This window comes from Curtobacterium sp. MCPF17_031 (genome assembly GCF_003234035.1).
GTDB lineage: Bacteria > Actinomycetota > Actinomycetes > Actinomycetales > Microbacteriaceae > Curtobacterium.
The window spans coordinates 114208-222130 of record NZ_QKSG01000006.1 but is presented as its reverse complement, the minus strand read 5'-3'; the positions used below and the strand labels follow the sequence as shown (position 1 = coordinate 222130).

Below are 107923 nucleotides of genomic sequence, written 5' to 3'. Positions count from 1 at the left end.
CTCCACATCCGGGCCGGCGGGGCGGAATGTGGACGGGCCTCCCGTCCGGCCCGGATGTGGAGGGAGGGCCCCGGTCAGCGCTGCACGCCGAGCACCGACGCCTCGACGCCGGTGGTGTCCCACCCCGCGCCGGTCGACTGCAGCACCGACCCGTCGGACATCCGGAGCAGCAGCGCGCTGCCGCTCCCCCCGGCGATCGCCGTCGCGCGACCGTCCGGCTTCGCGAGGGTGTCCCACTGCCCGCCGACGGTGGTGCGGACGATGCTCGAGCCGGCCGTCGTGCGTCCGACCGAGGCGACGTCGAGCTCGTCGACCCAGGCGGCTCCGACGGGGTCACCGTCGGCGGCCTGCACGCGGACGGGCGGGCCGAGCGAGGTCGGCGCACGGTCGGAGCCGCGCGTGATGGCGACGACATAGAGCGCGGCACCGTCGTCGGTGTCGAGGAGTGCCAGGGCTCGCGTCGAGTCACGGGACACCTGGAACGACACCAGCCTGCCCTCGGGGAGGGTCGAGGCGACGGTGTGCGGGTCACCGCCCAGCCCGTACGCCGTGATCGACCGGGTGTCCGACCGCTGCGCGACCCAGACGAAGCCTTGGTCGTCGATGCTCGGTGGCACGAGGTCCTCGCGGGTGTCGATGCGCAGCGGGTCCTTGCCGGACCGGACCACGAACACACCGTCGTCGTTGCCGACGGCTGCGGACGTGCCGGATGCGGAGAGGGCGAGCGAGTTCGGGTCGAGTCCGGCGATCCGGTCGCTCAGTCCGCCGCCGAGCGCGGTGACGTCCCCGGTGCCCGGTGTGGCGTACCCGGCGACGCGGTCCTGGACGACGAGGGGTCGAGCGTCGACGTCGGGGTTCCGCTGGGCGCTCGTGCCGCTGGAGTCGGGCAGGGGCAGGGCGACGCCCTCGACGGTGAGGTCGACCGAGGAGATCGTGGCGACCGAGGAGAGCGAGTCGGTGAGCTGTTCGCGCATCCGGACCTTCTCGACCGTGTTCGCGCGCAGCGCCTCGCTGGACAGGTCGACCTGCGCGCTGCCGCTCTCGATCGTGACGGCGTTCAGGGAGAGCTGGGTCCCCTCGGGGAACGACGAGACGACCGAGCCCTCGAGCCACTCTGCGGGCCCGGCGAGCAGGGCGCTCACGATGCGGGTGCTGGTGGAGGAGCGGGCAAGGAACCAGCGCTCGTCGGGGACGAGGAACCGGTAGGTGGGGTCGTAGAAGTACAGTGCGTGCGGCTGGAACACCGAGGTGAAGTTGACGGGCGACAGGATGATGCCGTCCGGGGCGTAGGCGATGCGCCACTGGCCGTCCTCGCGGACGAACTGGAACGTCAGCGTCGAGGACGTCGGGCGGACGGCCTGGGTGTACTCGCCGTCGGCGTCCACCGAGGCACTCGCGGTGAGCGTGTAGGTGAGTTCCTGGTCCCCGACGCGTTCGACCTGGCCGTCGCCCTGCCGGATGGTGACGCCCTGACGCGGGTTCCACTTCTGCGAGAAGCCGCTGCTGAGGAACTCGCGGGCGACCGCGTAGTCGTTCTGCGCACCGGTGGCGGCGTCGATGAACTGCGTGAGCAGGTCGGTCTGGTCCGCTCCGTCCTCGGGTCCGGTGGGACGGTAGTCGACGCCGCCGGTGGGCGACTCGTCGGTGATCGACTGGCCGGAGCGCACGGGGCCACCGGTCGGGATGGCGGCGCAAGCGGTGGCGCCGAGCAGCGTCACGGCGGCGAGCGCGGCGGTGAGCACCAGCCGGAGGCGCGCACGGTGGGTCGGTCCGTCCGTCCGGGTCATGCCGGGTCCTCCGTTCCGGTCGGTCCCGCGTAGGACTCGTCGAGCGCGGGCAGCGGGATCGCCGACGTCGGCGGGGTCTCGCTGCTCCGACGCGGCAGGGTGAGCACGAACGCGGAACCCTCGCCCGGCCGTGACCACACGTCGATGCGGCCGCCGTGCAGCTGGGCGTCGCCGAGGCTGATGGCGAGCCCGAGTCCGGTGCCGCCGATGGTGCGCTTGCGGCTGGGGTCGGCACGCCAGAAGCGGTCGAACACCCGGGCGGTGTCCTCGGGCGGCATCCCGACGCCGCGGTCGCGCACCGCGATGGCGACGGAGCGGGAGTCGCTGTCGACCACGACGTCGACGGGTCGGCCGTCACCGTGCTCGATGGCGTTGCCGACGAGGTTCCGGAGCACGCGGCGGATCCGGCGGGCGTCGAGCTGCATGGTGGTGTGTCCGCCCGGGGTGGCCAGGCGCAGCTCGATGCCGGCGCGGTCGGCCAGGGGGCGGAACTCCTCGACGATGTCGGCCGCGAGCGCCGCCGGGACGACGGGTTCGGTCTCGAGTTCGACGGCCTGGGCGTCGTACCGGGAGATCTCGAGCAGGTCCGCGAGCAGCAGCTCGAAACGGTCGACCTGGGCGTGCAGCAGTTCAGCGGACCGGGCGACGGAGGGTTCGAAGGCGTGCCGGGCGTCGAAGAGCAGGTCCCCGGCGAGGCGGATCGTGGTGAGGGGTGTCCGGAGCTCGTGGGAGACGTCGGACACGAACCGCTGCTGGACGCGCGAGAGTTCGGCCAGCTGGGTGATCTGGCGGCTGACGGCGTCGGCCATGTCGTTGAAGCTCCGGGCAAGGGTGGCGATGTCGTCCTCGCCCCGGACCGGGATGCGTTCATCGAGACGGCCGGCGGCGATCTTGCGGCTGGTCTCGGCAGCGCCGCGGATGGGGACGACGACCAGGCGCACCACGAGCGAGGTGACCAGCGCGATGAGTACGATGAGGGCGACACCGCCGATCGAGAGGGTCTGGGACACGAAGTCCAGCGTCTGCTGCGCGTCGGACAGGTCGTACACGATGTACAGCTCGTACTGGCCGGCGCTCGGGATCTGCAGTGTGGACCCGACGGCGAGCCCCGGTCCGCGGCCCTCCGGGCCCTCCAGTCGTACGGGTTGCAGACTGAGCTCCCCGGTGTCGGCGGCGACCCGTTTCCGCAGGTCGTCCGTGATCACGGAGTCCGGGAACCCGGTGCTGGCGACGTTCTGCAGGATCTGCGGTGTCCGGGCTCCGGGTGTGCGCTCGATCGCGATGCTCGTCCCGCCCGGACTGGTGGTGTTCGAGAGGATCGCGTTCTGCGCCTCGCTCTGCAGCGACTCGAGTTCGGTCTGGTTGTTGTCCTCGGCCGCGGTGGCCGCGTCGAAGATGTTCTGCGCCACGATGGTCGCCCGCGCCGACTCGGCCTCGATCTGGTCGCGGCGCTGCGCGTACACGTTGTTCGAGATGCTCACCATGACGGCGGTGCCGATCACGGCGACGGCGAGTCCCGTGGTCGCCACCGTGATCGCGGCCGAGCGGACCATCAGCGAACGACGCCAGAGGTACGCGATCCCGCGCCAGATCCGGCGGAGCCAGGTGCGGACCCGCCGGCGCACTCGGCGGAACGGCGCCGGGGCCGGGGCCGACGAGGACGACACGCCCGTCAGCTCTGCGCGCCGGCCCGGTACCCGACCCCGCGGACGGTGGTCACGATGCGGGGGTTGTCCGGGTCGTGCTCGATCTTGGCGCGGAGGCGCTGCACGTGCACGTTCACCAGGCGGGTGTCCGCCTTGTAGTGGTAGCCCCAGACCTGTTCGAGGAGCATTTCCCGGGTGAACACCTGGCTGGGCTTCTCGGCGAGCGCACGGAGCAGGTCGAACTCGAGCGGCGTGAGGGCGATGGCCGCGTCACCGCGGCGCACCTCGTGCCCGGGGACGTCGACGACCAGGTCGCCGACGTGCAGGACGGTCGCGTCGGTGGCGGTCGGCCGCAGACGGGTCCGGATCCGGGCGACGAGCTCCTTCGGGTTGAAGGGCTTGACGACGTAGTCGTCAGCGCCGTTCTCGAGTCCTGCGACGACGTCCGCGGTGTCGCCCTTGGCGGTGAGCATGATGATCGGCGTGCCGCTCTCGGCCCGGATGCGACGGCACACCTCGATGCCGTCGATGCCCGGCAGCATGACGTCGAGCAGCACGAGGTCGGGCTTCGTGGCGTGGAAGGCCTCGACGGCGTCGTTGCCGTCCGCGCTGAAGTCGGGCTCGTAGCCCTCCGAGCGGAGGACGATGCCGATCATCTCGGCGAGGGCCTGGTCGTCGTCGACGACGAGGATGCGCGGTGTCATGGGATGCGGACTCCGGAGGGCAGGGTGGGGCACCCAGGGACGGGTACTCTCCGCTCACGATAGCCGAGGCCCCGTCACCGCAGGTTTTCCGACAGGATGGACACGGTCGCGCGTTCCGGCAGCGGCCAGGCGAGGGGGCAGGTCGATGGTCGACGACGGATGGCAGGTCCCGGGGACGGACCAGCCGCAGCACGGGTCGAACGGCCCGCAGCAGCAGCCGACGCCGTGGGTCGCGTCCGGCCAGCCAGGAGGCACGCCCTCACCCGGCACGTCCGCTCCCCGCACCGGCGGGCCGGCTCCACTGCCGCCGGCGTCCCGTCCGGTGATCCCGCTGCGGCCGCTCGGTCTGGGCGACGTGCTGGCCGGTGCCTTCACGGTCTTCCGCCGCAACGCGCGCGTGCTGCTGCTCTGGGCCGTCCTGCTCTCCGGGGTCCTCGGGCTCCTGGCCACCCTCGGGTCGGCGGTCGGTCAGCGGGTCCTGCAGAGCCGGGTCCTCTCCGCGGTCGACGGCGGCGGTGGTGGGGACGCGGACAGCATCATCGCCGGGACCGTGACCCTGTACGCGGTGCTGTCGATCGGCCTGCCGTTCCTCAGCTACCTGGCACGCGGGTTCCTGGTCGCCCCGGTCGCGGTCGACACCGGGCAGCGGGTGCTCGGACGGCGCGGGACGTTCCGCGGACTGTGGTCCCTGCTCGCCGGTCGTCGCGGGTCGGTCATCGGGTGGATCCTGCTGCAGCTCGCCGCCGGGATCGTGGTCGCCGTCGTCTTCGTCGTCGTCGTGATCGCGTTCGTCGCCGCCCTGGCCGCCGGGGACAGCTCGGCGGGCTGGTTCGTGCTGGTGGTGTTCCTGATGGTCCTCGGTTTCCTGGTGCTCATCGCCTTCCTGGTCACCCGCTTCGCCTTCACGGTGCCGACGATCGCACTCGAGGGTCGCAGCGTCTTCTCTGCCGCAGGGCAGTCGTGGCGACTCACCCGCGGCGCGTTCTGGCGTACGTTCGGGATCCTGCTGCTCGTGCAGGTCGTGCTCGGCGTCGCTGCGAGCATCGCCAGCATCCCGCTCACCATCGGGCTCACCTTGTTCTCCGGCGTCTTCGACCCGCTCGGACAGACCGCGGCGACCGGTGCGGCACCCTCGGCCGGCGGGGTCGTGGCCCTGGTCGTCGGCAGCCTGCTCGTGATCGCGGTGCAGTGTGTGACAGACGTGCTGAGCGCCTCCATCGTGACCTTCCTGGCGATCGACCGACGCATCCGCACCGAGGCGCTCGACCAGCGGATCGCCTCCCACGTGGACACCGGTCACCCCGCGGACCCGTTCGCACCGCACGCACCGGTGGCGCGGCCGTCCTGGACGCCGGGCGCTCCCTGGTCGCCGCAGCAGCAGTGGGCGCCGCAGCAGCCGTGGGCACCGCAGCAGCAGGGCTGGCCGCAGCAACAGCCGCAGCAGCCCTGGCCGCCGCACCAGCCCTGGGCCCCGGAGCGGCCGGACCAGCACGACCAGCACGACCAGCAGGACGGCCGCGGGTGAGCACCCCCGGTCCCGGGGAGGCACGCCGACTGCTCGAGCGCGAGCTCGCCCACCGTGACTACCAGGGCGCACAGGAGACCTGGTGGGACCGGGCTTCGCGGTCGTTCCTCGACTGGCTCGGTTCGCTCGCCCCGGACGGCGTCGGCTCCACCGGGTTCGGGCGCACCCTGCTCGTCATCGCGATCGTCGTGCTCGTCGCCGTGGTCGTCCTGGTCGTCGTCACCCGGGGTCTCCCCCGCCGCCGTGCGCGTGTCCGTCCGGGTGCCCTCGGCGGTGTCCTCGACGACGACGACCTCCGGTCCGCGCGGGCGGTGTCCGCAGCCGCGGACGACGCCTTCCGCTCCGGCGACTGGGCGACCGCGGTCCTCGAGGGCTACCGCGCCCTCGCCCGCGGTCTCGGCGAACGGGACCTGGTCATCGTGGTGCCCGGAGCGACCGCCCGGGCCATCGCCGACCGCGCCACGGTGCCCTTCCCGCAGCTCGCTGACCTGCTGCGCGGTGCCTCCGACGCGTTCGACGCCGTCCGCTACCTGGGGGTCGAAGCCGACGAGTCCGCCGCACGTCGCGTGCTCGAGACCGAACGCGCCGTCCGACAGGCCCGGCCCCTCCCCGCGGACCGACCGGCGGTCCCGGCATGAGCGCCGTGACGACGTCGGCGCCGGTGGGCCCGTCGGGTCGGGACACGACCACGTCCGCCACGGGTTCCGGGGGGCCGGGTCCCTCGGACCGCGGCGTCCGGATCGTCACCTGGGTCGCGGTCGTCGTCGTCGGCCTCCTGCTCGCTGCCCTGACCGCCGCGGTCGGCCGGGACGACCGCCAGCGGGACGTCCCGCTCGACCCGACCTCCACCTCGGCGAGCGGTTCGCGCGCGTTGGTCGAGGTCCTCGGACAGCAGGGCACCACGGTCGACGTGGTCCACGGCGCGGACGCCGTCGAGGTCGGGACGGGTGACACGGTCCTGGTCGACGACTCCGCCGGCGTGCTCGACCGAGGTGTCGCCCGGCGCCTCGCGCGGACCGTCGACGATGTGGTCCTCGTGACGGGCGACCCCGGGGTCCTCGAGTCGTTCGGCGTGGACGCACGTCCGGCCGGCAGCACCTCGTCGACCCGCGTGGCGGCGACGACGACCTGCCCGATCCCGGCCGCGCGGGCCGCGGGTTCCGTCACCGTCGTCGGTGCGACCTACGACACGGACGATGCCGACGTGCAGCGCTGCGCCCCGTCCGGCTCCGGCGCCGACACCCGCTGGGGACTCCTGCGCGCCGACACGGAGGACGGCCGGGTCACGGTGCTCGGCACGACCGGTGTCCTCCGCAACGACACCGTCACCCGCGCGGGCAACGCCGCCCTCGCGCTCGGGCTGCTCGGCAGCGGTGACCGCCTGGTCTGGTACGTCCCCACCCCGGACGGCACCGATGCCGCGCCGTCCCTCGGCGACCTCGCACCGCCCTGGGTGCCGAGTACCCTCGCCGTCCTCGGGCTGGTCGCCGTCGCCGTCGCGTCCTGGCGTGGGCGTCGGCTCGGCCCCCTGGTCGTCGAACGCCTGCCCGTCGTGGTGCGTGCCGCCGAGACCACCGAGGGGCGCGCGCGGCTCTACGCCCGCGTCCGCGACCGGACCCACGCGCTCGACACCCTCCGGCTCGCGGCACTCCGGCGGATCGGACGGAGTCTCGGACTGCCCCGGTCGGCGCACGTCGACGAGGTCGTCCGGCGGGCCGCCGCAGTGACGGGACGGTCCGCCGCCGAGGTCGGTGCCGTGCTCGTCGGTGGGACCACCGACGACGACCGGGCCCTCGTCGAGGGAGCAGCTGCCCTGGACGAACTCGAGCACGCGGTCGACCGGGCGCGCTCCGGGGACGTGGGACGGGCCTCCCGGCCTGCCCCGGACGAGCTGCCGACGAGACCGACCGGACCGACCGGGTCGCCCGCCGGACCGACCGGGTCGCCCGCCGGACCGACGACGGCGACCACCCGCACACGACCAGGAGGACGATCGTGACCGACCTGCCCACCACCACGCCCTCCGGGCGCTCCGCCGGACCGACCCCTGGCACCGATCCGCTCCGCGAGGCGGTCGCCCGCGTCCGCGCCGAGGTCGGCAAGGCCGTCGTCGGACAGGAGGGCGCCGTCTCCGGCATGATCGTCGGCCTGCTCGCCCAGGGCCACGTGCTGCTCGAGGGCGTCCCGGGGGTCGCGAAGACCCTGCTCGTCCGGAGCCTGGCCGCCGCGATGTCACTCGACACCAAGCGCATCCAGTTCACACCCGACCTGATGCCCGGGGACGTCACCGGCTCGCTGGTGTACGACGCCTCGACGGGCACGTTCCCGTTCCGCGAAGGACCGGTGTTCACCAACGTGCTGCTCGCCGACGAGGTGAACCGGACGCCGCCGAAGACGCAGTCCGCGCTGCTCGAGGCGATGGAGGAACGGCAGGTCAGCGTCGACGGCGCAGCCCGGATGCTGCCCGACCCGTTCTTCGTCGCGGCGACGATGAACCCCATCGAGTTCGAGGGCACCTACACGCTCCCCGAGGCGCAGCTCGACCGGTTCCTCATGAAGCTGACGCTCGACCTGCCGCCGCGCGAGGTCGAGTGGCAGGTCCTCCGACGGCACGCCGACGGGTTCGTGCCGCGCGACGTGCGCTCGGCGGGGATCGTGCCCGTGGTCGGCGTCGACGAGGTCCGGGCCGCACAGCGCGCGGTCCGGGCGGTCGGCGCCCGTGACGACGTGCTCGCGTACGTCGTGGACCTGGCCCGTGCCACCCGCCAGGCGCCGTCCGTCCGCATCGGCGTCAGCCCCCGCGGTTCCACGGCCCTGCTCGCCGCGGCGAAGGCGTGGGCCTGGCTGACCGGCTACGACGCCATCACGCCCGACCACGTCCAGGCGATGCTGCTGCCCGTGTGGCGGCACCGCCTCCGGATCGCCGCCGACGCCGAACTCGAGGGCGTCGACGCGGACGGGGTGCTCCAGCAGGTCCTCGAACAGGTCCGGGTACCGATCTAGTGGCGCTCTCCGGCCGGTTCGTCGCGCTCCTGGCGGTCGCCATCGTCCCCACGGTGCTGCTCGGTAGCGGGTGGGGTGCGTCGGCGTGGATCGGGTTGCTGGTCGTCGCGAGTGCCGTCGACCTGCTGCTCGCAGCGGACCTGCGCCAGGTCAGGATCGAACGGCGGATGCCGCGGCTGGCCCGTCGGGACGCCGGTGCCGATGGCACGCTCGTCCTCGCCAACGACGGCCGACGGGTCCTGCGCGGCCTGGTCCGGGACATGTGGGAGCCCTCCGCCGGCCAGGAGCCGCGACGCGTGCGACTGACGGTGCCGGCCGGTGAACGACGCACCGCGCGGATGCGCTTCACCCCGTTCCGGCGGGGACGGCGGACCACCACCGGCATCGCGATCCGGGCCTCCGGTCCGCTCGGCCTCGTCGCCCGACAACGCGTCGTCGCCGTCCCGGCCGAACTCGTCGTCACCCCGCCGTTCCGGTCACGCCGACACCTGCCGTCCCGGCTCGCCCGGCTCCGCGAACTCGACGGCGAGACCACGCTGCAGCTCCGCGGACACGGCACCGAGTTCGACTCGCTCCGTGACTACGTGCGCGGCGACGACGTCCGGTCGATCGACTGGCGTGCCACCGCCCGCCGCCAGGACCTGGTCGTCCGCACCTGGCGACCCGAGCGCGACCGCCGTGTCGTCGTGGTCGTCGACGCCGGACGCGCCGGTGCCGGGCGGGTCGACGACGAGCCCCGCCTGGACACCGCGATCGAGACGGCGCTGCTCGTCGGCGCCCTCGCAGCGGCCGCCGGGGACCGGGTCGACCTCGTCGTGCTCGACGACGCCGTACGCGGACGGGTGCTCAGCGCGACCCGCTCGGACGTGGTGCAGCGGTTCGGCGAGGCCCTCGCCCTGGCCGAACCCGAGCTCCGGCCGACCGACTGGGCCGCGGTGCCCGGGATCGTCGACGCCGTGACCACGCAGCGCGCGCTCGTGGTGCTCGCGACCAGCCTCGACTCCGTGGGTGCCTCCGGTGACCTCCTCACGGTCCTGCCCACGCTCGCGCGTCGGCACGCGGTCGTCGTGACGAGCATCGAGGACCCCGCGGTGGTGCGGATGGCGGTCGCCGACGGCAGCCGGGGCAGCGTGGCGGGCCTCCTGTCCGACGCCGGGTCCGCGAACGGGTCCGTGGACGTGTACCGGCGGGCCGCCGCGGAACGGTCGCTGCTCGACGCCGACGGGGTCGCCGACGTCGCTCGCCGTGCCGGCGCCGAGGTGGTCCGGGGTCTGCCCGAGGAGGTCCCGCCGCGGACAGCCGACGCCTACCTGCGCGCGAAGGCGGCCGGGAGGCTCTGACCGGCCCGTCCGGGACGTTGCGACACCGAGAGGCTGCGACACCGGGACGCTGCGACACCCCGACGCTGTGACACCCGGGTGGTCACGCCGGGTCAGCCGGCGACGATCTCGCTGGCTCCCCGGTCGAACTCGTCGACGTCGCCACGCTCCCCCGCCCGGTGTGCTCGACCGCCGACGCCCCACTGGTAGCCGAGGACCAGTGCGAGCGCCACCGTGCCGATTCCGATCTTCACCGGCCACGGCCAGTCCTGCCGGGTGACGGTCCCCTCGACGATGCCGGACATGAGCAGGGTGAGCACGAGGCCGATCGCGACCGTGATGAGCGCTCGACCATCCTCGGCCAGCGCCTGCGCCCGGGTCCGGTGCCCCGGGGCGATCCACGACCACGCGATCATCAGCCCCGCCCCACCCGCCAGGAAGATCGAGTACAGCTCGAGCTGCCCGTGCGGGGCGATGTAGAGGAAGAAGTCCCCGAGCCGACCCTGCGAGTGCATGATCGACACCGAGACACCGAGGCTCATCGCGTTCTGCACGATCGAGTACGGCACGAACAGCCCGGTGATGCCGAACGCCACCATGCTCGCGGCGATGTAGGCGTTGTTCGTCCACACCTGCGCGGTGAACGCTCCGAGCCCGTGGTCGGAGTAGTAGTCGACGAAGTCCTGGGTGGCGTACTGCCGGAGTGCCGAGTCCGTCCCGAACGTGTCGACCGCGCCCGGCGTCGACGTGATCCACACGGCCGTGACGCTGGCGATGACGATCGTGGCGACCGCGACCCAGATCGTCACCCACCGGATCCGGTACAGCGCGGCGGGCAGCTGGAGGGCGAAGAACCGGACGACGGCGGTGACGGGATCGACCGGCGTCCCCGTGAACCGCAGGCGGGCTCGGTGGAGGGTCAGCGAGAGCCGGTCACCGGTCGCGGAGCGCGGTGACACCTGCCGGATGCGGGCGAGGTCCGTCGCGGCCGCTCGGTAGTCGGTGAGCATGCGATCGACGTCGTCACCCGAGGTGGGGCGGCGTCGGGCGAGCCGGTCGAGCTCGTCCCACCGAGCGCGATGCACCTCGGAGTAGGCGTCCAGGTCCATGCGCTCCCCCTCGTGCTGGTCGGAGCCACGCTCCGGGTCCACGACCGCTCGTGGTCCTGTTCCGACAGAATGATCCCATGCCGAAGCGCGCCACGCCCCGGGACCTCGCGGACCGCCGCTTCGTCCGCGCCTTGGACGACACCGATGACGCGCTCGTCGTCGGTGAGGCCGTCGCGCTCGACGTCGTGCCGGCGAGCATCGTCCTGCGGGGAGCCGCCGCACTGCTCGACGCGGTGTGCCTCGTGGTGCTCCTCGTGATGCTCCTCATCGGCATGTCCCGGGTCTGGCCGACCGGGGTCGACAGCGGCTGGTCCGCCGCGGCGCAGATCGTCGTGGTGGTCGTCGTCTTCGTGCTCGTCCCGGCGGCCGTCGAGACCGTCACCCGAGGCCGGAGCGTCGGTCGGTACGCCCTCGGGACCCGGGTGGTCCGGGTCGACGGCGGCGCGGTGTCGTTCCGGCACGCGTTCACCCGGGCCCTCGTCGGACTGCTGGAACTCTGGCTCACGGTGGGCTCCCTCGCCCTGGTCGTCGCACTGTTCGGCTCCCGCCCTCGACGCCTGGGCGACCTGCTCGCGGGTACCGTCGTGCAGCACGAGCGACTGCGCCGGACGGTCGACCCGGTCGTGACGCTGCCGCCGTCACTCATCGGGTGGGCCGGTGTCGCGGACGTCCGTCGGCTGCCGCAACGGCTCGAGAACCGGATCGCAGCGTTCTTCCGGGGCGCGGCCTCGGTGCAGACCGGACTCCGCGCCGAGGTGGCGCGTTCCCTGGCGGCCGAGGTCGCCGAGTACGCGCAGCCGGTGCCGCCGGTCCCGGCCGAGGAGTTCCTGGCCGGGGTGGTCGCACTGCGCCGAGCGCGTGACCTGCGGGCGTTCACCGGCCGGGCGCGCACCCTCGAGCGGGCGAGCACGCTCGCGGGGGCGCGTCCGCCGGGCTTCCCGCGCTGAGGACCCCGACGGACGCTGCCCCGGCACCAGGGCTCAGTAGCGGTACTGCTCCGACTTGTACGGGCCCTCGACCGGGACGCCGATGTACGCCGCCTGCTCCGGCCGGAGTTCGGTGAGCCGGACCCCGAGGGCCTCCAGGTGCAGCCGGGCGACCTTCTCGTCGAGGTGCTTCGGCAGCACGTGGACGCCGACCGGGTACTGCTCGAGCCGGGTGTGCAGTTCGATCTGCGCGAGCACCTGGTTCGTGAACGAGTTGCTCATCACGAAGGACGGGTGACCGGTGGCGTTGCCGAGGTTCATCAGGCGGCCTTCGCTGAGCACCAGGATCGAGCGGCCGTTGGGCAGACGCCACTCGTGCACCTGCGGCTTGATCTCGACCTTCTCGGCGCCGGGCATCGACTCGAGGCCGGTCATGTCGATCTCGTTGTCGAAGTGCCCGACGTTCGCCACGATCGCCAGGTGCTTCAGCGCGAGCATGTCGTCCACGCCGACCACCCCGAGGTTGCCGGTGCAGGTGACGACGATGTCCACCTGGGCCGCGACGTCCTGCAGACGGGCGACCTGGTACCCGTCCATCGCCGCCTGGAGCGCGCAGATCGGGTCGACCTCGCTGACGATGACGCGGGCGCCCTGGCCGCGGAGCGCCTCGGCCGCGCCCTTGCCGACGTCGCCGTAGCCGACGACGAACGCGACCTTGCCGCCGATCAGGACGTCGGTGGCCCGGTTCAGGCCGTCCGGCAGCGAGTGGCGGATGCCGTACTTGTTGTCGAACTTCGACTTGGTGACCGAGTCGTTGACGTTGATCGCCGGGAACCGCAGCCCGCCGGCGCGCGCCAGCTCGTACAGGCGGTGGACGCCGGTGGTGGTCTCCTCGGTGACGCCCTCGATGTCCGCGGCGATCCGGGTCCAGCGGTCGCCGGACTGCTCGAGCGAGGACGCGACCGTGGCCAGCACGATCTCCCACTCGGCGCTTGCGTCGGGGCCGGCGTCCGGGACCCGGCCGGCGGCTTCCGCGTCCGCGCCGGTGTGCACGAGCATGGTCGCGTCGCCACCGTCGTCGAGGACCAGGTTCGGGCCACGCCAGGAGACGGGCTCGGAGTCGGCCCCGGCCTCGGCTGCCTCGGCGCTCCAGTCGAAGACCTGGTTCGTGCACCACCAGTACTCGTCGAGGGTCTCGCCCTTCCACGCGAACACCGGGACGCCGGCGGGGGCGTCGACCGTGCCGGTCGGGCCGACGGCGACCGCGGCCGCGGCTTCGTCCTGCGTGGAGAAGATGTTGCAGCTGGCCCAGCGGACCTGCGCGCCGAGGGCGACCAGCGTCTCGATGAGGACGGCGGTCTGCACGGTCATGTGCAGCGAGCCGGCGATGCGCGCCCCGGCGAGCGGTTGCGCGGCGCGGAACTCGTCCCGGAGCGCCATCAGGCCGGGCATCTCGTTCTCGGCGAGTCGGATCTGGTGGCGGCCGGCCTCGGCGAGCGTGAGGTCGGCGACGCGGAACGGGACGGCGGCGCGGGTGTCGGTCGGCATGCCGCTCAGTCTCCCACGCACCGCCGACCAGGACGGTGTCGCGTGACGCCCGTGGACAGACCCACGGGGACGGCTGACGGTGCAGGAGGGAGCGAGGCGCGCCTCCCGTCAGGACGGGTGACGCTCAGGTGTGCGGGGCGGCGGGTCACGCCGGATCACGCGCCATCCCTGCGGGACCCGCAGCGTCGCGGCGTGCCGGGCGCAGAGGTCGTACCCGTGCGGTTCGACGCGTCCGGAGAGCGGCCCGACGACGACCATCGAGTCGGCGTAGTCGTACGTCAGGGTCGCCGAGGCGCCCGCGCCACAGGCGACCTTGCTGCAGATCCGTACGTCCATACCGGACTCGACCCTACCGGCCGCGCCACGGGGAGCCCGCGCGGGGTCCTGCCGCGTACGATGGCGGGATGCGCCGCAAGCCCAGGATCGTCACCCCGGTCGACCGTGCACGCGGTCGTTCCCGCCACGGTCGGGGCCACCGGTCGAGCGTGACCGGGCCGGAACTGGCCCCGGTGATCACCCGGGCCGAGGCCTTCGACCGCGTCGTCGGCGACACCGCGCACTACCTGGTCGGACTGTGGCCGGAAGAACTGACGGGCGTGGTGTTCCAGGTCGCGGACATGCCGACCGACACCGGCCTGCCCGACGAACTCCCCCGGTGGCGCATCGACCGGGACGCCCGCCGCGTGACCGTCTTCCGGATCCCGGTCGAGCGGGTCACCCACAGCCCCGAGAAGGACGACGTGGACCGGCGGATCGTCGTCGAGACCGCGGTGTTCCGCGCCGTCGCGGAGCTCATCGACAAGGACCCCTGGGACCTGGCACCGGACCGCTACCGTCACTGGTGACGGGCCGGTCGGCGCCCGACGGCCTCGCTCGCTACGGGTAGACGCGCACCGGACTGGAGACCTCGGTCTCCGGGCGCACCGGGAACCCGGCGATGCCGTCGTCCCCCTGGTACGTCACCCCGGCAACCAGGCCCTCGGCGCCGCTGATCGTGACCTGCTGCGCACTCGGCACGGTCACGGTGGCGGTGGAACCGGAGGTGACCTGCACCTCCTGCGCGTCGTCACCGGACCGGACCGTCACGGTCGCGTCCTGCCGCGTCGGGTTGACGAGGTTCAGGCGAGCGCCGGAGCCGGCGGCGACCGCCGTGACCGTGGTGGCGGAGAGCGGCTCGGCCGACGCGAACCAGCCGAGGTCGGTCCGCCCGTCGTCGGTCGGGGTCGTCGTGCGTGCCCCCGCGACGATCGGCACCGACGAGTCGATCGTGAACGAGTAGCGGCCGTCCGGGAAGTCGTCGAGCGGCACGTCGGTGACGACGCCCGGCTCGGCGGTGGCGTCGACCGTGGTCCCGCCGCCGTCGGCCGTGGTGATGCCGAGCGTGACACGCGCGACCTCGGTGCCGGGGACGTAGAGACGCAGCACCGGAGCGGCATCGGCGGTGTCCTCGCCGCGTTGCGCGCCCTCGGCGTCCTCGAGCACGACCGCGGGGATGACCTGGGTCCGTGACGGGGCCGCGCCGCCTGAGACGATGTCGAAGCCGCCGGGGGTGAGCGTCCGGACGACGGTCTCCTGCATGTGGGCGACGATCTGGCCGCCGGAGGACGTGACGTGCACGACCGTCGAACCCTGGTCGGTGACGAAACCGGACAGCGGGACGACCTTCTGCGAGTTCGGGGCGACCACGATGCCGGTGGTCCCCGGTGCGCTGACGGTGCCGCTGGTGTCGGCGATCGACAGGTCGACGGTCGCGTTGACGTCGGTCGGGTTGCTGAGGGTGACGAGGCTGGTGCGACCGGTCTCGGTCGAACCGCCGACGAGCCAGGTCGACTGCGACGGGTCGTCACAGGAGGCTGCCCCCACGCCGACGACGTCGCCGTCGGACACGCTCTGGGAGCTGCTGCCCGCCACCTGCGGAGCGGTGTCGCCCGCCGGGGCGGTGAGGAGCGTCGGGACGCTGCTGCCGGTGCTCGCGCTGCCGAGTTCGCTCCGGTCGACCCGGTCACCGGTGGTGGCGGTGGCGATCTCCGGCGAGCCGATGGTGCTCGCGCGGGTGGCGTCGTTGCCGGCGTCGTCGGACAGACGCAGCGCGCTGCCGGCGCAGACCCGCTCGGCCGCGGCCGGCACCGGGGTGACGGTCCGCCCGGCTGGGTGCCCCGGTTCCGCGGTCGTGCCGATGGTGTGCGCGGCGGCGATCGTGCCGGCCGCGACGACCACGGCCACGACGGTGGCGGTGCCGCGGAGTGCCCAGCGGCGCGCGGTGCTCGTGCTCATTCGTCGCGCTCCTCGTCGAAGGTGGTGGCGGGTTCGTCGGCCTCGAGGACGTTCGACGTGGCACGGCGGCGGCGCGGCGCGGTCGGCACGGCGAGCAGTGCGGCCGCGCCGAAGACCACGCCGATGACCACGAGGTAGAGCACGTGGGTCGCCTTCGCGGCGGCCGAGCCCGTGCTCGTCCGGTCGACGTCGCCCTCGTAGTGGAAGAGCGACCCGCTGGCGGTCTCCCCGATGCTCGTGAAGCGGGCGTCCTGTCCGATCGCCCCGGCGGCCCGGTCGTGGACCGCGCGGGCCTCGGCGTCGTCGGGGGCGTCGTCGAGCAGGACGAAGCTGATGCCGAGGTCACGGAGCGCCGGCTCGGGGTCGTAGCCGCTGCGGCTCGCCAGGTTGCCGGCGAGGGTCGCCAGGCGGCTGCCGGACCGGCTCAGCGAGAGGGCGGTCGCATCGAGGGTCCACTGGTCGTCGAGCGTGGAGCCCTGGCCGCGCTCGAGGGCGACCGCGAGCGACCCGTCGGTCTGCGGCTGGACGACGAGCGTGCCGACATCGGGGTTCGCCTGCGCCTCGGCGTTGACGTACGCGCTGAGCACCCGGCCCGAAGTCGGCTGGATGGCCGCACGGTCGAGGTAGAAGGCGGCGAAGGCGGGAGCCACCGCGACGGCCGCGAAGACCGCGGCGACGAGCCCGACGACCGGGGCCGCCCGGGGGACGGTGTCGATGCCGATGCACGCCGCGACGACGATCGCGAGCGCGAACACCGACAGGGCGCTGCCCGGCCAGACGATCGTGGTGGTGGAGCCGACGCCGGTGACGGCGAGGTGCGTCGCCCCGAACGCGGTCGCGTAGCCGAGCAGGGCGGCAACGAGCGCCGTGCCCGCCAGGGACCAGCGGTGGCCGAGGACGGCACCGATCGCGCTCGCGGCGACCGGCAGGGCCAGCACGGCCATCGCGACCGGCAGCACGGCGTCGCCGAGGCCGAGCGGCGCGACGGCGGACAGCCAACCGTTCCAGTCCGGCAGCGGTTGCCCGATCGCCAGCTGCAGCGCACTCGGCGCGGGCGTGGCGGAGGGGACTCCCGGGTCCGCGAAGACGGCGAGCGGGTTGCCCCGGGCGATCTGCGCGAGCACGAGCGGGACGAAGAGCACGGCGGCCGGCACCGGCACGAATACCCGTCGGTGTGCGTGCCGCCAGCCGACCACGAGGGCGACGAGCCAGCCGATCAGGAGCACCGGCAGGAGCGACGGTGCCGACGCGGCGACGACCGCGAAGAGCAGCGCAGCCCCGGAGGCCGACGCCCACGACCGGTGCGCCTCGACCAGCGTCAGGAACAGCCAGGGCAGCAGCACGTGGGCGATCACCGCCCCGAGGTGGCCGGTGGTCACCGCGCCGACGAGGGCCGGTGCGACCGTGTAGAGGACGGCGCCGATGACCGGCACCCAGGTCCGCGTCGTCACCTTGCGCACCGCGGCCCACGCGCCGAGGGCGGCGAGCGGGAAGGACAGGAGCATGACGAGCACGATCGAGGTCGACGGCGACCAGAACGTGATCGAGCCGAGCACGGCGAGCACCGCGGCGAAGGGGTCGGACGGGCCGGTGGAGCCGGTGCCGAGGGAGTGCCAGCCGTAGCCGACGTTCCGCCAGAGGTCGCCGACGTCCGTGCTGAGCGGCAGCAGTCCCCCGCCGGTGAGCGCAGGCGAGCCGAGCAGCGGGAAGAGCGTCACGACGCTGAGCACGACGGCGGCCAGGACCACCCAGATGCCGCCGTCCGCCAGGAAGGACGCTCGGGCGATGGGCGCGTCCTCGACGCGCGCGAGTTCGACGTCGCGGGAGGTCGTGCGGTGTTCGTGCACCCGTCGCCAGCTGATCCGGAGCGGTTCGATCGCCCCCCAGCCGAGCTTCCGGTTCGCCGCGAGGGTCCGCCGGGCACGACCGACCCCACCGCCGAAGGCGACCGCGAACGCGGCGGCGAGCTCACCGCCGACCGCGGCCGGGTGCTTCGCGACGAGGTGTCCGATCGCCCGTCCGAGGGCGAACGGCACGAGGGTCAGCCAGTGGATCCAGAGGACACCGGCGGACGAGTAGGTCAGGCGGCGGTGCAGCTGCGCCTGGCGGTGCATCCGCACACGGCGCCGCTCGGACACCTTCGCGCGGCCGAACTCCTCGATCGGACCGGCGCTGGTGGCCCGGGCGTCCGGGACGACGGCGACGCGGTGGCCGGCGAGGCGGGCACGCACGGAGAAGTCGAGGGCTGCGTCGACGTCCGGCAGCGCGGGGTCGAAGCCGCCGAGGCTGTTCCACACGGACCGGCGGACGAGCATGCCACCCGCGGAGACACCGAGCACGTCGGTGTGCCGGTCGTGCTGGCCCTGGTCGAGTTCGTCCTGGACGAGGGTGATCGAGCGCCCCATCCGCGTCATGCTCTCGCCGAACGCGGCGATGCGGGCCGGGTCGTCGACGTTGACGAGTTTCGGGCCGGCGATCGCGACCGAGGGGGCGATCTCGACGGCACCGAGGAGCGCGGCGAGGGTGCCGGGCGTGGGGCTGTTGTCGTGGCCGACCAGCCAGAGCCACTCGTCGACGCCGTCCTGGGCCTCGGCGCGGGGGGCGACCTGCTCGCCGTGCCGGACCGCCTCACCGAAGGGCCGCCCGGCCGCGATGCGGGACAGCTGGGCGCTGCCGCCGAAGGAGAGCTCGGAGGTCGACCCGTCGGTCGAGCCGACGTCGACCACCACGAGCCCCTCCGGCGGGCGGGTCTGCGCCGCCAGGGCGTTCAGGGTGCGGTCGAGATGGTCCGACCCGTTGGCTGCGACGAGGATCGCGGTGACGCGGGGCGTGGAGGCACTGGGCTGCATGACGGGAGCGACTCTACGGGCCGGGAGGCACGGTGCCGGCCGCGCACGACGGCGCGGCGTGAACCTGTGGGAGCCTCAGGCGCGCTTCCGGAGCTTGCGACGCTCACGCTCGGAGAGACCGCCCCAGATGCCGAACCGCTCGTCGTTCTCGAGCGCGTACTCGAGGCACTGCGACCGGACCTCGCACGAGGTGCAGATCTTCTTCGCTTCGCGGGTGGAGCCGCCCTTCTCCGGGAAGAACGCCTCCGGGTCGGTCTGCGCGCAGAGCGAGTCCACCTGCCACGCGAGCGGGTTCTCCTCGTCGGCCTCGGTCGACCGGCGGACGCCCGGGACACCGAGCGCGACGGGGTCGACGTGCCAGTCGTCCGGCACTCCGGCTTCGAAGTCGGATGCGCTCACCCTGATCACCCCTTGACGTCTCGGTTCGGGAACCTGACGACGATGTCGTCGGTGTAATTACATCGGTGTGATTACCCGGAGTCAAGTCGCGGATCATAGAAGCCCCTCCGGCTTCCGCCGTGGCATGTCCCCCATTCGGGCGTGTCGCGGCGTGTCTGCGGGCCTTTCGGGGGACAGCGACGCCCCGCGCCCGAAGTGGAGGCGGGGCGTGGCGGTCGTGCGCTGTCTACGCGGCGCGCTGCCGGGCCTCCCAGGCGCTCGTCACCATGTCGTCGAGCGTGTGTCGCATCGCCCACTCGAGGTCACGACCGGCCGCCTCGCCGGTGGCGACGATGCGTGCTGGGTCCCCGGCGCGACGCGGCGCGATCTCGGGCCGGAAGTGGATCCCGGTCCCGCGAGCCATCGCGTCCATGATCTGACGGACACTCACGCCGTCACCGCTGCCGAGGTTGTAGGCGCGCTCGAGCGGCTCGCCCGCCTCGAGCTTGCGTGCAGCGACCGCGTGCGAGTGGGCCAGGTCGGCGACGTGCACGTAGTCACGGACGCAGGTGCCGTCCGGCGTGGCGTAGTCGTCCCCGTTGATCCGCGGCGTCCGGCCGGCCAGCAGGGCGTCGAAGACGAGCGGGAACAGGTTGTGTGGGCTGGCGTCGTAGAGGTCCGGCTCCCCCGAACCGACGACGTTGAAGTATCGGAGCGACGTGGTCGTGAAGCCCGCGGCGACCTCCATGTCGCGGAGCAGCCACTCGCCGATGAGCTTCGACTCGCCGTACGGGGACTCCGGCGCCTTCGGGGTCTCCTCCACGACCACGTCGACGTCCGGCGTGCCGTAGACCGCGGCACTCGAGGAGAACACGACCTTGTCGACACCGGCGTCCGCCATCGCCCGGAGCAGGGTCGCCATGCCGGTGACGTTCTGCTCGTAGGTGTGCAGCGGCCGCTCGACCGAGACCCCCGCGTACTTGAAGCCCGCGACGTGGACCACACCCGTCACGTCGTGCTCGCGCAGCGTGCGGGCGAGCAGTCCGCCGTCCAGGATCGTGCCCTCGACGAACGGGACGCTCTCCGGCACGAAGGCGCGGAAGCCGCTCGAGAGGTCGTCCAACGCGACCGTGTCGATGCCCGCAGCGACCAGCGCGCGGACGACGTGGGACCCGATGTACCCGGCACCGCCGGTGACCAACCAACTCATGTCGCCACGCTAGCGGAACGGGCCGGTGGGACGGCGGACCGGCTGCCCCGCCGCCTCCCCGTCCCGGCGCCGCGCTACGCGCTACGCGCCGGTGGCGATGAAGACCGTCGCGGTGCGGCCGCTGCCGGCGTCGGCCTCGACCGACACGTCGCCCTCGTCCGGCGTGATGTAGCAGGACTCCCCCTGACGGAGCAGCATCGCCGAGTTGGTCCCGACCAGCGTGACGACGCCCTCGGTGCAGATCGCGATGGACGGACCCGACAGTGGGGCGGTACCACCCGTGCTGAGCCCGACCGGCCGCCCGTCGCTCGTGACGCGCACCAGTGCGAAACCGACACCCTCGGGCGCGAAGCGGTCGACGGCCGGGCTGAGGTGCTCCGGCTCGAGCAGCGGCGCCGGGTACGCCGTGAAGTCGAGCACCCGGAGCAGCTCCGGGACGTCGACGTGCTTCGGCGTGAGGCCGCCGCGCAGGACGTTGTCCGACGGGGCCATCAGCTCGATGCCCAGGCCGTCGAGGTACGCGTGGATGTTCCCGGCCGGCAGGTACATGGCCTCGCCTCGGGTCAGCGTCACGCGGTGCATGAGGAGCGAGACGACGACGCCCGGGTCCTCCGGGTACGTCCGGGCCAGGTCGGCGGCGGTCGCGGTGTTCGGCGAGACGGCGGTCCCGGCGGCGACGGCAGCGGCCACGGCCTCCTCGGCCAGGTGCCCGACCGCGCCGATCACGGCACGGGCGGAGTCGTCGGTCTCCTCGAGCCAACGCACGGTGTCCTCGAGTCCCTGCTGCAGGTGCACCACGAGCGGTCCGAGTCGGCCGGACCCGGCGTCGAGCGTCTCGACGTCGGCGAGCGCCTCGGCGACCGGACGGAACCCGCTGAGTGCCTCGAACCGGTCACTCAGCGCGACGACGAGTTCGGGCTTCGGGAACGGGTCCTTGTAGTTGCGGGCGGGGTCGTCGATCGGGACGCCGGCCGCTTCCTCGCGGTCGAAACCCTCGCGCGCCTGCTCGGGCGTGGGGTGCGCCTGCAGCGAGAGCGGTGCGGCGGCGGCGAGGACCTTGAGCAGGAAGGGCAGTCCGGTGCGGTCGTCGCCGAGGGCCGTCTGCGGCTCGGCGGCGATCCAGTCGAGCACCGTGTCCGCGCCGCCGACCATCGCGGGGTTGACCACGACGCTCGGGCTGCCGGGGTGGGCGCCGAGCCAGAGTTCGGCCTGCGGGACGCCGGTGACGGTCCGTCCGAGGAGTTCGGGGATCGCGGAGACGGACCCCCAGGCGTAGTCGCGCGGGGTGTTCGTGATGCCGAGGAACATGGGTCGAGCGTATCCGGCGGCGGTGGACGGGAGCGGCACACCACGTGCACGATCCGCGATACATAGACTCTCCGCGATGTCCGAGCCGATCCGCCCCGCCTCCGACCACGCCGACCGGACCCGCTGGGACATCCAGGGGCTGCGGGCGTTCGCGGTCCTCGCCGTCGTCGTCTACCACTTGTGGCCGAACCGAGTGCCGGGCGGGTTCGTCGGGGTCGACGTCTTCTTCGTCGTCTCCGGGTACCTCATCACCGGACACCTGCTGCGGGAGCAGGTCCGCTCGGGACGGATCGCGCTGGCGGCGTTCTGGGCCCGCCGGGCGAAGCGCCTGCTGCCCGGCGCCGCGCTGACGTTGCTCGCCACCGGCACGGCCGTGCTCGTCCTCGTGCCGAGCACCCTGTGGGGACAGTACGGGCGTGAGCTCATCGCGTCGACGGTGTACCTGCAGAACTGGCAACTCGCCTCGGACGCGGTGGACTACCTGGCCTCGGACAACGACCCGTCGCCGTTCCAGCACTTCTGGTCGCTGTCCGTGGAGGAGCAGTTCTACATCGCGTTGCCGGTGCTGCTGGTGGTGCTGGCCGCGGTCCGCCGCCACGCGCGCAGCGGGTCACGCTCCGCGTCCCCGGTCCACACCGCCCGACTGCTGCTCGGCACCGTCGTGGTGCTCTCGCTCGTCTGGTGCGTGGTCGAGACCCGCACCGCGCCGGGCATCGCGTACTTCTCCACCGCCACCCGGGCGTGGGAGTTCGCCCTCGGTGGGCTGGCGGCCACGCTGCGCACGGTCCCCCGCGCGGCGACGCCACGGGGGAACGGAGCCGACCGGCTGCGCGGCGGCGGTGCCTGGCTGGGCGTCGTCATGCTCGTCACGGCCCTGTGGACGATCTCCCCGACGACGCCCTACCCCGGCACCGCCGCCCTGCTGCCCGTGGTCGGCGCGGGCCTCGTGGTCCTCCTCGGCGGGTCGTCGGGCCTGACCGTGCTCGGTCGGTGGGCGCCGGTCGCGGCACTCGGCCGGATCTCGTACGCCGTGTACCTCTGGCACTGGCCGGCCGTCGTCCTGCTGCCGATCGTCACCGGGCACCCTCTCGGCACCCGGAGCAAGGTCGCGATCCTCGTCGGCAGCATCGCCCTCGCGGCGCTCACGACACGCTTCGTCGAGGAACCCCTGCGGTTCTCGGCCCGCGTGACGGCACTGCGGCCACGGCGCGTGGCACTCTGGGGCATCGCCAGCACCCTCCTCGTGGTCGCCCTCGGGGCCTCCACACTCGGCGCGCTCGAGGTGCAGCAGACGCAGGCGGCGGCCTACCAGCGGTCGCTCGAGACCGGCGACGTCCCCTGCTTCGGCGCCGCCGCCGGTGTCGGCACCGCGGACCCGTGCACCGACCCGCGACTGGCGGACGTCCGCGTCCCGGCGCCGGCCGCCGCGGGCACCGACGACGCCAACCGACCCGCGTGCTGGTCGAACACCACGCCCGACCTCGCCGTCTGCCGCCTCGGACCGGCGACCGGCTACACGAAGCACATCGCGGCGATCGGCGACTCGCACAACAACGCGCTGATCAGTGCCTACGCGGCGATCGCGCGCGAACGGAACTGGCGGATCGACGTCGCCGGGCACATCGGCTGCTACCTGACGACTGCCGAGCAGCAGGCACCGTCCGACGCCTACACGGCCAGCTGCAACGGGTGGAAGCAGGCGGCGCTCGCCTGGGTGCGGGACCACCCGGACCTCGACGCCCTCGTCGTCACGCACGCGGCGACGAAGAGCCCCGTGATCGTGCCGGCCGGCTCGACGAACGACGCCACCGTGGTCGACGGCCTGGTCGGTGCATGGCGGAACGCCACGGACGCCGGGGTGCCGGTGATCGCGATCCGCGACAACCCGGTCGCGGGCAACGACACCCTGGACTGCCTCGGTCGGATGACCGGCCCCACGACCGACGTCTGCGACTCACCCCGGGCCGCCGCGCTCGCCGCGTTCGACGGCTCCGCCGAAGCCGTGGCACGGCTCGGCCACCGTGCCGCGCTCGTGGACCTGACCGACCGGTACTGCACCGCCACGACCTGCCCGGCCGTGGTGGGCGGCGTCGTCGTGCACCGTGACCCGACGCACCTCACCGCCACGTTCGCGCGGACCCTGGCCCCGTCCCTCGGCAGCGCGCTCGCCGACGCACTCCGGACGCTCGGGCGGTGAGCGGCACTAACCTGTCCTCCGTGACGAACACCTGGCCACTGGCGCGCGGCTCCGTGCCCGAACGAGAGGCCTTCGCCCTCGCCGCCACGGTCCTGCTGACGCTGTCCGCCGGCGACGCCGTCCCGAACACGATCACGTGGTGGGGTGCCGCGGCGGTCTGGGCGCTCGAGGGCGCCTGGGGCGTCAGCGTCGTGGTCCGTGCCCGCCCACCGCTGTCCCGCACGCCCCGGGCGCTCTGGCTCTTCCTCGCCTGGTGCCTGGTCTCGGTGCTCTGGTCGCACTGGCGGCCGGCGACGCTGGCGAGCACCGTGGCCCAGGTGCTGTGCGCCCTGGTCGCCTTCGCGATCGCCTCGACCCTGACCTGGCGTCGGATCCTCGACGCGATGAGCCTGGCGTTCCGGTGGGTCCTCGGGCTGTCCCTGCTCTTCGAGGCCGTCGTCGCCGTCGTCGTCCGGCACCCGATCGCTCCGATCTGGACCGACTACGGCGACCGGGACGTCCCGGACGCGTTCTACTTCTCGCGCGCCGAGCTCTTCACCGGCGGACGGATCCAGGGGCTGCCGGGGAACGCGAACCTCCTGGCGATGGTGGCCCTGCTCGCCGCGATCGTCGTCGCCGTCCAGCTCGCCGAGGGCCGGATGCGCCGGATGCGGGCGATCGGCTGGCTCGTCGTCGCCGTGCTGGTGACCGCTCTGACCCGTTCGAGCACGGTGCTCGTGGCCGCCCTGGTCGTGCTGGTGGTCCTGGCCCTCGCGCTGTGGATGCGCCGGGTCCCGACCGAACGCCGCGCGCCCCGGTACGGGGCGATCGCGCTCGGCCTGGTGGTCGTGGTGGTCGGCACCGTCCTCGCGAAGGACACGCTGGTCGCCGTGCTGGGCCGGTCCTCGGACCTGACGGGTCGCGGGACGATCTGGACGGCCGTCTGGGGGCTCATCGAGCAGCACCCGGTGCTCGGCTTCGGCTGGATCGGCTACTGGTGGCCGGACATCCCGCTGCTGGCACAGCTCGCACCCCGCAACGGCGTGACCTACCTGCAGGCGCACGACGCCGCGCTCGACGTCTGGATGCAGACCGGCATCGTCGGCCTCGTCCTCTTCGCGGTCTACGTCGTGACGACGCTCAGCCGCTCCTGGGCGGGTGCCACCCGCGTGGGATTCGGCCCCGACCTCGCCCCACGCCCCTTCGACGCGGTCGGGCTGTTCCCGCTGCTCGTCGTCGTGGCACTCCTGGTGCAGGCGATCGCCGAGTCGCGGCTGCTCTACCAGGGGAACTGGGTGCTCTTCGCACTGCTCGCGATCAAGTCGCGGATCGTCCTGGTCACCGAGGAACCACCGTCGGTCGGCGACGGTCCACGGACCCCGATCGCGAAGCGCGCGTTCCGGTGGGCGGCGAACCCCTGACGAGGTCAGGCCTCCGGACGTCAGCCGTCGCGGAGGACGAGCGTGCACGGGACCGCGGCGCCCCACGGCTGGGTGCGGATGTCGAGGACGGCCGTCGGGTCCGCCCGGCAGGTCGCGACCGCGTCCCGGAACTGCGGCTGCCACTCCGGGCCGGTGCTCCGCTGGGCGCTCCCGGGGGCGTTCACCACCCACGTCGTCACCAGGACCGCGACCACGCACCAGCCGACGGCCGCCCCGACGAGGTGGGCCGCGCCTCCTGGCCGGGAGGCCCGCACCGCCACCCGACGACCGCTCCCGCCGGGCGTGACCACCCGGTCGACGAGGACCGCGGCGGCGACCACGACCGCGGCCGTGAGGAGCATCCCGGCCGCGGCCGCGTACCGGGAGGGCGTCGCGGTGAGGAGTGCCGCCGGGGCGACCTGCGACCACCGGCCGTCGGCGGACCGGTTCGCGAGGAGGGCCGCCGTCCAGACCACGGCGGCAGCGACGGCGAGCGCGAGGGCGAGGACCGCGGCGCGACCACGGCCGGTGCGCAGCGCGACCGCGCTGCCGAGCAGGACGACCACGAGGACCAGCGCGGACGGCACGGCGAGCACCCACCAGCCGTGGTCGACGACCTTCCCCGCCACGGCTCCCAGGTCGGCGTCCCAGAGGCCGCCGATCGTCTGCAACAGCCACCCGGCGACGACGTCGGGCACGGTCGGGTGCCCGGGGGTGGAGGCGCGCGGTGTCGTGAGGGCCGTCACGACCTGCGCGGTCGCGGCAGCGACGGCCGCGACGGTCACGGGCAGCGCCAGGAGGCGGCCGCCGCCGCGGGGTGCCGGCAGCCAGGCGAGCACGAGCAGCGGGAGGAACAGGACGGCCTGCGCCTCGGTCGCGAGCACCAGGACCGTGACGACGCCGAGGGCTCCGGCACCCCACCAGGTCCGGCTCCGGTGGGCCAGTGCCCACGGCGCGAGGAACAGCGCGAAGGTGTGCAGGTTCGCCGCGTTGCCGGAGACCTCCCACGGTGCCGTCGGCAGGGCCACCGGGACCACGGCGAGCACGAGCCGGAGCGGCCACGACGGCACGACGTCCCGCGCCAGGACGAACACCGCCGCGCACACCGCACCTGCCAGCAGGCAGGACGTCGCCGAGACGACGAGGGCGTAGTCGGCGACCGGGAACAGCAGCGCGAGGTCCACGACCAGCCGCGGCACGAGGTGCAGGTAGCCCGCGTAGGGGTGGAGCAGGCTCGCCACCGGCCCGAGTGCCAGGTGCTCGCGGAGGAACAGTCCGCCGTCCTCGGCCCACACGGTGCCGCGGGCGACCGGACCGAGGCGGAACCACGCGCTCGCGGCGGCGAGCACGCCCACGAGCACCACGGCGGACACCGCGGCGAGTGCCGACCTCCCGCCCCGCGCCGCGTGTCCCATCGGCCTCGACGGTAGTGCGGAGACCGACGATCCGCGATATCGACGCTCCGGGATGGCGTCGGACGCCCCCAGCGGGGTGCGCCATCATGGACGGATGACGGATGCCCGGACGACGCGAGTCGTGCTCGCGCGCCGGTACCTGTCCGCCTGGATCGGGTTCTCGGCCGGCGGACGGTTCAGCCAGGCGCTCGCGACCGCGATCGTCCTCTTCGCCTTCGGCGAGCCGACCGTGCGGGTGCTCGTGGGGACCGCCGGCACCTGGGCCGTGCTCGTCACGCTCGTCGTCCTGGCCGGCCTCAGCCTGCTCGGGCAGCGCTACCGGATCGAGTGGCACGGCGTCCTGCCGCTGTCACTGCTCGCGTTCGTCGGGTACTGCGGGCTCAGCGTGCTCTGGAGCGAGTACTCCTGGGTCGCGCTCCGTGGCTTCGCCGAGACGCTCGGCTTCGTCGGGCTCGGGCTCTACCTGGCGCTCGGCCGCGATCTCGTGCAGGTCATCCGGGCGTGCGGTGATGCCTTCCGGATCCTGCTCGTCGTCGCGCTCGCGCTGGAGGTCCTCTCCGGCCTGGTCCTCGACGTCCCGTTCCCCGCGTTCGGGATCCACGGCGACATCGCGTACGGCGGCCCGATCCAGGGCATCGGCGGGACGCGCAACGTGATGGGCTTCATCGCCGCCACGGCGCTCGTCACCTTCGTGGTCGAGTACCTCACACGGTCCGTCCCGCATTGGCGCGCCATCGGCTCCACCGCCCTCGCGGTCATCACGCTCATGCTCGTGCAGTCACCGATCACCGGGCTCGCGATGATCGCGCTCACGGTCGCCGCGCTGGCGATGTGGTCGCTCCGGCATGCGAGGCCGGCGTCCCGCCCGGTCGTCAACACGGTCCTCGGGGTGTTCGTGCTCGCGATCGGCACCGTCCTGGTGGTCGCGCGGAACCGGGTCCTGCCCGAGATCGGGGCCGCCGGCGGCACGTCGACGCGGCTGGCGCTCTGGTCGCAGATCCGTGACTTCATCGAGCAGCACCCGGTGCAGGGCTGGGGGTGGGTCGGGTCGTGGCCGAGCGAACCCGTCGTGCCGTACGTCACCTTCGTCGACCCGTCCGGCGTCCGCTTCACCTCGGGTCTCGACGTCGTCGTCGACGCCTGGCTGCAGGTCGGGCTGGCCGGCATGCTGCTGCTGGTGGCCGCGGCGCTGCTCGCGTTCGCCCGCTCCTGGGTCACCGCGACGACCTACCCCGGCGTGGCCTACGTCTGGCCGGCCGCCGTGCTCGTGCTGCTCGGCGTCACGAGCGTGGCCGAGAGCACGCTCCTGCACGGCGCCGGTCTGATGGTGTTCGTGACCGTGCTCGTCGTCTCGGCACGCCGTCGGTCCTGGCGTCGTCGGCTCCTGCACGCCTGAGCCGCAGACGGGCGGACCGGCGACTGCAGGACCGCGGGCGGCCGGATCGCGGGCGGCCGGGAGCGCGCGGGGCGGTCGAGCAGCGCGGCAGGTCTTCGTCAGGCGCGTCGCACCCGCGGGCGGAACCGGCGCTGGAGGCCCCACTGGGTGGTGCGGAGCATCGCCTCGACGACGATGGCCTGGCTCATCTTCGACACCCCGTGGACGCGGTCGCGGAACCGGATCGGGACCTCGACGATCGAGCCGCCGAGGTCGTGCACGCGCAGCGTCATGTCGACCTGGAAGCAGTAGCCCTTCGAGTCGATCTCCTCGAGTGCCATCCGGGCGATCACGTCCGCGCGGTACACACGGAAGCCGGCGGTGATGTCGTGCACGTCGAGCCGGAGCATGATCCGGGCGTAGGCGTTCCCGCCGCGGCTCAGCAGCTCGCGGTGCTTCGGCCAGTCGACCACCGACCCGCCGGTCGTCCAGCGGGACCCGATGGCCAGCATGACGTCGTCGGCCGGGTCCGCGTCGGCGACCGCCGCGATGAGCGCGGGCAGGCGGTCCGCGGGGTGGGACCCGTCGGCGTCCATCTCGACCAGCAGCTCGTACCCGCGCTCGAGTCCCCACCGGAACCCGGCGACGTAGGCCGTCCCGAGGCCGAGCTTGCCCGACCGTCGGAGCAGGTACACCCGGTCGTCGTCGGCCGCGCGGCCCGCCACGAGGTCACCGGTGCCGTCCGGGCTGCCGTCGTCCACGACGAGCACGTGCGCCTCGGGGACGACACCGAGCACCCGGTCGAGGATGTCGGCGACGTTCTCGGCCTCGTTGTAGGTGGGGACGATGACGAGGGTGCGTGGGATCTGGAGGTCAGCCATGGTTCTCTCTGCGGTGTCGTACGGGCACGGGCGCGTCGGCGTCCCCTGCCGGGAAGGCGTCGCTCCGGATGGTCGAGCAGTCTGGGGTCAGGTCAACAGCGCCGCGTCCTCGTCCTGGAGCACGTCCCACACGGCGGCCGACAGCCGGACCCAGGCCACCCCGGCCGCGATCGCACCGACCAGGACCGGCAGCGTAGCCCCGGCATGGTCCGTGCGACGATCGTGGGAGCACGCGCCTCGGGCGGCCGTCAGTGTGGTCACCGTCACGGGCTCGCCGAACGGGCCAGCGGCGACGGGGTTCATCCGGACATGATGCCGGACGGGTACCCGGGTGAGCGAATCCGCAGGGTACCGCGTGTCGGCGCGGCTCAGGACCACAGAGCGGTCGTCCACCCCTGCGCGGTGCCGTCGCCGGTGACCGGCCGGGAGGCCGTGGCCGGCCCCGTCCCGGAGGTCGCGTCCGTCGGCTCGGCGTCCTCGACGGTCCGAGAGCGGCCGCGGATCCCGTGCCCGTCCCCGTGCCCCCGGACGTCAGATCCGTCGAGCGTGGTGCGTGCCTCCGGCGACCGGAGTGCCGCGAGCGTCACGGCCACGGCCACGGCCAGCAGGAAGAGTGCGACCACCGCGACCAGCCCGAACCCGACGGGGCCGAGCGGGGTCTGTCCGGCCAGCAGCCGGAGCCCGAGCGTCGTCACCTTGAGGTGGAAGCCCTCGTAGTAGCCACGGTAGGCGACCGACCAGCCGTAGACCGTCATGAGCGCCGCCACCACGACGACGGTCCGACCGAGTCGGCGGCGGTCGTCCTCGTCCCGGACGAAACGGCGCCAGGCGATCGCGCTGAGCACCGTGAGGACGCCGACGAGGACGAAGTAGTAACGGCCCTGGATGCCGCCGATCGTCGTCGTCCGGAGGTAGGTCGACCAGTTGTTCTGCAGCCCGGCGGCGAGCGTGAAGAGGGGCAGGAGGGCGAGCAGCCAGGCCGTCCGGCGAGCGCCGCTCCGGAAGCCCCAGACCAGCACGACCCCGATGGCGACGACGCTGAGGGCGGCGATGACGATCGGGCTGGAGGGGTACTGCAACAGGCCGTACTGCCCCCAGAACGAGTTCGTCACCCGGTTCCACTCGGTGTTCACGAAACCACCGACGTCGGGGCCCTCCCCCGGAGCGAACTGCTCGGTGCGGATGGACTGCGGCAGGCCGGCGGGCTGCAGGGTGTGGAAGACCAACACGTTGCGCACCCACCACCACGAGGTGGCCAGCACCGGCACGACGAGCACGACGGCTCCGCGGAGCCACCGGCTGCGCCCCTGCCCGGCGATCACGACCGCCACCACGGCGAACGGCACGAGGGGCAGCGCCGTCGCCTTGAACGACACGGCTGCGGAGGCCGCGACCGCGAGCGCCACGAGGGTGACCCAGCCGCGGTCCCCCGTCACGATCCGGCAGACCAGCCAGACGACCACCGCGCCGAGGATGATCACCGGGGTGTCGTTCGTGGCGGACGTCCCGATGAACCCGACCTGCGGGATGAGGAACAGCGACGCCGCGGCGACGAGTGCCGTCCGGGGTGAGCGGGTCACGCGCCGGACGGCGGCCCAGACGACGAGCGGCAGCGTGCCGAGGATGGCGACGTTCATGAGCCGCATCGCGTAGAGGTCGAGGTCCCAGCGGAGGTGCATGTACCCGATGAGGTGCAGCACACCGGCGGCCATGGCGTACCAGGTCGGCGGGTGCTGGGTCATCTGGTTCGTCGCGCCGTTGCCCGGCGCCGAGGCCAGGAGCGCCTCGAGCGTCGGCCGGTCGACCTGCAGGAAGCCGAGCCCCTCGGCCTGGCCGGCGCGGGTGGCAGAGAGCAGCTTCAGGTGCGTCGGGTCGGGCCACCCCTGACCCATCGCGAGCTGCACGGCGGCATCCCAGTGCGCGATCTCGTCCGGCGACCCGAACAGCGGCTGGAGGGACGCCCAGAGCACGAGGACCGCGACGAACGCCAGGACGATCGCGGTGATGGACAGTCGTTCACGTCGGGACGACCGCACAGCGGTCCCAGGTTCGGTAGGCATCCCCGCCACTGTAGGAGATCCGCAGCTACTGCACCGTCACCGACTTGCACCCGAGCGCCGTGTCGGACGCACCGCCGGGGTCGACCGCGGTGACGCAGACCTGTGAGACGCCCGTCGGCGCTGCGACCTTCGCGACGTACCCCGCCTTCCCACCGGCTGCCGGGTACACCTTCTGGACGTCAGGACGCGCGGTGCCCGTCTTCGCAGCGGTGGTGGCCTTGCCGACGGTGACCCGGAGCGCGATCGGAGCGGCACCGGTGTCGGGGTCGTACGCCCAGCCGTTCACCGTCACGGCGCCCGCGCTGGGGGTGACGGAGTCGAGACGTCCGACCGGCGGGCTGGCGACCTGCACGGTCCGGCAGCCGAGCGTCGTGTTGGCGGAGCCGGCACCCGTGTTGATCGCGTAGACGCAGACCTGGTGCGGTCCCGGCTTCGCCGCCACGGTCGCCTGGTAGCCGTGGGCTGCGCCGAACGCCGGGTAGGCCGCGCCGATGTCCGAGCGCGCGACGTCCGCGGGGAAGCGCTTGCCGACGCCGTCGACGTAGACGTCGACGTTGATCGGCTTCGCGGTGTCGCCGTCGATCGCCCATCCTCGGACCGAGACGCCTCCGGACACGGGGGCGACCTGGTCCACACGGCCGTCCGGCGCCGAGGCGACGGCCCGCACCGTGGTGCAGGTGCCGAGCTGGACGTCGTGCCCGGCGCCGACGTTCACCGCGGTGACGCAGACCTTCGCGTTGCCGCTGACGGCGGGGACCGTCGCCTCGTACCCGTGCACCGCTCCGGCCGCCGGGTAGGCCTTGCCGACGTCGGCACGCGTGCGGTTCGCCGGGATCGTCGTCACCTTGCCGCCGACCGAGACCTTGACGGAGAGCGCGGTCTTCGGCTGGTTCGGGTCGTAGGTCCACCCGCGGACCGCGACGCCGCCGACGACGGTCTTGACGGAGTCGACCCGACCGTCCGGCGAAGCCTTGGTCACGGTGACCGACTTGCAGCCGAGGCTCTGGTTCTTCGTCCCGTCGACGCTGATCGCGGAGGCGCAGACCTGGTGCTTGCCCGGGGTGGCCGCGATCGTCAGGTCGTACCCGTGGGAGTTGCCGGACCCCGGGTAGGCCTTGCCCACGTCGGGTCGGCTGGCGTTCGCGGTGTAGCCCGCTCCGGAGGAGTCGACGAAGACGTGCACGCGGGTGGCGGCGGTCGTCGTCGGGTCGATGGCCCAGCCGCGCACGGCGACGGCGTCACCGGCGTCCTGGACCGAGTCGAGTCGGCCGATCGGCTTCGCGGACGCGGTCGGGGAACCGAACCAGTCCGTGTACATGCGCCAGAAGTTGCGGTTGCCGTAGGCCGAGCACGAGTCACCGGTGCCGTAGAGGTTGTTCAGTGCCGCCGTGTTCGGCGTGTACGGCGTGTAGTAGTACAGCGCGGCGGTCGCCTTGTTCTGGACCGAGACCGACTTGGTGCCGCAGGAGGTCGGGACGTTGTACTGGATCTGCCGCACGCCGCCCGGGTTGAACCAGGTGAAGTAGTTGCTCGTGCCCGCGGGGTTGCCGTAGCGCTTCCACTGCCAGGCGGACCAGTAGACCTGGTTGCCGACGCCGGCGTACGCGGGATCGCAGTGGCCACCGACGTTGTCGGGGCAGGCGTAGCCCATGGCGCGTTCGAGCCGAGCGGCGGAGGGGTTCCGCGCGGTGGCACCGCTGACCAGCGTCTGCTCCTTCTGGAGCGTCACGAGGATGACCTTCGGGCTGATCGAGCAGGCCGCCGCCACGCGGGAGATCATCACCGCGGCCGTCAGGTTCGACCCACCGGTCACGGCGCGGCACATCGGGTCGCTGCCGCGGGAGTTCATGCTGAACTTGCCCACGTTGAGGCACGAACTCGACGCGCAGGTGCCGACCTGCGTGTTGAGGAACGACTGGATCTGCGCGGCGGTCATCGCTCCGCCGTCGTAGAAGTTGGCGTCCGAGATGATGTTGCCCGCCGAGAACGACGAGCCCGTCACCGCGGACGCGGGCTCCTGTGAGGCGTTGGGACCGGACAGCTGGAAACCGACCAGCACACTCGCGACCGCGAGCACGCTCGCGATGATGGCGACGACCTTCTTCACGTCGTTGGGCCTTCCGTTGGCGTCGACGGGGTTCTGTGGCGTGCGCGATGCGCTCTGCGCAATCGGTCGACCCCTGACGAACGACCGGTGCACACGGGTCACATCAGGCTACCTGGATCACAGTGATCACACAGCCCCCAGTCCGTCCCCCCGAACGGGAGGCCGGCGCGCCACCGCCCCGCCCGCCGTGCACCGCGGTCCCGCCCTCCCAGGACGCCTGAGCGTCGCTTCAGTCGAGTGCTTCAGCCGATCGACTCGAGCGCCGCCTCGACCCGCCGACGGACCGCCGCGCCGACACCGTCACGACGCCGGGCGTGACGAGCGTGGCGGAGGACGGCAGGGGCCTCCCGGCAGAGGCGCCACCACGCGGCCGGCGTGAGCTGTGCCGAGCCCGGACGGAGCACGTCGCGGACCAGGCGCCCCACCGTCCGGAGGACGACCCGCAGGGCGAACCCGGCCGAGGCGTTCCGCAGGACCACGGCCAGACGGTTCCGCATGCTCTGCGACCGGACGAGTGGAGAGTCGCTCCCCGAGCTGGCGGCGTGGCGGTGCACGACGACCGCGTCGGGGGCGTGCCGGACCTCGTACCCGGCGAGCCGGAGGCGCCACGCGACGTCGAGGTCCTCGTAGTACATGAAGAGGGTCGGGTCGAACCCGCCGACCTCCTCGAGGGGGCCGCGACGGAGGAACGCCGCTCCGCCGGAGAAGCCGAAGAGCGGCGCGGACTCCGGCCCGTCGTCCAGCGGCCGGAGCCAGTCGCGGTCGCGTCCGTTGCCGGACCGGTCGAGCACCACACCGGTGCCGTTGACGAGGGTCTGCCCCACTTCTGCACGCCGCCAGCGTCGGCCGTCCGGCGCCACCAGGTCGTCGGCAGACCGCCGGTCACCGGCTGCGACGGGGGCGAACCGGCCCTCGAGGACGACCGTCGCGGCGACGGCCGCGACCCGCGGTCCACCCGCGGCGAGGACCGCCAGGCCACGGTCGAGGAACCCGTGGTCGGCGACCGCGTCGTTGTTCAGCAGCACGATGACTTCACCCGAGGACGCCGCGATCCCCCGGACCACACCCCCGGCGAACCCGGCGTTGGTCGGGTCGGGGACGACGACGACCGCTGGGTGGTCAGCGCGGTAGGCGGCCACCGTGGCGTCGTCCGCCTCGTTGACGACGAGCACCACCTCGACCGAGGCGTCGACCCGCTGGGACAACACGGAGGCGATCGCGCGGCGGGTGAGCTCGGGCTGGTGCCAGTCGATGATGACCACGGAGACGTCCACCGCGTCAGTCTCCCAGGTCACAGGTGTCCGGAGACCGCGTCGGTATAGTCGTACCCGCCTTCCGCAGGCACCCTCGCCAGCTGACGTATGGAGTCGTTCCGTGTCCACCTCCGCGCCCCGCGTGTCCGTCGTCGTCATCAACTTCCGGGGGACGGACGACACTCTCGAGTGCATCGCCCGCCTGAGCGAGGTCGACTGGCCGGCCGACCGCCTCGAGATCGTCGTCGTCGAGAACGGGTCCGGTGACGACAGCGAACAGCGGCTCCGGGCCGCGCTCGGTGCGCAGCAGAACGTGAAGATCATCGTGTCCGCCGAGAACCTCGGCTTCACGGGCGGCAGCAACCTCGGTGCCCGCGAGGCGAGCGGTGACGTCGTCGCCTTCCTCAACAACGACGCCAAGCCCGACGTCAACTGGGTCAAGGAGGGCATCGCAGGGTTCGCACCGAGCCCCCGTGTCGCCGCCGTCGCCAGCAAGGTCCTCGACTGGGAGGGCAAGACCATCGACTTCGTCGAGTCCGGCCTCAGCTGGTTCGGCATGGGCTACAAGAACCACATCGCCGAGCTCGACGACGGCCGGTTCGACGAGCCGCAGGACCTGCTGTTCGGCACCGGCTCGGCGCTCTTCGTCCGCCGCGACGTCTTCCTCGAGGTCGGCGGGTTCGACGAGGGCCTGTTCATGTTCTACGACGACGTCGACCTGGGATGGCGCCTCAACCTGCTCGGCTACCGGGTCCGGTTCGCGCCGCGCTCGGTGGTCTACCACAAGCACCACGGCTCGATGAAGTCGTTCGGCGACCACCGCGAGATGTACCTGCTCGAGCGGAACGCCCTGCACCTGCTGTACAAGAACCTCTCCGACGAGAACCTCGGCGTCTTCCTACCCGCAGCCCTCGCGCTGCTCGCCCGCCGCGCGGTGGCGAAGAGCGGTCGCGACTCGGAGGAGTTCGACATCCGCCGCTTCACCGGTGCCCCGGACGAGTTCGACCCGACGACGCCGATGTCGAAGGAGGCGGTGGCCGGGCTGTACGCGCTCGACCAGTTCGTGTCGGACCTCCCCCGCCTGTCGGAGGAGCGCCGCCGCATCCAGGGCCAGCGTGTCAAGACCGACAAAGAGGTCTTCCGCCTGTTCGGTGACGCCTTCAAGCCGCTGTTCGAGGACGGCTACTTCCTCGAGGGCTACCAGGCCATCATCGAGGCCTTCGACGTCGAGCAGCCGATGCACCGCACCCGCGTGCTGGTGATCACGGGCGACGCCCTCGGCGAGAAGATGGCCGGCCCGGGCATGCGGGCGTGGAAGATCGCCGAGGCCCTCAGCGAACACAACGACGTCCGACTCGTGACCTGGAACGTCGCGAACCGCAAGACCGACCGCTTCGAGGTGTCCCGCGTCCCGCTCCAGCACGAGCGCGCCATGCGGGAGCACGAGGAGTGGGCCGACGTCATCTTCTTCCAGGGCTACGCGCTGCACCACTTCCAGACCCTGCAGAACTCGAACAAGATCATGGTCGTCGACCTCTACGACCCGATGCACCTCGAGCAGCTCGAGCAGGCCCGCGACAACGGTGACGTCGGCTGGCGGAACCAGGTGACCTCGACCACCGAGGTGATCAACCGGCAGCTCGAACGCGGCGACTTCTTCCTGTGCGCCTCCGAGCGGCAGCGGCTGTTCTGGCTCGGACAGCTCGCCGCGGTCGGTCGCATCAACCCGGACAACTACCTGGCCGACGACAACCTGAAGAAGCTCATCGCCATCGCACCGTTCGGCATGGACTCCACCCCGCCGGTGCACGAGCGCAAGGCGATCCGCGGGGTGACGCCCGGCATCGGCGAGGACGACAAGGTCGTCATCTGGGGTGGCGGCATCTACAACTGGTTCGACACCCCGTCGCTGGTCCGTGCGATCGCCAAGGTCGCCGAGACGCACGACGACATCCGACTGTTCTTCCTCGGCGTCGCACACCCGAACCCGGACGTGCCGGAGATGGCGATCGTGTCTGAGACCCGTCGCCTCAGCGACCAGCTCGGGCTCACCGGCAAGCACGTGTTCTTCAACGAGCAGTGGGTCGCCCTCGACGACCGCCAGAACTACCTGCTCGAAGCCGACGCCGGCGTCAGCACGCACTTCGCGCACATCGAGACGACGTTCTCGTTCCGTACCCGCATCCTCGACTACATGTGGGCGAACCTGCCGATCGTCACCACCGACGGCGACAGTTTCGGTGACCTGGTGGCCGCCGAGGGCATGGGCGTCGCGGTCGAGGAGCGCGACGTCGACGGACTCGCCGCCGCCCTCGAGTCGATGCTGTACGACCCCGAGGCCGCGCAGGCCGCCCGCGACGCGGTGACCCGCGTCCGCTCCGACTTCACGTGGGAGCAGGCCCTCTCCCCCCTCATCGAGTTCTGCAAGGACCCGCACGTCGCCGCCGACCGCGCGCATGAAGCGGCGGTCCCGGCCGGGTCGCTCGCCGCGGCCGGACGCCCCCGTGTGCAGCTGAGCCCGGCCCGGCAGCGCGAGCTCCAGTTCCACCAGATCGCGAACAGCCGTCACGGCATCTCCCGGGACGTGCGCCTGGCCACCTGGTACCTCCGCGAGAACGGCGTCTCGGGGCTCCGGGACAAGGTCCAGAACCGTGTGCGCATCATGCGGGAGAGCAAGAACGGACGCTGACGTCCGGCGGCCGCTCCCGGTCGCCGATGTACAGTTGTCCGTCGCCCGCGTCGAATGTGAGGAAACACCTTGAGCAACATCGTCACCGAGCGGTTCGATCGGCTCCGTCAGGAGCGGATGATCCCGGCCGGTCGGCCGGCCACCGCCGTCATCGGGTCGATCCGCGAGGTCTTCGCCCACCGGCAGCTGCTCGACCTGTTGATCCGCCGTGACCTGAAGTCCCGCTACAAGGACAGTGCGCTCGGGTTCGCGTGGACGCTGATCCGTCCGCTCGTGCAGCTCGCGATCTACTACTTCGTGCTCGGCAAGATCCTCGGCGCGTCCCGCAACATCCCCGAGTTCGCCGTCTACGTCTTCGCCGGACTGACCCTCTACGGGCTGTTCAGCGAGATCGTGGCCGCGGGCACGGCGTCGATCGTCTCGAACGGCGGGCTGATCAAGAAGATCTACCTGCCGCGCGAGATCTACCCGCTGGCGAGCGTCGGGGCGGCGCTGTTCAACTTCGGCGTGCAGCTGGTCGTGCTCCTCGTCGCGACGCTCCTGCAGAGCGGGTTCGCCTGGATCCGGCCCGACCTGCTCTACTTCTTCCCGTCGACGCTGGTGATCCTGATCTGGGCGACGGCCCTGGCGCTGCTCCTCGCCGCCGCCAACGTGTACCTCCGCGACATGCAGTACCTCGTCGAGGTCCTGGTGCTGCTGCTGATGTGGGCCTCACCCATCGTCTACAGCTGGCAGCAGGTCGCGAACGCGGCGCCGCAGTGGCTGCTCACGCTGTACACCGCCAACCCGATCACCCTCGCCGTCCTCGGGTTCCACCGGGCCTTCTGGACCGCCGGCCCCGACTCGGAGTACCCCTCGCACCTGCTCCTCCGCCTGGTCATCGCCGGCGTCGTCGGCCTCATCGCGCTGGTGCTGTGCCAGCGGGTGTTCGCCAAGCTGCAGGGCAACTTCGCCCAGGAGATCTGACCCGATGACCCTCGACAACGCCACGCAGGAGACCCGCTCCCCGTTCTCGGACGCCCCCGCGGTCGTCACCGTGAAGAACGTCTCGAAGCGCTTCACGATCCGCAAGGACAACTCGCTCAAGGAGCGCGTCGTCACCCTGGGCCGCGCCGGACGTCGGCACAGCGAGGACTTCTGGGCGCTCAAGGACATCAGCCTCGACATCCCCGCCGGTACGACGATCGGTCTGCTCGGCCCGAACGGCTCCGGCAAGTCGACGCTGCTGAAGACCATCGGCGGCATCCTCGAACCGACCACCGGGTCCGTCGAGCGTCGCGGTCGCCTGGCCGCGCTCATCGAGCTCGGGGCCGGCTTCCACCCCGACCTGACCGGTCGCGAGAACGTGTACCTCAACGCCGCGATCCTGGGCCAGACGCAGGAGGAGACCGAAGCCCGCTTCGCCGACATCCTGCAGTTCTCCGGCATCGGCGACTTCATCGACACGCAGGTGAAGTTCTACTCATCCGGCATGTACGTGCGACTCGCCTTCGCGGTCGCGATCAACACCGACCCGGACGTCCTGCTCGTCGACGAGGTCCTGGCCGTCGGTGACGAGCAGTTCCAGAAGAAGTGCCTCGACAAGATCCGCGAGTTCCAGGAGCAGGGGCGCACGATCATCCTCGTGTCGCACTCCCTCGGCCAGGTCCAGGAACTCTGCGACTCCGCCGTCGTGCTGCACCACGGCGAGGTCAAGTTCCAGGGATCGGCCCGCCTGGCCGTGAAGAACTTCCGCGAGATCCTCGAGGGACGCCGCGTCGCCGAGGCCGAGGCCGCGAACCCGGAAGAGGACGCGAACCCCGGCAAGGTCGAGCACGTCGAGCTCGAGATCCCCGGTCGCGCCCCCGGCGCCGAGCACCGCCACGGAGACGACCTCGTCATCCGCGCGACGTTCTCGCACGCCGACGTCCTGCCCGAGTGGCGGGCCGGCATCAAGATCGAGAACCACCTCGGCCACCCCGCCTTCGGCATCGACAGCCGACAGACCCAGGTACGGCACGACCCGCTCCGGGGTTCGGCCACCGTCGAGTGGCACCTCAGCGACCTGCGGCTCGGCGGCGGGCAGTACTTCGTGCACGTGTTCCTGGCCAAGCCGAACGGCGAGCACATCGTCATCGAGCGCGAGGCCGCCCGCTTCGTCGTCGTCGACGAGGACACCCAGTCGGGGATCGCCTGGACGAAGACCACCGAGCGCCAGGTCAAGGGCTGACGTTGGGCGTACTCCCGGTGCTGGTCGACGCCACGTCGGTCCCGCCGAACCGAGGCGGCGTGGCACGGTACATCTCCGGGCTCCTCGCCGGGCTCGACGAACTCGACGAGCACGTCGACGTCGTGGCGAAGCCGGACGACGTCGCATGGCTCCGTGGGCTCGCCCCGGGTCACCGGTACCACGCGGCTCCGAGCTGGACGGCCTCCCGACCGCTGCGCCTCGTGTGGGAGCAGACCGGCCTGGTCGCCCTCGCCCGGCGTGTGGGGGCCGCCGTCCTGCACAGCCCGCACTACACGTTCCCGGTGATCCGGGCCTCCCGGACCGTCGTCACCCTGCACGACGCGACCTTCTTCAGCGACCCCGCCGCGCACTCGGCGCTCAAGGTGCGGTTCTTCCGCGCGTGGACGCGTCTGGCACGGCGCTTCGCCCGCGCGACCGTCGCGCCGAGCGCCGCGACCGTCAGCGAACTGGACGGGATCGCCGGCCGGCCGCGTCGCACGACCGTCGTCGCGCACCTCGGTGTCGACCGTGCGCTGTTCCACCCGCCGACGGACGCCGACCTCGCCGCGTTCCGGGCGGCGCACGAGCTCGCGGCGGACGCCGAGTGGATCGCCTTCCTCGGCACCGTCGAACCGCGCAAGCGCGTGCCGGACCTCATCGCGGCGCACCGGGCACTCGGCGCCGAGCGGCCGGACGTCCCCGCGTTGCTCGTCGCCGGCGGGCTCGGCTGGGACGAGGCCGCCGAACGCGAGCTGACGGCGGCGGGTGACCGTCCGGGAGCCCCGCTGCGCTACCTCGGGTACCTGCCCGTCGACGAGTTGCGGGCGCTGCTCGGCGGGTCGCGCATCGTGGCCTACCCGAGCATCGCCGAGGGCTTCGGCCTGCCGGTGCTCGAGGCGATGGCCTCCGGCGCCGACGTCCTGACCACCGACCGCCTGGCGATCCCGGAGGTCGGCGGCGACACCGTCACGTACACCGAGCCCGACGCCGAGCCCATCCGCGCTGCGCTGGCCGCTCTGCTCGACGGTGACCAGGCCGACCGCGCCGACCGCGTCGCCCGCGCACGTCAGCGGGCCGACGGCTTCTCGTGGGCTGCCTGCGCGCGGGCACACCTCGGGGTGTACCGGTGACCGCCGCCGCTGACGGCACCGTCGGCGACGCCACACCCGACGCCACTCCCGCTGGGTCCGGTCCGCGTGCCGCCATCGTCACCGTCTCGTACAACTCCGGCGACGTCCTTCCGGCGTTCCTCGCCTCCGTGCCGGCAGCGAGCGCCGGAGCCGTCCCGGTGGTCGTGGCCGACAACGACTCGACCGACGCGGACGCGCTCCGCGCCGTGACCGAGGCCGCGGGTGCCCGGTTCCTGGCAGTCGGTGAGAACCGTGGGTACGGCGGCGCGGTGAACCGCGCGGTCGCCACGCTCGGCCCGGAGATCCGCTGGGTCCTCGTGTCCAACCCGGACGTCGTCCTCGAGCCGGGGGCACTCGACCGGCTCCTCGCGACCGCGGAGGCCGACCCGGGCATCGGCGCGGCCGGTCCGCGGCTGCTCGAACCCACCGGCGAGGTGTACCCGTCCGCCCGGCTCGTCCCGTCCCTCCGGACCGGCCTCGGGCACGCGGTCTTCGCGAACGTCTGGCCCGGCAACCCCTGGACCCGGCGGTACCGCCAGGACGGCGAACACGACGGCCGTCGTGACGCCGGCTGGCTGTCCGGGGCGTGTGTCCTGGTGCGGCGCGACGTCCTCGACCGACTCGGCGGCTTCGACGAGGGGTACTTCATGTACTTCGAGGACGTCGACCTCGGCTGGCGCATCGGACGTCTGGGCCTCCGGAACGTCTACGAACCCGCAGCGACCGCCACCCACATCGGCGGCACCGCGACGCAGGGGTCCTCGGAGCGGATGCGCCGTGCCCACCACGAGAGCGCGTACCGGTTCCTGGCACGGAAGTACCCGGCGTGGTGGCTGTGGCCGCTCCGAGTCGTGCTGCGGGCTGCCCTGGCCGTGCGCGCCCACGCCACGAACACCCGCTGACACGGTATCGTCGGCCGATCCGACCGCCTCCCCCGGCGCCCTGAACCCGAACCCGGAAAGCCTTCCCATGACCCTCGCCGTCACCCTGATGGTCCGCGACGAAGCGGACGTCATCCCCGCCTGGCTCGACCACCACGTGGCCCAGGGGTTCGACGTCTTCGTCATCACCGACAACGGGTCGGTCGACGGGACCACCGACCTCCTCACCGCCTTCGCCGCACGGACGGACGTCACGGTCGACCTGCGCCACGACCCGGTGCACCGGAAGCAGCAGGGCACCGTCGTCACCGGGATGGCCCGCGACGCCGCGCGCAGCCACCACGCCGACTGGGTCGTCAACGCCGACGCCGACGAGTTCATCCTGCCGGTCGACCGCTCCCTGACGGTGGGTGAGGTGTTCGAGCGCCTGGACCCGGTGGTCGGCGCGTTCACCGTCCCGGTCGTCAACATGACCGGGATGCTCGCCGAGTCCGGTGGTGGCATCGAGCGCCTGCACTGGCGTGACGACCGATCGGTCACGGAACTCCAGGCGATCGGGCTGATCGGCCCGCCGAGCACCAACGCCGTGCACGTCGGTGACCCCGACGTGACGGTCGTGCAGGGCAACCACCAGGTCAGCGTCGCGAACGGCGCCCCGGTGCCCGCCGGACTCGAGCTCGAGGTCCTGCACCTGCCCTGGCGGTCCTGGACCCAGTACGAGCACCGCGTCGACGTCAGCGGGCGCGCCTACGAGGCGAACCCCGACCTCACCCCGAGCCCGCGTCACCACGGCATGCGGGACCTCCGCCGTCTGCGGGAGGGTGTGCTCGAGTCGACGTTCGCGCTCCGCTTCGTCACCGACGACGAAGCGGCCGCGGGTCCTTTCACGCGGGACGACGGCATCGCGGAGGTGCTCCGTCGCGCCGGGTCGACCAGCCTGGACGGGACCCCCGACCCGGTCGTCCCCGAGGACCGACTCCGTCGGCTGCAGCAGGTCGGTCACGCGATCGTCACCCGTGACCGGAGGATCGAGTCCCTCGAGGACAGCGTCCGGGCCGGCGAGGCGACCGCGGACACGCTCCGTGCCACCGTGCAGTTCGAGCGCGACCGTGCGCAGGCGGCGCTCCGCGAGGTCAGGGCACGAGATGCGGAACTCGCGGCGATGCGCGCACGCCGTGTCGTGCGGATCGCGGACCGCGCGGGTGACGTGGCCCGACGGCTCCGCCGGGGCTAGCCAGCAGGCCGGCAGGCGCCGGGGCGCTCGGCATCGGAGCTAGCCGCCCGCCCGCTGCCGTCGCACCGCGTCGAGCAGCACCTCGGCCCGCCGGACGAAGGAGTGCTCGGCACCGACGCGGGTGCCCCGCTCGGCACGTTCCGCAGCCGACGAGGTCTCCCCCTGGTGGACCAACTCGCGGAGCTCGTCTGCGTCACGGTACGTCCGCACGGCACCGTGGAACAGCTCGTCCACGCCCGGCACCGGATCGGTGAGGACGAGGGCCCCCGTGGCCGCTGCGTCGAACAGCCGGTTGGACACGAACCCGTCGCGGGCCATGTCGTCCCAGTGGTCGTTGAGCACCACGCGAGCGCTGCGGTAGAGCGACGGCAGTGCCTCGTTCGCGACGAACACCCCGCGGTGCACGCCGTCCGGCAGCAGGCCCTCCCACCCCTCGCCCCAGACGGCGAGGTCGAGGCCGGCGGCGACGGCGTCCCGCACGACCGGCCGGAAGACCTGCCGGGTCTTGCCGACGAACGCGGTGTCGAGCCCGGCGTACTCGGGCGCCCCTGGCCCCGGGTGGAAGCGGGCGGGGTCCGTGGCCTGCAGGAGCGGGGCGACGTCGAGACCCGTGTCCGCCGCCACGCGGGCCGCCCACACCGGCCCGGCGGCGAACCGCAGGTCGTAGCGGGCCAGTTCGTCCGCCGTGACGAGGTCGGGGTGCGAGATGACCCAGAGCACGTTCATCGCCGACGGGTGTACGGGGGTGTCGTCGAGTCCGCGGAGCGTCAGGGCGACGTCGTCCAGGTGCTCGGACAGCGGGCGGACGTGCGACTCGCGGTGGTCGACGACGACCTCCTGCCCGAGCGACCGGAGCGCCGTCGCCAGGTCACGGGCGAAGAACGTGTCGCCCCAGTCATCCCCGCCGGGGCCGGGGTGGGCGGCGATCCGGATCGACCAGCGCAACCGTTCTCCTCGGTCCCGCAGCGTGACCCGCTCCGCACCCCGCTCGGCACGGACGACCGGTTCGCGGAGGGCGACCGGGGCTCCCGCGGGGTCGGCGGCCGGGAGGCCCGGGACGAGTCCGGCGCGTTCCAGCGCGGTGATCGCGGTGCCGTCCACCCGCGTCCACCAGTGGGCGAGGGCCGTGGCGGCGTCGGTGTCGTACCGACGCTCGCGGAGGACGCGTGTGCGGTACACACGGCCGAGTGCGACGACCAGGCACGGGCCGCTGCCGGCGTCCGCACTGTCGCGCGTGAGTCGTGCGACGGCGGTCCGGGTGTCGACCGTGCGGACCGGCAGCGCCAGGTCCGCGGTGCGCACCGCGAAGCACGGTTCGTCGGCCGCGAAGACCTCGGCACCGTCGAGCAGGTCGGCGTCCTCGGCCGGGTGCCCGCGGAGCAGGGCGGCCACCGGTGCCGTGCCCCGGACCAGGACCGCTCCGGCGCTGGCGACGAGGTCGTCACCGGTCCGGACCACACCCACGGCCACCGGCGCGCGGTCGAGTGCTGCCGTCAGTGTCGCGTAGGCCTCGAGGGGCATCGTGACCGACGCGTCCTGCACGACCACCCGGGCGCTCGTGAGGAGTGGCCGGGCCGCGGCCACGGCACCACCCCAGGTGGCGGCGACGGTCGCACGGGCGACGACGTGGTCCTCCCCGGCGACGACGGCTGGGTACACGCTCGTCGGGCCCGCGTGGACGTCGTACACGCTGACGACGACGGTCGCGGCACCGGCGTCCCGGGCGGCCCGGACGACCGCCCGGTGTGCACCGTCGCGGAACGCCGTCTCTGCGACGGTGACCACGACGTCGACCCCGTGGTCACCGGGCCGTGGCGGCTCGGTGACCAGCGAGGTGTCGACCGGGAGGCGCGGCTCGGCCGGACCGTCCGCCTCCGGAGCCGACGGGGTCGGTGCGTCCGTCGGCAGCGGCGCGTCGACTCCGACCGGACGACCGAGGAGCCGACGCAACCCGGACCGGGTCACCGTCAGCCGCGCAGCAGGTTCTGCAGGTAGACGCCGTAGCCGCCCTTGACGAGCGGCGCGGCGAGGTCGGCGAGCCGGGCGTCGTCGATCCAGCCGTTCCGCCAGGCGATCTCCTCGATGCAGCCGATCTTGAAGCCCTGACGGTCCTCGATGACCTTGACGTACTCGGACGCCTGCATCATCGACTCGAACGTGCCGGTGTCGAGCCACGCGGTGCCGCGGTCCAGGACCTGCACGCCGAGTTCCCCGGCCTCCAGGTAGCGCTCGTTGACGGTCGAGATCTCGAGCTCACCACGGGCACTCGGCTCGATCGTCTTCGCGATCTCGATGACCTTGTTGTCGTAGAAGTACAGACCGGGGACGGCGTAGTTCGACTTCGGCTCGGCAGGCTTCTCCTCGATGGAGACCGCGGTGAAGTCGTCGTCGAACTCCACCACGCCGTACGCCTTCGGGTCCGCCACGTGGTACGCGAAGATCGTCGCGCCCTGCACCTCGGTGTTCTTGCGGAGGTTCGTGCCGAGTCCGGTGCCGTGGAAGATGTTGTCGCCGAGCACCAGGGCGACGCTGTCGTCGCCGATGAAGTCCTCACCGATGACGAACGCCTGGGCGAGCCCGTCCGGGGACGGCTGCACCGCGTACTGGATGTCCATGCCGAGCGTCGAGCCGTCACCGAGCAGCGCCTTGAACTGGTCGTTGTACTCGGGGGTCGTGATGATCAGCACCTCGCGGATGCCGGACATCATCAGCGTCGACAGGGGGTAGTACACCATCGGCTTGTCGTAGATCGGCATGAGCTGCTTGCTGATGCCCTTGGTGATCGGCCAGAGGCGTGTGCCGGAACCGCCGGCCAGGATGATGCCCTTCATGGGGATGCGTCCTTACTTCTTCGTGGTGCGGAGGGACTCGGTGTAGGCGAGGCACTCCTCGTACGTCGGCAGCAGCCCCTGCTCGGCGGCCTGCTCGAGGGTCGGCGCGCTGGTGTCCTTCTCGGACAGGACCGGCTCGCCGATGCCGTCGGGGAGCTCGAGCGCGACGGTCGGGTCGAGGATGCTGATCCCCTTCTCGCGCTCGGGGTCGTAGTGCGCGCTGACCAGGTAGTTCACCGTCGAGGCGTCCTCGAGCGCGACGATGGCGTGGCCGAGGCCCTCGGACAGGTACACGGCGCGGCGGTCGACGTCGTCGATGCGGACGGAGTCCCACTGGCCGAACGTCGGCGACCCGACGCGGATGTCGATGATGTAGTCGATGAAGGCACCGCGGACGGCCGTGACGTACTTCGCCTGGCTCGGTGCGACGAGGGCGTAGTGGATCCCCCGCGCGACTCCGCGCGACGAGATCGACATGTTCACCTGACGGAGGTCGAGCGGGTGGCCGACGGTCTCCTCGAGCACGTCCGCACGGTAGGCCTCGAGGAACGCGCCCCGGGCGTCACCGTGCTGGACGGGTGTGAACTCCCACGCGCCTTGGATCTTCAGTTCTCGGATCTGCACCGGGGCAGCCTAGCAAGAGGCCCGCACTCAGAGGCCGAGGGCTGCTCGCCAGTCGCCGTCGCCGGTCACCAGTCGCTCTGCGCGGACGTACGCCTGGGCGCGCTGCACCCGCTCGTCGGCCTCTCGGAACGCTGTGCGCAGCGCGTGCTGCCACGCGGCCGGGTCGTTCTCGGCGAGCAGTCCGCCGTGCTCGTCGATGCCGGCGTACGACGGTCGGTCCGAGGCGACGAACGGCAGGCCGAGCATGCTGACCTCGAGGAACTTGAGGTCGCTCTTGGCGTCGTTGAACGGGTCGTCGGTGAGCGGCGCGACACCGGCGGACCAGCGGTGCGCGTTCGCCCGCAGGAACGCCACGAACTCGGGGTAGTGGGTCGCACCGTCGGGCAGGTCCAGCCGGTCGAACCAGTCCGCGTCGGTGTCGGTCACGCCGACGACCTCCAGTCGGACCACGCGACTGTCGTCGTCGACCAGCCCGTCGAACACGGGCCGCAGCAGGGCGAGGTCGTCGCCGTGCGTGGCGGACCCCATGTAGAGGACCCGGCGCGGGCCGACGGGGTCGGGACGCGACGGCCCGGTGCCCCACAGCCCGGGCTGGACGGCGTTCGGCACCACGACAGCCGTGGTGCCCGCTGCGGCGAGCACGGCGCGCAACGGCTCGGTCGACGTGACCACCGCGTCGGCGGCCGCGACCACGCGCTCGACGGACGCGAGCCGCTCGGGGTCGTACTCGGCGCGGACGAGCCGGGCACGGGCCTCCCGGCTGAAGAAGTCGTCGTCCACCTCGGCGACGATCCGGGTGCCCTCGCGTCGAGCGCGCTCGATCGCGGCGTCGAGCGAGGCGAGCGGGAAGGCGTCGCGCTGGACGAGCAGCACGTCGAGGTGCGCGGTGTCCGTGCCGTCCGCCCAGCGGACCGGTTCGACCTGCGCGACGCGCGCTGCACCGGAGGCGGCGAGTGCCGACATGCGGCCGGTCACGCGGATGTGCGCGGACGCGGGGTGGACACCACCGGCTCCGTGCACGACGAAGCCGACGAGTGGCGGTTCCGGCGTCGGGCCGGAGGCCGGTGCGACGTCCTGGTCGGGGCGTCGGGTGAGGAACCGGGCGACCCGGGAGCGCAAGGACGTCACGCCGTCATCCTGTCACGCGGTGACGGCCGCGACGTCGGCCGTGGGCGGCTCCGGGGCGACCACCGAGCGCCGGAGCGACGCGGTCCAGACCAGCGTGAGCACCGCGGCGAGCGCCACGACCGCGAGCACGACGGCGACCCGGCTGACCGTCAGCGTCACCGGCTCGTGGAACGCCGGGCCCGTGAGGTCGACGATGGTGAACCAGTCGTACCCGGCGGCGGCGACCCACACCGTGACGAGCAACGGCGAGAGCACCCGGCCGAACCCGGAGAGACCGATCGCCATGACGACGGCGAGGACCGGGACGACCGGCAGGCCGTACCGCGCCTGGGCTGCGCCGCCCTGCATGGTGAAGCGGATCTGGAGGAAGACGATGAGCACGACGACCGCGACGAGCATGAGGGCGACGAGCACGTCGGCGACCCGGTCGGTGGCGTCCTGGCGCCGGCGGCGTCCAGTGGCGGTCGTCGGGTCGGTGGTCGTCCGGTCGGTGGTCGTCCGGCGGGGCGCCCTCGGTCGGACGTGGCCGTTCCGGCGGAGCGCCGGGACCACCGCGACGACGACCGCGAGCAGGAGCGGTCCGACCAGGAGCACCCACGGCCATGTCACGTCCAGCGTGAAGTGCCCGCGGAAGACCGAGAAGACGCCGGTCCAGAAGCCCGGGTCCGCCACCGTCTCGACGAAGCCGTGCTGTCGGCGGTGGAGGTGTGCCGCAGCCCACTCCGGCTGGCTGCCCGCGATGTTCCCGGTCAGACGCTCGTTCCGGAGGAAGAACCACCCGGCGGCGAGGGCCGGAGCGGCGGTGACGACGACGACCGCGACGAGCTTGCCGACCAGGCCGTTCCACCAGCCGCGACCCCTGGCGCAGACGACGGCCACGAGGACGGCGACGACGAACACCGCGAAGGTGAGTCGGGTGAGCATGCCGGCGGCGGTCACCACGGCCGCGAGGACGACCAGGCGGGTCGAGAGGCCGCGACGGAGGGCCGTGGCCGCGACTCCGATGGCGAGCGCGCCGAAGGCGACGTTCGGCAGGTCGTTGTAGACGGCGCCACCGACCAGCAGGAACATGGACGTCAGGGAGACGACGACGGCGGCGACGCTCGCGGCACCGGGCCGGGTCGGCAGCACCCGGCGTGCGGCCCACCCGGCGGCGAGCACGGTCAGCCCGGCGAGCACGGCGTTCGCGACACGCCCTGCGAGCACAGCGTGGTACTGCTGGCCGCTGTCCCAGAGCGGCCCGACGACCGGGGCGAGGATCGCGTAGAAGAGCGGCGGGTGCTGGGAGACCCACTGCACCGGCGGGATGATCCCGAACGGCGCGTCGATGGTGAGACCGTCCTGGAACACGGGCAGGTGGCCGTGCCACACGGAGACCGCGTAGTCGAAGTGCGCTGCCTCGTCCCCCGAGTTGAACGGCGGGGCACTGAACCCGATCGCGATCGCGGCGAAGACGGCGAAGAGGGCCGCTGCGAGGACGATGCCGGAGTGGAGGGTCATGGTCGGGCGGCGCACGATGAGCGATCCTCCCACAAGGCGCCTCGAACGGACTCGCGAGCGCGGGCACACCGGTGCCCTCCTCCGGTGGGTGGACGACATCACGTATGGTGAACGCGGCCTGAAACGCTCCCGCGCGCCATCACCTCGAGCATGCGCGCCCAACGACCAGATCGAGACGCCCGAACGCAGTGAAGCTCTTCATCCAGATCCCGTGCCTCAACGAGGAGCAGACGCTCCCCGCAGTCCTCGAGACGATCCCCCGGTCGATCCCCGGCATCGACGAGATCGAGATCCTCGTGATCGACGACGGTTCGACCGACCGCACCGTCGAGGTCGCGAAGGCCCACGGCGTGACCCACTTCGTCCGTCACGCCCAGAACATGGGCCTGGCGCGCTCGTTCCGCGACGGCGTCGACTACGCGCTGCTGCACGGTGCGGACATCGTCGTGAACACCGACGGCGACAACCAGTACCCGCAGGCGCAGATCGCGGACCTGGTCCTGCCGATCCTCGAGAAGCGTGCCGAGATCGTCATCGGCGACCGGCAGACGCGAACCATCGAGCACTTCTCCGGCTTCAAGAAGCTCATGCAGCGCTTCGGCTCCTGGGTCGCCAGCCGCGCAGCCGGCCTCGACCTGCCCGATGCCGCGAGCGGGTTCCGCGCCTACTCGAAGTACTCGCTCATCCGGCTCAACATCGTCACGCGGTTCAGCTACTGCATGGAGACGATCGTGCAGGCCGGCTACAAGCGCATCGCGATCGCCAGCGTGCCGATCACGACGAACGCCAAGACACGTGAGTCGCGGCTGTTCAGCAACATCTGGCAGCACATGTTCGAGTCCGGGTCCGCGATCGCCCGCGTCTACCTGATGTACCGACCGATGGCCCTGTTCGCCTCGGTCAGCGCCGTGCTCGCCGTCTGCGGGCTCATCCCGTTCATCCGGTACCTGGTGCTGCTCTACACGGACTCGGGAGGCGACCACCTGCAGTCGCTCCTGCTCGGGCTGGTCCTCGTCATCACGGCGGTGCTCGCGATGACGATCGGCGTCGTCGCGGACCTGACGCGGCTGAACCGGACCCTCGCCGAGGAACAGCTCGACCTGCAGAAGCTCGCCCGGTACGGTGACTGACCCCGCCCCTCCGGTGCGACGTCGCGAGTGGGTCGTCGTCGCCGCGGTGACGGCGACGTTCGGCTTGCTGCTCGTGCTCTGGGCGGCTCTCGTCCCGACCTTCCAGGCGCCCGACGAGCGTGCGCACTTCGACGCGGCCGTGCACGTCGCGATCGGCGACGGCTGGCCCGACCCGGGCGACCTCCGCGTGCTCGACGCGGTCCAACAGGCGAGCGGCCCCCGACCCGACAGCGCCCCGACCATGGGTGAGCTCCTGCGCTCGACCGGGGCTTCGTCGTCGGACACCGTCGACCAGATGACCCAGCACCCGCCGACCTACTACCTCGTCGCAGCGGGTGTGCTCCACCTGGTCGACTTCGAGTCGCTCCGGCCGCACGTCGCGCTGCTCGCGGTCCGGCTCCTCGGTGCCCTGTTCGTCCTGCCGCTGCCGGCACTCGCCTGGGCCACCGTCCGGCGGGTGACCCGGTCGCCCCGTGCCGCGCTGGTCGGGGCGTTCGCCGTCCTCGCCGTCCCCGAACTCGCCTCGATCGGTGCCTCGGCGTCGAACGACGCGCCCGTCGTGCTCTTCGCGGCGACCACCGTGTGGCTGGCCGTCCGGGTGATGACCGGCGACGACCGGGTCCGCACCGCGCTCGCCCTCGCCCTGTCCCTCGGCGTCGCGATCGTCTGGAAGGGCACCGCGCTCCCGCTGATCCCGTTCGTGGCGGTCGCCGTGCTCGTCGCGCCGATGCGTCGAGCCGGGGTCCTGCCGCGCGCCGTCCGGGCGCTCTGGGTCCTCGCCCTCGCCGCCGCCGTCGGCGCGTGGTGGTGGGTGCGCAACCTCCTCGTCTTCCACACGCTGCAGCCCAGCGGCTTCTCGGCCATCCGCCCGCCGAAGCCCTTCCCGACCGGGACCGGCCCCGACCCGGCCGCCTTCGCCGACGTGTCGTGGTCGACGATCGCCCGGACGTTCTGGGGCAGCTTCGGCGGACGGGCGCAGTGGATCCTCTCCCCCGTGGTCTTCGAGACCGCGACGGTCCTGGGTCTCGGTGCCCTGCTCGTCTGGGGCTTCCGACGCGCGCCGGGGCTCCGCGTCGCGATCACGCTCGCCGTGCTGCCGGCGACGATCTTCGTGCTGCAGACCGCGAACGCCTGGGGAAGCTACCGCGCCACCACGTTCATCGGCGCGACCCAGGGCCGGTACTACTTCCCCGCGCTGCTCGCGTTCATCACCCTCAGCGCGATCGCCTGGCGCCGTGCTGTCCAGACCGACCGCGGCCGTCGCCGGTTCGCCGTCGTCGTCTCGGCCCTGTCCGCCGCGTTGGCGGTCTACGGCCTGCTGTTCACCTACGGCAGCATCGCCGAGCACTCTCGGATCCGGGTGACGCCATCCGGACTCGACGTGCTCGCCACGTCGTCCCCGGTGCCGGTCCCCGCGATGGTGGTCGGGTGGCTCGTCGCGGCCGTGGTGCTCGCCGCCGCGGTGGTGGTCGCCGCCACGCTGCGGCCGTCCGTCGACGACCCGTCCTGGACCGACCCGCTCGGTACCGCAGGCGCCGGGACCGAGACCGGAACCGAGACCGAGACCGAGACCGTCCACCGTGGAGGGACGACCGCATGAGCACCACGCGAACGCGGACCCGCGCGGTGGCCGCCCGCCCCGCCGTCGATCGTCGACACGACCGACCGCCCGTGGGCCGTCGCGAGGCCACCACGGTCATCGGCCTGACCGTCGTCTTCGGGCTCGTCCTCGCCCTCTGGGCGTACGTCAACCCGTCGCTCCACGGCCCGGACGAGCTCGCGAACGTCGACGCGGTGATCCACCTCGCGATGGGGCAGGGCTGGCCGCCGGCCGGTGACCTGCACTACCTGCAGGGCCTGCTCGCCCAGAACGTCCCGGTGCACCTGCCCGCCGCCACGGACCGTCCGGACTTCGCGACGATCGTCGGTGACGGCTCGGAGAACCCGCTCGTCAACCCGATGTCGCAGCACCCGCCGACCTGGTTCCTGGTGCAGGCGGTGGTCGCCCACCTGCTCGACTTCGCCGGCCGCCGCTGGGACATCGTCGTGCTCGGCATGCGCCTGGTCGACGTCGCGGTCATGCTCCCCGTCCCGGCGCTCGTCTGGGCGAGCGTCCGTCGGGCGACCGGTTCGCCCCGGACCGCCGTGGCCGCGGCCGCGACCCTCCTGGCCGTCCCACAGGTCGCGCAGCTCGGCTCGTCGGTGTCGGTGTGGGTGCCCGTGATCACCGCCGGCGTGCTCGCCACGTGGCTCGCGGTGCGTGTGCTCACCGGGGACCGCTCCTGGTGGACGGTCCTCGCCCTCGGCGGCGCACTGGCCGTGGGGACCGCGGTGATGGCCGGCGGCGCGATCGCCGTCCCGTTCGCGCTCCTGGCCGTGGTCGTGGCGCGGAACGGGTCCGGGCCACTCGGCCGCCTGCTGCGTGCGCTCGTCGTGCTCGCGGTCCCTGCCGTCACCACCGCGTGGTGGTACGTCGCGCTGGCCGTGCAGACCGGCACGTCGCAGCCCGATCCGTTCCCCGCCGTGTCGAGGTCGTGGCCCGCGCACGAGTCGCCCGCCCCGACGCAGTTCGCGGGCGCGTTCTGGAACGGCATGTCCAACTCGTTCTGGGGCCTCCTCGGCCGGTACGAGTGGCCGCTGTCGGCCGTGCTCGTCGACTCCTTCACCGTGATCGCCCTGGCGGCGCTGGTCTGGGGGCTCAGCCGCCGCACCGTGGACCGCCGCACCGTGCTGGTCGCCGCGGCCTTCCCCGTGACGGCCCTCGTCGTCGTGCTCGCCCGCGACTGGGCCACGTACGCCAGCCACCTCGGCGTCACCGTCAACCAGGGCCGGTTCCTCTTCCCGGCGCTGGCCGCGTTGCTCGTTGCCCAGGCCTGCGCGTGGCGTGCCCTCGTCGAGCGCGACGTGGTCCGGGTCCGCCTGGCACGCGCCGCGATCGTCGTGGCGCCGCTGGTCGCGGTCGCCGCGCTGGGGCTGCTCTACTCGGGGTCCTACGAGGAGCTCGTCTTCCGCATCTCGGTCGCGGGACGTCAGACGCTCTTCGGCTCGCTGCCGTACGGCGTCCGTCCGCTCGCGGCCCTCGTCGTCGCCACCGCGCTGGTCGGCCTCGTGACGCTCGTGCTGGCCTGGGGTGCGGTCGGGCGACGGGGACCGCAGCGCGCGTCGACCGCCTCCGCGGTCGGAGCGGACGACGCCGATGCTGCCCGCCCCGTCGGCACCGGCCCGCAGGACGTGCCCGGCGCCGACCAACCCGACCACGACCCCGACCACGACAACGGCGCCCGGTAGACTCACCGCCGACCGACCGCTCACCGATCACTGAAGGAACAACGCGTGAAGATCCTCGTCACCGGAGGGGCCGGCTTCATCGGCTCGAACTTCGTCCGCCGTACGCTGCAGGACGCCTACCCCGGCCTCGAAGGTGCCGACGTCGTCGTGTACGACGCGCTCACCTACTCGGGCAACCTCGAGAACCTCGCGTCGGTGGCGGACTCGCCGCGGTACACCTTCGTGCAGGGCGACATCACCGACGCCGCCAAGCTCGACGAGGTCGTCCCGGGCATCGACGCCATCGTGCACTTCGCCGCCGAGTCCCACGTCGACCGTTCGGTCCGCGACTCCGGCATCTTCGTCGAGACGAACGTCGTCGGCACCCAGCGTCTGCTCGACGCCGCACTCCGCCACGGCACCGAGCGTTTCGTGCACGTCTCGACCGACGAGGTCTACGGGTCGATCAGCGAGGGCTCGTGGGACGAAGGGCGCCCGCTCGAGCCGAACTCGCCGTACTCGGCGTCGAAGGCCGGCAGCGACCTGCTCGCGCGCAGCTACCACCGCACGCACGGGCTGAACCTCTCGATCACGCGCTGCTCCAACAACTACGGGCCGTACCACTTCCCCGAGAAGGTCATCCCGCTCTTCGTCACGAACCTCATCGACGACCGGCACGTGCCGCTCTACGGCGAGGGCGACAACATCCGCGACTGGCTGCACGTCGACGACCACACCCGCGGCATCGCGATGGTCCTGACGAAGGGCCGCGCGGGCGAGATCTACAACATCGGTGGCGGCACCGAGCTCACGAACAAGGAGCTCACCCAGCTGCTCCTCGACGCGACCGGCAAGGACTGGTCGTACGTCGACCGCGTCCAGGACCGTCTCGGCCACGACCTGCGCTACTCGGTCGACATCTCGAAGATCCAGGCCGAGCTCGGCTACGAGCCGCAGGTGCCGTTCGAGCAGGGCCTGGCCGACGTCGTGCAGTGGTACCGCGACAACCGCGCCTGGTGGGAGCCCCTCAAGGAGCGCGCGGCGCTCAGCTGAGCCCGGCGACGACGATGACGCGCACCCTCATCACCGGCGCCGCCGGCATGCTCGGCCGCGACCTCCAGCTCGCACTGCAGGGTCGTGACGTGACCGCGCTCGGCCGCGCCGACCTGGACATCACCGACCCGGACGCGGTGGACGCGGCCGTCGCCGGCCACGACGTCGTGATCAACTCGGCGGCGTACACGAAGGTGGACGACGCCGAATCGCACGAGGACGAGGCCGCCGCGGTGAACGCCACCGGCCCGCGGCTCCTCGCCGAGGCAGCGGTACGCCACGGCGCGAAGCTCGTGACGATCTCGACGGACTACGTGTTCGACGGCAACGGCACCGCGCCCTACGCCGAGGACGCACCCACTGATCCGCTGAACGCGTACGGGCGGACCAAGGCGGTGGGCGAGGCGGCCGTCCGACAGGTCGCGCCGGATTCGTCGTACATCGTGCGGACCGCGTGGATCTACGGCGAGCACGGCCCGAACTTCGCCGCGACCATGCTCCGGCTCGCGGCCTCGCACGACACGGTCTCGGTGGTCACCGACCAGGTCGGGCAGCCGACCTGGACCGGTGACCTGGCCGCCCGCATCGTCGAGCTCGTCGACCGGGACGCTCCGGCTGGCATCTACCACGGCACGAACTCGGGCCAGGGCTCCTGGTACGACTTCACGCGCGCGATCTTCGCCGAGAACGGACTGGACCCCGAGCGCGTGCTCCCCACCGACAGCGCGTCCTTCGTCCGTCCCGCACCGCGCCCGGCGTACAGCGTGCTCGGGCACGACGCGTGGTCCCGAGCCGGTCTCGCCCCGATGCGTGACTGGCGCGAAGCGCTCCACGCGGCGGTCGAGGCGGGGGCCCTGCGCCGCTGACTCGTCCTGACGGGGCGACGACGGACGGGAGGCGCGGTGCCAGCTGGCACCGCGCCTCCCGTCCGTCGTCGGTCCGGCGCGCTCCGTCAGCGGACGATCGCAGCCAGCCGCTCGTCGAGCGGTCCGACGGCTGCCGCCGGCCGGAACCGCTCGGCAGCCGCAGCAGCAGCGGAGCGGCGTTCGGCGAGGAACGCCCGGTCCTCCGCCAGGGCACGGAGCGTGGCGGCGAGGGCGCCGGCGTCGCCCGGCGGGACGCCGATCACCGCGTCCCCGAACGCCCGGCGCTGCGGCGCGGTGTCGCTCGTCACGACCGCGAGGCCGGCGGCCGCGCACTGGTAGACCTTGTTCGGCACGACCTTTCGTGCCTTCGGTGTCGTGCCGAGGATGCCGATGCCGACGTCGTGCCCGGCGACGAGGGCCGGCAGCTCCTCGGACGCGACCCACGGGATCCACTCGGTGGGGGCGCCCCCCGCAGCAGCGGCCTGCGCCGCCTCGAGGTCCTGGCCGGAGCCGATCATCGTGACGCGGACGGGGTCCTCCGGTCGGAGTCCCCCGATCGCGGCGCCGATCGTCGCCGCACCCTGGAGCGGGGTGAAGAGCCCGAAGAACACCACACGCAAGGGCCCGTCGGTGGCTGCCGAGGGCGACGGCTCCTGCGCGGCGTCGTACCACTGCGCCGTGGCCCCGACGGGGACGACGACCGCCTTCGCCCGCAACCGCTCGGGCACCAGGTCGCGGTGCTCATCGGTGTCGAGGACCACCACGTCGGCGATCCGCAGCGCCGCGCCGTCGATCGCGCGGAGCAGCCGCTGCTTGAGGCCGGTGCCGCCGACCCCACGGTCCTGGGCGGTCGTCGCGGCGAACACCAGGTGGTCGAGCACGATCGGCGTGCGTGGGAAGAGCAGGCGTGCGAGCCAGACGTCGAAGTGCCCCATGTAGCCGACGAGCACCGCGTCCGGCCGGCCGACCGCCCGCGCGCGCACCGCCTTCCCGGTGAGCCGTGACCAACTCCGGACGAGTCGCCCGGCCATCTGCACGGCTCCGGAGCGGGCGCCGAGCATGGCGACGCGCTCGCGCGTGGAGAGGCCGAGCGGGACGTTCGCCTCGGCGACCACGTGTCCGCGCGCGCGCAAGCCGTCGGCGAGCACACGCACTCGAGGGTGGTCCGCCGCCTGGTATGTTCCGAAGGCCAAGATCCGCACGTGGGGCCGTCCTCTCCGATGCTCGCGCGCGCCGGATCCGAGCCGGCGCCCGATCAACCCTAGGTGAGAATGACCGAACCCCAGCAGCCCGCCGGACGCTCCCGGACGAAGACGATCGTCCGCGTCGTCGGCCTGGTCGTCGCCCTCGTGCTGTGCGTCGCCTTCCTCGTCCCGCGCGCCGGGGACATCGTCGACGCCTTCGGCCGACAGGACCCGCTGACCCTGGTCGCCGCGTTCGTCACGGGCGGGGCGGCCACCTACGTCACGTTCCTGTCCTGGCGGTCGCTGATGTCCGGGGCCGGACACCGGATCCCCCTGGGTGCTGCGCAGCGGGTGTTCTTCCTGTCGCAGATCGGCAAGTACATCCCCGGCTCGGTGTGGCCGATCGTGGCGCAAGCCGACCTGGGCCGCGAGCACCGGGTCCCCGCGGCGCGCAGTGTCGCGGTGGGCATGCTCACCCTCCTCATCAGCTGCGGCGCGGGCGTCTCGGTCGCGGCGGTGACCATCCCCTTCGTGCAGCCCGACGCGTTCTCGCGGTACTGGTTCGTCGTGCTCCTCGTGCCGGTGGTCCTCGCGGCCCTGCACCCGGCCGTGCTCCGTTTCGGGCTGCGTTTGGCCTCGAAGGTCACCCGCCGGGACCTCGGCACGCTCGAGATCAGCACCGGCGCCGTCGTCCGCGCGTTCGGGTGGGCGCTGCTGGCGTGGGTGGTGTTCGGCCTGCACATCGTCCTGGTGCTGGTGCCGCTCGGACAGGTCGACCTCCGCGTGACGACGCTCACCGTCGGCGCCTACGCCCTCGCCTGGCTCGTCGGCTTCCTGGTCTTCTTCCTGCCGGCCGGGCTCGGCGGACGCGAGGCCGTCCTCACCGCGCTGCTCACCGCCGGGGTGCCGCTCGGCGCGTCAGCGGCGGTCAGCGTCGCCGTGACCTCCCGTGTTCTCCTGACGGTCGTCGACCTGGTGTTCGCCGGGGCTGCCGTGCTCGGGGAACGCCGACGTCGGCGCGCGCCTGCTGTGGACGACACCAGCGACCTCCCCGGTTCTCCCGAACGCCACTGGTAGCCTCGTCAGTCGACCCCGGGACGACCCGGGACGCACCACCGAGGAGCCCTGCCAGATGACCACACTCCGCGTGATCGTGGACCAGGTGCTCGCACCGGTACCCGGCGGCATCGGCCGTTACGCGGAGGAACTGACCCGGCAGCTCATCGCGACCGCCCCGGACGGTTGCGACGTCGAAGCGGTCGTCTCCGCGTCCTCGGCCGCCGAACTGCAGCGTCTCCGGACACTCCTGCCCGGGCTCGCCGACCTCGACCGGCTCGCGCTCCCCCGTCGTGAACTGGCCCTCGCGTGGCAGGGCGGTCTCGCCCACGGCGCCTCGCACGGCATGGTGCACGCACCGAGTGTGCTCGCACCGCTGGTCAAGCACGACCGTGTGCAGGAACCGGGTCGGCAGACGGTCGTCACGGTGCACGACACGGTCCCGTGGACGAATCCCGAGACCCTGACGCCGCGCGGCGTGCACTTCCACAAGGCGATGGTGAAGCGCGCCTACAAGTACGCCGACGCCGTCGTGGTCCCGACCCACGCGGTCGCCGGACAGCTCAACGAGATCCACCGGTTCGACGACCGACTGCGGGTCATCGGCGGCGCACCGAGCGGGCGCCTGCGCGTGCCGGTCGACGCCGACCTCCGCGCCGAGCGCCTGGGCCTGCCCGACCGCTACGTGCTGGCCGTCGGCACGCTGGAGCCCCGGAAGGGCCTCACCGCGCTCATCGACGCGATGGCCCACCCCGACGCGCCAGCGGACGTCCCCCTGGTCATCTCCGGGCCGGACGGGTGGGGCGACGTGGACGTGCACGGCACCGCCGAACGCGCCGGGCTCGACCCGTCACGGGTGAAGGTGCTCGGACGGGTCGACGACGCCGACCTCGCCGTGGCGTACGACCGTGCCACCGTCTTCGTGTTCCCGAGCCTGGCCGAGGGCTTCGGGCTCCCCGTGATCGAGGCGATGAGCTTCGGCGTCCCGGTGATCCACTCCGACGACGAAGCCGTCAGCGAGGTCGCGTCCGACGCCGGTGTGTGCGTCGCACGGAACCCCCGGGACACCTACCCCGAGCGTCTCGCGCAGGCGATGTACCAGGTCGTCAACGACCCGCACCTCGCGGGCCAACTCGCCATCGCCGGTCCGGACCGCGCCCGGATGTTCGACTGGCGGGACTCCGCCCTCGAGACCTGGCAGCTGCACGCCGACCTCTGACTCGGGGCGTCGGTACTGGTCGGCGTCGGTACTGGTCGGCGTCGGTACTGGTCGGCATCGGTACTGGTCGGTCCGGCAGCGTCACGGCTCGGCATCGATCGCCCGCTCCGCCGTGTCCCTGGCCGGGAGGCCCGTCCTCGGCTGCCAGGATCGGCTCATGACCCGTCGTCACCCGTCCACGGCCCTCACCGCCGCCATCACCGTCGGCGTCGGGGCGGCCCTGTTCCTGACCGCGTGCTCCGGCGGCGACACCCCGGCACCGACCCGGAGTGCGACCGCGACGACGACCTCGAAGCCGACCCGGACACCCTCGCCCACCCCGCCGGCGACGGCGACGAACCCGCCCGACCCGTCTTCGCCCGCGACGTCGGCACCGGCACCGGGGAACGACGACGGCGCCGACGGCTCCGGACAGGGCAACGGCAACGGCGGTGGCGTCACCGACCCGGTCAGCGTCGACTTCGGCACCGTGAGCCAGCAGGGCATCGCGGCGGCCGGTGGTGGGAAGGTCGTCTCCCTCGCCGGGTCGGGCGACCTCTGGACCGTCGTCGTCGCCGGGCCCGACGGCTCACTGACGCAGTCCGTGGTGTCCGCCACGCTCGGCCGGGTCACCTCCGGACCGTTCCCGAAGGACTCCGACGCCGCGACGAAGACCGTGAACGCAGCACGTGCCGCCGGACTGCGGGTGGATGCCGACGCCGCCGCCGCGAAGGCCACCGCAGCGGTCCCGGGCAGCACCCTCGCCAGCCTGCAGCTCGGCGGGAGCGGTTCCGCGCCGACCTGGACCGCGACGGTGTCCGCGGGTGGGGCCAGCCGCACGGTGACCGTGGACGGCGTGACGGGCGCGGCCCGAGCCTCCTGACCGTCGACCGGTGCCACTGACCTCGCGCGGGCGCGGGCGTCGGGCAGGTCAGCGGGCGTCGCGGAGCGCCTGCGCCTTCCGCTCGACGGCCTGCTCGAGCTCGGTGGCGTACTCGGCGAGCCGGGCCGCGACCGTGGGCTCGGACGACCCGATGATGCGCGCTGCGAGGAGCCCGGCGTTCGCCGCACCGTTGATGGCCATCGTCGCGACCGGGATGCCCGCGGGCATCTGGACGATCGACAGCAGTGAGTCGAGGCCGTCGAGGCGGGCAAGCTGCACCGGGACACCGATGACGGGCAGGGTCGTCACCGAGGCGACCATGCCGGGCAGGTGGGCGGCCCCGCCGGCGCCGGCGATGACGACGCGGATGCCGCGACCGGCGGCCTCACGACCGAAGCGCATCATCTTGTCCGGGGTGCGGTGCGCCGACACGACGTCCGCCTCGTAGGGGATCCCGAGCTCGTCGAGCACGTCGGCTGCGGCGCGCATGGTCGGCCAGTCCGAGTCGGAACCCATGATGACGGAGACGAGGGGGTCGGGAGCGGCGCTGTCGGTCACCCTGCCGAGCCTAGCGGCGGGTGGCGGGCGTCACCCGCCGGGCGAGCCGGGCCAGCCGCACGAGCCGGGCGAGCCGGGTCAGCCGCACGAGCCGGGCGAGCCGGGCGACCGGACGGGTCCGTCAGCGGACCGTCACGGTGCGGCAACCGAACGAGGCGTCCCCGCCGCGGCCGAGCCCGGTCGCCGTGACGCACACGGTGTGCCGACCTGACGCGACGGCCAGCGTCCGCGCGTAACCGTGCGACGATCCGGCGGTGTACACGCGGTCGACGTCGGGACGGGAGCCCGAGGCGGCGACACCCGTCGGGCGCTGACCGTCGATCCGCACGGTGACGGTGACCGGGGTGCTGACCGCGTCCCGGTCGAAGGCCCACCCCGACACGGCCACGCGACGTGTCGCAGGGGACGTCACCGCGTCGAGCCGGCCGACGGGGGCGCTCGCGGCCACCGTCACGGTCCGACACACCGAGGTGGGGACGGCGCGGACGGGGGTGCTCGTGACACCGGGAGCGACGTCGGACACGACCGCGCACACCCGGTGCGTGCCCGCGGGACCCGGCACGACGGTCTGGAACCCGTGTGCTGCTCCGGCACCGGTGGCCCGTGCGACGTCGGGGCGGTCGAGGCCCGCAGTGGTGGTCGCGACGGTCCGACCGTCGACGGTGATGCCCACGGGGAGCGACGCGCCGGGCGCGTCCGCGTCGACCGTCCAGCCCCGGACCGCGATGCCCGCCGGGGCCGTGGTCGCCGAGTCCAGTGCGACCCGCGGCGCCACGGGCTGCCGCGTCGCCGGGGTCGGCGTCGGCGTCGCCGGGGTCGGCGTCGGCGTCGGCGTCGGTGTCGGTGTCGGTGTCGGTGTCGGTGTCGGCGTCGGCGTCGGGACCGGGGTACCCAGTGCGGCGTTCGCGACGAGCGCTTGCGCGTACGCCGAGTACCACGTCCCGGCCCGGGGTCCGCCGTTGCAGGTGCCGTCACTCGCGCCGGGCGTCTTCACCCAGAGCAGTGCGTCGAGCGCGGTGCCGTCGGTGGCCACCCGGGGCGTCGTGCCGAGGCCGGCGCCCGGCGCGTTGCACCAGGTCCCCCGCCACCCGGTGCCGTTCCGCGACGTGTCGATCACGTAGTGCGACCCGCCCGTCAGGGCGGAGACCCGCTGTGCGTACGCCTGCTCCTGCGCGACCGGGTAGTAGTTCGCGACGTTGGTGGAGAACCCGCGGGCGGTCTGGACGCCGGCCTTGACGAGGCGGTCCGCCATCGTCGCCGCCGGAACCCAGTTCGAGTTCCCCGCGTCCAGGTACGCGGGGACACCGGCAGCGGTGAAGGCCGCGACCTCGCGCGAGAGGATCCGGTAGCGCTGCTGGTCCAACGACCCGGTGCAGGCACTGTTGCTGAGCATCGCGAGCGAGTCCGGTTCGACGACGACCACCGCACGCTTCCCGGCGACGAGTGACACGACCTGGTCGACCCAGCGGTCGTAGGAAGTCTCGTCGAAACCACCCGCCGAGTAGCCGCCGCAGTCACGCTGCGGGATCGCGTAGGTGACGAAGACCGCGGTCGTGCCGGTGGCGGCGGCACCGTCGGTGGCGGCGGTCACGGTCTCGGTCAGGGTGGTGCCCTGCGTCCATTCACCGAGCCAGGTCGCCACCGGGTAGCGGGCGATCGTCGAGGCGGCAGCGGCTCCGGCCGGGTCGGTCGTGCGGAGCGCCGCGGCGGCCTTCGCGGCCTCACTGGTCGGCGGGTTGTACTGTCCACCGCCGTAGACCTGTGCCGCGGTGCGTGCGCGGAGCTCGGTCGGGGTGGCAGCGGCTGCGGGGCTCGAGTCGGACCCGGACAGGACGAGCCCGGAGGCGACGAGTCCGACCGTCACGACGGCGACGGCGAGCGCGACGGCGGACGCCCTGGTCGTTCGCGGTGCCCTGGTCGAGCGCATGTGGGGTCCCCCGGGAGTCAGCGTGGTCAGCCTCCCCATGGCACCACGGCGCGCCCAGGACGACCACCGCCAGTCCGGGTGCCACCCGATGTGGTGGCAGGCGTCAGCCGTCAGCCATCAGGGGTCAGTCGTCGAAGTGCGCTGCTGCGGCCCGGGCGCGGTAAACGACGTCGTCCACGTCGTCTCCGGTCACCGTGACGTGGCCGATCTTCCGACCGGGGCGCGGGGCCTTGCCGTAGAAGTGGTACTTCGCCTCCGGGAACGCGGCGAGCGCCGCCGGGTACCGACCCGCCAGGTCACCGTCACCGGGCCCGCCGAGCACGTTGACCATGACCGCGACGGGAGCGTTCGTCCCCGTCGCGCCGAGCGGCAGGTCGAGCACGGCCCGCAGGTGCTGCTCGAACTGGCTCGTGGTCGCCCCGTCGATCGACCAGTGGCCGGTGTTGTGCGGACGCATCGCGAGTTCGTTGACGAGGATGCGGTCGTCGTCGGTCTGGAAGAGCTCCACCGCCAGGACCCCGGTGACGTCGAGCTCCTCGGCGACGCGGACGGCGATCGACTCGGCCAGGTCGGCCATCCGACCGGCACTCGCGGGCGCGGGCGCGATCACCTCGGCGCACACCCCGTCACGCTGCATCGTCTCGACGAGCGGCCAGGCGACGATCTGTCCGGACGGCCGTCGGGCGACGGACTGCGCGAGCTCTCGGGTGAAGGCGACGAGTTCCTCGACGAGGAGCGCCTGGTCCCCGCCGGACTCGGCCACCGCGATGAACCAGTCCTCGACGTCGGCGGGGTCGGTGACGACACGGACGCCCTTGCCGTCGTACCCGCCCCGCGGGGTCTTCACGACGGCGCGTCCGCCGTGCTCGGCGAGGAACGCGCGGAGCTCGTCGGCGTCGTGCACGGCGGCCCAGTCCGGCACCGGGAGCCCGAGCTCGGTCAGCCGACGACGCATCGTGATCTTGTCCTGCGCGACCGCGAGCGGCGCGGGGCCCGGTCGGACCGCCACACCGGCGTCGACCAGCGCGGCGAGGACGTCCTGGGGCACGTGCTCGTGGTCGAAGGTGACGACGTCGACGTCCTGCGCGAACGCCAGGACGGTCTCGGCGTCGTGGTAGTCACCCTCGGCGGTCGCGGCGATGGCCGCGGACATGCCCGGTCCCTCGGCGAGGACCCGGATGTCGAGGCCGAGCTCCACCGCGGCGGGCACCATCATCCGCGCCAGCTGGCCACCACCGATGACCCCGACTCGCAGCGCCATCGATCAGCGTCCCATGCCGTGGTAGGCGAAGCCCGCGGCGCGCCAGGCGTCCCGGTCCAGGCAGTTGCGGCCGTCGATGACGACCGGGGTGGCGACGGCTGCGGCGACAGCGGCGGCGTCGAGCTCACGGAACTCTTTCCACTCGGTGAGCACGAGCACGATGTCGGCGCCGGTGACGGCCTCGGTCACGGTCTCGACGTAGTCCAGCTCGGGGTGCAGACGGCGCGCGGTGACGATGGCCTCCGGGTCGTACGCGGCGACGTCGGCACCGAGTCCACGCAGGCGCGCGGCGATGTCGAGCGACGGCGAGTCCCGGACGTCGTCGGAGTTCGGCTTGAACGCGAGCCCGAGGACCGCGACGCGCTTGCCGGTGACGTCGCCGCCCAGGGCCTGCGTGGCGAGTTCGACGACGTGCGCCCGGCGGCGGAGGTTGATCGCGTCGATGTCGGCCAGGAACGCGAGCGACTCGCCCACGCCGAGCTCGTCGGCGCGGGCCTGGAACGCGCGGATGTCCTTCGGTAGGCAGCCGCCGCCGAAGCCGAGGCCGGCGTTCAGGAACTTCCGGCCGATGCGGGCGTCGTGTCCGATGGCGTCGGCGAGGGCGGTGACGTCGGCGCCGACGACCTCGGCGATCTCGGCCATCGCGTTGATGAACGAGATCTTGGTCGCGAGGAACGCGTTCGCGCTGACCTTGACGAGTTCCGCCGTGGCCAGGTCGACGACGAGACGAGGGGTGTCCTCGGCGAGCGCGACGGCGTACACCTCGTCGAGCGCCGCGACGGCGGCTTCGCCCTCGGGGCCGGCGGGCACGCCGTAGACCAGGCGGTCCGGCGCGATGGTGTCCTGCACGGCGAAGCCCTCGCGGAGGAACTCCGGGTTCCAGACCAGCGTGGCACCGGGGACGGCCGCGCTGACGTCCGCGGCCAGGCGGGCCGCGGTGCCGACGGGGACGGTCGACTTGCCGACGACGAAGTCCCCCGCGGACAGGTGCTCGGTGAGCGAGGCGACGGCGGCGTCGACGTACTTGAGGTCGGCGGCGCCGGTCGGTCCCTGCGGGGTGCCGACGGCGACGAAGTGGACCCGCGCGCCGGCGACCTCGGCCATGTCGGTCGTGAACCGGATCCGACCGGAGGCGAGGGCCTCGGTCAGGATCTCGGGCAGACCGGGCTCGAAGAACGGTGCTTCGCCCGCCGCGAGTCGTTCGATCTTCCCCGGGTCGACGTCCACCGCGACGACGTCGTGTCCGAGCTTGGCCATGGAGGCGGCGTGGACGGCACCGAGGTAACCGCAGCCGATGACAGAGATACGCACGGGACGACGGTACCGGGTCGTCGCCCGGTCCACGAGACGGTGAACCGCAAGAGAACGCGCGGTTCCCCGCAGTGTCTCCGCAGATCCGAGTCGGAGCGTGCGACTAGCGGTCGTGTCGGGCGGTCCCGCGGACGATGTCGTCCCAGTCGGGTTCGCGGTGCCGACGTCGTGCCTCGTGCGCCTCGACCAGGTCGTGCAGCACGGCGACGACGAGGTCCGCGTGCGGGACGTCGGCGAGCACGAGCGCCGGGTCGTCTCCCGGGAACACGAGCACGTCGCCCGAACGGAACAGCCCCTGGGCGCCCTGTCGCCGCACGGTGACGTCGTACCCGCGCGAGTGCAGCAGCTCCCGGCGGGTCCGGGTGCCGAGACCGTGCGAGACCACGAGTCGCCGGGTGGTCACGACGTACCGCTGGGACATCCACCGCAGCAGCGGCACGACGCCGCCGAGCAGGACGAGCACGACGACCACGACCGCGACGACGACGTTGAGCCAGGCGAGTTCCGCGCGGAACACCCCGAAGCCGAACCCGCCGGCGGCCGCGACGAGCACGACGAAGACCGCGGGACGGACGAGTCGTCGGGCGTGTGGCCGGAGCCGGGCGACGACGAGCTCGGGGGCAGGCTCGTCCGTCATGGGCTCATGCATAGCGCAGGTGGGTGACGTCCCCCACCGCGACGCCCCTGGAGGCGCCGGTCCGGTCCCGGATCGTGATGCGGCCGTCGTCGTCGACGCCGGTCGCGTCGGCCTCGACCGTCGATCCGTCCGGCAGCTCGAGGCGCACCCGCTGGCCGACCGTCCCGCACACGGCCCGGACGTGCGAACGGACCGCGTCGGCGGCGGCACCTCCCGCGACGAGCCCGGCCACGGCCTCCTGGAGGCCCGTCCAGAGGTCCGTCAGGACCGCGTCGGCGAGTGCCGTGGCCGGTCCGGTCGCACCGGCCACGAGCAGGGAGGTGGCGGTCGGGGTGGGCAGCGCGCCGGCCCGGATCGTGAGGTTCACGCCGACGCCGACGACTACGGACCCGTCGGCGGCGACCTGGCAGAGCACACCGCTGACCTTGCGGCCGTCGACGAGGACGTCGTTCGGCCACTTCACGAGCACGCGGTCATCCGCGTCCGTCTGCGCGTCTGTGTCCGTCTGAGCGTCCGCGTCCGTCTGCGCGTCGGCGTCGGCGAGCACGCCGGCGACGGCGTCGCGAACGGCGGCTCCGGCGACGAGCGGCAGCCAGCCCCGGTCGCGCGGGTCGAGGTCCGCCCGCACCAGCACGCTCGCGGCCAGGGTCTGGCCCGCGGGGGCCACCCACGACCGGTCCAGCCGTCCGCGTCCGGCGGTCTGGTCGAGGGTCACCACGACGCTGCCGGAGGCCAGGTCCGGTGCGTCACGGAGTAGGTCGGCGTTCGTCGACCCCGTCGTCGGCAGCACCGTCATCGTCGCGCCGGCGCCCTGGACGGCGGCGCTGGCGGAGACGAAGTCGGGTGTGACCGGTGTGGACATGCACGCAAACCTACGGCCCGGAACCGTGGGGGTCCTCCAACGGGGGTGTCCCGCACCGCCGGTAGGGTGAGCGGGTGACCACAGGAGACACCCCCGATCTCTCGACGACCGCAGGCCGTCTGGCTGACCTCCGCGACCGGTACCACGAAGCCGTGACCGCCGCAGGCGAGTCCGCGATCGCGAAGCAGCACGCCAAGGGCAAGATGACGGCCCGCGAGCGGATCGACCAGCTGCTCGACGAGAACTCCTTCGTGGAGCTCGACGAGTTCGTCCGCCACCGCACCCACGCCTTCGGGATGGAGTCGAAGCGTCCCTACGGCGACGCGGTCGTCACCGGCCACGGCACCATCCACGGCCGACAGGTCGCGGTCTACGCGCAGGACTTCACGGTCTTCGGCGGTTCCCTCGGTGAGGTCGCCGGTGAGAAGATCGTCAAGGTGATGCAGCACGCACTGAAGACCGGTGTGCCGATCATCGGCATCCTCGACTCCGGTGGCGCTCGCATCCAGGAGGGAGTGGTCGCGCTCGGCAAGTACGGCGAGATCTTCCGCCTCAACACCGCGGCCTCCGGCGTCATCCCGCAGATCTCGATCGTGATGGGCCCGGCGGCCGGTGGCGCCGTGTACTCCCCCGCCCTCACCGACTTCGTGATCATGGTCGACAAGACCAGCCACATGTTCGTCACCGGCCCGGACGTCATCAAGACGGTCACCGGTGAGGACGTCGGCTTCGAGGAACTCGGCGGCGCGCAGACCCACAACGCGGTCTCCGGGGTGGCGCACTACCTGGCCGAGGACGAGACGGACGCGCTCGACTACGCGCGCTCGCTCATCGGGTTCCTGCCGGACAACAACCTGTCCGATCCGCCGACGTACGACGTCGCGCCGGAGCTCGAGACGACCGACGCCGACCGCGAGCTCGACGTCGTCATCCCGGACTCCACCAACCAGCCGTACGACGTCACCCAGGTCATCGAACACGTGGTCGACGACGGCGAGTTCCTCGAGGTGCAGCCGCTCTTCGCGCCGAACATCATGATCGGCTTCGGCCGGGTCGAGGGCCGCACGGTCGGCATCATCGCGAACCAGCCGCAGGCGATGGCCGGCACGCTGAACATCGACGCCGGCGAGAAGGCCGCGCGCTTCGTCCGGTTCTGCGACGCCTTCGGGATCCCGATCCTGACCCTGGTCGACGTCCCGGGGTACCTGCCCGGGACCGATCAGGAGTGGACGGGTGTGATCCGCCGCGGTGCGAAGCTCCTGTACGCCTACGCCGAGGCCACCGTGCCGCTCGTCACCGTGATCACCCGCAAGGCGTACGGCGGCGCGTACATCGTGATGGGCTCGAAGCAGCTCGGGGCGGACATCAACCTCGCCTGGCCGACCGCCGAGATCGCGGTCATGGGCGGCCAGGGCGCGGTGAACATCCTCTACCGCAGCGAGATCAAGCGTGCCGAGGAAGCCGGCGAGGACGTCGCTGCCGTCCGCACGAAGCTCGCGAACGAGTACACCTACAACGTGGCGTCGCCCTACCTGGCGGCCGAGCGCGGCGAACTCGACGGGATCATCCAGCCGCACGCCACGCGCGTGTCGGTCATCAAGGCGCTCCGGGCGCTGCGCGGCAAGCGGGCGAGCCTGCCGCCGAAGAAGCACGGGAACATCCCGCTGTGAGCCCACGCCACGCTGCCGACGTCCCGGCAGACGCCCCGACCCACGCCACCGCGTCGGTCGCGGACGTGCGTGTCGTCGGCGGGGACCCGACACCCGAGGAGCTCGCGGCCGTGATCGCGGTGCTGCAGCGTCAGGCCGACGACGCTGCCGCTGCCGGGGGTGCCCAGACGGAGTCGTCACCGCGGGACGGCTGGACCCGCTCTGCCCGAGGGATGCGCGGACCGCTCCAGCAGGGCTCCTGGAGCCGGTCTCTCCGCTGAGCCCGTTCGCGTCCGGTACCGGTCCGGTACCGCCGGCGGTCTGTACCCCGTTCGGTACCGACCGGTGTCGACCTCGGCACAGCGGCGGACGCACCGTTCGGTCTCCCCTCACTCGGGGGTCGTCCACGCCAGGAACCGCCGCAGATCGCCCGAATTGTCCCCCGAAATGACGACTGACACCCCCTGGTGCTGTTGGCATCATTGTCTGTGTTCGGTGTTCTTCGTTGAAGTGCATCGCCGGTCGGTGGCCGACTAGGGTACGAAGCCACCGCCGAGACGAGTCAGGGCGATATTCGGGTTGTCGCTCTGCCTCGGGTCGTGAACGGGCCGGTCGGTAGCTCCGACCGGCCCGTTCCCCGTTTCCGGGGCGTTCCCCGTTTTCCGAGGCGTTCGCGGTGTCCGAGGCGTTCCCTGTCTCCGGGGCGTTCGCGGCTCCCGCACCTGCGCTGGCGGATCGGCCGTCAGCCCTGGGTCGCGTACCGGTCGATCTCGAGCCACAGCGCGACGGAGTCGTCGCCGTCGTCGTCCTCGTCGTCGTCCGCTGCCCCGAGGGCTGCGGACTCGCTCTCAGCCGCGTCCAGCCGCAGTCCGACCACGGTCACCGCGGCGTCGGCGTTGTCCGGCACGGTCCGGACGATCACGTTGTCGGCGTCGGCCTCGTACGCGCGTCGCAGTGCGTCGGCGAGCTCGGCGTGCACACGCTCCTGTTCGACCGTGTCGAGGTCGTCCAGGCCGCCGTCGTCGTGCAGCTGCACGACGGCGCCGCGACGGCGCAGGCGCATGACCTCCGCCCGGACGTCGTCGGACAGCAGCGAGCGGCCGCGGATCTCGTCGCGGATCGCCTGCTCGAGGTGCAGGCTCTCGGCACGCTCGTCCTCGTCCAGGCCCCCGCACGTGTCGATGATGCGCTGGAGCATCGGCAGCGCCATCCGCGTCGTCTGGCCGAGCCGGACCTGTCGTTCGGACACGTGCGCGTCCTGCGCCGCCTGCCAGTCGACGGTCTCCTGCTCCGCGCGGACGAAGTCCCGGGTGATCCGGGTGGCGTGGCTCATCGCGATCGCGAACCCGGTGGCGACGGACAACCAGATCACGTTGCCGAGCGCACCCAGCTCGCCCAGTGCCTCCAGGCCGGCCCAGCCGACCGAGTGCACCGTGCAGAAGGCGACGCCGACCCAGGCGAAGCGACCGCGCTGCCGGACGGCCAGCACGACCATGAGCGTGCCGACGGCGGCGATCCACCACGTGGCGTACGTCGGGGCCACCGCCAGGTCGACGACGGTCGAGCAGACGAGGGGCATCACGACGGCGGTGGCGAGTGCGAACCACGCCACCCACACCGGCAGGACCGGGCCGCGCACCAGCAGCGCGAGAGCGGTCGCCGCCGCGTAGAGGACCATGCAGGCGACGATCGGTGCGGCCTTCGCCGGCGTCCCGGGCAGCGTGGTGACGGCGAGGACCAGGTGCAGCAGCGAGAAGAGCGCCGCGAGTCCGATGGCGACACCCGCCGGGATGGAGGCCCTCATGCGTCCGCTCCCGCCTGGCGGACCGAGCCGGTCCGGTGAGCGGAACGGTCGTCGGCGCGGAGCGCCGGCCAACGGAGCACGATGCGGGTGCCGGAGCCGGGGGCGGTGCGGAGATCGGCCTCGCCGTCGGCGGCGGCCATCCGCTCGATGATCGAGCGCCGGACACCGAGGCGTTCGGCCGGGACCGCGTGCGCGTCGAACCCGGTGCCGTCGTCGGCGACCTCGACCTGCACGGACGAGCCGTCCGCGGCGATCGTCACCCAGCGCGAGACGTCGTCGCCGGCGTGCTGCACGCTGTTCACCGCCGCCTGGAGCGCGGCCGAGGCGATCGCGTCCGCCGCCGAGAACGGCAGCGCCGGACCCGCCATCGGGAGGCTTCGCACCTCGACCGGGGCGCCGAGGGACGTGACGGACGTGGCGATCCGGTTCCGCAGGACGTCGAACGGCACGACCTGGTCATCCCCCGGGCCGTCGGCGGCGGCCGCGGCGAGGTGGTCGATCGCGTTCCGTGCCATGCGTGCGGCGAGGGTCTTCGCGTCCGGGGTGTCCGCACGCGCTGCGGACAGCAGCGTCGTGAGCACGCTGTCGTGCACGATGGCGTCGACCTGGACACGCTCGACCTCGGTGGCGTGCTCCCGGATCGCCCGTGAGTACCGACGGACCGCGGTGGCCTGGGCGACGTCGACCGCCGCCGCCGCACGACGCAGCACCACGATGAGGATCAGCGCCGCGATGCCGAGGACCGCGGTGTAGGCGCCGTCGAGGAACGCCCGCTGCGGGCCGACCGCACCGCCGGCCGGCGAGAGCCGCAGCACGACGTAGATGATCGGCACGAGGGCGTTGTAGACCGCGGCACGCCACGTGGCGAAGCTCAGCGAGGCGGCGATCGTGCCGACGTTGCAGAGCCACCACGGCCACGGGGACTGGTCGACCGGCAGCGATCGGTCGACCGTCAGCGGAAAGGTCAGCAGCGCGACGAGGAACAGCAGCGCGCAGACGGTCTGCGCCGCCTGGGACCAGCGCTGCACGATCGCCGAGACGCCGACCGCGACGAGCGACAGCGCCATCACGATCGCCGTCGTGGGTGCCCAGACCGGGTCGAGGTACGGCAGTTGCTTGAGGAGGCCGGGGACGTTCACCGCCCCGAACCCGATCGCGGCGATGGCCATCAGGATCGTGAACGCCCGGTCGAGCGACGCCTGGGTGATCGTGGCGCGGACCGACCGCGACGGATCGGCCCAGCCGGCGCCGCGGACGTGACCCGGACCGTTCCCGTCAGGTCCGGCGGGCCCGGCATCGATCGGACCGGCCGCGGCGGGTCCGGTGGCTGCGGGGGACGACGGACGCCGGGCCGCTGCCGGCCCGGCGTCCGCCGATGCGTCGGTGGTCACGAGGACCGACCGGCGCGGGTGTCGTCAGCGACCATCGCCGTCGGGGTCGATGCCGGAGTCGAGCCCCGGCAGGATCCCGTCCTCGACGGCACGGCGGAGCAGGTCGACCTTGGTCGGGGCGGGGCGACCCACCTCGACGTACTTCACGCGGATGCGGTCCAGGTACTCCCGGGCCGTGGAGTATCCGATGCCGAGCTGCTGCGCCGCCAGCTTGAGCGGCAGGCCCGAGGCGTACAGGTGCAGGATCTCACGTTCGCGACGCCCGAGCTGGGCCTTCGCGAAGTCCCGGTCCGCATCGATGGCGCTCGCCCACTCGAGGTTGTTGAGCACGTCACCCCGGGCCACGGTCGCGACGGCGGCCATCACGGTCTTCGTCGCGGACGACTTCGGGATGACACCGGCAGCCCCTGCGGCCAGAGCCTCCCGCACGTTCGCGACGCGGTCGGCGATGCTGTGCACGAGCACGGCCGAACCGGTGCCCTGCACGCCCTTGACGTTCTCGGTCACCGTCGAGCCGTCACCCAGCGACAGGTCGAGGACGACGACGTCGACCTCGCGCCCGCCGAGTTGGGCGATGTACTCCGGGACGCTCGCGGCGGTGAGGACCACCTCGAACCCCTCGTTCTGACAGGCCGCCTGGATCCCCAGTCGGACGGACTCGTGGTCGTCGACGATGGCGACCCGGACCGGCCGGGTCTCGGGACCGGCAGTCCCTGTCGTGCCGGTCGATGTGCTGGTGGTCGTGTCTCCCACGGTTGCCTCTCGTTCCGACAGCGCGCCGGGCCCTGATCCCGGTTGCCGTCGTCACCAAGGATACCCAGGTCAACCTCAGCTTCGTACCCCGCAACGGGACCCGGCGGAGCCGATCACCCGCCGGGGCTCAGGCGACCGGCACCAGCCGCGCCACGGCCTCCAGGTGGTGGGTGTGCGGGAACAGGTCGAAGGCGCGGAGTGCCTCCAGGCGGTACCCGAGATCAGCGAACGTCGCGACGTCGCGCGCCAGGGCGACGGGGTCGCAGGCGACGTAGACGACCTGGGCCGGCTGCAGCGCGGCGATCGACACGACGACCTCGCGAGCGGCACCGGACCGGGGCGGGTCGAGCACGATCGTGCCGGCGCGGAAGCGATCGCGCTCCGGACGGGAGGCCGACTCGACGGTCCGGGACAGCCACCGGTCGACACGGCCGGTCTCGGCACGGGCGCCGATCCACTCGGACAGGTTCTCGAGCGCGTGCTCGGTCGCGCGGGTCGCACTCTCGACGCTCGTCACGCGGGCGCGCGGCCCGACGACGTCGGCGAGGGCCGCGGCGAGCAGCCCGACGCCGCCGTAGAGGTCGAGGTGCTGACCATCCGGGTCGAGGCGGTCACGATCGACCAGGTCCTGCACCGCGGCGGTGAGGACGGCGGGGGCCTGCCGGTGCACCTGCCAGAAGCCGTCGTCGTCCACGTCGAAGGTCCGTTCGCCGACGACCTCCTGCACGACCGTGGGGCGCTGGGCGTCGATGACCAGGCGTGCGCCGCCGGAGCCGCTCGGGCTGAGGACGTCGACGACCTCGGCGCCGGGCATCGAGCCGCGGCCGAGCGGCGCTGAGCCCTGCACGGTGGCGGTGGCCAGCGGGAGCGAGGTGACCGGGACGACGGTGTGCGACCGGGCGGCGAAGGGTCCGGGCGTGCCGTCGGCGTCGACGTGCAGGCGGACCCGGGTGCGCCAGCCGAGGCCGTTCGCCTCGTCGTCGCCGGGTGCGGCCTCGACGACGACCGGCGCGCCGAGCACGGCGTCGAGGTCGATGCGGCCGAACCGGGAGAACGAGTCGACGAGCACGTCGCGCTTGAGGGTCCGCTGGTGGGCGAGGGCGATGTGCCCGAACTCCGCACCACCGGGACGCACGGCGGGGTCGCGGTCCAGGCCGGCCTCGGGCCAGACGTGGTCCACCCGGTGCTCGCTCGGTTCGAGGACGCTCACGGTGTCGGCGCGCCAGAACGACTTCTTCCGGTCCTCCGTCACCCGGGCCACGACCCGCTCCCCGGGGATCGCGTCCGTGACGAACACCACGCGCCCCTCGTGCCGTGCCACCGAGATGCCGCCGTGAGCGATCCCGGTGACGTCGAGTTCGAGCAGTGTGCCGACGGATTCACCCATGGTTCGATGTTCCCATGCGTCTGTACCTCGCGAGCACCTCCCCCGCCCGTCGCGCGCTCCTGGCGCAGTCCGGGATCGAACCGGTGCTCGTCTCGCCGGGGGTCGACGAGGACGCAGTGGCGGCCACCGAGCGGGACCGACTCGGTCGCGGACTCACCGGACCGGAACTCGTGTCGCTGCTCGCGGTCGCGAAGGCGACGGCGGTCGCGGACGGGCGCGTCGAGCTGGCGGACGGCACCGACACCGGCCTCGACGGCATCGTCTTCGGCGGCGACTCCGCCTTCGAGGTCGACGGGGTGCTGTACGGCAAGCCGCACGACCCGGAGGTGGCCCGCGAGCGGTGGCGGCAGATGCTCGCCGCGGGCGGCGGCACGCTGTGGAGCGGGCACTGCGTCGTGGACCGGCGCGCCGGGGTCGGGGTGGCCACTGCCGGGACGGGGGGCGCGGGACGGGCTGGTGACGCGCCTCCCGTCCGCCCCGTGGGCGACCTGGGGCCGGTCACACCGGGCGGTTCCGCGCTCGTCGTGGACGGTGACCGGGTCGTCGCGGTGGACAGCGCCGTGCTGACGTTCGCCGACGACATGACGCCCGCGGAGATCGACGCGTACGTCGCGACCGGCGAGCCGCTCGAAGTCGCCGGCGCGTTCACGATCGACGGGCGCGCCGCCGCCTTCATCACGCGGATCGACGGAGCACCCTCGGCCGTCGTCGGTCTGTCGCTGCCGATGCTGCGGTCGATGCTCCTGCGGGGGTTCGGGATCGCCTGGCACGACCTCTGGACACCGTAGGAGCCCGCCGGCGCGCTCGCCACCTCCCCGCCTGTAGAGATCCACCTGCTGCGCGCGGTGTTTCTTGTGGATGGCGGTCAAAACACGACCCTGGTGCACGAATACGCTGATGTCCCATGACCCGCATCAGCAAGGTCCTCATCGCGAACCGCGGCGAGATCGCCGTCCGCATCGTCCGAGCGGCCCGCGATGCGGGCAAGGCCTCGGTGGCGGTCTACGCCGACCAGGACCGCGACGCCCTGCACGCCCGCCTCGCCGACGAGGCCTACGCGCTGAACGGCACCACGAGCGCCGACACCTACCTGGTGATCGAGAAGATCATCTCGGTCGCCCGACGATCCGGCGCCGACGCCGTGCACCCCGGGTACGGCTTCCTCGCCGAGAACGCCGACTTCGCGCGCGCCGTCATCGACGCCGGGCTCACCTGGATCGGGCCGTCGCCCGACTCGATCGAGCGTCTCGGCGACAAGGTCTCCGCACGGCACGTGGCCGAGAAGGTCGGCGCCCCCCTCGCCCCCGGCACGATCGAGCCGGTGCAGGACGTGTCCGAGGTCGTCGCCTTCGCCGACGAGGTCGGGCTGCCCGTCGCGATCAAGGCCGCCTTCGGTGGCGGTGGCCGTGGCCTGAAGGTGGCGCGGGACCGGGCCTCCATCCCCGAGTTGTTCGAGTCCGCCACGCGCGAGGCCATCGCCGCCTTCGGCCGAGGCGAGTGCTTCGTCGAGAAGTACCTCGACAAGCCGCGGCACGTCGAGACCCAGTGCCTCGCGGACGAGCACGGCAACGTCGTCGTCGTGTCCACACGCGACTGTTCCCTGCAGCGACGCCACCAGAAGCTCGTCGAGGAAGCACCGGCGCCGTACCTCACCGAGGCGCAGCAGACCCTGTTGTACGAGTCGTCGAAGGCGATCCTCCGCGAGGTCGGCTACGTCGGTGCCGGTACCTGCGAGTTCCTCATCGGCGCCGACGGCACGGTCTCGTTCCTCGAGGTCAACACGCGCCTGCAGGTCGAGCACTGCGTCTCCGAAGAGGTCACCGGCATCGACCTCGTCCGCGAGCAGTTCCGCATCGCCGAGGGCGGCACGCTCGACTACGCCGACCCGACCCCGCGCGGCCACTCGTTCGAGTTCCGCATCAACGGCGAGGACCCGGGCCGCAACTTCTTCCCCGCGCCGGGCCCCGTCCACGTGTTCAACGCACCGTCCGGTCCCGGCGTCCGCGTCGACTCCGGCGTGGTGTCCGGCGACGTCGTCTCGGGCTCGTTCGACTCGATGCTCGCGAAGCTCATCGTCACCGGTTCCACGCGTGCAGAGGCGCTCGAGCGGTCCCGTCGTGCCCTGGCCGAGTTCGAGGTCGCCGGCCTGCCGACGGTCATCCCGTTCCACCGTGCCGTCGTCGCGGACCCCGCGTTCGCCACCGACGACGCGACGCCGTTCTCGGTCTACACGCAGTGGATCGAGACGGACTTCGTGAACGACATCCCGGCCTGGAGCGGTTCCCCCGAGGAGCTGCCCGCGCCGGGCGAGCGCGAGAGCGTCGTCGTCGAGGTGCAGGGCAAGCGCATCGAGGTGACCATGCCCTCGATCGTCGGTGGTGGTGCCGGCGGCGCGCGTCGTCCGTCCGGCCCGTCCGCTCCCCCGAAGCGTCGGTCCTCCGGTGTCAAGGGTGGCCGTGCGGCGTCGGGTTCGTCGGTCGCGTCGCCCATGCAGGCCACCGTGGTGAAGCTCGCGGTCGCCGAGGGTGACACCGTGGTGAAGGGCGACCTGCTCGTCGTCCTCGAGGCCATGAAGATGGAGCAGCCCGTCCAGGCACACAAGGACGGCATCGTCACCGGCCTGAACGCCCCCGTCGGCCAGACGGTCTCCTCGGGTCACGTCCTGCTCGAGCTCGCGTAGGTCCCCCGCGGCGCCCGGCGCCCGGTGCCGATCGGCTGCGCACAACAGGAACCGCCCCGAACCACGGCTTCCCGCGGTCTGGGGCGGTTCCTGTTGTGCGGCGCAAGTTGGAACCAGCGGACGCAGCGTCAGCGGATCCGGCGGAAACGTCGGGTCTCGAGCGGGAGGCCCAGCCCCAGCAGCAGCGCTCGGAGCCGCTCCGTGTCCTGCGTCTCCGGCCACCCGAACCGACCGAGTCGACGGACGTCGGACACACGGCGGAGCCGGTCCTCGCGGCGCTTCTCCTGGAGGAGGACGTCCTCCGCGGTGAGGCCCGCGGCGCGCATGGCCGGGTCCCGGTACTTCGCGGCACCGTCGAACTCGAGGACGACGCCGTGGTCGGGGAACCAGAAGTCGACCCGCGCCACGAAGCCCGTCGCGTCGTGGAACTCGGTCTGGAGTCCGGGCCGCGGCGCTCCGAGCTCGTGCAACGCCACACGGGCGATCGACTCCCCCACCGAGCCACTGCCTGGGTCGGCGAACTCGATCGCGAACCGTGCACGATCCCGGCCGTGCACGGCCCTCTTGGCGTTCAGCTCAGCTCGGAGCGCCGACCGATCGACACCGCGCTGGAGCGCGACGTCGAGGACGGGCACGGAACGTCGGAGGTCCTGCGTGAGCGCGATGTCGACGACGGTGCTCCGGAGGTCCGTGGCCGGCCGGCCCGAGGATGCCCGGGCGAGACCCATCGACCGGCCCTTCCCGGGGTGCTTCCGCAGCAGCCGGAGGGACTGGGACGTCTCCCGCTCGGGATCGATGACATCGACGACCTCGGGGAACTCACCGCTCCAGGGCAGCCCGTGCAGGGCGAGGGCTGACACATGGGACAGCACGAGGCGCGGAGCGGTCAACTCGTCGACCACGTCGAGGCGAGCAAGATGGCGGACGCGGGCGTCCGCCGCCCGCCAGCGCTCTGCGTCGACGAACCTGCCGGGTGCGAGCCGGACGAGTGCGCCCCGGTCGGCCGCTGCGACGAGGTCCCGACCGCGACGGCCGGTGGGGTCGACGCCCCCACCCCTGATGATCTCGAGTCGTTGCATCTCCTCAGCCTCACGGACGCCCACCGCCAGCAGGACGTTCGCCGACCCTGTGGACGACCGCGCTGGCTCCCGCTGTCGTGCAGGAGCCCGGTTTCGACTGACGCCGCACAACAGGAACCCGCTCGAACCGCGGGATGCAGCGGCGCGAGCGGGTTCCTGTTATGCGCAGGCGCAGGCGCGGCGCCGCGGCGCCGCCCTACGAGACCAGCGGGCGGACGGCCGCGGCCAGGCGGTCGGCCAGCGCGGTGGCTTCGGCGGAGGTCCCAGCGACCGTGTCGATGTAGACCTTCACCTTCGGCTCGGTACCACTCGGGCGGACGATGACCCGCGCGCCACCGTCCAGGTCGAAGCGCAGGATGTCCGACGGCGGGAAGCCCTCGACCCCGTCGAGGAAGTCCGTCACCGACGTGATCTCGACACCGCCGAGGTCCGTCGGGGTGGACGTCCGCAGCGACGCCATGATCTCCCCGATGCGTGACAGGTCGTCCACGCGTGTGGCCACCTGCCCGGAGGCGAAGGCCCCGAACCGCTCGGCGAACGCGTCGAGCTGGTCCGCGATGGTCTTGCCCTCGGCAGCGAGTTCGGTCGCCAGCGACAGCAGCTCCAGCGCAGCGGAGATGCCGTCCTTGTCGCGGATGACCTGCGGGTCGACCAGGTACCCGAGCGCCTCTTCGTACCCGAAGAGCAGGTCCGGCACGCGGGACACCCACTTGAAGCCCGTCAGCGTGTCGCGGTGCCCGAGTCCGTACTGCTCGGCGACGCGTGCGAGGGCGGGCGAGCTCACGATCGACGCGGCGAGCACCCCGGTCACGCCGGCGTCGGCGGCCCGTGCGGCGGCGCGCCAGCCGAGGAGCCATCCGACCTCGTTGCCGGTGAGACGCCGGTACGAGCCGGAGCCGTCCGGGATCGCGAGTGCCAGTCGGTCGGCGTCCGGGTCGTTCGCGATCACCAGGTCGGCGCCCACCGCGACACCCCGGGCGATCGCCAGGTCCATGGCTCCCGGCTCCTCGGGGTTCGGGAACGAGACGGTCGGGAAGGCGCCGTCCGGCTCGATCTGCTCCGGCACGACGGCCGGCTCGCGGAAGCCCGCCTGCGCGAACACCGCGCGGGCGGTCTCCCACCCGACGCCGTGCATGGCCGTGTAGACGACGGACGGCTGCGCGTCGGCCGGGAGGCCCGGGGCCGGTACGGTCGCAGCCGTCGCGTCCACGTAGGCCTGGACGAGCGACGCATCGGCGACGGTGTAGTCCGTCGCCCGGGTGAGCGAGCGGATGTCCCCGGATGCGACGACGTCGATGGCGGCGGCGATCTCACCGTCGACCGGCGGCACGATCTGCGAGCCCTCGTCGTCCCCGCCGAGGTACACCTTGTAGCCGTTGTCCCGCGGCGGGTTGTGGCTCGCCGTCACCATGACGCCCGCGCCGACGCCCAGGTGCCGGACGGCGAACGCGACGAGCGGTGTCGGCAGCGCCGAGGGCAGCAGCGTCACGTCGAGACCCAGGCCGCGCATGACCTCGGCCGAGTCCCGCGCGAAGACGTCCGAGTTGACCCGGCCGTCGTAGCCGATGACGACGCTGCGATCGCGGCCGGAGTCGATGAGGAAGCGGGCGAGCCCCGCGGCGGCCTGCGTCACGACGACGCGGTTCATGCGGAGCGGACCCGCTCCGAGCTCGGCCCGGAGGCCCGCGGTGCCGAACTCCAGCCGTCCGGCGAAGCGGGCTGCGAGCTCCTCCGTGTCCTCGGCGTCGACGAGCTGCTGGAGCTCGGCCCGGGTTTCGTCGTCGGGGTCCTGCTCGATCCAGGCCCTGGCGGTGTCGACGACGCTCACAGTGCCGCCACCACCCGGGCGAGCAGGTCGGCGATGACCGGCTCGGCCTGCTTGCCGGCCTCGAGCACCTCGGTGTGGGACAGCGGCGTCTTCTGGATGCCGGCTGCCAGGTTCGTGATGAGCGAGAAGCCGAGGATCTCCATGCCGGCCTGACGAGCGGCGATGGCCTCGAGCGCCGTCGACATGCCGACGATGTGCCCGCCGATCGCCTTCGCCATCTGGACCTCGGCCGGGGTCTCGTAGTGCGGGCCGCGGAACTGCGTGTAGACGCCTTCGTCGAGGGACGGGTCGACGGACTTCGCGACCGCACGGAGGCGTGCCGAGTACAGGTCGGTCAGGTCGACGAACGTCGCACCCTCGAGCGGGCTGTCGGCGGTCAGGTTGATGTGGTCGCTGATGAGGACCGGGGTGCCGGGCGTCCAGGTCTCCTTGATGCCCCCGGCACCGTTGGTGAGGACCATGACCGAGGCACCCGTGGCAGCGGCGGTCCGCACGCTGTGCACGACGCGACGCACGCCGTGGTTCTCGTAGTAGTGGGTCCGGGCACCGATGACGAGCGCGTGCCGTCCGTCGGCGAGACGGATCGACCGGACGGTGCCGGAGTGCCCGGGGACGGCCGAGGCACTGAACCCGGGGACGTCCGCCGCGGGGATCTCGGAGACGGTCTCCCCGAGCAGGTCGGCGGCCTTGCCCCAGCCGGAGCCGAGCGTCAGGGCGACGTCGTGGCGTTCGATACCGGACCGCTCAGCGATCACTGCCGCGGCGTCGCGGGCCACGTCGAAGGGGTCGACGGCGGGGTCGTTCAGGGGGTTCTCGGTGCTGACCATGCGCCGATCGTACCGGGCGGCCGGTCAGCCCAGCGCCTTCTCCACAGCCGCCGTGATCTCGCTCTGGTCGAAGTGGTTCCGGATCAGGATGACCTCGGCGTACGTCGTCCCGATGGCCTCGACGAACTCCTGGCTCGTCAGGATCACGTTGGCGTCGTCGGACACGTCCCGCACCGAGGCGACGTCCGCCGCGACGACCTCGGCCGTCAGTCCGAGCGAGGCGAGCGCCTTCTCCGCGTTCACCTTGAGGATGGCGCTCGCACCGATGCCGGCACCGCAGATGGTCACGATCTTCATGCCGTCGTCACTCCCATGATGGCCCGGACCTCGTCGGCCGTGACGGCGGCAGCGAGCCGCCCGGTGACCGAGGCGTCGTTGAACAGGTTCGCGATCGCGCCGATCGACTCGAGGTGCGTCCCGACCTCGGCCACGGCCAGGCCGAGGACGACCGAGACCGGGTCGTTGTGCGGGTGCCCGAACACGACCGGTGCGGCGAGGGTCACGACCGCCAGACCGTCACGCAGCACGCTGGACCCCGGCCGGGCGTGCGCGAACGCCAGCCCCGGCGAGATGACGATGTACGCCCCGTGTTCCTCGACCATGCCGATCATGGCGTCGGTGTACGCGTCGGTGGTCGCTCCGGAGGCCACGAGGGCGCCGCCGGCCGTCCGCAGCGCGTCACGCCACGACGACGCGGACGCCCCGAGGACGACGGCGGGGTCCGGCAGCGGCGGCAGGCCCATCGACTCAGGCCTCCGCGTACCCGGCGGTGATCGCGGCGATGATCTCCTCGCGGTCCTCCAGCGGCAGGAAGGTCCCGAGCGCGGCGTTGATCTGGAACGCGGCCAGGTCGTCGAGGTCGTAGCCGAACGTGCCGGCCAGCAGCGCGAGCTCCTTCGACAGCGAGGTGTTGCTCATCAGGCGGTTGTCGGTGTTCACCGTGACGCGGAACCCGAGCTGGTACAGGACGTCGAAGGGGTGGTCGGCCAGGTCGTCACCCCACGCGGCGATGGCACCGGTCTGCAGGTTCGAGGACGGCGAGACCTCGAGCGGGATCTCACGGTCGCGGACCCAGGACGCGACTTCGCCGAGGGTGGCGAGCATCGAACCGTCGCCGCCGTCCGACAGCGAGACGTCCTCGAACACGCGGACGCCGTGGCCGAGTCGCAGTGCGCGACCGTCGACGAGCGCCGAGCGGATCGACGCGAGACCGTCGGCTTCACCGGCGTGCACCGTGACGGGGAACAGCTCGGAGGCCAGGTAGTCGAACGCCGCACGGTGGTCCGACGCCGGGAACCCGGCTTCGGCGCCGGCGATGTCGAAGCCGACGACGCCGTGGTCGCGGTGGCGGACGGCGAGCTCGGCGATCTCCATCGACCGGTCGGCGTGCCGCATGGCGGTGACGAGCTGGCCGATCCGGATGGACCCGCCGGCGGCGTCGACCGCTTCCTCGATCCCGGCCTGCACGGCTTCCACCGTCTGGTCGAGGGTCAGGCCACGCTGCAGGTGCTGCTCCGGCGCCCAGCGGATCTCACCGTAGACGACGCCGTCCGCGACGAGGTCCTCGACGAACTCCTTCGCGACGCGGGTCAGACCGGCTGCGGTCTGCATGACCGCGGTGGTCACGTCGAAGGTCTTGAGGTACTCGACCAGGGAGCCGGAGTTCGCCTGGTCGGCGAACCACGTGGCGAGCTCGGTCGGGTCGGTGGTCGGCAGCTCGACGCCGTCGGTCGCGGCGAGCTCGATGATCGTCGCGGGGCGGAGGCCGCCGTCCAGGTGGTCGTGCAGCGAGACCTTGGGGAGGTCGTTGATGACCGCTCCGGCGTCGGGCAGGCGGTAGATGGGGGCGGCGTCGCTCATGCGCCCAAGGCTACCGGTGGTCACCGGCCCCCGCAGGGCGCCGTCGACAACGGTGTGGACGACGACACTGGAGGCTCCCCACACGTCGTGTGGGGAGCCTCCAGTCCGGATGGTGCGATGCGGGCAGGCGGGCCGCTACTGGATCCGTTCGCGGACGATCGGTCCGCGCTCGGGCGCGGACTCCCCGATCGACCAGGCCCCCTCGAGCGACTCGATGGCCCGCTCGAAGCGGGCCGGCTCGTCGGTGTGCAGCGTCCACAGCGGTTGACCGGCGGTGACGGTGTCACCCGGCTTGACGTGCAACTCGATGCCGGCGCCGGCCTGCACCGGGTCCTGCGCCCGGGCCCGTCCGGCACCCAGGCGCCAGGCCGCGATGCCGAAGGGGAGCGCTTGCTGGGTGGTGAGCACACCGGACTCGGTGGCGGTGACGACGTGCGTCTCCGCTGCGACCGGCAGTGCGGCCGAGGCGTCGCCGCCCTGCGCCTCGATCATCCGCCGCCAGGTGTCCATCGCGCGGCCGTCGGCGAGTGCGGCGGCCGGGTCGGCGTCGGTGACCCCGGCCAGGCGCAGCATCTCCTCGGCGAGCGAGAGGGTCAGCGACACGACGTCGGCGGGACCGCCGCCGGCGAGGACCTCGACGGACTCACGGACCTCGAGGGCGTTGCCGATCGTCAGGCCGAGCGGGACCTCCATGTCGGTGAGGAGCGCCGAGGTCGCGACCCCGGCGTCCTTGCCGAGGTCGACCATCGTCTGCGCCAGGAGCTTCGACTGCTCGAAGTCCGCCATGAACGCACCGGAGCCGAACTTCACGTCGAGGACGAGCGCAGCAGTGCCCTCGGCGATCTTCTTCGACATGATGCTCGACGCGATGAGCGGGATGCACTCGACCGTGCCGGTGATGTCACGGAGGGCGTAGAGCTTCTTGTCGGCGGGTGCCAGGCCGGAGCCCGCGGCGCAGATGACGGCACCGACGTCCTGCAGCACCGCCGTCATGCGCTCGTTCGAGAGCGCCGCCTGCCATCCCGGGATCGACTCGAGCTTGTCGAGCGTGCCACCCGTGTGCCCGAGCCCGCGGCCGGAGAGCTGCGGCACCGCGACGCCGAACGTGGCGACGAGGGGCGCGAGCGGCAGGGTGATCTTGTCGCCGACGCCTCCGGTGGAGTGCTTGTCGACCGTGGTCTTGCCGAGCGAGCCGAACGACATCCGCTCCCCCGACGCGATCATCGCGAGCGTGAGGTCCCGGATCTCCCGACGCTCCATGCCGTTGAGGAAGATCGCCATCGCGAGCGCGGCCATCTGCTCGTCGCCGACGTAGCCGCGCGTGTACGCGTCGACGAGCCAGTCGATCTCGGCGGTGGACAGGGTCCCGCTGGAGCGCTTCGTGCGGATGAGGTCGACGGTGTCGAACGGCTCGACGGCCATGTCAGTGCTCCTGCCGGTAGGTGGCGAGGGTCCGCGGGCCGAAGGCGTCCGGCAGGACCTCGTCGATGGTTCGGATGCCCGAGACGGTCTCGAGGAGCATGCCCTCGGTGGAGTGCTCGAACAGCAGCTGGCGGCAGCGGCCGCACGGCATCAGGGTCGCCCCGTCGCCGTCGACGCAGGTGAACGCGACGAGCTTGCCGCCACCGGTCATGAACAGCTGCGACACGAGCGAGCACTCGGCACACAGGGTGACCCCGTACGACGCGTTCTCGACGTTGCAGCCGGAGACGATCCGGCCGTCGTCGGTGAGCGCCGCGGCCCCCACCGGGAAGGACGAGTACGGCACGTAGGCGCGGCCCATCGCGGTCGTGGCCGCCTCGCGGAGAGCATCCCAGTCCACGTCGACGTCGACGTGGGCGCTCCCGTCGATCGGTGCCTCGGCGTCGGCCGGGAGGCTCGTGGCCGGGTCCGTCCAGACCGGCTCGCCGGTCTCGGGGTCGGTGCCGACCCCGTGGTCTCCCGCAGCGTTCGTGTCGGTCATGTGGCGTGCCTCCCGTGCGTGGTGCGGTGTCGCGCGCTCTCGCGCGCCGTCGTGCGGTGTCGTACAGCGGGACACCGGTGTCGGTCCATCGAACCGCGTGTCGACGCGGTTCGACCGACGGACACCGGTGTCCCGCCGATCAACTCAGTTCTTGATGTAGGGCTTGCCGGACGCCGCCGGACCGCGCGACTGCCCGACCAGACCGGCGACCGCGAAGATCGTCACGACGTAGGGCAGCATCAGCAGGAACTCGCTCGGCACCGGCGAGTTGATCGCACCGAGCGTGTTCTGCAGGTTCGACGCGAAGCCGAACAGCAGGGCTGCCAGCGTCGCCTTGATCGGGTCCCACCGGCCGAAGATGACCGCGGCCAGGGCGATGTAGCCCGCGCCCGCCGTCATGTCCTTCGTGAACGGACCGACGGCGTCGAGCGTGAAGTACGCACCACCGAGACCGGCGATCGCACCCGCGAGCGAGACGTTCCAGAACCGGGTGCCGGTGACGTTGATGCCGACGGTGTCCGCCGCCTCCGGGTGCTCGCCGACCGCGCGGAGGCGGAGGCCCCAGCGGGTCTTGAACAGGGCGAAGGTCACCACGGCCACCGCGATGTACGCCAGGTAGACGATGACGGTCTGCTCGAAGAACACCGGGCCGATGACCGGGATCTGGTGCAGGACCGGGATCTCGGTCTTCGGGAAGCGGATGCCGACGTTCAGGGTCGTCTCGGACGGCGAGAGCACCTGTGAGTACAGGAACCCGGTGAGCCCGGAGATGAACGCGTTGATGACCACACCGACGATGACCTGGTCGACGAGGTACTTGATGCTGAACGCCGCGAGGACGAACGACACGAGCACACCCGCGACGAGCGCACCGATCAACCCGACCCAGGCGGACCCGGTCAGCGAGGCGATGAGCGCCGAGGTGAACGCACCGGCGAGGAACTGTCCCTCGATGGCGATGTTCACGACGCCGACGCGCTCGGAGATGACCCCGCCGAGGGCGCCGAACACCAGCGGGACGCTGAGGCCGATCGCGCCGACCAACAGGCCGGGCAGCGGGATCGTCTTGCCGGCGGCTGCCCAGGTGAGGAACCCGACGACGAAGACGACCGCGAAGACGCTCGTCAGCCACAGCGGCACCGGACGGTACCGCCCGACCAGGAAGAAGGCGACGGCGGTGCCCAACGACAGCAGGACGACGACGACCACGCCGGTCGCCAGCGACGGCAGACCGACGTTCGGCAGCTGCACGAAGTCACCGGCGTTGGCGAGTCGGAACGTGGTCGTGCCGCCACGGCGGACGCCGAGGAACAGCACGGCGGCGAGCACCGAGAACACGGCGAACGCGATCGGTGCCTTCCAGCTGCGGGTGGTCTCGACCGCACGGTCGGCGACGGGGGTCGCCGGGACCGCGGTGGGACTGAGGGTGCTCACGCGGCGACCGCCTTCCGCTCGGAGTTCTTACGGGTGCGACGACGTGCGCCCGGCTGCGGGATCCGGAAGACCGCGCGGACGAGCGGCGGAGCCGCGATGAACAGGACGATGAGGGCCTGGATGACGCCGACGATGTCGATCGGGATGCCGTTGGCGGCCTGCATGGCGTAGCCACCGTTCTTGAGCACCCCGAACAGGATCGCGGCCCAGAAGGTGCCCCACGGCTTCGAGCGGCCGAGCAGCGCGACGGTGATCGCGTCGAACCCGATGCCGGCGTCGATGCCCGAGGTGAAGCCGGTCGTGACGGCTCCCTCGACCTGGTAGGCGCCGGCGATGCCGATGAGGGCACCCGAGATGACCATCACCCAGATGGTCAGCATCGGGACGCTCATGCCGGCGACGCGAGCGGCACGGGGGTTCTCGCCCACCGTGCGGAAGCGGAACCCGAGCGACGACTTGTTCATCAGCCACCACACGACGACGACCGCGATGAGGGCGACGATGAAGCCGAGGTCGATGCCGAACCGCGAGCCGAACAGCGACGGCAGGACCGCCGAGTCGCGGGTCGCCGGCGAGATCGGGTTCGGGCTGCCGCCGGCCTGCAGGAGGCCGGGGGTGCGGAGCATGAAGCTCACCAGGTACAGGGCGACGTAGTTGAGCATGATCGTCAGGACGACCTCGTTGGCACCGGTCCGGGCCTTGAGGAGCCCGACGATGCCTGCCCACACCGCACCGCCGACGATGCCGGCGAGGATCGTGAGCGGGATGTGCACGACGGCTGGCAGGTCGAACGAGAACCCGACCCAACCGGCGGCCGCGGCGGCCATCAGGACCTGTCCCTGGCCACCGATGTTGAACAGCCCCGTGCGGAACGCCACCGCGACGCCGAGACCGGCGGCGATGAGCGGCACCGCGTAGTCGACGGAGCGCGTGATCGGGGCGATCGCGGTCGCGAACGACGGGGCACCGAAGTTGATGACCGAGCCCTGGAACAGCGACGAGTACGAGCCACCGACGGCCGTCCCGACCGCCCGGAGCGTGTCGAGCGGACGGGCGAAGAAGTACCCGGCTGCGGCCTGGACGTCCTTGTCGGTGAGGGCGATGAGGACACCGCTGGCGACGAGGGCCAGGACCACTGCGAGGACCGTGGTCAGGACCGAGCCGTTCACGATGCTCCGGAGCGCGTCGCTCCAGCGTCCTTCGCGGCGCTCGCTGTCGATCGCCGAGTCGGTCATCAGGTGCGGTGCGCCGGTGACCTCCTGCAGGCGGTCGTCGACGGCGGGGGTCACGTCGGCACGCGCCGTGTCGGCACGCGTCGTGTCGGCGTCGGCCGGGTGGCCCGTGGTCGCGTGGGTGGGTGTGGTGCGGTCCGACGGCGTGGTGCCGTCGTGCTGCGGCGTGGGGTCGCTCACGCGGCGAGCTCCGTTCCTGCGGGCAGTTCGCCCGCCATCATGAGTCCGAGGACGTCCCGGGGTGTGGACGCGGGGACGATGCCGACGATCGCGCCGCGGTACATCACGGCGATCCGGTCGGCGAGCGCGACGACTTCGTCGAGCTCGGTGGAGACGACGATCACCGGGACGCCGCTGTCGCGGGTCTCGACGATGCGCTTGTGGACGAACTCGATCGAGCCGACGTCGATGCCACGGGTGGGCTGCGCGGCGACGAAGAGTCGCAGGGGGCGGCTCAGTTCGCGGGCCAGGACGATCTTCTGCTGGTTGCCGCCGGAGAGCCGGCCGGCCGCGGTGGTACGGCCGGGCGTGCGGATGTCGAACTCGGCGATCTTCTCGTCGGCGAAGGCGTCCCGCTCGGCGGCGCGGATGGTGCCGGCACGGACGAAGTCGGCGGCGTCGGCGCGGTCGAGCATGAGGTTCTCGGCGATCGTGAACTCGCCGACCAGGCCGTCTTCCTTGCGGTCCTCGGGGACGAACCCGACACCGGCGTCCAGGATCTGCTTGACACTGCGGCCGGTGACCTCGCGCCCGTCCAGGGTGATCCGGCCGGAGCGCACCGGCTCGAGGCCCATGATCGCCTCGGTCAGCTCGGTCTGGCCGTTGCCCTGCACGCCCGCGATCGCGAGCACCTCACCCCGGCGGACCGTGAACGAGACGTCGTCGACCAGCACGAGGCCGGTGGGGTCGGTGACGGTGAGACCCTCGACGACCAGGGCCGCTTCGCCCGGGGTGGCCGGGGCCTTCTCGACGACGAGTTCGACGCTGCGGCCGACCATCAGCGCCGCGAGCTCGCTGTTCGACGCGGTCGGGGACGCTTCCCCCACGACCTTGCCGAGGCGGATCACGGTGATGCGGTCGGCGACCTCACGGACCTCGCGGAGCTTGTGCGTGATGAAGACGATGGCGGTGCCGGCCTCGCGGAGCTGGCGCATGATGCCCATCAGCTCGTCGGTCTCCTGCGGGGTGAGGACGGCCGTCGGCTCGTCGAACACCAGCACGGAGGCGTCACGGGAGAGCGCCTTGATGATCTCGACACGCTGCTGTACACCGACCGGCAGGTCTTCGACCCGGGCGTCGGGGTCGACGTCGAACCCGAACCGCTCGGAGATCTCACGGACACGTCTGCGGGCACCGGCGAGGTCGAGACGGCCACCGAACGCCGTCTCCTCCTGCCCGAGCATGACGTTCTCGGCCACGGTGAAGACGGGGACGAGCATGAAGTGCTGGTGCACCATGCCGATGCCGGAGCGCATGGCGTCGCCCGGTCCGTCGAAGTGCTGGACGACGTCGTCGAGCAGGATCTCGCCCTCCTCGGCCTGGTACATGCCGTAGAGGACGTTCATCAGGGTCGACTTGCCCGCACCGTTCTCGCCGAGGAGACAGTGCACCTCGCCCGGTTCGACGGTGATCGAGATGTGGTCGTTGGCGACCAGGCTGCCGAACCGCTTCGTGATGCCGCGGAGTTCGAGCTTCATGTCGGTGAGTCTATTTCTGTCTCGGGCGCGCACGGGTCCCCGTGCGCGCGAGAACGCGGGCGGAGGAGTGATCCCCCGCCCGCGTTCGTCGGACTACTTGACGGATGCCTCGGTGTCGACCTTGACCGAGCCGTCGATGATGCCGGCCTTGATCTCGTCGAGCTCACCCTGCAGACCCGAGTCGACCTTGGACTCGTAGTCGTGGAACGGCGCGATGCCGACGCCGTCGTTCTTCAGCGTGCCGACGTAGGGGGTCTTCGAGTAGTTGCCCTTCGCGGCCTGCTCGACGACGTCCTTGACCGCGGGCTTCATGCCCTTCTCGATGGAGGTGAAGGCGATGTCCTTGTAGCGGGGGTCGGCCTCGTAGAGGTCGCTGTCCGCGCCGATGAGGACGGAGCCGTTGTCGGCGTCCTTGATCGCCTCTGCGGCGGACTGGTAGATCGGGCCACCGACGGGCAGGATCACGTCGGCGTCCTGGTCGAGCAGCGACTGCGCGACCGACTTCGCCTGGGTGCCGGCCTCGAAGCCACCGGTGAAGGAGCCCTTCTGGCTCTCGACGTCCCAGCCCACGACCTTGACGTCCTTCTTCTTCTGCTCGTTGTAGTACGCGACGCCGTCCGCGAAGCCGTCCATGAAGATGGTGACGGTCGGGATCTGCATGCCGCCGAAGGTACCGACGGTGCCGGACTTCGAGTACGACGCGGCCGCGTAGCCGGCGAGGAACGCCGCCTGCGAGGTGTCGAAGGTGATCGGCTTGACGTTCTTCGCGTCGATCGAGTTGTCGTCGATGATCGCGAAGTCGGTGTCGGGGTTCGCCGCGGCCTGCTTCTTCGTCGAGGCGGCGAGGTTGAAGCCGACCGTGACGATGAGGTTGCAGTTCTGGTTGACGAGCTGCTGGATGTTCGAGTCGTAGACGGTGGCGTCCTTGGACTCGGCGTCCTTGTACTGGGCACCGAGCTCGGACGCGGCGTCCTTCATGCCCTCGAAGCCGAGCTGGTTGAACGACTTGTCGTCGAAGCCGCCCGCGTCGGACACCATGCAGGGCAGGAAGTCGGACTTCTTGGACGATGTCGAGTCGGACGGTGCGGATGCGCAGCCGGCGAGCACGGCGACGGTGCCGACGAGCGCGAGGCCGCTCATGGCGACGCGGCGGGTACGAGATGACACGGGGGTTCCTCCGGGGAGATCGGGAGTCGGCCCGGAGTCACTGCGCACCGGGCGATCGTGAGGACAGTACACGACCGGCCGGGCGGTACAGGACCGGTCCGGAGCCCCTCCGACATCGGTTACGCGATCGCGACCGCGTCGTAACGCGCCGGAAACGCGATGGCTCGTCCGTGACCCCAGTTCGCGGGGTTTCGTGATGGAGCGCTACAGTCGGGCGTCGGCCTGGAGGATCGTGCAGGCATCCCCCACATCCGCCGGTCCGCAGGGTGATTCAGAAGTCCTCGTCCGCGTCGCCGGGGAAGCACAGCGAGAGAGCCTGGACCGCGTACTGCCCCTCCGACACCGTCAGCCGGATCGAGTCGGTCCGCCCGCCACCACGACCCACGATGGTCGGGCGGTCCGCCGTCCCCCAGTGGTCGATCGTCATGCCCTGCTCCGTCCACCGGTCCTCGGTGGCGGTGACGTCCTGGGTCACGTCGCCGCTGGACGCGCGGGTGACGAGGTACCGCCACTTCGCACCCTGGTCGCCGTCGGGGAGCCGGCAGTCCTCCAGGTAGTCGGGGCCGGTCCGCGGCTGCCACGTCCCACCGAGTCGACCGGTGACCGCCTCGACGGCGTCGACCATCTGCTGCTGCGCGACGTCCCGGTCGACGGCCGGGGTAGCGTGCTCGGACGTCGGTGCCGGTGCGGGGGCCGGACCTGCCGCGGAGCAGCCGGCGAGCGTGCCGACGACGAGCACACCGGTGCCGAGGACCCCGGCGTCGTCGGAGCCTGTGCTCAGAGCGCATCAGCGTCTCCGGGGAAGCACAGCGAGACGGCCTCGACGCCGTACAGGTCCGGGGCGACCGAGAGACTGATCGACCTCGTCGTCCCACCGCCACGGCCCGTGATCGTGGGCTCGTCCTGCGTGCCCCACCGGTCCAGCGACATACACTGTCCCTTCCACCGCGCCGTCACCGCGGCGACGTCCGCGGGTACGTCCCCGATCGAGCCGCGTGTGACGAGGAAGCGCCACTGCGCACCCGGCTCGCCGTTCGACAACCGGCAGTCCTCCGCGTAGTCGGGACCGGTCTCGTGCTGCCATGTGCCGCCCAACGCGGTGGTCACCCGGTCGACGACCCCGACCATCTGCCGCTGCGCCGTGTCCGCGTCGAGCACCGGTGTCGGTGTGGATGTCGGAGCGGGCGTTGCACAGCCGACGAGCGTGCCGACGACGAGCACACCGCACGGGGCCGGGGCCCATCGGCGTGCGGCGATCATGTCAGAGCTCATCGGCGTCCCCGGGGAAGCACAGCGACACCGCCTGGACTCCGTACTGGTCGTCAGCGACCGAGAGGCTGATCGAGTCGGTCGCCGCGCCGCCGCGGCCGACGAGGGTCGGATGAGCGGTGGAACCCCACCGGTCGATGGTCATGCCCTGACGCTTCCAGTGGGCCTCGACCACGGGGAGGTCCTCGGTGACGTTCCCGACCGACGGACGCGTGCGGACGTCCACCCACTGCGCACCCGGCTGTCCGTCCGGCAGGGCGCACGCATCGGCGTAGTCCGGACCCGTGCCCTGGTCCCAGTCCCCGCCGAGCCGTCCGGTGAGGTCATCCACCGCATCGACCATCTGCTGCTTCGCGGCCGCAGGCGTCGCAGCCGCCGTCGCGAGCGGGGTGGTCGTGACCGAAGGGTGCTGCCCACAAGCGGTAACGAGCAGTCCGACCGCGACCAGCACAGGTCCGCACACCACGCTCCGACTCCGGCTTGATCTGCCAGTCATCCTTCGGCCGGCGGTGTGTTCGTTCAGAGTTGGTCCGCATCACCCGGGAAGCAGAGCGAAACGCTCTGGATGACGTAGAGCCCGGGTGCAACGGAGAAGCTGATGGAATCGGTGTGATCGCCACCCCGGCCGATGACCGTCGGCTCCGCCTTCGTGCCCAGGTGGTCGATGGACATCCCCCTGTCCTTCCAACGCGCTTCGACCTTGGCCGCGTCGGCAGAGACGTCGCCGGTCTGCGCGCGGGTGAGGAAGTACGTCCACTTTGCTCCGGTGTCCCCGTCGGGTAATCGGCAGGCTTCTGCGTAGTCCGGTCCAGACCGGACTTTCCAGTCACCACCGAGGCTCTCCGTCGCGTCCTTCACGACGTCGACCATTCGTTGCTGCGCGCTCTCGGAATCCACCGCGGGTGTCCTCTCTGCTTGCGGTTCAGGGGCCGGACTCTGTGCACAGCCGACAGCCGATCCGCCGAACAGCGCGAGGAGGAGAAGCATCCCGGCCAACCGAACACCACGTGTACGCATCGACATCACTCTCCGCCGTCGGGATCTCTGACGCCCAACAGCCACTGGTCTCGCACGGTCGGAGGAGTCGGATCGAATTCCGTCAATTTGTCTTTCCGTCCGGTCGTCGCCGCGCCCACGTTGTAGAGCGTTTCGGTGTTCTGGTCGAGGTATCCGCCACCATCCGCGTTCAACGGATCGTGGTGCAAGACCGGGTTCGTCGTGGTGCCGTCAGCCGCAGTACCGCCGTTCGCCCCGAACGTCGTCGCACCGAAGCCCGGCTTCGACGGGTCGACGTGATGGCCATGGCTGAAGCTCCGGCCTACCGTCGCCCACTCGTCCCCCTTTCCGCCTTCGTCGAAGAGCACGTTCCGTGCCTGTCCGGCGTAAACCTCGCCGGCGTGGAGGTCGTCCGCCGAATCGACCGCATCCGGCAGACCAGCGGAGGCCAGGGCAACAAATCTGTCGACGTGGATGTCCGACCGGGAGAGCGCGACCCCCGCTGTCGTCGTGCCGTACGAGTGCGCGACGATGTTCGTGGTGGGCATGCCATCAGCCCGGACAGCGTCTAGTCCGTGTACGGACGCCGCCAGCTTCTCGGCACCGGCTTCCGCTTTGTCCATGCCGAGGACAGTCGTCTCTTCGGGGGTCTCGTACCCGATCCAGGAGATGACTGCACGCTCGCCTTCGCCAGCGGCCACGATCTGCTGGTTGTAGATGTTCTGTGCGGCGTTTGTCCACGACGACATGTCCGCCGTCGTGGTGTTCATCCCCGGCACCGCCCAGGTCACGTTGTCCGCCGTGTCAAGGTCACCGATCGAGACGGCTGCAAGCGGCGGGACGTCGTCGGTCAGGGACACCAGGGACCGGGCGCCTTCGCCCTTCTTCCCCAGGGTTGCCTCGATGTTGAGCAAGGCCTTCAACTCCTTCTCGAGCGAGGCGATCTGCTGCTGGAACGGCGTGCCGTACTGACCCGACCAGGCGGACCCGGTCTGCGCGGTCGCCAGCTGGCTCTGGAGCTGGTCGATGCGGAGACCGAGCACCGATCGGTTGGCCGTGTCTCGTGCCCAGTAGGCAACGCCCTCGAGGTTGCCCAGCTTCTCGAGCACCGACTGCGGTAGAGCGCGGAGTGCCGGCGCATCGGCCTTCGACAGCCCCAGCGCTGCCCACCGCTTCGCGACCTCGGCCGGGGTCAGGCCCTCCGCGAACAACGCATCGAGCACCGGTGGCGTCCGCCCGTTCGTGGCGACGGCGAGCACCATGTCGGGGAGCGCTCCGGCTCCCCCTGCCTTCTCGAAGGCGCTGGCGACGTGCTCGCTCCACGTGCAGTCCGACTCGTTGTGCTGCAGGTACTGGCGGAACCCGGAGAGCGCGCTCTGCCCGTCCACGACCGCCCAGCTGCACGATGCCTTGAAGCTCGACCATGCGGTCTGCAGCCGCTGCAGCTCGGTGTCGGCGTCACTGTCGGCCGAGCGGGTGGTGGACACGAAGGTGCGCAGGTGGGTCGGGTCTGCCGAGCTCTTCCCGCTGCCATCGCCGCCGGCCGAGTGCGGACGCTGCCGTGCGTGGAAGGCCGCCGTCAGCGGCTTCGGAGTGATCGGCGTGGTCGAGGGTTCGTGGTCCGTGACGAACTCCCACAGGGGCATTGCCACCCCCGCGACACCGCCACCGGAAGCCTGGACGAAAGCGTTGCGTTGTGCTTCTCGCTGCTTCCACGCATCATGGTCGCTGATCCGCTGACGTTCCTCCACGGCCTGGCGACTCACTGCATCGATGTCATCAGCGAAGTCGGCGAGGACCCCGGCGAGCTTGCCCCGGTCCTCGGCCTCGATCACGGCGGCATCCTGGAACCGCTTCGCGTAGGCCCCGGAGAAGTCCTGCAGACCTGTCGACACCGCCCCGGAACGTTTGCCCGCTTGCCCGCGCAGCACGCCATCCGCGGTACGCAGCGCACGGGTCAGCGCTGACGCGTCCCCCGCGTCGTACTTGATGTCGACCATCTGCTCTCCCCAGGCTCCCCCGCAGCCCCCGCTGCGACCACCCACGATAACGCAGCTTGCCGCTCCTGGTCTCCGGATGGGTGCTCCTCAGAACACGCCACCCCTCAGAGCACGTCGTCCCGCCCACTGATCTTCAGCGCGTCCACCACGCCCTTGACCCGCTGTGCGTTCGCGCTCGTGGTGACGAGCAGCGCGTCCGGGGTGTCGACGACGACGATGTCCTCGACACCGATCAGCGAGATCAGCCGGTTGCTCTGCGACACGACGATGCCGCTCGCCGAGTCGGCCAGGATGCGAGCGTTGTCGCCCAGCACGGCCAGGTTGTTCTTGCGCCCACCGGACTGCAGCTTCGCGAGCGAGGCGAAGTCGCCGACGTCGTCCCAGTCGAAGTCGCCGGGCACGACCGCCATGCGTCCGGCGGCGGCTGCGGGCTCGGCGACGGTGTAGTCGATCGCGATCTTCTTCAGGGTCGGCCAGATGCGGTCGACCACGATCCCGCGCGCGGAGGTGTCCCACGCGGCGGCGAGCTCCTCGATGCCGGCGAGCAGCTCGGGCTCGTTGCGCCCGATCTCGGCGAGGAGCACATCGGCGCGGCTGATGAACATGCCCGCGTTCCAGAGGTACGACCCGTCGGCGACGTACTTCTTCGCGGTCTTCAGGTCGGGCTTCTCGACGAAGGACCGGACGGCGTGTGCGGTGGTCGCGCCCGCGACGTCGAGCGACTCGTCGGCGGCGTGGATGTAGCCGAAGCCGATGGCGGGCTCGGAGGGCGTGATGCCGATCGTCGTGATGAACCCGGCGCGGGCGGCGGCGACGGCCTCGCGGACGGACCGGCGGAACCCGCGGGCGTCGCCGATCACGTGGTCGGCGGCGAAGGAGCCGATCACGACGTCGGGCTCGCGGCGGTGCAGGATCGCGGCGGCGAGACCGATCGCGGCGGTGGAGTCCTTCGGCTCGCTCTCGAGCACGACGTTGTGGTCCTCGACCCCGGGGAGCTGCGACTCGACGGCGACGCGGTGGGCGCGGCCGGTGACGACCATGATGCGGTCGGGTCCGGCGAGCGGCTCGAGCCGGTCCCATGTCTGCCGCAGCAGGGACGACCCGGAGCCGGTCAGGTCGTGCAGGAACTTCGGGGCGTCGGCGCGCGAGAGCGGCCACAGGCGCGATCCGATGCCGCCGGCCGGGATGATCGCGTAGAAGTCGTCGAGTGCGTCCGTCACGCGCCCACCGTACCGGCGCGCCCATGCGGCAGCTGCGCGTCGTCTGGACGTGTCGTGGACGACCCCGGTGTCGGCGCACGGTCTGTTCACCCCTCGCGCGCACCGCGTTCACGTCGCACCCCCCGGTCGTCCACGCGTCGGCGTGAGCATGGGCCGTGCCATGAACGCACGCAGCGTGGAGCGAGGCGACGAGTCCCCCAGGACCGTCGCCGTCGTGACCGAGAGCTTCCTGCCCACCCTCAACGGCGTCACCACGAGCGTCCTCGCGGTGCTCGAACACCTGCGACGTCGCGGCCACCGGGCCGTCGTCATCGCCCCGGACACCCCCGGCCTGGCGGCCTGGCGGTCGCGCTCCGAGCAGGAGCGGCACCTGGGCTTCGACGTGCACCGGATCCCCGCGGTCGCGTACCGGCAGTTCCCGGTCGCGCTCCCGCACCCGGTCCTCGACACGATCCTCGCCGCGTCTGGCGCCGACGTGCTGCACGCCGCCAGCCCCTTCCTGTTGGGTGGGCGCGCGATCACGGCGGCCGGGAGGCTCGGCATCCCCTCCGTCGCCGTCTTCCAGACCGACGTGGCCGGGTTCGCACAACGGAACGGCCTGTCCGCAGCGGCCCCGCTGGTCCGCCGGGTCCTCGGGCGCATCCACGCGGGAGCGTCGCTGACGCTGGCGCCGTCCTCGGCGACGGCCGCGATGCTCGCGGAAGCGGGCGTCCCACGGGTGGCCCGCTGGGGTCGTGGTGTGGACACGGCCCTCTTCCACCCGGACCGTCGCTCCTCCGCCCACGTCCGGGCCCTGCGCCGGCGGATCGCCCCGAACGGGGAGACCGTCGTCGGCTACGTGGGTCGGCTGGCACCGGAGAAGGAGGTCGAACGGCTCGCGGAGCTCGGCGGCATGCCGGGCATCCGGGTCGTGGTCGCAGGAGGGGGTCCCTCCCGGGCGCTGCTCGAGCGGCGCCTGCGCCACCTGGACGTGACCTTCACCGGTCCGCTGCGCGGCGATGCGCTGGCGGACGCGTACGCGATGCTCGACGTGTTCGTGCACACCGGGGCCGCCGAGACGTTCGGGCAGACCCTGCAGGAGGCCCACGCGGCCGGCCTGCCGGTGGTGGCCCCGGCCGCCGGCGGACCGCTCGACCTGGTGTCGCCGGGTCTGGACGGCGAGCTGTACGACCCGGCAGCGGCGCTGTCTCTCCGCGCGGCCGTGGCGCGGTTGCACGCCGACCGGGCACTCGCCGAGCGGATGGGCTCCGCGGGTCGACTGCGGGTCGAGGGCACGACGTGGGAGTCGGTCGGTGACGAGTTGCTCGCCCACCACGAGACGGCGCGGACGATCGGCGCTCCGCCGGCCGTGCCCCGCACCGCCCGCACCGGGTGGCACGAGAACGTCGGTGCCCGGACGTAGGATGGTGTCGTTCCACACGAACACGACGGCAACGGCGCGCCGATCGGTGCGCCGGCCCTACGGGAAGGCGAGCTCATGGCCGAGCAGACCGCAGGCGGGACGGCGACAGCCACCCCGCAGGTGACCATCGACGGTACGTCGATCGACGCACCTCGGACGCGCGCGCCGCAGGGCACGCTCTACCGCGGCTCGATCGGGATGTGGTCGTGGGTGCTGCACCGGATCACCGGCGTCGCCATCTACTTCTTCCTGCTCGTGCACATCCTCGACACGGCACTGGTCCGGCTCTCGCCCGAGGCCTACAACGCCGTCATCGGCACGTACAAGACGCCGCTGATGAACCTCGGCGAGATCGCCCTCGTCGCCGCCATCGTGTTCCACGCGTTCAACGGGCTGCGGATCATCCTCATCGACTTCTGGTCGAAGGGGCCGAAGTACCAGCGCGCCATGTTCTGGGTCGTCCTCGTGCTCTGGGCAGTGGCGATCGCGGGCTTCCTGCCGCGCCAGCTCATGAACCTCGTCGCCGACTTCAACTGAACCGAGGGCTGTCATGACCACCGAGACCGTCGCACGGCCCCGCAGCGCCGACGCCGCCCGCCGCACCACCAACTGGGAGAAGTGGGGCTGGATCTACATGCGGGCCTCGGGCGTGCTGCTCGTCGTCCTCATCTTCGGCCACCTCTTCGTGAACATGGTCGCCGGCGAAGGCGTCAAGCAGATCGACTTCGCCTTCGTCGCCGGCAAGTGGGCGAGCCCGTTCTGGCGGATCTGGGACACGCTGATGCTCTGGCTCGCGCTGATCCACGGCTCGAACGGCATGCGCACGATCATCAACGACTACGTCGGCAAGGCCGGGGTCCGCAAGACCCTGCTCGGCGCCGTGCTCGTCGCGTGTGTCCTCCTCATCGTCCTCGGCACGCTCGTGTGCTGGACGTTCGACCCGTGCCCCGCCGGCGCTGCCGCTGCGGACCTGCCGTCCTTCTGCCCCGCGCAGTAGACGTCGTACCGCACCCGCCGACGCCCCGCACGCTCCACCTCCTGATCGAAAGACCCCTGTGACCGACATCACCGTGCACCACCACCAGTTCGACATCGTCATCATCGGCGCAGGAGGCGCCGGCATGCGGGCCGCCATCGAAGCCGGTCCGAAGGCGAACACCGCCGTCATCTCGAAGCTGTACCCGACGCGCTCCCACACCGGAGCGGCGCAGGGCGGCATGGCGGCCGCCCTCGCGAACGTCGAAGAGGACTCGTGGGAGTGGCACACCTTCGACACCATCAAGGGCGGCGACTACCTGGTCGACCAGGACGCCGCCGAGATCCTGGCGAAGGAGGCCATCGACGCGGTCATCGACCTCGAGAACATGGGCCTGCCGTTCAACCGGACGCCCGAGGGCAAGATCGACCAGCGACGGTTCGGTGGCCACACCCGAGACCACGGCAAGGCCCCGGTCCGCCGTGCCTGCTACGCGGCCGACCGCACCGGCCACATGATCCTGCAGACCCTGTTCCAGAACTGCGTGAAGCTCGGGGTCAACTTCTTCAACGAGTTCTACGCGCTCGACCTCATCATGGTCGACGTGGTGGGCGACGACGGCGTCACCCGCAAGCAGCCGGCCGGCGTGGTCGCTTTCGAGCTCTCGACCGGCGAGCTGCACGTGTTCCACGCGAAGGCGATGGTCTTCGCGACCGGTGGCTTCGGCAAGATGTACAAGACCACCTCGAACGCACACACGCTCACCGGTGACGGTGTCGGCATCGTCTGGCGGACCGGGCTGCCGCTCGAGGACATGGAGTTCTTCCAGTTCCACCCGACCGGGCTCGCGGGCCTCGGCATCCTGCTGACCGAGGGCGCCCGTGGTGAGGGCGCGATCCTCCGCAACGCCTCGGGAGAACGGTTCATGGAGCGCTACGCCCCGACCATCAAGGACCTCGCGCCGCGCGACATCGTCGCCCGCTGCATGGTGCAGGAGGTCGCCGAGGGACGCGGCGCCGGTCCGAACAAGGACTACGTGCTGCTCGACTGCACGCACCTCGGTGCCGAGGTGCTCGAGACGAAGCTGCCCGACATCACCGAGTTCGCCCGCACCTACCTGGGCGTCGACCCGGTCGTCGAGCCGGTGCCGGTGATGCCGACCGCGCACTACGCGATGGGCGGCATCCCGACCAACGTCAAGGCCGAGGTCCTCTCGGACAACGACACCGTCGTCCCGGGTCTCTACGCCGCCGGCGAGTGCGCCTGCGTCTCGGTGCACGGCTCGAACCGTCTCGGGACGAACTCACTGCTCGACATCAACGTGTTCGGCAAGCGCTCGGGCAACAACGCCGCCGAGTACGTGCAGACGGCCGAGTTCCTGCCGCTGCCCGAGGACCCCGCGGCGAACGTGCGCGGCATGCTCGAGCAGCTCCGGGCCTCCACCGGGACCGAACGGGTCTCCGTGCTCCGCAAGGAGCTGCAGGAGGAGATGGACAAGAACGCGCAGGTGTTCCGCACCGACGAGTCCCTCGCCCGCGTGACGGAGACCATCCACACGCTCCGGAACCGCTTCATGCAGGTCTCGGTGCAGGACAAGGGCAAGCGGTTCAACACCGACCTGCTCGAAGCGGTCGAGCTCGGGTTCCTGCTCGACCTGGCCGAGGTCGTCGTGTACTCGGCACGGAACCGCAAGGAGTCCCGCGGCGGCCACATGCGCGACGACTACCCGAAGCGCGACGACGAGAACTACATGCAGCACACCATGGCGTACCTGACGGGCGACCCGCACTCGTCCCTCGCCGACGACCACATCACGCTCGACTGGAAGCCGGTCGTGATCACCCGGTACCAGCCGATGGAGAGGAAGTACTGAGATGACCGACACCCTGGTCTCCGACGCGCCCCGCACCGACACCGTGCAGGACGCCCCTCCCGGATCGTTCTCCGTCACGGTGATCGTCCGCCGGTTCGAGCCGGACGTGGACGACGAGCCGCGCTGGCAGGACTTCGACGTCATGATGCTGCCGACCGACCGCATCCTGGACGCGCTGCACAAGATCAAGTGGGAGCAGGACGGGTCCCTGACCTTCCGACGTTCCTGCGCCCACGGCGTGTGCGGCTCCGACGCGATGCGCATCAACGGCCGCAACCGCCTGGCGTGCAAGACGCTGATCAAGGACCTCGACATCTCGAAGCCGATCTACGTCGAGGCGATCAAGGGCCTGCCGCTCGAGAAGGACCTCATCGTCGACATGGAGCCCTTCTTCAAGTCGTTCCGGGAGGTGCAGCCGTTCCTGCAGCCGAAGTCGGCGCCGGAGAAGGGCAAGGAGCGCATCCAGTCGGTGGCCGACCGTGCCCGCTTCGACGACACCACCAAGTGCATCCTCTGCGCCGCGTGCACGTCCTCGTGCCCGGTGTTCTGGACCGACGGCCAGTACTTCGGCCCGGCGGCGATCGTCAACGCGCACCGCTTCATCTTCGACTCCCGCGACGACGCGGCCGACGTGCGCCTGGACATCCTCAACGACAAGGAAGGCGTCTGGCGCTGCCGCACGACCTTCAACTGCACCGACGCCTGCCCCCGCGGTATCCAGGTGACGAAGGCGATCTCCGAGGTCAAGCAGGCCGTCATGCGCGGCCGGGCGTAGCACGCCGATGCCGACAGGAACGTCATGGGCGGGCGCGCTAGGCTCCCGCTCATGACGTTCGCGGACACCCGCCCCATCCTGGATCAGCTCGGCTACACGGTCCGGTACGTGCAGCTCCCCGGCGAGACGCTCCACGAGCCGCCGGTGGAGGGTGCACTGCGCATCGTCCCGGTCGACGCCGGCTCCTTCGCGCTCGAGGTCGTCGACTACGGCACCGCCCGTCGCCTGGCCACGGCCGGCAACGAGGCCGACGCGGTCGAGATGCTCCGGCGCTTCCTGAACCGGCCGTTCCCGGACGCGCGCGACATCCGTCGCAGCGACCTCGACCAGATGCGGGACCGGTCGGCGTCGACCTACCCGCAGCTGGCGCAGCAGGTCGCCGCGACCGGTGACGCCGGACTGACGATCCAGATCCCGGCCGGTGTGCCCGTGGACCGCATCGGCGGACCGGACGGCTACCTCCTGCACCCGCTCGAGACGCCGCTGCCGGCACGATCGCTGCCGCCGCACACGGCCGCCTCCCCCGAGGTGCACCGGTACGTCGTCGAGCGACCGTTCCTCGTCACCGTCCGGTTCGTGCGGCCGTGGTTCGACCAGCCGGGTGGTGCGCTCCGGTTCGAGATCGCGAACCCTACCTCGACCGTCCGCGACCTGGTCGTCGACGGATCGCTGGCCCGCGTCCGCGTGGTCTGAGTCGTCAATCCGTTCCGTCCCGCGACGAAGCCCTCCTCCCCGACCGGGGCAGGAGGGCTTCGTCGTGGTGTGGTGCGTCAGCCGCGCTCGGGGCGGTCGAACCGCTGGCCCTCGGGCTTCGAGGGCATGAGGAACAGCACGAGCACGATGATCGGCCCGACGAACGGGATGAGGACGAGCAGGTAGAACGGCCCGGCGAAGTTCCCGTCGTGCAGTCGTCGCCACGCCAGCGCGAGCGTCGGCAGCAGGATCGCGAGCCAGAAGAGGCCCACGATCGAGTAGGCGATGAGGTAGAGCGGCGACGGCGAGGTCATCACCGACGTGACGCTGTACCCGGTACTGACGGTCTGCCGCTCGGACATCGCGAACCCGACGCCGACCAAGGTCCAGAGCACGGCGAAGACGATGAAGCTGGCGAGGGACCACCACCAGAACTCGCTCCGACTGGCGCGGCCGTCGAACCGGACGTACTTCTTGAAGAACCGCTTGACCGCGTTCGGGAACGAGATGCCGTACCACGGCGCCCACAGCGGCGGCTCACCGTTCGGCCCGGTCTGGACGGCCTGACCGTAGCCCTGCGGCTGCTGGCCGTACTGGCCCTGCTGGCCGTACTGCTGCTGCCCGTACTGCTGCTGGCCCTGCTGGCCGTACTGCTGTCCCTGCTGCTGCTGTCCGTACGGGTTCTGCTGCCCGTACGGCTGCTGGTCGTCCGGCTTGCCGTACGGCTGCTGCGGGTTGTCGCTCACGGTGTCTCCCCTGGTGTCGAGTGGTGCTCGGCTCTGAGTCAACCAGGAACGGTCTACACCGGGGGGAACGTGACGACCCCCGACCGAGGGGCAGCCCCACGGGTCACCACGGCGACCCGACCACGTGGCAGGGCCGCCGTGAGACGTCGATCAGCCGCGGTTCGGCTGGTCGAAGCGGGCACCCTCCCGGACGGACGGGATGCAGCCGATCACGATGGCGAAGAGCACACCGATCGGCGGGATGATGAACAGCAGCGCCAGGAGGCCCGAGAAGTTCACGTCGTGCAGGCGGCGCACGGTGAGCGCGATGAACCCGACGAGGGTCGCGAGCGCCCAGAGTCCGCCGACCACGTTCGAGTCGCTGCCGCCGATGACGGTGTCGATCAGGTTCGTGACGATGTTGCCGATCGCCCACCAGAGCGCCCAGAACCAGAACTCGCTGCGGCTGGCGCGACCGTCGAAGCGCACGTACTTCTTCCAGAAGCGCGTGAAGGCCTTCGGGAACGGGATGCCGTACCAGGGCGCCCAGAGCGGGGGTTCGCCCTGCGCCACCGGCTGCTGCCCGTACGACTGCGGCTGGGCGAACTGCCCCGGCTGCTGACCGTACTGGCCCGGCTGACCCGGCTGACCCGGCTGCGCGGGCTGCCCGTACGGCGACTGCTGCCCGTACTGCCCGGGCTGCGCGTACGGGGCCTGCTGGCCGTACGGCGGCTGCTGCGTCGGCTGTCCGGAGGGCTGCTGCCCGTACGGCGACTGCGCCGGCGGCTGCTGCCCGTACGGCGACCCCTGCGACAGGTCGGGCTCGTCACCCGGACGCTTGGCGTACGGGTCCTGGGGGTACTGGTCGCTCACGGCGGTTCCTTCCGGGGTGCGGGGTCGGTGTACCCGCGGCGATCCGGGCGATGGTGCCGACCGCCGGGACCCGTGCCCCGCCGTCCTGCTCCCCCGCACACTGACCCCGCGCGCTGGACCTAGTGTGCCAGCCCCGGCTCCGTCAGGACAGCAGCGCCGCGACGGCACACGCCCACGACACCGGCGCAGCACCTGCCCGCGTCGACACCGCTCAGGGCGCAGGGCTCAGGGCAGCAGCGCCAGCTTCCCGCCGGGGTGCCCCGACTCGAGCAGCTCGAGGGCCGCCCGAGCCTCGGCGAGCGGGAAGGTCCGGGCGACCGGCACGACGAGCTCGCCGCGTCCGGCCAGGTCGATGAGGCGCGCCCGCACCGAGTCCCGGAACGCGGCGCTGTCGGGCTGGGCTCCGCCGATCGCGGTGATGCCGGCCTCCTCCGCGCGCCCGAAGGCGGCGATGGTCGCGATGCGACTGCGGTCCGTCACCAGGGACGACGAGACGTCGACGGCTTCGTCCGACCCGACGCAGTCCAGGGCCACGTCGACACCGGAGGCGGCGAGGTCACGGACGCGGGCCTCCAGTCCGTCCCCGTACGCGACCCACGTACCACCGTGTCCGCGGACGGTGTCGGCGTTCGCCTCGGAGGCGGTGCCGATCGCTCGTGCGCCGAGCGCACGGAGCTGCTGGAGCAGGCTGACCCCGACCGCCCCGGAGGCGCCGTGCACGAGCACCGTGTCGCCCGCCTGCACGCCCGTGACGCGGATGAGGTCCGCCGCCGTCGTGCCCGCGAGCAGCAGGTTCGCGGCCTCCGGGAACCCGAGCGACGGCGGCTTGGCGAACACGTCCGCCGCGGGCAGCGTGAGCTCCTCGGTCCAGCCACCGCGGACCCGGAACGCCAGGACCTCGTCCCCGACGGTGACCGGGCCGGACGCGATCGTCGTGTCGGGTCCGACGGCACTGACGACGCCGGCGACCTCGTACCCGATCGGCACGGGGAAGTCGGACGGGTCGCCCCGCTGCGTGTGCTTCGCGTCGGCGGGGTTCATCCCGGCGGCCCGGACGCGGACGGTCACCTCGCCGGGGCCCGGGGCCGGCACCTCGACGTCGACCAGTTCGAACACGTCACTGCCGCCCGGACGCGGTGCCACCCACTGCTTCGTCATGTCCGCGACGGTACTCGCGGGCATGGCGGCGTCGTCGAGCGTGCGGTGGACCCGCACCGAGACGCGACGGGAGGCCCGGTACCAGCTGGTACCGGGCCTCCCGTCGGGTCAGATGACGCCCGTCAGGCGCGGGCGGCGCCGACCCGGCCCGTGAACGAGGCGTGCAGCGGGTGCTCGCCACCGAGGCCGGTGATCTCGGAGGCGATGTCGGCGTCCGATCGGTCCGAGTGCAGCAGCGCCTGCAACTCGACGCTCTGCTCGTCGTCCGCGACGTCGAACCGGAGTGCGGCACCCATCGCGTCGAGGAGCGCGGTCGGCTCGGTGCCGTTCTCGGCGAGGGCGGCGGCCGGCGACACGAACCGCTCGTCGCGGGAGAGCTTGCGCAGCGGCTGGCGGCCGACGCGCGAGACGGTGTCCGGCAGGTGCGGGTTCTCGAAGCGGCCGATGATGGCCTCCACGTAGGCCCGGTGCACCTCGGGGTCGAGCTCGTGTCGACGGACGAGCAGGTCGCTCGTCTCGGCGAGCACGGCCTCGAGCGCCGAACGGACCGCGGGCATCGCGACGGCGTCGGAGATCCGGTCCGCACCGGCGAGGAACCCGTGGTACGCGACGGTGGCGTGCCCGGTGTTCACCGTGAAGAGCTTGCGCTCGATCGACGCGGCGAGGCCGTCGACGTAGTGCGCGCCCGGCAGCTCCGGCTCGGCACCGTGGAAGGGCGTGCGGTCGATGGCCCATTCGAAGTAGGTCTCGACGGTGACGTCGAGCCCGCCCCCCGGAGCCTGCGCCGGGACGATGCGGTCCACGGCGGTGTTCGCGAAGACGGCCTTCGCCAGGGCATCGGCCCGCTCGTCCTCCGGCAACGCGTCGACGATGAACTCGCGGAGGCGGTCGGTGGCGTTGATCGCGTTCTCGCATGCCATCACGGCGAGCGGCGCGGCGTCGACGGAGCGCTCCTGCAGCCCCCTCGCGATGACGGGGGCGATGAACTTCAGGACCGTCGGGCCGACGGCGCAGGTGACGACGTCGGCGGTCGCGATCTCGGCGACGACACCGGCCTCGTCCTGTGCGCTGTTCACGGCGCGGAACCCGGTGACGACGTGGTCCTGGGCGCCCGCGCCGACCTCGTGCACGGTGTACGAGTCGGCGGCGGCCAGGGCGTCGATCAGCGGAGCGGCGACGTCGGCGAAGACGACCTCGTACCCGGCCTGGTGGAGCAGCAGACCGACGAAACCGCGGCCGATGTTGCCCGCACCGAAGTGGACGGCGGTGCTCACTCGTTGACCTCGCCGAGGATCGCGAGGATCGCGGCCGCGTCGGGGGCATCCGTCAGTGCCTGGACCTGGTCCTCGTCGGAGAACACGATCGCGATCTTGCTGAGGATGTCGAGGTGCTCGTTGTTCACGCCGGCGATGCCGACGACGAAGCGGACGTCGTTGCCGTCCCAGTCGATCGGGGTGGCGTAGCGGACGAACGACAGCGCAGAGGCCTTGATGGCGTCCTTCGCGTCGTTCGTGCCGTGCGGGATCGCCAGGTAGTTGCCCATGTAGGTCGAGACGCTCTTCTCGCGCTCGAGCATGGCGGGGTAGTAGTCCGCGGTGACCGCGCCGACCTCCTGGAGGATCGCAGCCGCCTCCTTCATCGCCTCCGACTTGGTCGGCGCAGCGTCCTCGGTGTGGATGCGGATCTGGCTCTCCTGCAGGACGGGCATACGGTTCTCCTTGTTCGTGGTGGACGGCGGAAGAGGGGACGGTCGCCCGTCCCCTCCCCCATCGTGCTCTTGTCTTACTGGTTCTTGAGCTGGTCGACGACCTGGTCGTACTGCGGCGCGTTCATGAAGTTGCCGACCGACACGTGCTGTGCGTTCGGGTTCTTCTGCTTCGCGCGGTCCGTGAGCTCCTCCTGGGTGATGATGAGGTCCTCGTCACCCGAGAGGTTCGCGATCGCCTTGTTCACGACCGTGACACCCTCGATACCAGCCTTCTTGATCTTGTTCCGCAGGACACTCGCACCCATGGCGCTCGAGCCCATGCCGGCGTCGCAGGCGAAGACGACGTTCTCGACGCGCGTCGCCGTGGCCGTGCTGGCGGAGCCGACGCCCCCGAGGGAGGCCTCGGCCTCTTCCTCGTTGGCCGGGGAGTTGGTGCCGAGCAGGCCCGAGGTCGCGGCGTTGACGTCGCGGCCCTTGTTCTGCTGGAGCTTCGCCATCGCGGCGCTCATGTCGCCGCCGTTGCCGGAGGCCAGGTCACGCTTGCGGCTGGCGATCAGGAAGAACGACGCCACCGCGAAGGACACGGCAGCCGACAGGACGACGGACAGGATGACACCGACGTAGCTGTCCTTCGCCGTCGCGGTCAGGACCGCGATGATCGACCCGGGCGACGCCGGGGCGACGAGGCCGGACTGGAAGGCGACGTTCGTGGCGACACCGGTCGCACCGCCGAGGATGACGGCGACGAAGAGGATCGGCTTCTGCAGCACGTACGGGAAGTAGATCTCGTGGATGCCACCGAAGAACTGGATGAGGATCGCGCCGGGAGCGGTCGAGCGGGCGATGCCGACACCGAAGAAGGTGAAGGCGAGCAGGATGCCGAGACCGGGGCCGGGGTTCGCCTCGAGGAGGAACAGGATCGACTTGCCGGACTCCTGGACCTGCTGCGCACCGAGCTGGTCGAGCACGCCGTGGTTGATCGCGTTGTTGAGGAAGAAGACCTTCGCCGGCTCGATGATGACGCTGGCGAGCGGCAGCAGCGAGCTGTCGACGAGGAACTTCACCGCGGCGCCGAGGCCCTCGGCGATGAGCTTGAACAGCGGGGCCAGCCAGAAGAAGCCGATCAGCGCGAGCACGAAGCCGAGGATGCCGGCCGCGTAGTTGTTGACGAGCATCTCGAAGCCGGGCTTGATCTTGCCGTCCCAGATCTTGTCGATCTGCTTGATGAGGTACGCACCGAGCGGACCACAGATCATCGCGCCGAGGATCATGATCGTGCCGTTGGCGCCGATGATGACGCCCATGGCCATCACGGAACCGACGACGGCGCCGCGGGTCTCGTAGACCATCCGGCCGCCCTGGAAGGCGATCGCGAGCGGGATGAGGTAGGTGAGGATCGGGCCGACGAGGCCGATGTTGGCCACGCCGTTCGTCTCACCGAAACCACCGAGGACGCCCACGGGCGTCCAACCGGTCTCGATGAAGAAGGCGGTGATGAGGCCCCACGCGATGAAGATCGCGATGTTGGGCATCACCATGCCGGACAGGAACGTGCCGAACTTCTGGACGGCGACGCGAGCGCCACCCCGCGACTTGTCGCGGGTGTCTGGCGCTGCAACGGACGACGTTGTCATGTGCGTTGACTCTCTGTGTGTGGTGCTGCTGCAGGGATCGGGTGTGGTGCTGTGGGATGGGGCGAGGTGCGGGCTCAGACGGCGTGCGCCGCGGCGGCAGCGGACTTGGCGGCCGCTGCCGTGCTCGCGGCGAGTGCTGCCTGGGCCATCCCGCGGGCTTCGTCGAGGGTGTGCTTGCCGAGTTCGGCGCGCACGTCGGCGAGGGCCGCGGGGGTCATGGAGAGCGTGGTGGCGCCGAGGCCGACGAGGACGACGGCGAGCAGCGGGTCGGCCGCGGCCTCGCCGCAGATGCCGACCGCCTTGCCCGCGTCCGCCCCCGCCGTGCCGAGCTGGGCGACGAGGCGCAGGACGGCGGGGTGCCACGGGTCCTGGTAGTGCGCGACGGTGCCGAGCATCCGGTCGGCCGCCATCGTGTACTGGGTCAGGTCGTTCGTGCCGATCGAGACGAAGTCGGCGGACTGGAACACCTGCTCGGCCATCAGCGCCAGGGAGGGCACCTCGGCCATCACACCGGCGGTGCGGATGCCGAGTTCGCGAGCGAGGTCGACGAAGTACTCGGTCTCCTCGGCGTCGGCGACCATCGGGGCCATCACCCAGAGGTCGGCCTCGGTCGCGGCGTCGGCCTGTGCGAGGGCGGTCAGCTGGTCGCGGAGCACCTGCGGGTGGTTCCGGAGCGCCCGGAGTCCACGACGGCCGAGCGCCGGGTTCTCCTCGTCCTTGTCGGTGAGGAAGGGCAGCGGCTTGTCGGCGCCGGCGTCGAGCGCACGGACGACGACCTTCCTGCCGGGGAACGCCGCGAGCAACTGCTCGTACGACGCCTGCTGCGAGGCGACGGTCGGGGCGGTGGGCGAGTCGAGGAACAGGAACTCGGTGCGGAACAGGCCGACACCCTCGGCGCCGAGGTCGACGGCGGCCTGCGCGTCGGCCGGGCTGCCGAGGTTCGCGAGCAGCGGGACGACGTGGCCGTCGGCGAGGGCGCCGGCGGTCAGGGGCGCGGCAGCGGCGGCACGGCGCTCGGCGATGCGCTGCTCGACGTCGGCGACGAGCTCGTCGGACGGCTCGGTCACGACGGTGCCGGCACCGGCGTCGACGACCACGTGCTGGCCCTCGGCGAGGTCGTCGGCACCGGTCACGCCGACGATGGCGGTGATGCCCTTGGCCCGGGCGAGGATCGCGGTGTGCGAGGTCGGGCCGCCGTCACGGGTGACGAGGGCCAGGACCTTGTCGAGGTCGAGCAGGGCGGTGTCCGCCGGGGCGAGGTCGCGGGCGACGAGCACGAAGGGGGTCTCCGACTCGGGCACGCCCGGTGCGGGGACGCCGCGGAGCTTCGCGACGATGCGCTGGGCGACGTCGTCGAGGTCGGCTGCGCGCTCCCCCATGTAGCCCCCCATGCCGACGAGCAGGTCACGGAACTGCGCGAACGCCTCGTGCACGGCGCGCTCGGCGTTGGTGCCGCCGTCGATGCGGACGTGCACGTCGTCGAGGAGGGTCGGGTCCTGGGCCATCAGCGCCTGGGCCTCGAGCACGGCCTGGGCGTCGCCGCCGGCGAGCTGTCCGCGCTTGTTGAGGTCCTCCGCCACCGCGGCGAGCGCGGTGTGCACGGCCTGCTTGGCGTCGTCGGCCGAACCCTCGAGCGGGGCGGTCGAAGGGGTTCCCAGGGGGTCCGCCATCCGGAGCACGGGGCCGTGGGCAACGCCGCGGCCGACGCCGGTTCCGAGCAGATCGGACATGGGGAGACTCCTTCATCTCACGCGCAGCAGCGGTGGGTGGTTCGGGGGCGGTGCTGCGTCCGGTGCGTGCTGCGACCGGACGGCTCTGCAGCACCATACATCGCGCCGCGTTGACAAACAAACACATCCGGGGATAAAAATGCAGAAACAGATGCCCGTTTGCGTTTGCCGTCCACAGGCGCCCCGGGCCTCCCGGACAGATCGTGCCCGAGCATGTCCGTTCCGCTCCACATGGCCGTCCCCGACCGGACGCGCAGCCCGACCCGAGCGACCCGCTCGACCAGATGAGGCCCGATGTACGCACCAGAACGCCACCAGCGCATCGTCGAACAGGCGCGCGCCCACGGCCGGGTCGACGTCAAGGACCTCGCCGAACTGCTCGCCGTCACGCCGGAGACCATCCGCCGCGACCTGACCAGCCTCGAGCGCCGCGGACTCGTCCGTCGC

At 71.9% G+C, this 107923-nt stretch carries 93 protein-coding genes (1 of these 93 cut by a window edge); 35 read left to right on the top strand and 58 right to left on the bottom strand.

Features of this window, described 5'->3' with window-relative positions:
* Nucleotides 1–74: 74 nt before the first annotated feature.
* Genes DEJ31_RS10820 through mtrA form a run of 3 tightly spaced genes read right to left on the bottom strand, consistent with a single transcriptional unit; the run spans nucleotide 75 to nucleotide 4137 of the window.
* A complete protein-coding gene (locus tag DEJ31_RS10820; protein WP_111121832.1) occupies nucleotides 75–1787 on the bottom strand; it encodes a GerMN domain-containing protein in 1713 nt (570 codons plus the stop codon).
* Nucleotides 1784–3454, bottom strand: coding sequence for an MtrAB system histidine kinase MtrB (gene mtrB / locus DEJ31_RS10815; protein ID WP_258366267.1), 1671 nt, complete (start codon nucleotides 3452–3454; stop codon nucleotides 1784–1786). The genes DEJ31_RS10820 and mtrB overlap by 4 nt, the downstream gene beginning before the upstream one ends.
* 5 nt (nucleotides 3455–3459) lie before the next feature.
* Nucleotides 3460–4137 carry an MtrAB system response regulator MtrA gene (gene mtrA / locus DEJ31_RS10810; protein WP_110904734.1) on the bottom strand — a complete coding sequence of 226 codons (678 nt, stop codon included), beginning with the start codon at nucleotides 4135–4137 and terminating at the stop codon, nucleotides 3460–3462.
* 145 nt (nucleotides 4138–4282) lie between these two features.
* Between mtrA and DEJ31_RS10805 the strand changes: the two genes are divergently transcribed.
* From DEJ31_RS10805 to DEJ31_RS10790, 5 genes are read left to right on the top strand one after another with little or no spacing between them, the layout of a single operon-like run.
* Complete coding sequence (locus DEJ31_RS10805) at nucleotides 4283–5662, top strand: glycerophosphoryl diester phosphodiesterase membrane domain-containing protein (RefSeq protein ID WP_111121830.1); 1380 nt, start codon at nucleotides 4283–4285, stop codon at nucleotides 5660–5662.
* Nucleotides 5659–6300 carry a DUF4129 domain-containing protein gene (locus DEJ31_RS17215; protein WP_181433507.1) on the top strand — a complete coding sequence of 214 codons (642 nt, stop codon included), beginning with the start codon at nucleotides 5659–5661 and terminating at the stop codon, nucleotides 6298–6300. The genes DEJ31_RS10805 and DEJ31_RS17215 overlap by 4 nt, the downstream gene beginning before the upstream one ends.
* Nucleotides 6297–7661 (top strand): DUF4350 domain-containing protein, encoded by a 1365-nt coding sequence (locus DEJ31_RS10800; RefSeq protein ID WP_111121829.1) that lies wholly within the window; start codon nucleotides 6297–6299, stop codon nucleotides 7659–7661. Before DEJ31_RS17215 ends, DEJ31_RS10800 begins: the two co-directional genes overlap by 4 nt.
* Complete coding sequence (locus DEJ31_RS10795) at nucleotides 7658–8665, top strand: AAA family ATPase (RefSeq protein WP_375537623.1); 1008 nt, start codon at nucleotides 7658–7660, stop codon at nucleotides 8663–8665. Before DEJ31_RS10800 ends, DEJ31_RS10795 begins: the two co-directional genes overlap by 4 nt.
* Complete coding sequence (locus DEJ31_RS10790) at nucleotides 8665–10005, top strand: DUF58 domain-containing protein (protein ID WP_111121828.1); 1341 nt, start codon at nucleotides 8665–8667, stop codon at nucleotides 10003–10005. Before DEJ31_RS10795 ends, DEJ31_RS10790 begins: the two co-directional genes overlap by 1 nt.
* A gap of 92 nt (nucleotides 10006–10097) precedes the next feature.
* On the opposite strand, the gene DEJ31_RS10785 is transcribed toward DEJ31_RS10790, so the two are convergent.
* Complete coding sequence (locus DEJ31_RS10785; RefSeq protein WP_375537622.1) at nucleotides 10098–11135, bottom strand: stage II sporulation protein M; 1038 nt, start codon at nucleotides 11133–11135, stop codon at nucleotides 10098–10100.
* A gap of 35 nt (nucleotides 11136–11170) precedes the next feature.
* Between DEJ31_RS10785 and DEJ31_RS10780 the strand changes: the two genes are divergently transcribed.
* Nucleotides 11171–12040, top strand: coding sequence for an RDD family protein (locus tag DEJ31_RS10780; RefSeq protein ID WP_111121827.1), 870 nt, complete (start codon nucleotides 11171–11173; stop codon nucleotides 12038–12040).
* A 33-nt stretch (nucleotides 12041–12073) separates the two neighbouring features.
* Here DEJ31_RS10780 and ahcY read toward each other — a convergent pair whose 3' ends face one another.
* Complete coding sequence (ahcY, locus tag DEJ31_RS10775; protein ID WP_111044300.1) at nucleotides 12074–13567, bottom strand: adenosylhomocysteinase; 1494 nt, start codon at nucleotides 13565–13567, stop codon at nucleotides 12074–12076.
* Nucleotides 13568–13675: 108 nt separating this feature from the next.
* The gene (locus DEJ31_RS10770; protein ID WP_110904719.1) at nucleotides 13676–13903 is read right to left on the bottom strand and encodes a DUF3499 family protein; all 228 of its coding nucleotides are present in this window, start codon (nucleotides 13901–13903) and stop codon (nucleotides 13676–13678) included.
* 68 nt (nucleotides 13904–13971) lie between these two features.
* Between DEJ31_RS10770 and DEJ31_RS10765 the strand changes: the two genes are divergently transcribed.
* Complete coding sequence (locus tag DEJ31_RS10765; protein WP_110904720.1) at nucleotides 13972–14412, top strand: metallopeptidase family protein; 441 nt, start codon at nucleotides 13972–13974, stop codon at nucleotides 14410–14412.
* 31 nt (nucleotides 14413–14443) lie between these two features.
* Here the strand turns inward: DEJ31_RS10765 and DEJ31_RS10760 are convergent, their stop codons facing one another.
* The 5 genes from DEJ31_RS10760 to manA all read right to left on the bottom strand — a co-directional run bounded on the left by DEJ31_RS10760 (nucleotide 14444) and on the right by manA (nucleotide 21586).
* Nucleotides 14444–15841 (bottom strand): DUF5719 family protein, encoded by a 1398-nt coding sequence (locus DEJ31_RS10760; RefSeq protein ID WP_111079184.1) that lies wholly within the window; start codon nucleotides 15839–15841, stop codon nucleotides 14444–14446.
* Nucleotides 15838–18690: a glycosyltransferase family 2 protein gene (locus DEJ31_RS10755; protein ID WP_111121826.1), complete on the bottom strand. Its 2853-nt coding sequence runs from the start codon at nucleotides 18688–18690 to the stop codon at nucleotides 15838–15840. Before DEJ31_RS10755 ends, DEJ31_RS10760 begins: the two co-directional genes overlap by 4 nt.
* Nucleotides 18691–18765: 75 nt before the next feature.
* Nucleotides 18766–19098: a WhiB family transcriptional regulator gene (locus DEJ31_RS10750; RefSeq protein ID WP_375334548.1), complete on the bottom strand. Its 333-nt coding sequence runs from the start codon at nucleotides 19096–19098 to the stop codon at nucleotides 18766–18768.
* Nucleotides 19099–19315: 217 nt separating this feature from the next.
* The gene (galE, locus tag DEJ31_RS10745; RefSeq protein ID WP_110904724.1) at nucleotides 19316–20278 is read right to left on the bottom strand and encodes a UDP-glucose 4-epimerase GalE; all 963 of its coding nucleotides are present in this window, start codon (nucleotides 20276–20278) and stop codon (nucleotides 19316–19318) included.
* 81 nt (nucleotides 20279–20359) lie between these two features.
* Nucleotides 20360–21586 (bottom strand): mannose-6-phosphate isomerase, class I, encoded by a 1227-nt coding sequence (gene manA, locus DEJ31_RS10740; RefSeq protein ID WP_110904737.1) that lies wholly within the window; start codon nucleotides 21584–21586, stop codon nucleotides 20360–20362.
* A gap of 76 nt (nucleotides 21587–21662) precedes the next feature.
* On the opposite strand from manA, the gene DEJ31_RS10735 reads away from it, so the two are divergent.
* Both DEJ31_RS10735 and DEJ31_RS10730 read left to right on the top strand, forming a co-directional pair.
* Nucleotides 21663–23783 carry an acyltransferase family protein gene (locus DEJ31_RS10735; protein WP_181427371.1) on the top strand — a complete coding sequence of 707 codons (2121 nt, stop codon included), beginning with the start codon at nucleotides 21663–21665 and terminating at the stop codon, nucleotides 23781–23783.
* On the top strand, nucleotides 23780–25183 hold the full coding sequence (locus tag DEJ31_RS10730) for an O-antigen ligase (protein WP_146240632.1): 1404 nt from the start codon (nucleotides 23780–23782) through the stop codon (nucleotides 25181–25183). The genes DEJ31_RS10735 and DEJ31_RS10730 overlap by 4 nt, the downstream gene beginning before the upstream one ends.
* Before the next feature lie 20 nt (nucleotides 25184–25203).
* Here DEJ31_RS10730 and DEJ31_RS10725 read toward each other — a convergent pair whose 3' ends face one another.
* Entirely contained in the window at nucleotides 25204–26598 is a 1395-nt protein-coding gene (locus tag DEJ31_RS10725) for a hypothetical protein (RefSeq protein ID WP_111044304.1), read from the bottom strand.
* A gap of 94 nt (nucleotides 26599–26692) precedes the next feature.
* Between DEJ31_RS10725 and DEJ31_RS10720 the strand changes: the two genes are divergently transcribed.
* Nucleotides 26693–27994, top strand: a complete 1302-nt coding sequence (locus DEJ31_RS10720; RefSeq protein WP_111044305.1) for an O-antigen ligase family protein — start codon at nucleotides 26693–26695, stop codon at nucleotides 27992–27994.
* Between the two features lie 98 nt (nucleotides 27995–28092).
* Here the strand turns inward: DEJ31_RS10720 and DEJ31_RS10715 are convergent, their stop codons facing one another.
* The 5 genes from DEJ31_RS10715 to DEJ31_RS17425 form a co-directional block, all read right to left on the bottom strand.
* Entirely contained in the window at nucleotides 28093–28854 is a 762-nt protein-coding gene (locus DEJ31_RS10715; protein ID WP_111044306.1) for a polyprenol monophosphomannose synthase, read from the bottom strand.
* Nucleotides 28855–28941: 87 nt separating this feature from the next.
* A complete protein-coding gene (locus DEJ31_RS10710) occupies nucleotides 28942–29157 on the bottom strand; it encodes a hypothetical protein (protein WP_146243140.1) in 216 nt (71 codons plus the stop codon).
* A gap of 65 nt (nucleotides 29158–29222) precedes the next feature.
* A complete protein-coding gene (locus DEJ31_RS10705; protein ID WP_111121824.1) occupies nucleotides 29223–30914 on the bottom strand; it encodes a DUF2142 domain-containing protein in 1692 nt (563 codons plus the stop codon).
* Between the two features lie 25 nt (nucleotides 30915–30939).
* Complete coding sequence (locus DEJ31_RS10700; RefSeq protein WP_111121823.1) at nucleotides 30940–33021, bottom strand: hypothetical protein; 2082 nt, start codon at nucleotides 33019–33021, stop codon at nucleotides 30940–30942.
* Between the two features lie 242 nt (nucleotides 33022–33263).
* Entirely contained in the window at nucleotides 33264–34295 is a 1032-nt protein-coding gene (locus DEJ31_RS17425) for a glycosyltransferase family 2 protein (RefSeq protein ID WP_220034858.1), read from the bottom strand.
* 100 nt (nucleotides 34296–34395) lie between these two features.
* Here DEJ31_RS17425 and DEJ31_RS10690 point away from each other — a divergent pair, with 100 nt between their 5' ends.
* The 6 genes from DEJ31_RS10690 (at nucleotide 34396) to DEJ31_RS10665 (ending at nucleotide 42417) form a co-directional block, all read left to right on the top strand.
* Nucleotides 34396–36963, top strand: coding sequence for a glycosyltransferase (locus DEJ31_RS10690; protein WP_220033187.1), 2568 nt, complete (start codon nucleotides 34396–34398; stop codon nucleotides 36961–36963).
* A 69-nt stretch (nucleotides 36964–37032) separates the two neighbouring features.
* Nucleotides 37033–37929, top strand: coding sequence for an ABC transporter permease (locus DEJ31_RS10685; protein ID WP_258366266.1), 897 nt, complete (start codon nucleotides 37033–37035; stop codon nucleotides 37927–37929).
* 4 nt (nucleotides 37930–37933) lie between these two features.
* Nucleotides 37934–39172 (top strand): ABC transporter ATP-binding protein, encoded by a 1239-nt coding sequence (locus DEJ31_RS10680; protein ID WP_111079194.1) that lies wholly within the window; start codon nucleotides 37934–37936, stop codon nucleotides 39170–39172.
* Between the two features lie 59 nt (nucleotides 39173–39231).
* Nucleotides 39232–40302, top strand: a complete 1071-nt coding sequence (locus tag DEJ31_RS10675; RefSeq protein WP_220034857.1) for a glycosyltransferase family 1 protein — start codon at nucleotides 39232–39234, stop codon at nucleotides 40300–40302.
* The gene (locus DEJ31_RS10670) at nucleotides 40299–41204 is read left to right on the top strand and encodes a glycosyltransferase family 2 protein (protein WP_181433506.1); all 906 of its coding nucleotides are present in this window, start codon (nucleotides 40299–40301) and stop codon (nucleotides 41202–41204) included. Before DEJ31_RS10675 ends, DEJ31_RS10670 begins: the two co-directional genes overlap by 4 nt.
* Before the next feature lie 67 nt (nucleotides 41205–41271).
* Nucleotides 41272–42417, top strand: coding sequence for a glycosyltransferase family 2 protein (locus DEJ31_RS10665; protein WP_110902744.1), 1146 nt, complete (start codon nucleotides 41272–41274; stop codon nucleotides 42415–42417).
* A 39-nt stretch (nucleotides 42418–42456) separates the two neighbouring features.
* On the opposite strand, the gene DEJ31_RS10660 is transcribed toward DEJ31_RS10665, so the two are convergent.
* Genes DEJ31_RS10660 through DEJ31_RS10640 form a run of 5 tightly spaced genes read right to left on the bottom strand, consistent with a single transcriptional unit; the run spans nucleotide 42457 to nucleotide 48515 of the window.
* A complete protein-coding gene (locus tag DEJ31_RS10660) occupies nucleotides 42457–44367 on the bottom strand; it encodes a glycosyltransferase (protein WP_146243138.1) in 1911 nt (636 codons plus the stop codon).
* Between the two features lie 17 nt (nucleotides 44368–44384).
* Complete coding sequence (rfbA, locus tag DEJ31_RS10655; RefSeq protein WP_111044310.1) at nucleotides 44385–45248, bottom strand: glucose-1-phosphate thymidylyltransferase RfbA; 864 nt, start codon at nucleotides 45246–45248, stop codon at nucleotides 44385–44387.
* A gap of 12 nt (nucleotides 45249–45260) precedes the next feature.
* A complete protein-coding gene (locus DEJ31_RS10650) occupies nucleotides 45261–45872 on the bottom strand; it encodes a dTDP-4-dehydrorhamnose 3,5-epimerase family protein (protein ID WP_111044311.1) in 612 nt (203 codons plus the stop codon).
* A gap of 27 nt (nucleotides 45873–45899) precedes the next feature.
* Nucleotides 45900–47000: a glycosyltransferase gene (locus DEJ31_RS10645; protein ID WP_111121820.1), complete on the bottom strand. Its 1101-nt coding sequence runs from the start codon at nucleotides 46998–47000 to the stop codon at nucleotides 45900–45902.
* A 12-nt stretch (nucleotides 47001–47012) separates the two neighbouring features.
* The gene (locus DEJ31_RS10640) at nucleotides 47013–48515 is read right to left on the bottom strand and encodes a glycosyltransferase family 39 protein (RefSeq protein ID WP_181433505.1); all 1503 of its coding nucleotides are present in this window, start codon (nucleotides 48513–48515) and stop codon (nucleotides 47013–47015) included.
* A 173-nt stretch (nucleotides 48516–48688) separates the two neighbouring features.
* On the opposite strand from DEJ31_RS10640, the gene DEJ31_RS10635 reads away from it, so the two are divergent.
* The 5 genes from DEJ31_RS10635 to rfbD are packed head-to-tail and all read left to right on the top strand — an operon-like array spanning nucleotide 48689 to nucleotide 54816.
* Nucleotides 48689–49630, top strand: coding sequence for a glycosyltransferase family 2 protein (locus tag DEJ31_RS10635; protein WP_110902738.1), 942 nt, complete (start codon nucleotides 48689–48691; stop codon nucleotides 49628–49630).
* The gene (locus DEJ31_RS10630; protein ID WP_111121818.1) at nucleotides 49623–51230 is read left to right on the top strand and encodes a glycosyltransferase family 39 protein; all 1608 of its coding nucleotides are present in this window, start codon (nucleotides 49623–49625) and stop codon (nucleotides 51228–51230) included. Before DEJ31_RS10635 ends, DEJ31_RS10630 begins: the two co-directional genes overlap by 8 nt.
* Nucleotides 51227–52918: a glycosyltransferase family 39 protein gene (locus tag DEJ31_RS10625; protein ID WP_111121817.1), complete on the top strand. Its 1692-nt coding sequence runs from the start codon at nucleotides 51227–51229 to the stop codon at nucleotides 52916–52918. The genes DEJ31_RS10630 and DEJ31_RS10625 overlap by 4 nt, the downstream gene beginning before the upstream one ends.
* 45 nt (nucleotides 52919–52963) lie before the next feature.
* On the top strand, nucleotides 52964–53950 hold the full coding sequence (gene rfbB, locus DEJ31_RS10620; protein ID WP_111121816.1) for a dTDP-glucose 4,6-dehydratase: 987 nt from the start codon (nucleotides 52964–52966) through the stop codon (nucleotides 53948–53950).
* Nucleotides 53951–53964: 14 nt separating this feature from the next.
* Complete coding sequence (gene rfbD, locus DEJ31_RS10615) at nucleotides 53965–54816, top strand: dTDP-4-dehydrorhamnose reductase (RefSeq protein WP_111121815.1); 852 nt, start codon at nucleotides 53965–53967, stop codon at nucleotides 54814–54816.
* Between the two features lie 86 nt (nucleotides 54817–54902).
* On the opposite strand, the gene DEJ31_RS10610 is transcribed toward rfbD, so the two are convergent.
* On the bottom strand, nucleotides 54903–56018 hold the full coding sequence (locus DEJ31_RS10610; RefSeq protein WP_258366265.1) for a glycosyltransferase: 1116 nt from the start codon (nucleotides 56016–56018) through the stop codon (nucleotides 54903–54905).
* Between the two features lie 69 nt (nucleotides 56019–56087).
* Between DEJ31_RS10610 and DEJ31_RS10605 the strand changes: the two genes are divergently transcribed.
* The 3 genes from DEJ31_RS10605 to DEJ31_RS17205 all read left to right on the top strand — a co-directional run bounded on the left by DEJ31_RS10605 (nucleotide 56088) and on the right by DEJ31_RS17205 (nucleotide 59137).
* The gene (locus tag DEJ31_RS10605; protein ID WP_111121814.1) at nucleotides 56088–57077 is read left to right on the top strand and encodes a YbhN family protein; all 990 of its coding nucleotides are present in this window, start codon (nucleotides 56088–56090) and stop codon (nucleotides 57075–57077) included.
* 55 nt (nucleotides 57078–57132) lie between these two features.
* The gene (locus DEJ31_RS10600) at nucleotides 57133–58275 is read left to right on the top strand and encodes a glycosyltransferase family 1 protein (protein ID WP_110902732.1); all 1143 of its coding nucleotides are present in this window, start codon (nucleotides 57133–57135) and stop codon (nucleotides 58273–58275) included.
* Between the two features lie 157 nt (nucleotides 58276–58432).
* Nucleotides 58433–59137 carry a hypothetical protein gene (locus DEJ31_RS17205; protein WP_111121813.1) on the top strand — a complete coding sequence of 235 codons (705 nt, stop codon included), beginning with the start codon at nucleotides 58433–58435 and terminating at the stop codon, nucleotides 59135–59137.
* Between the two features lie 48 nt (nucleotides 59138–59185).
* Here the strand turns inward: DEJ31_RS17205 and purE are convergent, their stop codons facing one another.
* The 6 genes from purE to DEJ31_RS10565 all read right to left on the bottom strand — a co-directional run bounded on the left by purE (nucleotide 59186) and on the right by DEJ31_RS10565 (nucleotide 65693).
* Nucleotides 59186–59695, bottom strand: a complete 510-nt coding sequence (gene purE, locus DEJ31_RS10590; protein WP_258366264.1) for a 5-(carboxyamino)imidazole ribonucleotide mutase — start codon at nucleotides 59693–59695, stop codon at nucleotides 59186–59188.
* Between the two features lie 121 nt (nucleotides 59696–59816).
* The gene (locus tag DEJ31_RS10585) at nucleotides 59817–61622 is read right to left on the bottom strand and encodes a glycoside hydrolase family 6 protein (protein ID WP_181433504.1); all 1806 of its coding nucleotides are present in this window, start codon (nucleotides 61620–61622) and stop codon (nucleotides 59817–59819) included.
* Nucleotides 61623–61746: 124 nt separating this feature from the next.
* Complete coding sequence (locus DEJ31_RS10580; RefSeq protein WP_111121811.1) at nucleotides 61747–62883, bottom strand: 5-(carboxyamino)imidazole ribonucleotide synthase; 1137 nt, start codon at nucleotides 62881–62883, stop codon at nucleotides 61747–61749.
* 3 nt (nucleotides 62884–62886) lie between these two features.
* Nucleotides 62887–64194, bottom strand: a complete 1308-nt coding sequence (locus DEJ31_RS10575; protein WP_111121840.1) for a UDP-glucose/GDP-mannose dehydrogenase family protein — start codon at nucleotides 64192–64194, stop codon at nucleotides 62887–62889.
* Nucleotides 64195–64297: 103 nt separating this feature from the next.
* Entirely contained in the window at nucleotides 64298–64831 is a 534-nt protein-coding gene (locus DEJ31_RS10570) for a PH domain-containing protein (RefSeq protein ID WP_110902728.1), read from the bottom strand.
* A 4-nt stretch (nucleotides 64832–64835) separates the two neighbouring features.
* Entirely contained in the window at nucleotides 64836–65693 is an 858-nt protein-coding gene (locus DEJ31_RS10565) for a biotin--[acetyl-CoA-carboxylase] ligase (protein ID WP_258366263.1), read from the bottom strand.
* A 74-nt stretch (nucleotides 65694–65767) separates the two neighbouring features.
* Here DEJ31_RS10565 and DEJ31_RS10560 point away from each other — a divergent pair, with 74 nt between their 5' ends.
* Together DEJ31_RS10560 and DEJ31_RS10555 are read left to right on the top strand one after the other, a co-directional pair.
* Nucleotides 65768–67363, top strand: a complete 1596-nt coding sequence (locus DEJ31_RS10560; RefSeq protein WP_111044324.1) for an acyl-CoA carboxylase subunit beta — start codon at nucleotides 65768–65770, stop codon at nucleotides 67361–67363.
* Nucleotides 67360–67623 carry an acyl-CoA carboxylase subunit epsilon gene (locus DEJ31_RS10555; protein ID WP_111044325.1) on the top strand — a complete coding sequence of 88 codons (264 nt, stop codon included), beginning with the start codon at nucleotides 67360–67362 and terminating at the stop codon, nucleotides 67621–67623. The genes DEJ31_RS10560 and DEJ31_RS10555 overlap by 4 nt, the downstream gene beginning before the upstream one ends.
* A gap of 461 nt (nucleotides 67624–68084) precedes the next feature.
* Here the strand turns inward: DEJ31_RS10555 and DEJ31_RS10550 are convergent, their stop codons facing one another.
* From DEJ31_RS10550 to DEJ31_RS10535, 4 genes are all read right to left on the bottom strand, one after another.
* Nucleotides 68085–69146 (bottom strand): hypothetical protein, encoded by a 1062-nt coding sequence (locus DEJ31_RS10550; RefSeq protein ID WP_181421478.1) that lies wholly within the window; start codon nucleotides 69144–69146, stop codon nucleotides 68085–68087.
* The gene (locus tag DEJ31_RS10545; RefSeq protein WP_110902725.1) at nucleotides 69143–70537 is read right to left on the bottom strand and encodes a sensor histidine kinase; all 1395 of its coding nucleotides are present in this window, start codon (nucleotides 70535–70537) and stop codon (nucleotides 69143–69145) included. The genes DEJ31_RS10550 and DEJ31_RS10545 overlap by 4 nt, the downstream gene beginning before the upstream one ends.
* 24 nt (nucleotides 70538–70561) lie before the next feature.
* Nucleotides 70562–71290 (bottom strand): response regulator, encoded by a 729-nt coding sequence (locus DEJ31_RS10540; RefSeq protein ID WP_375334549.1) that lies wholly within the window; start codon nucleotides 71288–71290, stop codon nucleotides 70562–70564.
* A gap of 127 nt (nucleotides 71291–71417) precedes the next feature.
* Entirely contained in the window at nucleotides 71418–72677 is a 1260-nt protein-coding gene (locus DEJ31_RS10535) for a class I SAM-dependent RNA methyltransferase (RefSeq protein WP_111121810.1), read from the bottom strand.
* A 14-nt stretch (nucleotides 72678–72691) separates the two neighbouring features.
* On the opposite strand from DEJ31_RS10535, the gene DEJ31_RS10530 reads away from it, so the two are divergent.
* Complete coding sequence (locus DEJ31_RS10530; RefSeq protein ID WP_111121809.1) at nucleotides 72692–73465, top strand: nucleoside triphosphate pyrophosphatase; 774 nt, start codon at nucleotides 72692–72694, stop codon at nucleotides 73463–73465.
* Nucleotides 73466–73581: 116 nt separating this feature from the next.
* Nucleotides 73582–75357, top strand: a complete 1776-nt coding sequence (locus DEJ31_RS10525; protein WP_111121808.1) for a biotin carboxylase N-terminal domain-containing protein — start codon at nucleotides 73582–73584, stop codon at nucleotides 75355–75357.
* Between the two features lie 128 nt (nucleotides 75358–75485).
* Here the strand turns inward: DEJ31_RS10525 and DEJ31_RS10520 are convergent, their stop codons facing one another.
* From DEJ31_RS10520 to DEJ31_RS10435, 18 genes are all read right to left on the bottom strand, one after another.
* Nucleotides 75486–76436: a hypothetical protein gene (locus tag DEJ31_RS10520; protein WP_146243136.1), complete on the bottom strand. Its 951-nt coding sequence runs from the start codon at nucleotides 76434–76436 to the stop codon at nucleotides 75486–75488.
* 196 nt (nucleotides 76437–76632) lie between these two features.
* A complete protein-coding gene (locus tag DEJ31_RS10515; protein ID WP_111121806.1) occupies nucleotides 76633–78264 on the bottom strand; it encodes a phospho-sugar mutase in 1632 nt (543 codons plus the stop codon).
* A complete protein-coding gene (locus DEJ31_RS10510; RefSeq protein WP_110902719.1) occupies nucleotides 78261–79091 on the bottom strand; it encodes a purine-nucleoside phosphorylase in 831 nt (276 codons plus the stop codon). The genes DEJ31_RS10515 and DEJ31_RS10510 overlap by 4 nt, the downstream gene beginning before the upstream one ends.
* A 24-nt stretch (nucleotides 79092–79115) precedes the next feature.
* Nucleotides 79116–79388, bottom strand: coding sequence for a PTS sugar transporter subunit IIB (locus tag DEJ31_RS10505; RefSeq protein ID WP_111044331.1), 273 nt, complete (start codon nucleotides 79386–79388; stop codon nucleotides 79116–79118).
* A complete protein-coding gene (locus DEJ31_RS10500; RefSeq protein ID WP_110902717.1) occupies nucleotides 79385–79834 on the bottom strand; it encodes a PTS sugar transporter subunit IIA in 450 nt (149 codons plus the stop codon). Before DEJ31_RS10500 ends, DEJ31_RS10505 begins: the two co-directional genes overlap by 4 nt.
* 4 nt (nucleotides 79835–79838) lie before the next feature.
* Complete coding sequence (locus DEJ31_RS10495; protein WP_111121805.1) at nucleotides 79839–80951, bottom strand: adenosine deaminase; 1113 nt, start codon at nucleotides 80949–80951, stop codon at nucleotides 79839–79841.
* A 135-nt stretch (nucleotides 80952–81086) separates the two neighbouring features.
* Nucleotides 81087–82373, bottom strand: a complete 1287-nt coding sequence (locus tag DEJ31_RS10490; protein ID WP_111121804.1) for a thymidine phosphorylase — start codon at nucleotides 82371–82373, stop codon at nucleotides 81087–81089.
* A gap of 1 nt (nucleotide 82374) precedes the next feature.
* Complete coding sequence (locus DEJ31_RS10485; RefSeq protein WP_375537621.1) at nucleotides 82375–82914, bottom strand: cytidine deaminase; 540 nt, start codon at nucleotides 82912–82914, stop codon at nucleotides 82375–82377.
* A 144-nt stretch (nucleotides 82915–83058) separates the two neighbouring features.
* Nucleotides 83059–84348 (bottom strand): ABC transporter permease, encoded by a 1290-nt coding sequence (locus DEJ31_RS10480; RefSeq protein ID WP_110902714.1) that lies wholly within the window; start codon nucleotides 84346–84348, stop codon nucleotides 83059–83061.
* Nucleotides 84345–85760 carry an ABC transporter permease gene (locus DEJ31_RS10475; RefSeq protein WP_375537620.1) on the bottom strand — a complete coding sequence of 472 codons (1416 nt, stop codon included), beginning with the start codon at nucleotides 85758–85760 and terminating at the stop codon, nucleotides 84345–84347. The genes DEJ31_RS10480 and DEJ31_RS10475 overlap by 4 nt, the downstream gene beginning before the upstream one ends.
* The gene (locus tag DEJ31_RS10470) at nucleotides 85757–87277 is read right to left on the bottom strand and encodes an ABC transporter ATP-binding protein (protein ID WP_111044336.1); all 1521 of its coding nucleotides are present in this window, start codon (nucleotides 87275–87277) and stop codon (nucleotides 85757–85759) included. Before DEJ31_RS10470 ends, DEJ31_RS10475 begins: the two co-directional genes overlap by 4 nt.
* A 93-nt stretch (nucleotides 87278–87370) precedes the next feature.
* On the bottom strand, nucleotides 87371–88444 hold the full coding sequence (locus DEJ31_RS10465; RefSeq protein ID WP_111044337.1) for a BMP family protein: 1074 nt from the start codon (nucleotides 88442–88444) through the stop codon (nucleotides 87371–87373).
* Nucleotides 88445–88715: 271 nt separating this feature from the next.
* A complete protein-coding gene (locus tag DEJ31_RS10460) occupies nucleotides 88716–89183 on the bottom strand; it encodes a hypothetical protein (RefSeq protein ID WP_110902711.1) in 468 nt (155 codons plus the stop codon).
* 38 nt (nucleotides 89184–89221) lie between these two features.
* Nucleotides 89222–89716: a hypothetical protein gene (locus tag DEJ31_RS10455; RefSeq protein ID WP_146236666.1), complete on the bottom strand. Its 495-nt coding sequence runs from the start codon at nucleotides 89714–89716 to the stop codon at nucleotides 89222–89224.
* Entirely contained in the window at nucleotides 89706–90044 is a 339-nt protein-coding gene (locus tag DEJ31_RS10450) for a hypothetical protein (RefSeq protein ID WP_146236665.1), read from the bottom strand. The genes DEJ31_RS10455 and DEJ31_RS10450 overlap by 11 nt, the downstream gene beginning before the upstream one ends.
* 188 nt (nucleotides 90045–90232) lie before the next feature.
* Nucleotides 90233–90610, bottom strand: a complete 378-nt coding sequence (locus DEJ31_RS10445; protein ID WP_110902708.1) for a hypothetical protein — start codon at nucleotides 90608–90610, stop codon at nucleotides 90233–90235.
* 125 nt (nucleotides 90611–90735) lie between these two features.
* Nucleotides 90736–92709 carry an alpha/beta hydrolase gene (locus tag DEJ31_RS10440; protein WP_110902707.1) on the bottom strand — a complete coding sequence of 658 codons (1974 nt, stop codon included), beginning with the start codon at nucleotides 92707–92709 and terminating at the stop codon, nucleotides 90736–90738.
* Between the two features lie 104 nt (nucleotides 92710–92813).
* Nucleotides 92814–93929 carry a mannose-1-phosphate guanylyltransferase gene (locus DEJ31_RS10435; RefSeq protein ID WP_110902706.1) on the bottom strand — a complete coding sequence of 372 codons (1116 nt, stop codon included), beginning with the start codon at nucleotides 93927–93929 and terminating at the stop codon, nucleotides 92814–92816.
* Nucleotides 93930–94089: 160 nt separating this feature from the next.
* On the opposite strand from DEJ31_RS10435, the gene DEJ31_RS10430 reads away from it, so the two are divergent.
* The 6 genes from DEJ31_RS10430 to DEJ31_RS10405 all read left to right on the top strand — a co-directional run bounded on the left by DEJ31_RS10430 (nucleotide 94090) and on the right by DEJ31_RS10405 (nucleotide 99648).
* Complete coding sequence (locus tag DEJ31_RS10430) at nucleotides 94090–95331, top strand: glycosyltransferase family 1 protein (protein ID WP_258366262.1); 1242 nt, start codon at nucleotides 94090–94092, stop codon at nucleotides 95329–95331.
* Nucleotides 95332–95406: 75 nt separating this feature from the next.
* Nucleotides 95407–95868: a succinate dehydrogenase, cytochrome b556 subunit gene (gene sdhC, locus DEJ31_RS10425; protein ID WP_110902704.1), complete on the top strand. Its 462-nt coding sequence runs from the start codon at nucleotides 95407–95409 to the stop codon at nucleotides 95866–95868.
* A 13-nt stretch (nucleotides 95869–95881) separates the two neighbouring features.
* Entirely contained in the window at nucleotides 95882–96328 is a 447-nt protein-coding gene (sdhD, locus tag DEJ31_RS10420; RefSeq protein ID WP_110902703.1) for a succinate dehydrogenase, hydrophobic membrane anchor protein, read from the top strand.
* A gap of 58 nt (nucleotides 96329–96386) precedes the next feature.
* Nucleotides 96387–98180, top strand: coding sequence for a succinate dehydrogenase flavoprotein subunit (gene sdhA / locus DEJ31_RS10415; protein WP_111044343.1), 1794 nt, complete (start codon nucleotides 96387–96389; stop codon nucleotides 98178–98180).
* A gap of 1 nt (nucleotide 98181) precedes the next feature.
* On the top strand, nucleotides 98182–98955 hold the full coding sequence (locus DEJ31_RS10410; RefSeq protein ID WP_111121803.1) for a succinate dehydrogenase iron-sulfur subunit: 774 nt from the start codon (nucleotides 98182–98184) through the stop codon (nucleotides 98953–98955).
* Between the two features lie 51 nt (nucleotides 98956–99006).
* Nucleotides 99007–99648: a TNT domain-containing protein gene (locus tag DEJ31_RS10405; RefSeq protein ID WP_181432895.1), complete on the top strand. Its 642-nt coding sequence runs from the start codon at nucleotides 99007–99009 to the stop codon at nucleotides 99646–99648.
* Nucleotides 99649–99725: 77 nt separating this feature from the next.
* Here DEJ31_RS10405 and DEJ31_RS10400 read toward each other — a convergent pair whose 3' ends face one another.
* The 7 genes from DEJ31_RS10400 to ptsP all read right to left on the bottom strand — a co-directional run bounded on the left by DEJ31_RS10400 (nucleotide 99726) and on the right by ptsP (nucleotide 107476).
* Nucleotides 99726–100394 (bottom strand): DUF805 domain-containing protein, encoded by a 669-nt coding sequence (locus DEJ31_RS10400; protein WP_309147277.1) that lies wholly within the window; start codon nucleotides 100392–100394, stop codon nucleotides 99726–99728.
* A 150-nt stretch (nucleotides 100395–100544) separates the two neighbouring features.
* Entirely contained in the window at nucleotides 100545–101246 is a 702-nt protein-coding gene (locus DEJ31_RS17605; RefSeq protein WP_258366261.1) for a DUF805 domain-containing protein, read from the bottom strand.
* 225 nt (nucleotides 101247–101471) lie between these two features.
* Complete coding sequence (locus tag DEJ31_RS10390; protein WP_111121837.1) at nucleotides 101472–102404, bottom strand: NADP-dependent oxidoreductase; 933 nt, start codon at nucleotides 102402–102404, stop codon at nucleotides 101472–101474.
* Between the two features lie 122 nt (nucleotides 102405–102526).
* Entirely contained in the window at nucleotides 102527–103678 is a 1152-nt protein-coding gene (locus DEJ31_RS10385; RefSeq protein ID WP_111121801.1) for a mannitol-1-phosphate 5-dehydrogenase, read from the bottom strand.
* Nucleotides 103675–104112 carry a PTS sugar transporter subunit IIA gene (locus DEJ31_RS10380; RefSeq protein WP_111078241.1) on the bottom strand — a complete coding sequence of 146 codons (438 nt, stop codon included), beginning with the start codon at nucleotides 104110–104112 and terminating at the stop codon, nucleotides 103675–103677. The genes DEJ31_RS10385 and DEJ31_RS10380 overlap by 4 nt, the downstream gene beginning before the upstream one ends.
* 74 nt (nucleotides 104113–104186) lie before the next feature.
* Nucleotides 104187–105746, bottom strand: coding sequence for a PTS mannitol transporter subunit IICB (locus tag DEJ31_RS10375; RefSeq protein WP_181421476.1), 1560 nt, complete (start codon nucleotides 105744–105746; stop codon nucleotides 104187–104189).
* 74 nt (nucleotides 105747–105820) lie between these two features.
* Entirely contained in the window at nucleotides 105821–107476 is a 1656-nt protein-coding gene (ptsP, locus tag DEJ31_RS10370) for a phosphoenolpyruvate--protein phosphotransferase (protein ID WP_111121800.1), read from the bottom strand.
* 294 nt (nucleotides 107477–107770) lie between these two features.
* On the opposite strand from ptsP, the gene DEJ31_RS10365 reads away from it, so the two are divergent.
* Nucleotides 107771–107923: the 5' end (the start) of a DeoR/GlpR family DNA-binding transcription regulator gene (locus DEJ31_RS10365; RefSeq protein WP_111078243.1), read on the top strand. Its footprint extends 618 nt past the window's final position; only the first 153 of its 771 coding nucleotides appear in the window; it begins with the start codon at nucleotides 107771–107773; its stop codon lies off the right edge, out of view.

Bases quoted from the DNA above. Each gene is read 5' to 3' on its own strand.
- DEJ31_RS10725 (WP_111044304.1), bottom strand. From the start codon at position 26,598: ATGGGACACGCGGCGCGGGGCGGGAGGTCGGCACTCGCCGCGGTGTCC.
- DEJ31_RS10405 (WP_181432895.1), top strand. From the start codon at position 99,007: ATGACGTTCGCGGACACCCGCCCCATCCTGGATCAGCTCGGCTACACG.
- DEJ31_RS10535 (WP_111121810.1), bottom strand. From the start codon at position 72,677: ATGGGTGAATCCGTCGGCACACTGCTCGAACTCGACGTCACCGGGATC.
- DEJ31_RS10520 (WP_146243136.1), bottom strand. From the start codon at position 76,436: ATGCAACGACTCGAGATCATCAGGGGTGGGGGCGTCGACCCCACCGGC.
- DEJ31_RS10665 (WP_110902744.1), top strand. From the start codon at position 41,272: ATGACCCTCGCCGTCACCCTGATGGTCCGCGACGAAGCGGACGTCATC.
- DEJ31_RS10380 (WP_111078241.1), bottom strand. From the start codon at position 104,112: ATGCCCGTCCTGCAGGAGAGCCAGATCCGCATCCACACCGAGGACGCT.
- DEJ31_RS10705 (WP_111121824.1), bottom strand. From the start codon at position 30,914: ATGCCTACCGAACCTGGGACCGCTGTGCGGTCGTCCCGACGTGAACGA.
- DEJ31_RS10470 (WP_111044336.1), bottom strand. From the start codon at position 87,277: ATGAAGCTCGAACTCCGCGGCATCACGAAGCGGTTCGGCAGCCTGGTC.
- DEJ31_RS10570 (WP_110902728.1), bottom strand. From the start codon at position 64,831: ATGACGGACGAGCCTGCCCCCGAGCTCGTCGTCGCCCGGCTCCGGCCA.
- ahcY (WP_111044300.1), bottom strand. From the start codon at position 13,567: ATGCCGACCGACACCCGCGCCGCCGTCCCGTTCCGCGTCGCCGACCTC.
- DEJ31_RS10770 (WP_110904719.1), bottom strand. From the start codon at position 13,903: ATGGACGTACGGATCTGCAGCAAGGTCGCCTGTGGCGCGGGCGCCTCG.
- DEJ31_RS10755 (WP_111121826.1), bottom strand. From the start codon at position 18,690: ATGCAGCCCAGTGCCTCCACGCCCCGCGTCACCGCGATCCTCGTCGCA.
- DEJ31_RS10550 (WP_181421478.1), bottom strand. From the start codon at position 69,146: ATGAGGGCCTCCATCCCGGCGGGTGTCGCCATCGGACTCGCGGCGCTC.
- DEJ31_RS10765 (WP_110904720.1), top strand. From the start codon at position 13,972: ATGCGCCGCAAGCCCAGGATCGTCACCCCGGTCGACCGTGCACGCGGT.
- DEJ31_RS10735 (WP_181427371.1), top strand. From the start codon at position 21,663: ATGTCCGAGCCGATCCGCCCCGCCTCCGACCACGCCGACCGGACCCGC.
- DEJ31_RS10760 (WP_111079184.1), bottom strand. From the start codon at position 15,841: ATGAGCACGAGCACCGCGCGCCGCTGGGCACTCCGCGGCACCGCCACC.
- manA (WP_110904737.1), bottom strand. From the start codon at position 21,586: ATGTTCCTCGGCATCACGAACACCCCGCGCGACTACGCCTGGGGGTCC.
- DEJ31_RS10430 (WP_258366262.1), top strand. From the start codon at position 94,090: ATGAACGCACGCAGCGTGGAGCGAGGCGACGAGTCCCCCAGGACCGTC.
- DEJ31_RS17205 (WP_111121813.1), top strand. From the start codon at position 58,433: ATGACCCGTCGTCACCCGTCCACGGCCCTCACCGCCGCCATCACCGTC.
- DEJ31_RS10375 (WP_181421476.1), bottom strand. From the start codon at position 105,746: ATGACAACGTCGTCCGTTGCAGCGCCAGACACCCGCGACAAGTCGCGG.
- DEJ31_RS10720 (WP_111044305.1), top strand. From the start codon at position 26,693: ATGACGGATGCCCGGACGACGCGAGTCGTGCTCGCGCGCCGGTACCTG.
- DEJ31_RS10585 (WP_181433504.1), bottom strand. From the start codon at position 61,622: ATGCGCTCGACCAGGGCACCGCGAACGACCAGGGCGTCCGCCGTCGCG.
- DEJ31_RS10390 (WP_111121837.1), bottom strand. From the start codon at position 102,404: ATGACGAAGCAGTGGGTGGCACCGCGTCCGGGCGGCAGTGACGTGTTC.
- DEJ31_RS10605 (WP_111121814.1), top strand. From the start codon at position 56,088: ATGACCGAACCCCAGCAGCCCGCCGGACGCTCCCGGACGAAGACGATC.
- DEJ31_RS10820 (WP_111121832.1), bottom strand. From the start codon at position 1,787: ATGACCCGGACGGACGGACCGACCCACCGTGCGCGCCTCCGGCTGGTG.
- DEJ31_RS10525 (WP_111121808.1), top strand. From the start codon at position 73,582: ATGACCCGCATCAGCAAGGTCCTCATCGCGAACCGCGGCGAGATCGCC.
- ptsP (WP_111121800.1), bottom strand. From the start codon at position 107,476: ATGTCCGATCTGCTCGGAACCGGCGTCGGCCGCGGCGTTGCCCACGGC.
- DEJ31_RS10600 (WP_110902732.1), top strand. From the start codon at position 57,133: ATGACCACACTCCGCGTGATCGTGGACCAGGTGCTCGCACCGGTACCC.
- DEJ31_RS10580 (WP_111121811.1), bottom strand. From the start codon at position 62,883: ATGGCGCTGCGAGTCGGGGTCATCGGTGGTGGCCAGCTGGCGCGGATG.
- DEJ31_RS10505 (WP_111044331.1), bottom strand. From the start codon at position 79,388: ATGAAGATCGTGACCATCTGCGGTGCCGGCATCGGTGCGAGCGCCATC.
- DEJ31_RS10455 (WP_146236666.1), bottom strand. From the start codon at position 89,716: ATGAGCTCTGACATGATCGCCGCACGCCGATGGGCCCCGGCCCCGTGC.
- DEJ31_RS10500 (WP_110902717.1), bottom strand. From the start codon at position 79,834: ATGGGCCTGCCGCCGCTGCCGGACCCCGCCGTCGTCCTCGGGGCGTCC.
- DEJ31_RS10805 (WP_111121830.1), top strand. From the start codon at position 4,283: ATGGTCGACGACGGATGGCAGGTCCCGGGGACGGACCAGCCGCAGCAC.
- rfbD (WP_111121815.1), top strand. From the start codon at position 53,965: ATGACGCGCACCCTCATCACCGGCGCCGCCGGCATGCTCGGCCGCGAC.
- DEJ31_RS10440 (WP_110902707.1), bottom strand. From the start codon at position 92,709: ATGGTCGACATCAAGTACGACGCGGGGGACGCGTCAGCGCTGACCCGT.
- rfbA (WP_111044310.1), bottom strand. From the start codon at position 45,248: ATGAAGGGCATCATCCTGGCCGGCGGTTCCGGCACACGCCTCTGGCCG.
- DEJ31_RS10410 (WP_111121803.1), top strand. From the start codon at position 98,182: ATGACCGACACCCTGGTCTCCGACGCGCCCCGCACCGACACCGTGCAG.
- sdhC (WP_110902704.1), top strand. From the start codon at position 95,407: ATGGCCGAGCAGACCGCAGGCGGGACGGCGACAGCCACCCCGCAGGTG.
- DEJ31_RS10780 (WP_111121827.1), top strand. From the start codon at position 11,171: ATGCCGAAGCGCGCCACGCCCCGGGACCTCGCGGACCGCCGCTTCGTC.
- mtrA (WP_110904734.1), bottom strand. From the start codon at position 4,137: ATGACACCGCGCATCCTCGTCGTCGACGACGACCAGGCCCTCGCCGAG.
- DEJ31_RS10715 (WP_111044306.1), bottom strand. From the start codon at position 28,854: ATGGCTGACCTCCAGATCCCACGCACCCTCGTCATCGTCCCCACCTAC.
- DEJ31_RS10485 (WP_375537621.1), bottom strand. From the start codon at position 82,914: ATGACCGACACGAACGCTGCGGGAGACCACGGGGTCGGCACCGACCCC.
- DEJ31_RS10530 (WP_111121809.1), top strand. From the start codon at position 72,692: ATGCGTCTGTACCTCGCGAGCACCTCCCCCGCCCGTCGCGCGCTCCTG.
- DEJ31_RS10680 (WP_111079194.1), top strand. From the start codon at position 37,934: ATGACCCTCGACAACGCCACGCAGGAGACCCGCTCCCCGTTCTCGGAC.
- DEJ31_RS10495 (WP_111121805.1), bottom strand. From the start codon at position 80,951: ATGAGCGACGCCGCCCCCATCTACCGCCTGCCCGACGCCGGAGCGGTC.
- DEJ31_RS10800 (WP_111121829.1), top strand. From the start codon at position 6,297: ATGAGCGCCGTGACGACGTCGGCGCCGGTGGGCCCGTCGGGTCGGGAC.
- DEJ31_RS10710 (WP_146243140.1), bottom strand. From the start codon at position 29,157: ATGAACCCCGTCGCCGCTGGCCCGTTCGGCGAGCCCGTGACGGTGACC.
- DEJ31_RS10625 (WP_111121817.1), top strand. From the start codon at position 51,227: ATGAGCACCACGCGAACGCGGACCCGCGCGGTGGCCGCCCGCCCCGCC.
- DEJ31_RS10510 (WP_110902719.1), bottom strand. From the start codon at position 79,091: ATGGTCAGCACCGAGAACCCCCTGAACGACCCCGCCGTCGACCCCTTC.
- DEJ31_RS10490 (WP_111121804.1), bottom strand. From the start codon at position 82,373: ATGGCCGTCGAGCCGTTCGACACCGTCGACCTCATCCGCACGAAGCGC.
- galE (WP_110904724.1), bottom strand. From the start codon at position 20,278: ATGAGTTGGTTGGTCACCGGCGGTGCCGGGTACATCGGGTCCCACGTC.
- DEJ31_RS10565 (WP_258366263.1), bottom strand. From the start codon at position 65,693: ATGTCCACACCGGTCACACCCGACTTCGTCTCCGCCAGCGCCGCCGTC.
- sdhD (WP_110902703.1), top strand. From the start codon at position 95,882: ATGACCACCGAGACCGTCGCACGGCCCCGCAGCGCCGACGCCGCCCGC.